Genomic DNA, 115,343 nt, shown 5'->3' with positions numbered 1-115,343 from the left:
TAATGTTTAGGTACTGCAGGGGGCGGCATGGATGCAGTCAGAACCTTCGTCAAAAGTCGGCCGCCTTGCCAATCGCGCCGCGTCGACGGATCAGCCCGACATCATGTACGCGATGATTTTTCCGTCGATGACGATCGTCAGGGTGCTGTTCGTACAGATCGCCATAGCGATTGCAGCCGGCTAATCGTGTCCGTGCCGCGGGCGAATGAACTTGGGACTACGGATCCCGAAGGAGTCCATCATGAAAGTGGCGATATTCAGTTCGACGCGCTACGAACGTCGGTATCTCGACGGGGCCAACAAAAGCGGCGAGCACCAGTTGCATTACTTCGACGTGGCGCTGGAGATGGACACAGTCGGTCTCGCCGCTGGCTTCGGCGCCGTCTGCATCTTCGTCAACGACACGGCGGACGCGCAAGTACTGGACGCGCTGCACAAGGGTGGCACACGTCTGCTCGCGTTGCGCTGCACGGGCTTCAATAACGTCGATCTGGAGGCTGCGGCAAGGGTCGGCATAAAGGTGACGCGCGTCGTGACGTATTCGCCGAACTCCGTGGCGGAGCACGCGGTAGCACTTCTGCTCGCGATCAACCGCAAGGTGCATCGTGCCTACAATCGCACCCGCGATTCGAACTTTTCGCTTGACGGTCTTACCGGCTTCGACCTTTGCGGCAAGACGGTTGCGGTGGTCGGAACGGGCAAGATTGGCCGCGTGTTCGCGAAGATCATGCTCGGCTTCGGCTGCAGGGTTATCGGTTTCGATCCCCAACCCTCGGCGGAATTTGAGGCGCTCGGTCTGAGCTATGCGAAGCAGGGCGAGATTGGGGAGAAAGCCGACATTATTTCGCTGCATTGTCCGCTCACCCCTACGACACACCACATCATCAATTCGGAAACGCTCAAGCGCGCGAAGCCGGGCGCGATACTGATCAACACGAGCCGGGGCGGGCTGCTTCACACGGAGGCCGCGATCGACGCGTTGAAGACCGGGCAGCTCGGCGGGCTTGGAATCGACGTGTACGAACAGGAGGGCAGTCTCTTTTTTCGCGATCTTTCCAGCGAGATCATCACCGATGACGTCTTTCAACGCCTCGTGTCGTTTCCGAACGTTATCGTGACTGGACATCAGGCCTATCTGACGCACGAGGCATTGACAACCATCTGCGAGACCACACTCGAAAGCGTCGCGGCGTTCGAAAAGAATCAGCCGTTGCAGAACGAGGTGACGGTCGGATAGAGCGTGTGCCAACGTACGCCGAGCCCTGGCGTGCGAAGGCGCGTGGCGCACTCGATATGCAGCGCGAGAACCCGGAGTAATTCGGGTTTGCACGTGATGTCGCCGTTGCCGTAGTCGTCGCAGCGATGGTGGAGTAGCATTCGTTTCGTCCTACGACGCGGCAGCCGAAGTTTCCTACAGCTACGTCGACTCTGGAGAGGCTCATGACAGATATCGCACTTGCACGCAAAGATGCCTGCCTCGCAGTGGTTCAGGCGGTATTGACGGACTTGATTGACGACAGCAATCTAGTCGACGCGGCTCTACGTGTTGCGGATTACCTGGCAGATGATCTTGAAGGGAAGATCACCGAGACCGACGCCATACTACTTGCTGTTGAGGCACTAACCAAAGTCAATCGAGCGATTCGTGAGTGGTCCGACGTGGACGGCAACTCAATGGACGCGATGAGAGTCGCAGACTTTGTCATCGATGAACAAAGGCAGGGGTACGACCGCGCAACCAATCCACGTGAATCGACTTCGTCCGCGGCAAGAATCAAGGCGCGATCGGCCGCAGTGATTCGGCCAATGGGATCCCCGGTGCGGCCCGTTCACCACTGAGGCGTGAGCCTTGCCAATGCGCGCAGGAGTTCCCGCGGCGGAAAACCGAGAGCGGATGCGTCCACTTCCTGGCGGTCGACGGCGCGGTTCGTCTTCGATCGTCAAGATCTGCGGCATTTCCCACATTTTATTTCCTTCTTCGCGTCCCATTTGGTGCCTCCGTCGGGGCGGCCGTGCGCCTGCAGCCTTGTGGGAAATTTAGTTCCCCGCGCTTTAGCCTGACGAGAGGTCGAACGGCAAAGACATCTCGAGCGTGTCTGCCGAATCACGCAGTAAGCCACCCTCGTGGCCGGTTGCGCCGAGGCTCTTTTATGAAGAAGCCTTTGGAAGCTGGCTAGGCACGGTAGCGGCGCGCTATAAGATCAGCGTTCGGACGCTATGGGAGATCAGCGTTGTGGAGGAGATGTCTCTTTGGCCGCCCGGAGGGCAGTGGTCATGAGGCGTCGTTCGGCACCTTCCTTGGCGAGACCTTCGGGCGTCCGGTTCACCCACAAAACAGCAGTTCCATTGACGAGGATGGTGCGCCATCTGCCGCTGCCATCGTGTGCTGTTGGGCCCAGCGCAGGAGGTCATTTATGAGGCGTCGTCATCCGGTGTCGTTGTTAGCGAGACTGATTGCCGCCATTTTTACGGCAGCGATAGTGGTGTCCTGCAACGCGTGCGCTGACGAACAGCCGCTCAGTTTCACCGATCCCGAAGATGGGCGACTGGACATGAGCGACTTCCTTCTCAAACACAAAGGCGCGCTGCCAGTACCCATTGTGATCACCGAACCGGCCGTCGGGTATGGCTTGGGGCTCGGATTGCTGTTCTTTTCCGGCCCACTGACCGGCACGGACTCTGAACCTACGGACGATCGCGGACACCGAGTGCCCCCGAACGTCACTGCACTGGGCGGCCTCTATACCGCGAACGGTACGTGGGCGACAGCCGTCGGCCACTTTCACACTTGGGACAAAGACCGGTATCGTTACCTCGGTGCGCTGGCGAAGGTCGATGCTCATCTGGACTACTTTGGTCCGTCCGGTCAGCCAAGGGCCTATACCCTGCAGGGTGCCGCGTTGCTCCAGCAGTTCCTCGTGCGCATCGGGGACAGCCGCTGGTATGGCGGTGTGCGTTATGTCTTTTTCGACTCTTCATCCACCTTCACGGGCGGCAGCGTTCCAGTTGAACTGGGAAACTTCCAGAAGAACCAGCGGATCGCCGCTGGGAGCCTCATCCTGGACTATGATTCACGCGACAACATTTTCTATCCCGCCGCAGGCAGTTTTGCGGAGTTCGAGACGCAGTTCGCGCGCCCAGGATTCGGCGGCACCCAAAATTACAACGTATACGCTGCACGTGGCTTCACCTGGATACCCCTGTCGCATACGCTGATCCTTGGCCTGCGTGTGGACACAAAATTTTCGACAGGCGACATTCCGTTTTATGCGCAGCCATACGTTGATCTGCGGGGCGTGCAGAAGGGACGGTACCAGGACCGTAATGCGATCACGACCGAGGCGGAGTTGCGCTGGGACGTGACGCCCAGGTGGTCACTGCTCGGCTTTACTGGTGTGGGTAAGGCTTACGGACGGTCGCAGAGCTTTTCTGCGACACAAAACATACAAAGCGTGGGGGCGGGGTTCCGTTATCTGATCGCTCGCAAGCTGGGCGTGTCCATCGGCATTGACGTCGCTCACAGCAAAGACCAGAACGCGTTCTATATTCAGGTCGGCAGCGCATGGCGCTGAGTCGAACTGCGCATCAATCTCTGGTCATGGTCTCCTCCGCTGCTTCTTTCAATCTTAAAAGGCGCGCATTGCCGCGTCGATATTCAATCCACCTGGCGGCAGGTCCGAGCGGTTAAAGCGTACTAGCGCGAATGCGCGCGTCTCAGGTGTGGGGCCGGGAATGCGCGCAAAGTGAAATTCAATTTCGCGCCCGCCTTGCGCATTGCTCTCCTGGACCACATTCATCATGTCGATGCGGATTTTCCGGTTCTTGATGTAGGCGTACTCGGACGGCTTGCTAAATACCTCGCATATGCCTTTGAGCCCGAGTTCGATGATGTCCGTCGGAACTCTGAGCGCGGCGAGACTTTGTGAGTTTTCCGCCATCTGCGCCTGCACGCGCGTGAGTTCTTCCGATTGGGCGGTTGCGCCGCCGCCCACGACGGATCGAATCCCCGTGCCTTGGCGATGCAGCAAATCGACACGCTCCTGCATCAACTCGCGCCCTCGCGCAAGAAGTTTCGCACGATCGGTCGCCAGCCGGGAGAGCCCTTCGAGCGCGAATTGATCGATCAACCGGCGCACGATCTCCTGCCGCAGACCCAACTCCGTGCGCCCGCATATCCTCACCCGATGATCACTGAAGCACAAGGTAGTCTGCGCGACGTCATGACGGACCGTGTCGCCATCCAGCACAACGCCGAGCACATGTCGCTCGGTCAATGCCATTCCGAGCGTGCCGTAGACATTCACCGCGTCGGGATTCCGTTCGAAAAAGGCGCGCACCTCGTCGGAGTGGCCGAATGCCCGCGCGATATCGTCCGGCGTCGCAAAGAATGCACGCAGGCAAGGATTGCTGGACCACGCATCGGAATTCGCTTCGAGCGTTGCGGGTAGCGAGGCGATTAACTGGTCCGCATAGTGAAGCGTTGCCGCGACGGGCCGTTTCAGACGATGCCGGTAACGGATCGCCATTTTCAGCCGCGGATGAATGGCGAGTATGCGCTCGACCGCTTCATCGATGCGCGCGGCATCCATCGGCGAAACGTGGACTCGCTCGCGATGGAACAGCCAGTTCAACAGGCCCATTATCGAACTCTCCCATGACCAACCACCCGTCAAACATAGTCCACCGCGGACGGGGAATGCAGTACGGGTGCCAACTGCGTCGTACATTCCAGTTGTACATCGAAAATGCGGCCCTCTGTTGTTATAGATCAGGGACCTGCTTGAACGCGTCGAATCGCGTGAAAGGCGGCGCAAATTCTTCGACGGCCATCCTGCCGACGAGCACCGCGGGCAAGCCTTCAGCCTTCCAGAACACCTTTCGCTCTCCTGTTCCGGCGCGCCTTGAAGCACCGTCTCGACGGAACCGTCCATTCGCGGTGGGGACAATGGCTCGACATGGTCCATGTGCCGGCCTCTGCGTGTCGGCGACCGGCGACACATGGTCCGTTGAGATTTCAAGGACCTGGGTGAACTGGCGTTCCCAAATCGCGGATCTGGCCAGATAGGCTTGGCACGATTCATGCCACAGTCGTCCCTGATAGTCGAGACCGCTAGTTCTGCAATCGTTGACTGCGCCAACTTTTCGACCAGCTCATAAAGCCAAAGTCCTATTGTGGTAACGCGTCAGTACAACTATTTTTAATTTGCACCGTGCCGTCTCGCGCGTGTCTGCCGAATCTGGTGGTCGCAGCCGTAGCCGCTTTCTGCGCATGAAGGACCGGCATGTCCGTGGGCAAGAGTCCGAGATGCATCCCGGTGCGACTCTTACGCTCCGCGGGGCACGCTATTCGACACGACAAGCTTGAGTGCGGGAGCGGTATTCACGTACCCAAAGAAAACTGCCGTGCGCTATCTAGAACGGAGGGCTGCTTGCCGCGGCCGAAACCTGCAAGGGTTTTCTCACCCTCGCAATTCCGGAGACGCAAAATGGGCACGGAGGCATTTAACCTTGGGGTTCACACCGAGACTTTCTCTCCCTCTGATTATGGAGCACCAGGATGAGCATGGAAAACGGCGAGATTCGGCGCTAATTCTGAGCAGGCAACCGCACGGATACAGGGATGGGACGATTGCCGAGTCCTTCTCATGCACCCACGCCATGCCGGTATAGCGGCATTTCAATACCCGGCTGCCGCGCACCACGCTGACCGCTCTTCCGATAGAGATCAATTCGCCGCCTCACAAATCGAACAGGGAAGTTGCCATGACGATATGGATTGCACGACTGTTGAGTGCCAGCCTCGTCGTCAGTTTGTTGATAGGCTGTCAAAAGCAACAGGATCAGCAGACTCCGGCAGCCTCGGCGGCAGCCCAACTGTCTGCCCCAGCCGCGGCTGCGATACCCGCAGCGCCACTTCCGGCCTCGGCAGCACCGGCCTCGGCAGTTCCGGCTTCTGAAGCGCAGCCCCAGGCGCGGCAATACCCTCCCGAGGAACTCGAGGCGCTGGTTGCGCCGATCGCACTCTATCCCGATTCACTGCTGTCTCAGGTCCTCATGGCGTCGACGTATCCGCTCGAAGTCGTGCATGCCGCACGCTGGATCAAGGAGCATGCGAACCTCAAGGGCGACGCTGCAGTGAAAGCGGCGCAAGATCAGCAGTGGGATGTCAGCGTGAAGTCCCTGGTCGCGTTTCCTCAAGTGCTGCTGCCGATGAACGACAAGCTCGACTGGACCCAGAGACTCGGGGATGCATTCCTCGCCCAGGAAAAGGATGTGCTTGCCGCCGTGCAGCGATTGAGGGTTCGCGCTCAACAAGCTGGAAACCTGACAACGAACCCACAGCAGAAGGTGATAGTCGAAGCGCCGCCAGCCGGGCGCCCAGGTGGACAACCTGTTCAAGGTGGACAAGCGGCCCCAACGCCCCAGACCATCGTGCGCATCGAACCGGCCGACCCGCAGGTCATCTACGTGCCCTCCTACAATCCAACGACCGTCTATGGCGGATGGAGCGCCCCGGCCTACCCGCCGACGTACTGGCCACCACCTCCGGCGTACTACCCGGGTGCTGCCCTCGCGAGCGGATTCGCGTGGGGTTTGGGTATCGCCGCTGCCGGCGCGATCTTCAGCGATTGCAACTGGAACAACGGCGACGTCAACGTCAACGTCAACAGGGCCACGAACATCGACCGCAACTTCGACCGCACCAAGGTGGAGGGCGGCAAGTGGCAGCATGACGCGCAGCACCGTCAAGGCGTCGCCTATCGTGACAATGCAACACGCGACAAGTACTCGCGGAGCGCACAGGGAGCCGACTCGCGACGTGACTATCGCGGACGCACCGACGCCACTGCTGGGCGCACCCGCCCGGCCGACAGGAGCGCGACTGGCAACCCGGGAGCCGGCAACCGCACGGGACGCGCGAATAACGCGAATGTTGCGAACCGTGGCGGTGGTGCGAATACTGCAGGTTTGGGCAATCGGGCCAACACGTCCGAGCGTGGCGGTGCAGCCGGCAATCGCGCACAAACTGGCAACCGCAACTCCGCTGCCGGCAACCGTGCACAAACGGCAAACCGCAACGCCACTGCCGGCAATCGCGCGCAAGCGTCCAACCCCGGTGTCGCGGCGGGTAATCGCGCCCAGACATCAAATCGAAGCGCGGCAACGAACAATCGCACCCAGGCGCCCGCTCGCGTCGGTGCAACGAGCGCCCAGGCCGGATCCAGGGGCGGCGGCTACTCAGGCGGTGGGCGCGACACGGCATTCCAGGGCGTCGGTGGAGGCGCTGCTGCCCAACGTGACTACAATCGCGGGCGGGCGAGCGTGCAGTCCTCGGGCATTAACCGTGCCGCTAGTGGAGGCGCGCGCGGGGGTGGCGGGGCCCGCGGCGGCGGTGGGCGGCGTTGAGGAGAACGACCATGAAGGGACTACCACGTATCAGGATCGCCCTCGCCAGGTCCGGAAGCTGGGTGACTGTTCTACTGGCCTTCGGCCTTGCGTCGATGCCGGCTATGAGCGCGCAGAAGTTCTTCCAGACACCCGAAGCAGCCATGAACGCCTTCGGAACGGCCGTGGCCAACAACGACCAGCAAGAGCTGAGGGCTTTGCTCGGTGCCGATTTCCGCCAGGTGATTCCTCCTGTGGGCGCGGAGATCCGGGACAAGTTCCTGAGCGAGTGGCAGACGTCCCATTCGATTCAGCCGATCGACAACGACGACGCCCGGATCGCAGTGGGCACTGAAGGCTGGACGCTTCCCATACCGCTTTTAAAGACGTCACAAGGCTGGCGATTCGACATGCGCGCAGGCGCCGATGAAATGCGTGTTCGCCGTATCGGACGAAACGAGCTCGCAGTGATCCAGACGATGCTTGCAATCTGCGATGCTCAACGGGAATACGTGTCGACATATCACGACGGCAGGAACCTCTACCTCTATGCGGACAAATTCGAAAGTAGCCCGGGAAAGCACGACGGACTCTACTGGCCCACCACCGCCCCCGACGAGGCACCGAGCCCCCTTGGGCCAGCCTTCATGAGTGCAGGCGCACGCAATGCGGCGCAGTCCGGCTACTATGGCTATCACTATAAGCTGCTCCGCGCCCAAGGTCCCAATGCGCCAGGCGGCGCGTACGATTACATGGTGAATGGTCGGCTATACGGTGGCTTTGCCGTCATTGCGTGGCCAGCCCGTTACGGCGCTACAGGCATCAAGAGCTTCACGGTGAGCCATGACGGGCAGGTATATGAACGCGACCTCGGTCGGGACAGCGCGAAGAAGGCTGAGGCGATGACGTCGTTCAATCCAGGGCCGGGATGGGATAAGGTGTCTCCTTGAATTCGCGCGTTGCCGCCGGAACAGGGAATCCAAGAAGGTTTGCCAGAGGAAGCGCGAGGCAAGGAATAAGCGTTGAATCGTCATGACACTGGGCCCATTGAATTGTTGCTCAGTGATTGCGAGTCGTCGTTGGCGAACGTCACTCAGATGCGCTGTAGATGCGAGCTGCCAATAGCTGCGTGTTCAAAAGAAGTGCGCGGCTTGGAGCAGTCTTTTTTTGCAACCGGCGAGAACCGCCGCGATGTCTGTAGTCCCTCCAGCGGAGGTCACACCATGTCTAAATGGGACCGTCTATCCACCGGCCTTGTAATCGCAATGATTCTAACGGCTTCGACCGGAATGTCATGGGCGACGGAGCAAGCGCAACAACGCCGCGCCGGGCGTGATGTTCGTCAAGATACTCGTCAGGGCGCGCGACACAACAAGCAGGATTGCCGCGCCGCCAATCAGCAAAGCAACTCGCAATGCCGGCAGGATAAGCGTCACACCAAGCAGGGAGGGCGACAGGCGGCCCGAGACATCAAGTATTGATGTCGGGGCGGATGCGTCATGTTCGAACCGCGCGTCGTGTCGACACTGCGGATGATTCATAAAATCAGGCATTTCGCCGGTCTCATCGTTGTGACTTTCGTGTCAATAGGGTCGCTGGCTTCGGATGCCGCCATCTCACCTGTCGGCGATGCTGGAGAGTGAGCGTTCGAATGAGACGCGGGATATGCGCTGGTACGGTGGTGATGGTGCGTGAAACCCGGAGCTTGCGCCAGCGCGTCAGACTGGACGGATCAATCGGCGGCAGCGTCTGCAGGTCCGTCTCGCCGGTGAATATGCGCCATGAAACGACAAAGCCCCTGCCATTTTGGTCAGGGGCTTTGTCAAAGCTACGGTTTTTACTTGCCGGGACTACCGACCGAACCGCCAGAAGCATCACCCGGTTCAGCATAGCTGCTAATAGTGTCACCGACCGCTGCCGATTGGTAGATCGGATTGGCCGTCCCCGAAGTCGGAACCCACACGGCTGAATGACCGTCCGTGGCCTTGGTGCCCGTGCCCGGGAATACCGAACCCGCGTGGTTGGCCGCCTTAATCAACGTCGGATCCGAGCCCGGAACTGAAGGAATGGTGACCGTACTACCGTCGCCCTGGGCTACGCTCAGAGCAGGGCCATAGTTCAGAGCCGCTGCAACTTTGCCCGAGGCATCGTAAACGATTACGGCGTCACCACCTCCAAGACCGATCAGGTTTGCCGGATCATTGTTCATGTTCTCCATTGCCAGAACCTGGACGTCCGGAGCGACATTCCACGACTTGTAGAAAGCCTTGTCGTTCACGCCCGGAATACCCGGCATGGTGATGATGCGTTCGCCCGGTTGGATAACCGTACCTGCGGGGAATGGAGCCGTGTTGTTCAGATCCGTTGCCGATGCATGATTGTCACCCCAGACCCAACCAGTCAGGTCAACAGGATTCGAGCCATAGTTATACAGTTCGAAAAAGTCCTGCTTGCTAGGCTTGGTCGGATTGTCCGTGGGGAGAGGGCCAAGTGCATTCGAGTTCACTTCCGTGATCATGATCGACGGCATTTGATTGCCACCCGCTCCGGTCGTGAACGTCTGTGTGACTTGCGGGGCAGGATTGCCATACAGGTCAGTAACAACGCCCTTGCTCAAAGTCACCGTGTACTTGGTGTTGAGCTGAAGATTCGACTTCAGCGTCACAAGCATCTTCGTACCGTTGAACCGAACCTGCGATGCGTCGTTCACGTCGATCTGACGGGAATCCGAACCACCCGAAATTTCGATATTGCCGGTGCCAGCGATAACCGACTCATTGAACACCATCGTGTCCATATTGCCGCTGATGCCGACCGCACCGTTAGCGGGGGACATGCTGTCCAGGCTTGGAGCCGTAGTATCCGAGACGCCGATTGTGGCGAAGGAGAGCGCCGTCTGATCTTTAACAGCGGCCATCCCCTTGAACGTGTTGGCCGGGTACGTAATGCTGTACGTCGTCTTGGCCTGGAGGTAGTACTTGGGATGGATCTTGACCGTGTTGCCTTCAAACGTGATTTGCGTCGGATCGGATACGTCGATCTCGCGGGTATCGGAACCGTTCGAAAGGGTGATCTTGCCCGAGCCTGCGGCCGCCGCCTTGTCGAAAGTCAGGAACAGGTTCGAACCCACGCCCACATTCGAGGCGTTGGTCGTCGGCGTGAAGATCGTGATCCCGGGTTTCGACGGGCCTGCCGCCTGTTCACCCGCCAGATAGATGGTGCCGTCATTGCCCATGGTCACACCCTCATTCTGGCCTTTGGGGTCCATATTGAGGAAGCTCTTGATATGGCCTTGGCGATCCAGTTTTTCGACTTTGCCGTCCGGGGCGCTCGTGATCAGGAAATCGCCATAGTCAGGTGCGGAGGCCTGAAGCACATTCGACAGCGCATACACGTCGTTGAAGTCTGACAGACCGGTAACTTTATCTTCGTTCGGGAACAGAGGTGTCGGATTGTCCGTGTTAGCGGTCATGGGCTGGCCCGCCGAGTCAGTCGCGGTAGTAAAGCCCGGATCAGTCTTGAACAGGAATATGCTTTCCGGCTGGGTCTGGCGGGCACCGAAGAAGCCACCCGTCATCGCATCATACGATACGCCTTCGATGCCGATGTTGCCCACGGTCGTGCCGGTCTTGATCGACCGGACCTGACCACGGCTTAGCGTACCGCCCGGAACATAGGTGAAGAGGTCGATCTGTCGAAGGCGTTCTTCGACCAAAACCATTTTGCCGCCGCCGATATAGGTAATGCCTTCAGTATCTTCGAAGTCGCCCGGATTCAGGGCCATCGAATCCAGGACCTTGCCATTAAGGTCCGTGTGCACGACAGCGGTCGCACCATCACCGATGACATACAGATCCTTCTTCGTGTCGGTGTCGAAAGCGATACCCGAAGCTTCGTCACCCAGCAGATTTTGGGGATTATTCTGATCCTGCTGAGGAAGCGGGATCATCGTCTTCTGCGTGTAATTGTTCAGGTCGTAAGTGGCCGAGGGATCCACAAAGCTGAGGATAGGATGACCCTGAGCGCCGCCTTGATAGAGAGCGGGGCTAATCGATCCGCCACACGCAGCGAGAATGGCGGCGGGGATCAAACTGGCTATGACAGTCTTCTTCATTTGAGTTATAGGTCAATAAAGATTTGGACAAATTCGTTACAGGCTGAAAATCGTAGGCTCATGACATGCGCTGTTTGGAGCGGCCCCACGTATCTGAGGACACAAAGACTCTCTTAAAATAAGGGATAGTCTTGTGCCTATCAATAAGCCTAGGGTTTTCATGATTCTTGTAAGAATTTGGAAGGGGGATGAAAACCCGGCGATTCTGTCGGCCGTGTGTTTAGTTTTTGTGACACGAAAGCATTTCCGATCGTCTTTTCTTAAAATCAATATATATACACGACCTGATATGAGGTTGATCGGGTCATTAAATCGCTCCGTTCTTCCGATAATGCGCTGCCAGTGTCCGTTAAAAATGCTCCGGGCGTGATTGGGAAGATATGCAAAAAAATTTTGACGTCTTTGCATGGCCTGTATTCGTTCTTAGATGAATCGCGTCGGCCATTTCATGCGCGCAATCGTTTGCGTTATCGGCCCCGGCAGTCAGAAATAATAGATAGCCGGTTCTGAACAATTCGTTTTGCTCTGCTGCGGGATCATCGCGCCAATAGCGTGGCGATCGCGGGACTGAGCAGCATGTTGAGAACGACGGCGTAAAAATCCTCAGCTTTCTGAGGATCATCCGCAGATTGTGGCCGGCACCGCACAGCACCGCAGGGATCGCATCATCCAGCGCACCCTTGAGCCAGTTGCGATCGAATTTGCCGACAGGGTCTGAATGTGCCTGCGGCGATCAGCGCGATCGCCTGGTACAACAAGGCGGTGATATACGGTCTGCTGTTCGACGTTGCCGCCGAAACCCTCCGTACCATCGCTGCCGATCCAAAACATCTGGGCGCGCAGATTGGCGCGACCCTCGTGCTGCGCACATGGGGCTCGGCACTCACACACCATCCTCACGTGCACGGCATCGTTCCCGGGGGAGGCCTGTTGCCCGATGGTGAACGGTGGGTTGCATGCCGGCCCGGCTTCTTTCTGCCAGTGCGCGTGCTCTAGCGGCTGTTCCGGCGGCGCTTGCTGCCACAAAGCGGCTATTGGCATGGGGGTATGTTTTCGAGCGGCGGCTAAGGGCACAGAAAGCTGAACGCGGACAATCGGCCATGAACGGTCCTTTGCAGTCGCATGGCGAACGTCTGCTGATGAGCGACGAGTCGCCATTTGGTGAAGCGACGGCCACCGACGACTCGTCGAGCGCGAGCCAGCTTCAAATTCAAGCGCTGACGGCGGTGGCTCAGATTTCGATGTCAATAGCTGTCAGCGCCAGCGGAGCGGTTTGGCTAAAAGAATTTTTAGCGAATCCGGCGCGGAGTTCGTGCCGCGCCTCCGACCATCCACGTGAGCCGCGTCCGCTTCGCTAAGACTCCTCTGTCATAGGGTCGGTGTCCATGTCCGATGACTGTTCCACGCACGTACCGTCACGCCCCCGTCCCCGGCGCGCCGGGGTTCTCCACGGCTCGCCGAGACTCCAGCCACAGATTGCCGCGTCCGACCCACGCCTCACGGCGGTCACTACGCGCGCCTTCACCGCGCCCTACGCGCATTCGCTAAAGCGGAATAAACGGATAAACCGTGAGACGCACAATGTTACGAACAACTTACTAATCATTTGCTGTTTCAGGCGCATTGATCCTTTGTATTCGTAGTTTTATTTGCAAATGTGGCAGGTACGCGACAGGAGACGGTGCAATGCAGCGCCGTATCTTCTGCGTCTCGTTGTGCCCACGTGCGTCCGGCGTCGTTTCTCAATCGATTGCTAAATATTCATGACACTTTGTTTAGGTTTCTGAAACCGTGTCTTCCCGCCTTGACGCGCCGACGAAAACTTATACTGCGCACGCTTATGCGTTGGCGATCATGAATCGCCTGTTAGGAACGACTTACGTTATCGGGGAATCTGAAATGAAGTTGAAGAATCTGGCCATTGCGTCGGCCATGCTTTTGGCAGGGGCAGCACATGCGCAAAGCAGCGTGACGCTTTACGGCATCATCGACACGAGCGTGGTCTATGCGAACAACGCGAAAACTAGCACTGGCCAAGGTGCCAGCCAATTTCTGCTGACCTCTGGTAGCCTGAGTACCTCGCGCTGGGGCTTGCGCGGCAATGAGGATCTCGGCGGCGGTCTGCACGCCGTGTTCGACTTGGAGAACGGCTTTACAGTGAACAATGGCGCGCTCAAAAATTCAACAGCGGCGCAAACGGACCTGTTCGGCCGCCAGGCGTGGGTTGGTCTCAGTTCCAATGAGTACGGAACGCTTACGCTGGGCCGTCAATACGATTTCATTGTCGACTACGTCGCACCGAATAGCGGGACGGGAGGGGGTTTCGGCGGCAATCTTGCCTCCCACCCGTACGACAATGACAACCTGGACAACGACTTGCGTCTGAACAATTCGGTCAAGTTCAGCAGCATCTCGTACGGCGGCTTCAAGGCCGGCGCGATGTATGCGTTCTCCAACATGGCGGGCGCAGGCGGGAACAACAACGCATACAGCCTGGGCGCCAGCTATTCCAACGGTCCGATCAATATTGGGGCCGCGTATCTTCAACTCAACCGTAACGCAGCATCGCCGAACGCGGCAGGCGCATCGAGCATAAACGACGGCGACCAGCTGGCGGGGGGCGGCGACCAACAAATCTGGGGCGCCAGTGCTCAGTACAAGTTCGGCGACAAGTCTTCCGTCGGCCTCGTATACACCCATTCCGTTACCTACAACATCAACTCGCTTTTCGGCGCCACCAACCCCATCTCGGGCCAGTCGATGAAATTCGACAACTTCGAGATCAACGGTCGCTATTTCGTGCGGCCCGATTTTAGCCTCGGAGCGTCCTACACGTACACCATGGGTGCGTTTTCGGGCGGATCAACCGGACCGGCGGCCGACCCGCATTGGAACAATTTTGTGGTTCAGGCCGACTACCAATTGTCCGCTCGCACCGACGTGTACGCGCAAGCGGTCTATCAGCTCGTCGGCGGCGGCAATGGCAACTCTATATTTAACGCCGGCGTCTACGGCATGACGCAGTCTTCGACTAACAAGCAGCTTGTCACGGCGATCGGCTTGCGTCACCGGTTCTAAATGCTGATTTCGAGCTGTACCTCGTAGCACTCCACACGACTTGAAGGACGCCGCCAGGCGTCTTTCAAATTCCGGTGATAAGCGCGAGTGCGCTTACTGTCCCGTATAGCGGATTGGTGCGGTGACGTCGACCCTGAACGCGGTGCTCGATGTCACCCTGTGGATCGGCGCCTCCGTCAACCGCGCCTCGGCAGGTGCCCGCAGCTGGTAGACCTTCGGCGGGCGCTGTGTGCGCGGCACCCACAACCCGGCCTCGGTCATCAGCCGCCTGACCGTCTCCTGGGCCAGCCGGATGCCGTGACATTCATCGAGCTTCTCGCGCGCCAGCGTCGGTCCGAAATCAGCGTAGCGCTCGCGGATGATCGTCAGCGCCCGCACCGCTAGCCCCGCATCGAGCTTGCGGTTACCCGGTCGGCCACGTCTGCCTGAGGCCACGCCAGACGGCCCACGCTCACGATACCGAGTCACCAGCCGTTCGACCTGGCGCACGCTCAGGCCTAACCGTTCGGCGGCACGGCCGGGCTTCAGACCGATCTCAACGATGGCCTGGATATGGGTCGCCACGTCTGGAGATCGAGCCCAGCCGTATCTTTCCGCCGGTACCATTCTGACGAGGAACAAGCCCCAGAAACGCTGCGAACTCGCGCCCCGACCTGAATGTCTTCACATCTCCAATTGTTGCTACCAAGGCCGTTGCAGTCAGGCGGCCGATGCCCGGCACTTCGGAGATCGCACGACATGCCGCTTCGTGTTTCTGCTAGGCGCCAATCCGCTTCTCGATTTGATTGATGTCTTCCTCAAACACGTTGATGCGACGCAACTGTTCGAGAAGGTTAAGAAGTATCGATCGTGGCAGTGTGTCTTCGAGTTCTGCCATGCGCTCTCTGATCTCGTCGAGTCCTGCTACGCGTCCTGCGCGAAACGTAACGCCGAATTCATACAGCAATCCGCGCAGCTGATTTATCTGCATCGTTCGAAACTTGACGAGCAACGAGCGCATACGATGAAGGCTTAGCATCACTTGCTGATCCTCTGTCTTGGCGGCAACGGTGCGCATGCCGGGTTGCCGCACTGCAGTCCAGATTGCCCGGGCGTCCGCCGCGTCGGTCTTGTTCGTCTGCACGAAAGGTCGAATGAATTGGGCGTGTAATAGCACCACCTCGTGTCCGAGCGCGTGAATCTTACGCGCCCACCAGTGAGCACTTCCGCAAGCTTCGAGAGCGACGCGACCGGCGGGGCGCTGCGCCAGAAACGCAATTAAATCGTCACGTCCGAACTTCCGATTCGCGATCTCGCCAGTTTGGGCGTCGACCCAGTACATCTGGAACACCCGTTTTGCAATGTCGAGTCCGTATGTCGTAGCATTCATCTGGGGTCTCCGTTCCATAAGTGGTTGTGTCGCAACTCCACTAATGGAATGGTCCACCCCGCCCCGCCGGACAGGGTAGGCTGGCAGTGTTCATACCGGACTGGAGACCATCATGGACGACGTAACGCTCGTTGGTATCGATCTGGGCAAACACACCTTTCACCTGCACGGGCAGGACGCAAAGGGGAAAGCTGTGTTCCGCAAAAAAATGAGCCGCAAACAACTGATCGAATTTTTCGCGACGTTCCATGCCTGTACCGTCGTCATGGAAGCCTGCGCCGGTTCGCATCATATGGCCCGCAAGCTGGCCGCAATCGGGCACACGGTCAAGCTGATCTCGCCGCGGTTCGTCAGGCCATTCGTCAAGTCAAACAAGAATGATTTCGTCGATGCCGAGGCAATCTGCGAAGCAGCGTCACGCCCGGCGATGAGATTCGTGACCCCGAAGACGGAATCGCAGCAGACGCTTTCGGTGCTGCATCGTGTGCGTGAATCGATGGTGCGTGAGCGCACCAGAACCGTCAACCAGATGCATGGCTTTCTCCTCGAGTTTGGCATCAGTCTGCCGGTGGGCAAGACCGCCGTCACACGTCTGCCAGCCGTGCTTGCCATGCAGGAACTGCCGCCGCGGCTCGTTGTGATTCTCGAACGCCTTCATGAGCACTTCAAGTACCTCGACGAACAGATTGGTGGAATTGACCAGGAGCTGGCCCGCCAGCTCGCTGACGACGAGGTCGGACAGCGCCTGATGAGCATCCCGGGAATCGGCCCGGTCACCGCAAGCGCGTTAGCCGCGAAAATGGGCGACGCAAAGCAGTATGGATGCAGTCGCGATTTTGCGGCATCGGTTGGGCTCGTTCCCCAGCAATACAGTACGGGGGGAAAGGCCAACCTCCTCGGGATTAGCCGGCGCGGCGACAAAAATGTCAGGCGCCTGCTCGTCCTGTGCGCCCGAGCCTACATGCGTGGCCTGGAGAAACGAACCGGCCGTCTGGCAGAGTGGGTTCGCGCAATGCTGGCGCAGCGGCATTCAAACGTGGTGGCGTGCGCGCTGGCCAACAAGCTGGCCCGAACCGCCTGGGCCATCGTTGCGCGCCAAACCACATTCGACGCCGGCTTCGCAACCCGCCCGGCCTGAACGAACACAGCTTCATCTTTATTGACCACAATCACCCAACTGGTTTTGCGACGACTGAAAATTGATGACGTGAACGGCGCACCCGGCCTGACGAAGAACCTGAGTGCCAAACAGGCTTCTCGAAGCCGACCCACTTTTAAGGATCGTCAGGCGCGAATCTCATCGTGGCGCGGGGAGCAATCCCCACAATGACGCCGAATAGATTTAGGCAAGCCAACTCGCCATCGAAGATCAGGGTTGCAAAAACGGGGTGGACCATAGATGCTGGCAGGATGTAGCGCAGAGTAACCTCCATGCACGAACGAGCTACGCAGGTCGCAAAGTTTACGCAATCTTTGATTCAGTAGTTTCCGCGTACGTGCATCCAGCTCCGGAACCGCCCCTAGCCGTCGCACCATTCCGGACACGCTCTCTCCAACCCGTGTTGACAACAGCGCTTCGAGTCCATGGAATATCCAGACTACAGAGTCTATCCGAGTATCATCCTTGGCCATGTGCAACAAGACATACAGTGCCTTTTCGATGCCCGTGCCGGCTCGCTGCTTATAGCCAAGGTCTAAGGCCTTGAACCACTCGAATACATCTCCTCTCGGCAAAGCCCCCACCTTTGGCCACTCACCGCTCAATGAATTAGCCCACCCAGCTTCGAATGCGTATTGTGAAAGTCTCGCCTCAGTTGGTAACTGATCTTCATTCCCCGTGATCGATAGAGTGTAGAAATTCGCCGAACCAGGCACTGCGAGGTTCGCGACGAGAAATACCTCATGGACAAATGCTTCGACGAAGAAAGTCGGATACCACTGATACGACGAGGTGTCGTTTGTACCCGAAATCGTGACTTTCGCCGGCACCTTTAACGGACGTGAAACACTCTGAACCGTGTTTTTCCTTGGCGGCGGCCCCCCTGCCGTGACGGGCCCCCAAACCTCGTTGACGCGGCGAATCCAGTTTGCCAAGCGTTACCAACTAATATCAACACTGATAATGCATTCGTTATGTTCATACTCGCGATGGCACAGAACCTCAGGTGCTGCCGGATTTTTTGAAGCTGGTCGGTTATCGTCCCGGTGATCGGCGCAGACTGGCACTCCCTTCACTTGAAAGGAGATTGTCATGGACGCAACTACCGTTCTCAGTGCGGCGCATGTGCCCTGGAATAATGGCAAGTTGACGGGGCAGAAGCCACCGCTGAAACTGAAAGAGATCTGGGCGATCCGGATCCGTCTGCAACTGGCGGCAAGAACCCGCGATCTTGCGATGTTTAATCTGGCCATCGACAGCAAGTTGAGAGCATGCGATCTGACCAAACTGCGAGTACGTGATATCTGCCTTGGTCAGCGCGTTGCTTCACGGGCAATGGTCATGCAGCAGAAGACGCAATGGCCGGTTCAGTTCGAAATCACCGAGCTAACCCGAGATAGCACGGAAGCCTGGATCAAGTTAGCGAGACTGTCGCCTTCCGATTTTCTGTTCCCGAGTCGCATTCACGGATCGCCGCACCTTTCGACGCGTCAATACGCCCGCCTGGTGCATCGCTGGATAGGTTCGATCGGGCTTGACGATACGGCATACGGGACGCACGCCATGCGGCGAACCAAAGCGTCGCTAATGTACCGCCGCACGAAAAACTTGCGGGCGGTACAGCTGCTACTCGGCCACGCGAAATTGGAAAGTACAGTGCGATATCTCGGCATCGAGGTCGACGATGCGCTCGAGATGGCAGAACAGACGGAGGCTTAAGCCACGATCGGCCGGACAGTAAGGGGACACTGGCCGGCCAAAGTGAGCCATGTAGGATGCGCCTGCGAACGACCGTTCCAGCTACGATGAAGGACGGTCACCACCAGCGCTCCAGACCCGTAACCCGTCAGATCGTGAAGCGTTGGTGGGAGCGCCGATCCAACCATTGTTGAAAGATGTCTGTGACAATCGTCATCCAAGTCGGGCCGCCAGACTATGACCCATATCGGAAGACTAGCGGGTCGAGAACACCGAGATGCCGCCGTTGGGGAATCCTGCCGCGCCGGGCTGGAACGGCACATACACTTGCCCAAGTGTGCTGTCGATGGCGACAGAATGCGCCCCTGTACCCACCGGAATCTTAAAGAGCAGCTGCCGTGACGCGCCATCGATTACGCCCATCTGCGGGCTAAATCCTGAAGCTGCAGCGGTACCGCTCGTGACGTAATGCCGGGCCGGCAGGAAATAGCGGTTGGAAGCCGGATCGTAATTGACCTGGTCCACCCCGCCAAATGGCAGGCTGGCTTGAATTGCGCCACTCGCACGATCGAGGATCAGCGTGATGAGCGGGTCGCCGGCCGGCGGATCGCATCCAACGAGCACGTCGTTATTCGGGCCAAGCACGATGCCCGTCGGTCCGCATTTCCCTAGTGGAAACGATTTGCTGACAGAAGGACTGCCCGCCACTATAGAACTGGCGGTGATAACGTCGAGCTCGCCATCCGGATTGCCAGAGGTCCCGTCATTGTTGATCAAAAAGCTCTTCGAGGCAGGATCATATGTGCACGCTTCGAGCCCAGACGAACCGTTGAAAGGAAGCTTTACCACCGCCTTTTGTGTCAGCGTGGAAATGAACGTGACGAAAGGCGGCGAGTCTCCGGGACTAGCATACATCACGAGATGATCGTCAGGATCGTAGCAGCCCTCATCGACGCGCGATCCGGAATTGCTGATGGCGATTGTGTTGACCGTCTTTTGCGCAGCCGTATCGATCACCTTAACTGAGTCGACGTCGCCGACAAAGATCGTGTTCGTGCCGGTAATGCCTACAATTCCGTCGGGACCGGACTCATTTGTTGTGGAGCCAGCACCGACGAATGGCCCCGGGATCTGTGCGATCAACGTGTTCGATTTGGTGTCCACGACATCGACTGCTTTGTTATTACGATCGGTAAGGAAGTACTTGCCGGCCTCGACGTAGCCGATGTCGAAACTGAATGGTGGGCTCGAAGCATTGGGCACGGCGATGTTCGTCAGTAGCTTTGGCGGTGTCGGTGCACTGACGTTATCTCCACCTCCGCAGCCGGCCAATGCGGCCGCAGTGAGCAACATCAAGGTCATCAGGCGCTTTTCCATCGATCTGTCTCCTTTCCGTTTATTGGCCCGACAGTCGGTCCAGGGATCGGCCGAGTGCTGAAGTTTCTCCCCGCTCCTGAACGATGACGATCAACGAACGATTTCTTAAGGAATCTTAAGAAATGGTCATCTCAAGAGATAGCCACGTTTTCCATGGATACGGCTGCGCAGCGCATGAATTGTGTCTATAGACGGGCTGTCTGGCTCACACAATGGCGGCGCGACGGAAAATCGGAAAGTAAAACTTATTTATGGTCTGCATTACGCGAACGCTATACCCGTAATGAATCTGAAACTTCCATGGACGTGGTGGTGACATGCCCACCGCAATTTCGCGCCGCAGATTTTGCCGGCTCTGTGCGAAGCGGCGGAGTGCAGTGAGCCACACATGTTAGGTCACAGGCGATCGGCTGCTGCCTGTCGATGTGCGGACCTTCGTAAGCGGCGGTCGAAGGGCCGAAGTGGGTCGACCACGGAAGTTGGCCGAGGCCGGCCGCAGCAGTTTGCAGCGGTGCCCCGTACTTCCTGGTTGGGCCAGATTCGGGCCTTCGACGGCACGTTCAAGTGGCCGCTCGAACGTCTCGTCCGTGTTTGCGGAGAAGACATTCCACCGCCGCCGACGCTGATGGTTCAAACTTCCATTACCCAGCCTCCGCGCCCTCCGATCGAGGCGAGCCATTAACCGAGTCCTGTAGAGGGCTCTGTCAACTTATCGAGACTGAGGCGGAAAGACGGCAGGAAAAAGCGTCCCTCAGAACGCGTAGGACGGATTTTGGGTGACTTTGGTGAGTTCGCACCAGGCAACGAATCGCGCCGCGAGCTGTTTGCGATAGAGTGAAGCGCGCAGCAGATGCCGCTTGAGCGCGAAGTGTTGCCTGATCGGCCCGAAGCACGAGAGAAATTTCTGTGTGCGTTTCGGGTCGCGAAAGCCGTGCATGCGACGCTCGCGTTCGCGCGTTGGTTGGTGGCTGTTCTCTGCGCGGTTGTTCAGTCGGGCGGCCGCTTTGACGAACACGTGCTTCACGTTCGCAAGTTCCGGGATCACCGCTTTTGCCGCCGGAATTGGTAAGGAGCTCCCGTCCCTGTGGCGCCTGCGCCTCCTGGTGCCATCATGATAGCCGTTGCTCATCTGTGGAAGGGGAAAGTCATGAACGCGATTACCCGTGTTGGTGTTGATCTTGCCAAAAATGTCATGCAGATCCACGCGGTCGATGCTGGTGAACATGTTGTGGTACGGAAGGCCATTGCGCGTGAGAATTTCATGAGCTGGTTTGCCAACCTTGCCCCCTGTCTGGTGGCGATGGAGGCGTGCAGCGCTGCGCACTATTGGGCGCGCAAGCTCCGCGGTGTCGGGCACGACGCGCGGCTGATTCCCCCGCAATTTGCGGTGCCTTACCGCAAAGGTGGCGCTGGCGTCAAAAATGACGCCCTCGATGCTGAAGCGATCTGCGAGGCAGCCAGCCGCCCACACATGCGTTTCGTGCCGGTCAAGTCAGCCGCGCAGCAAAGCGTGCTGGTCCTTCACCGCATGCGCACCGGTTTCGTGGAGGAACGCACGGCGCTCGTGAATCGCTTGCGAGGCCTGCTAGCCGAGTTCGGCGTCTTCCTGCCGCAAGGCATCGGTCGGTTCCGAAGCCATTTCGTTGACCGTGTTGAGGATGGCAATAACGAACTCGCCGGTCCGGCCCGTCAGGCGCTGATGCATGGCTGGGCCTAATGGCAGGCGCTGGATGAGCAAATCGGTTGGCTAGACCGGCAGATCACCGAACACGCCAGTCACGATCCACAGACGCAGCGCTGTATGGCCATATGTGGCGTGGGCCGAATCACCGCATCTGCCGTCGTAGCGACCGTGGTCAACGCCCGTCAGTTCAGAAACGGCCGGCAGATGGCCGCCTGGATCGGCCTCGTTCCCAAACAGAACAGCAGCGGCGGCAAACAGCGGCTCGGCCGGATCACCAAACAGGGCAGCGACTATCTGCGCACGCTCCTGTTCCAGGGCGCCCGATCGGCCATTCTCACAGCGCACCGACGCGATGACCGGCTCTCGCGCTGGATCGTCCAGCTGCATGCGCGTATTGGCTACTATAAGACGCTGGTCGCGGTTGCCAACAAGCACGCTCGCATCCTCTGGGCCGTATTGGCCAGGGACGAACGCTTCGATCCATCCCATGCGCCCGCCCGCAATGCAATGGCGGCGCACGCATGAACTACAGAACAGAAAGTGCAATGCCACCATGAATTGACTTCCAGGCGCAGCACGAATCACGCAGGGATAGCGACAGGTCAGACCGACAGCGGGCGAACTCGAGCAGCTATCAGGCGCTACAGTTCTTGTATTCGCCGTCGCCGGAATGGAGTCCCGCTGTGCGGTTACTATCCGGGCCCGGGCGCAGCAATCACAGCGCCCAAACAGGCCGTTTATAGGTTTGCAGTCTGCCTCGTCTGCCCTCATGCTTCCGTGCACGCGCTGACAACACAGGATTCGACGCATGCCGTATTAAACCCAGCTTGCAAGAAACGGAAGCTCCTTATAGATAGCTGCGCAACTGATCGGTGACGATCTTACGCGGTACCGGGTTCGAGCGCAGCACACGCTCGAAGAAACGTTTGGCCGGGGCTTTGTCGCGCCGCTTTTGTAGCAAGATGTCGAGTTCGGCGCCATGCTCGTCGACCGCACGCCACAGCAGGTGCGGTTCGCCACGCAGCGTGACGAACATCTCGTCGAGGTGCCATGTGCTACCCGGCTTGCATCGCGCAGCTTTGAGCTGGTCAGCGAAGCCCTTGCCAAACTTATCGCACCAGCATCGGATTGTCTCGTATGTCACGGTCACCCCGCGCTCGAAGAGCAGTTCCTCGATGTCGCGCAAGCTCAACTGAAAGCGGAAGTCATATTAATACCAGCGCACAGCGCAACTGATGACCTCGGCTGGGAAACGGTGACCGTGATAGAGCAATTTCGATTTCTTCATCACGCCATCTTACGTGACCGGGCCAGCAACCTGACAACGCCACTGACAGGCCTCTTTGTTCGCCATTTCCTTGAACATCGAATTTCTCAGACCGAGCTGCGCCCAGCGATGGGCGCCGCTCGGTTCTCAAGTTACTCGGCAAAGTCCGTTGCTTCGGATGAGCCTCTCCACGCGTCAAGGTCGCGTTGGACCGCCGCGGCTTTTTGCGCTGCCAGTTCGTTGGCGATCTTGCCGGCGAACAGGTGCAACGGTGGTTCGGCAACATCCACGGCCTGCATGATCAACATGGCCAGCTTTTCCGGATCGCCGGCCTGACGACCATGCAGCGTACCCAGGTGCAGATCGAGCGACGTCTTGGCTTCGGTGTATTCATCAATCTGGCGTTTGGCCACCGCCAGCGCGCCGCTCGACAAGAACTCCGTGCGCACCGGCCCGGGGTATACCACCGTCGCCTTGATGCCGAACTCGGCCACCTCGGCCGCGAGCGATTCGGTCAGGCCGGCGAGCGCGAACTTGCTCGCCACATAGCTGCCCCAGCCGGCGTAGCCGCCCTGGTAACCGACGATCGAAGCGATGTTGATGACATGTCCACCGCGCTGCTTGCGCAGATGAGGGAGTGCGTGTCGCAGTACGGTCAGCGGCGCGAACAGGTTGACGTCGAAGTTTTGCCGAAGCTCCTCGTCCGAGAGGGCTTCGACGGTTCCCTGTTGGGCGTATCCGGCGTTATTGACGATCACATCGATCTTGCCGAAAGTCTTGATGGTTTGCGCGATGGCCAAGCGCACGCTCTGGTCATTGGTCAGATCCACTTGCAGCGGAAGAAACTGCCCGGAGGCCGGGCCGATTGCCTCGGTTAGCGACGCCACGGTTCGCGAGGTCGCGGCGACGCGATCACCACGCGCGATGAGATGCCGCACGAGCCGTTGGCCGACGCCTTTCGATGCGCCGGTGACAAACCAGATTTTCGCAGAATTGTTCACGATAGTTTCGTTGATAAATTAGTATTGCAAAGTTAAATGGGAGGAATGATTCACAAGAATGCAGCCAAGGTGCTTACTTGAGCGCCACGCTCATGCCGCCATCCGCCATCACAACCGCGCCGACAATGTAGCTAGCTTTCTCGGATGCCAGAAAGACGATCACTTCAGCAATCTCCCGCGGGTCGGCCGCCCGTTTGATGGGCGCATTCTTGCCGTGTTCGGCAAGGAAGGCTGGGCCATCCTCGTGGAGGTGGTTCGTGATGTTCGTCACAGCATCGCCGGACCCCACCGCATTGACACGAATGCCGTGATCGATAGCTTCGAGCGACATAGCCCGCGTCAACTGGGCGAGTGCACCTTTAGATGCCGCATAGGCGGCGATAAGCGGAAACGCCTGATAGCACGCATATGAGCCCACGTTCACGATTGCACCAGTCTTCGCCGGCATCATTGCGCGCATTGCCTCGCGCGAGAACAGGAACGCACCGGTTGAATTGACCGCCTGAATGCCGTTCCAGTCGTCGAGCGTCATGTCGACGACCGGCTTGTTAATGATGATCGCGGCGTTGTTGACCAGAATGTCCAGCTTGCCGAAGCGTTCCATCGCGGTGGATACGGCGCGCACCGCACTTTCCTCATGCGCGACGTCCGCAATGAGCGGGACGATCCCCGGACGGGCGAGCGCTTCGACGTTGGCGCCGCGCCCGACAGCAATCACGCTGGCGCCTTGCGCCTGGAGTAGCTCCGTGGTGGCAAGGCCGATGCCGCTTGCTGCACCGGTGACGATGGCGACCTTGCCGGCGAACGGCTGGTCAGGGGATGCATGTGAAGTCATGGTGAATTTTCCTTGGAGGTGGGAATCGTTAGAAAGGGCTCGCCGTCGGACGTACGACGATTTCGCTGACATCGACATCTGCCGGCTGCTCGATTGCATAGGCGATCGAGCGCGCAATGGCGTCCGACGTCAGGGCGATGCGGCGGAAGTCGCGCATGGCTGCCCGCGCGGTGTCGTCGGAGATCGAGTCGGCCAGCTCCGACTCCACGACGCCTGGGCAGATCACGGTCACGCGCACCTTGTCGGTTTCCTGCCGCAGGCCGTCCGAGATGGCCCGTACGGCGAACTTGGTCGCGCAGTACACGGCGGCTGTCGGTGTGACGGACAGACCGCCGATCGAGGAAATATTGATGATCTGGCCGAACCCCTGGCGCTCCATGGTCGGCAGGACCGCCGCAATGCCGTGCAGCACGCCACGGATGTTCACATCGATCATGCGATCCCATTCGTTCACTTTGATCGCGCTTAAGGGCGACAACGGCATTACGCCGGCGTTGTTGACGATCACGTCGATACGGCCGAAGGTGTCCAGTGCGAACTGGGCGAAAGCGCCAACGCTGGTGCTTGATGTGACGTCGAGTGCCTGATAGCGAACCGAGCCGCCGCTGGCCTGGATTTCTTCGGCCAGCGTCGCGAGCCGTTCCGTGCGCCGCGCGCCGATCACCAGATGGTGCCCCTGGGCGGCAAGCAGTCGGACCACCGCTTCACCGATACCGCTGCTTGCCCCGGTGATGAGGATGACTTTGGGTTGGTTGGATTGCGTCGTCATGTTGCGTTCTCCGTTTCGATAATCTGTACAGGGTTGTTCGAGGGAGACGCTACGAAGTCTGCGCACGAAGCGGCAGGGCAATCGCGGCGGGGTCTCCCGGGCGCTCCGGCTGCACCGTCCAGCCGATGACCCATCTTATGAGCCGAGAACCTGCGCGCGAATACACGCGACAATCGCGGGTTTGCCTATTCCTATTGAAGTGGATGCTGCGAGGCGGTCGTATCCAGTAGAATTCCTTCACCAGACCCAGTGAAAGAGGAGTCCTCGTGACGGCTGCCCGCAACGCTGTTTCTGCAAGAATGGTGAACCTGCTTCAGCGTCTGGCGCCGAATGAGGGGTACACGCAGTCCGCGCTGGAGGGTGTGCGGTTCATGCGCTCCAACCGGCCGCTGGGACTTACCCCCGTTTTGTACGAGCCGAGCATCGTGATCGTGTGTCAGGGGCGCAAGTTAGGTTTTCTGGGCGAAGAGGTGTACGTGTATGACGCCCAGCACTATCTGATCCTGTCCGTGCCGCTGCCGTTCTCGACTGAAACTGAAGCGAGCGAGGCCGAGCCGATGCTGGCCGTGAGTTTGCGCCTTGATCTGATCGAACTGACGGACCTGATTCTGGTGATCGATCGTTCCGGACGCCATCAGCAAGGCATTCCGCTAGGGATCGTATCGACGCCGCTCGAGGGAAACCTGGCCGAAGCGACCTTGCGCTTGCTCCAGGCCTTGAGTTCGCCCCTGGACGCCGAAGTGCTGGGGCCTTCAATCGTGAGGGAAATCTGCTACCGGGTGTTGATCGGGGAACGAGGTGGAGCAATGAGAGCTGCGCTCGCGCATCAGGGCCGTTTCGGCAGGGTCGCGAAAGCACTGCGGCGAATCCACTCCGACTTTGCGCAGTCCTTAGATGTGAGTAGTCTCGCGGAAGAGGCAGGGATGAGCGTTCCCGCGTTTCATGTCAACTTCAGAACCGTCACACTGACCTCTCCGATTCAATACATCAAATCGACGCGTCTGCATCAGGCGCGCTTGCTGATGATTCGCGACGGCTTGACTGCCGCGTCCGCGTCGGCGCGCGTCGGTTACGAAAGTCCCTCGCAGTTCAGTCGTGAGTTCAAGCGGTTTTTCGGGCGCTCTCCGGCCGATGAGGCTCGAGATATGCGGGCATCGTTCGCGCTATCTCCAGCTGCAAAGATCGACGAATTCGCCGCGCCTCATTGACGTATGACTTCGCGCCGCATGCCTACCTAACCCCCTTTCCCTACTTTGCTAGCAGCTTGATCGGAGATCAGGAGCCCATCATGATGGTGCATCAGTCCAGAGTGGCCCGAGCGAGGAAAGGGGCGAGAAGTTCACGAGCGATCTCCGGCGTGACGACATCGGTGGGTGCAAGCTTTTCGTAGGTGTAACTCTCGGGGTCGTCGTAGATACGCTCCGCGATGAGTTTTGGTTTTGGTTCGTTTGTATACGTGAAGATCTGGAAGAGGTGGTGCGTCATCAGGTAATGCGCCGCGGGGTCGGCGTTGATGCCATGGTCCTGCAGGCACACCCCAGGCACGACGTGCGTCCACACGGCTTCGGTGGTGATGCCGTAGTCGTCGACACCCATGTTCATGGTCCTAGCGCCCATCACGTTCTGGCGCGTTTCGGCGGCTTCGCGATAGAAACCTTCCACGGCTGCCTTGCCCGTCAGAACATGCATCTGACGCCGATCACCGACGCGGTACATGGGTTCGTCGACCGTGAGTTCGGGGACGATGATTTGATCCCAGTAACCCGCTACTTCCAGCAGCAAATGGCGGAAGTAGTTCTTTAGCATGGCTCGGTGATGAGCGTTAGTGGTCTTGTGGAGAAACGCTTCGACTTCCCGGGGCCATTTGGTTACATCGAACTTTGCCGGTACGTGCATCAATGTCAGCGCGTCCGCCGTGGACATTTCTCGGCCGGGCGCTGCCAGGGTGGCGTAATTCATGACTAGCTCCTATCGATTGTGAAGATGGGATTCAAAAGAACTTGCCGACCTGCCGTCGTGCTTCAGACATGTGGCTCGCGAAAGCATGTGAATTTCTGCCTCTGCGGGCATATTCAACGCACCTTCACGCTCAACTCACCCAGCCCCGTGATGCCTCCCGTCATGGTGTCCCCGCGGTGGACGGGCCCCACGCCTTCGGGCGTGCCGGTGAAGATGAGATCACCAGGCTGCAGTTCGAAATACGTTGACAGGTTGGCGATGATTTCCGGTACCGACCAGATGAGTCTGGCGAGGTCCGTACGCTGGCGATCCTCACCGTTGACCTGTACCCAGAGAGCGCCACGGTCAATGTGGCCGACGTCGCTGACCCTGCGCAGCGGTGCGATGGGTGCCGACTGGTCGAATGCCTTGCCTAGTTCCCACGGCCGCCCCTTGTCACGCAGCGCAAGCTGCAGGTCGCGCCGGGTCATGTCGAGACCGACCGCGTATCCGAAGACATAGTCCAACGCATCTTCTACCGCAATGTCACTGCCGGCGCGTCCGATCGCTGCGACCAGTTCGACTTCGTGGTGGTACTCGCTAGTCTGCTGCGGGTAGGGAACTTCGACGGTCGTATCAGCCGGCACGTTGACGATGGCATCTGCCGGCTTGCAGAAGAAAAAGGGCGGCTCGCGGTGCGGGTCGAAGCCCATCTCGCGAACATGCGCAGCATAGTTGCGGCCCACGCAGTAGATGCGCCGAACCGGGAAAACGGAATCATTGCCCTGTATCAACACGGTCGGCGTGGGTAAAGTGAACTCGGTGCGCATAAAGGCAACTCCTGTTTTTTCGAAAGCCGCTGGTCGATGAGCCCCGCCAGCATGTTTGTGAGTGCAGGCGCAGGTTTATTTGGGTGCCGCGACTCTGATCGCCCCGATGACAAGCTCCAGCACTTTGCGGCCGACGCGATCGCAAAGCGTGGTGCAGAGCGGGCTCTCTGCCGTGCCACCGAATCTGGTGGGTCGGGCTCACGAGCGCAATGACAACCTCAGCTTGTCAGAGACCAGTGTCGTAACTGTGCCTCGTGGCAAGTGATACGAAGTATGGTTATGCGGTGCGTCCGCGTCCAACGATGAATACTGACAGCGTGATCACGAATTCTAATCACCACGCCTCTCTTAGGAGGGGCTGCCAGCCCGTTGCAGCGCGGCGTTCACACATTCAATTTTGCATCGATGCCTGCGCAATAGTGCGATCGCAGGGCATCTATCAGTTGCTGCAGCGGCGCATTGTGCGCGTTCGGCATGTATGCGATCGCCACTTCGATCCGCAAGTCTGTCTGCTCACGGAGCTCACGATAGATCACACCGTCACGCGTAATGGATTTCAGCGACGCCGGAATCAGTGCAACGCCTTGACCCTCGGCAATCAGGCTAAGGAGCACATGGTGATCAGTCGGCTCCACAACGCGCCGCGGATTGAAGCCATGTCTGCGGAAGAATCCCTCAAAATGATCGTAATAACTCGGATTGATTCGTCGTTGCGGCCAGAACAGCGGGTCGCCGGCCAGTTCCAGAAGGGAAATGCGTTTGCGTTTTCGTAACGCATGTCCTTGCGGCAATGCGGCTACGAGGGGTTCGTCAAACAGCTGTTCGACGCGAAGGCCGTCAGTTGCAGATGGCAAACCGATCAGTGCGGCGTCGAGTAAGCCGCAACGGAGGTCGTGCACCGAATCCTGTGAGTACTGCCGCTTCTGAATCACCCGTATTGCCGGTTCACGTTTCTTGAGCGCCGGTTCGAGCCACGCAAATAAGGCGGGATCAATCACCGTGGTGATACCAAGCCTAAGTTCGGTCCTGCTCCGCGCGGCGCGCTGTGCGATTCGCTCGAACGTAGCGTCGGCTACCGAGAGAAGATCGCGAGCTTCGGCCAGTAAGTACGTGCCTTCGGAGGTCAGCGTTACGCCGCCGCGATCGCGCTCGAACAGTCTTGTGCCGATGATTTCTTCGAGCGCCTGAATCTGTCTCGTCAAGGGTGGTTGTGTAATGAACAGACGCTCTGCCGCGCGCCGAAAGCTCAGTTCTTCGGCCGCGGCAACGAAGTATCGCAGTTGCCAGAGTTCGATGATTGTCTGCATGTGGGAAGTCTCGCATTGCCTCGTGATACCCAAAAGGTATCACGTCAAAGGAATTGGCGCATCACCGCTGACGTCGTTATTGTTCACTCAACTAGCCGCAACCACGTGACATAACTTCGCGAGGAACTGATGCAGGACGCTCAATCGACTTTGACGCTTGGCCGCCAATACTTGATGGCCATCGAACAGACGGAACACCCCTCGATCAGCGAGGCCCTGAAAGACATTGCGCCAGACCTGGCGCAGATGGCGATCAGCTTCGCGTATGGGGAAATCTATTCGCGACCTGCACTCGATCTCCGGCAGCGCCAATTCGTGACTGTTGCCGCACTTGCGGCGATGGGGGGCGCCGAGCCGCAACTGCGCTTCCATATTGCGGGGGCGCTGAACGTTGGCTGTTCGCCGCGCGAAATCGTGGAACTGATGATTCACCTTGTCGTCTATGCAGGTTTTCCGGCGGCAGTCAACGGCGTGTGGGCAGCAAGCGACGTGTTTCGCGAGAAGGGCGTCGATGCTGCGCCCGTGTCGGTGCCACCGAGCGCAACGCGTTACAACGATGGCGTGGCGGGACTCAGGGCTATTGATGGTGCGGTTGGTGAGCGAGTGATCGAATCGTTGAACGAGATCGCACCCGATCTCGGCCGCTTCGTTATCGAATTCGCATTCGGCGACGTGTACTCGCGGACCGGTATCGATCTCGTCCTGCGAGAATTGATTACGGTGGCGGCGTTGGCAGCGATGGGTTCCGCTACGCCGCAACTCAAGGTTCACATGCATGGCTTTCTCAACGTTGGCGGGACGCGGGAGGAGCTTGTCGAGGTGATTACGCAGATTGCCGCTTATGCCGGATTTCCGAGGGCGATCAATGCGGCGATTGCGGCACAAGAAGTTCTGCGGGACCGCGATTGTGGAACGCATTGAATTTGGCTGGCGGCAAGCTGTGGATCACCCCACCGGCGCATCGTTGACGGGCGGGTGCCAGATGCGCCTGGCGGGTAGGTGATTGCCTGACTGAAGGTTTGGCGCTTGACATCTAGCCAGGAAGACTATATTTCTCGACAGAATCGATTCGGGAAATAGATATATGCTCGACGGCGTGTCCATGGATCAACTGCGCACCTTTATTGCTGCCGCGGACGAAGGAAGCTTCTCCGCGGCCGGACGCAGGCTTCGCAGAGCACAGTCCGTCGTGAGCAAGACGCTCGCCAACCTTGAAGCGCAGATCAATGTGCCATTGTTCGACCGGAGCGGTCGCTATCCGCGATTGACGGAGCAAGGTGCTGCGTTGCTTTCGCAGGCCCGTCTAGTCGTCGGCGGCATGGATGGCTTCAAGTCGACGGCGCGAGCAATGGCCGAAGGACTGGAAGCAGAGCTTTCTGTCGTGGTGGACGTCATGTATCCGATGGAGTCACTCACAGTGGCGGTTGGAGAATTTCGTGACGCGTTTCCTCACACTCCATTGCGTTTATATGTCGAGGCCCTGGGTGGGGTCGTGCAAGGAGTGCTGGAGCGGGTGTGTAGGCTCGGCATTAGCGGTTCTATGCCGGCCGTGCCCGAAACGATCGATGCCGAGAAACTGCTTGATGTGCCAATGGTCACCGTCACCGCTCCAAAGCATCCCTTGGCATCGCTTGACAGAGTGATCCGCTCTCGCGAGCTGGAAGAACATGTGCAGCTTGTATTGACTGATCGCACGCCGCTGACTGATGGCAAGTCCTTCGGTGTGTTCTCGCCGCAGATCTGGCGATTAGCGGATCTGGGCGCGAAGCACGCGTTTTTGCGAGCTGGCTTTGGATGGGGGCATATGCCAGCGGCGATGGTACGCGCCGATCTTATTTCAGGAGATCTTGTACCGCTGCGAATCGAAAGCTTTCAGCCTCAAACGCCGCCGATCGCCATGTTCGCAATCTGTCGTAAAGATACACCGCCGGGTCCTGCGGGTCGTTGGTTCCTCAGTCGACTCAAGCAAACCTCAAACGAAGAATAACGATCGCGGTCGACCTGACCAAGCGGAAGGGCGTTTCAGTTGCTCGAGCCTGGCGGTCACGTCAGGCTTATCAATCCACACGCTGACTGAATATCACTGGCGCAAACCAGTCGATGAAGCTTGACGAGAGATCCCCATCGCAGTCGAGCGGGTCGAAGTGCCGACCGAATGAGCGGTTTTCCTCGTCTGCGCAGTCGACAAACATGGAATCGAAAATTACCAGACCTGCTGCGCGGCCCTATCTGTCCCAGAGATCTATCGCTTTATGGCATGGATTTCATGCAAATATATAGGCTTCCGCTGGGGTTCGCCAACCTCTAACCTTCAGCCATGTCATCTCCACAAGGAAATCGTCATGGCGCCCGCCACTGATCTACTCGAAGCAGACCCTCCCGTTGTCCAGCCAGCCAGTCTTTCGCGTACCGTCGTGGCGCGCACGCAAGGGCGCCGCCATGGGCCGGTCACGCGCATCGTTAGTCCCGCCGAACTAGGCGAACTGATCAAGCCGTTCGTGTTCCTTGACTACTTCGATTTCACGCCGTCGAGCGACGCACTGTTTCCGATGCACCCGCATTCGGGCATCGCGACAATCACGGTCCTGCTCTCGGGTAACCTGCGTTACGAAGACACAACGGGCGCTTCGGGCGTGTTGTCCGCAGGCAGCATCGAATGGATGAACTCGGGCAGCGGCATCTGGCACGACGCCAGTCCCGCGGATCTCAAACGCTTTCACGGTTACCAGATGTGGGTGGCATTGCCGCGCGAAATCGAGAATGGGGAACCGCAAACCCAATATCTTCCCGCGCAGGCAATCCCGCATGTGGGTCCTGCGCGCGTCATTCTCGGCAGCTACAGGGACGCTCACAGCCCGGTATTGGCTCCTGACGGGATCAACTATCTGCATGTACGGCTCGCAGTGGGTGAACGTTGGCGCTATACGCCTCCCGTGGGGCATACCGTGGCCTGGACGCACGTGCATCGTGGCGCGCTTCGTGTCGCAGGCGAAAGTCTGCGCAGCGAACTCGCGGTCTTCAGCGAGTCGGAAGACGTTCTCGACTTCGTCGCAGACGCAGACGCCGAATTCATTTTCGCGTCCGCAGTAAAGCACCCGCATGACCTGGTGCTCGGCTACTACTCGGTTCACACGTCGGAGGCCGCGCTACAAGCGGGAGAAGCCCGGATCGCGCGAATTGGCGAGCAACTTCGCTTTCGCGGCCGCATCCGATAGTCACACAAGCAGTCCACTTAATCTTTGCCTCATTTTCTAAAACTCAAGGAACTCGTCATGAACTCAACCTCTGCAAATTCTTATCAGACCCTTCCGCTGATTGGCCGCATTCTCATCGCTGCCATTTTTCTCGTGAGCGGCTTTAGCAAACTCACGGCGCCGGGAGCGACCATCGGCTACATCGGGTCGCTAGGATTACCCGTGCCGCTGCTTGGCTATCTCGGCTCGATGGGTCTTGAGCTGGTTGGCAGCGTTCTGCTGATAGTCGGCTACCGTACGCGACTCGTTGCCGTGCTACTGGCAGTGTATTCGATCATTACCGCGCTGATCTTCCACCATGCGCTTGGCGACCAGAACCAGATGTTCCACTTTCTCAAGAATGTCGCGATGGCGGGTGGTCTGATCCAGGTCGTGGCCTATGGCGCAGGCGCATTCAGCTTCGATAGCCGTCGCGATGTGCCAGTCGCAGGTACCGCGCAATAACGACGTTCGGGACGGCCGTGGACGGCCCTGAGTCGTGCTGGAAACCTGTTGTGCTCCTGCGGCGCCTTGACGGCCTGCTTCATTACCCAAAGGAGACTGTGATGGGTAGCGTTCTTGATCTCTGTATCTAAAACACTCATCTGAAACACTCGCATTTTTCAACCGTTCTGGAGCATGACATGACCCGTAACAATGCAAGCGAAGAAGCAAAGGCTGTGGTTCGTCGCAATACCGAAGAGGTTCAAGGCGGCGGCAACTTCGACGTATTCGAAGAATTATTCGCGGACGATTTTATCGACCATACGCCGCAGCCAAACTGTACCCCGGACAAGGATGGTGCACGCGGCCTCTACCACGCACTGCGTGCCGCGTTCCCTGATTTTCACGCAGATATTCATTGGCAGGTTGCCGACGGAGATCTGGTGACGACCTACAAGACGTACCACGGCACACATGAAGGCACCTTCCTCGGTGTGCCGCCCACCGGCCGAAAGATCCATTTTGAAACCGTCGATGCGATGCGTGTGCGCAACGGGAAGATTGCCGAACATTGGGGTGTCGCCAATCTCTTCTCGCTGATGCAGCAACTCGGTGCTTTTCCTGCCGGCGCGAAAGAGGCATGAAAAGCCGGCTGCGCTCACGCGCTAGCGCCTTGACGTCCGCCGCGCACCACTAGACTGTCGGTCCAGTACATGCGTTTAAGTTGATTGATTTATAAGGATACCAAAATGAGCGATATTCTTGAGGACAAGGTCGTTCTGGTCACTGGCGCGGCCAGCGGCATCGGCCGGGCCATTGCGATTAGCGCGGCGCGGCACGGAGCAAAGGCAGTGATCGTCTCCGACGTCACCGAAACCCCGCACGAGGGCGGTACGCAGACGACTGCCGAGATCGAAGCGCTAGGTGTGCTCACGCGTTTTCAACGCACCGACGTGACGCGGCACGCGGAAGTCGACGCGCTGGTCGATGCGGCGGCGGAGTTTGGCGGCGTCGACGTAATGGTTTGCAACGCCGGCATCACGTTGCGTGAGGACGGTCCCGGCGTCGCCGAAAGCGACTACCGGCGACTGATGGCGGTCAATCTCGACGGCGTGCTTTTCGGTGCGCAAGCCGCGGCACGCCAGATGAAGGCGCGTGGCAAGCCTGGCAGCATCGTGCTGATGGCGAGCATGGGTGGCATCGCGGGCGCCGGAATGACCGTCGCTTACTCGACCAGCAAAGGTGGTGTTGTACTGATGGCCAAGGCGCTCGCAGACGCGCTCGGCCCCGACGGCATCCGCGTCAACGCGGTCTGCCCCGGCACGATCGATACGCATTTGCTGCGCACGAATCCCGGCATCGCCGCAGCCTCGGAAGGCTTTCGGCAACGCACGCCATTGCGCCGCCTCGGGAAGCCGTCCGAAATAGGCGACGCTGTTGCGTGGCTCGGTTCGGACATGTCGAGCTATGTCACCGGCATCGCCTTGCTTGTTGATGGCGGTCTGCTTTCGGTGATCTGACAAATCAAATCGGCTTCATATGTACAGTCGTTTAATCAGGAGTTACCCGTGAAAGCTATACGTGCCTACGCCTACGGCGGCCCCGAAGTGCTGACGCTGGAAGATATCGCTGACCCGGTACCGGGAGAGGGTGAAGTATTGATCGACGTTGCCGGGAGCGGCGTTAACCCGGTCGACTGGAAAATTCTGGAAGGCAGGATGAAAGCATTCCTGCCGCTGTCACTGCCTTACACGCCTGGCGTTGACGTTTCGGGAAAAGTTTCGGCACTGGGCGCCGGGGTCAGGGGCTTCGCCGTGGGTGACCACGTCTTCGGTTACATCGGGATCGTCGGTGGGTACGCCACGAAGGTGATCGCGTCAACGGAACGTCTGGCTTTAGTTCCGAATAAACTCTCCCCGCTTGAAGCGGCAGGTGTGCCTGCGGCAGCATTGACCGCGTGGCAGGCGTTGCATGAGCACGCTGGCGTCAAACCGGGTCAGCGCGTGCTGATCCACGGTGCAGCGGGTGGTGTTGGCAGTATGGCAGTGCAGTTCGCGAGAATCGCTGGCGCCAGCGTAATCGGAACGGCGTCATCCGGCAATCTTGACTACGTTAGACAGCTTGGCGCGACGCAGGTCATCGACTATCAGACCGAGTCCTTCGAACAGATCGTGTCGTCTGTGGACATCGTCCTGGATCTGGTTGGCGGTGAAACACAGGATCGTTCATGGTCGCTGTTAAAGGCGGGCGGTACCTTGGTGTCACCGGTCAGTCCACCGGACGCCGAACGCGCGAGGCTAGCAGGTGTGGTGGCGAGGCATTTCGCAACCCGATCCGATGGCAAACAGTTGACTGCAATCGCTGCGTACTTCGATTCCGGCGAGCTTAGCGTTGAAGTCGAGACCATCTTTCCACTGTCGCACGCCGCCGATGCTCTGAAAAAGAGCTTGACCCGTCATGCACACGGCAAAGTCGTGCTCGACGCAACCCAATGATGCATCCTGGCCGCTCTACGGAAACGCAGCGGTCGTAGATTGCTTGGTGGATCTCTGCCGATTAGCTGTGGTTCAGCTCGTGAAGAAAGCGCGCGATAGTGCAGAACTTCGACGAGACTTTCGCAACCTTATGTGGCTCTCTCATCATGGACCTGCGTAGACTTCGGTACTTCACGGCAGTCGCTGAGGAACTCCATTTCGGCCGGGCTGCACAGCGTATGCACGTGGTGCAGTCAGCGGTGAGCCATCAGTTGAAGTTGCTCGAAGAAGAGCTCGGATTTTCGCTGCTGGAGCGCTCGCGCCACAACGTTCGACTCACTGTTTCCGGCGAGATATTTTTGCCTGAGGCGCGTGACCTTCTTCGTCGGGCAGATGAGGCCATGCGCCGCGCCCGAGCGTCGGCGGATGGTACGGTCGGGCGGCTTGCGGTTGGTTTCGTCGACAACGTACTGTGGTCCATGCTGCCGCCGATACTGCGCGACTTCCGCCAGAGGTGGCCGCAGGTCGAGTTGACGCTGCATCCGCTCGATCGAAGCGCACAAATTGAGGCGCTTCGAACTTCAGTCATCGATATTGGAATCATGCCTTCGCCGTCCCCTGGTCACGCGCTTAAGTCTGTCGCGCTCGCGGAGGCTCCTTTAGTGGCGGCTATCCCGGAGGGGCATCCGCTTGCCGTACGGCCGACGCTGTCCATCGTCGAACTCGCCGACGAGTCGTTTGTTCTGTTCCCCCGGAGAATGAACAGCCGGCTTCTTGAAATCATCGTCACATGTTGCGCATCCGCTGGGTTTGCACCTCGAATCGTTCAAGAGGCCGAACAGCTTCATACTCTCCTTGCGCTTGTTAGCGCGGGCCTTGGCGTTACGTTGGTACCTCAGTGGGTAGCGCGAGTTCATCAACTCGGCGTCGTCTACATACCGATCGACGACCTGCTGACGCCTTATGAGTTGATCGCGGCATGGAATTCCAGTTCGGACAACCCGGCAGTCGCGAACTTTCGTGAGACCGCAGCACGGATCGCCGGCCAGATGCGCTTCCTGTCACCAAGCCAATAGTCCACACCGGCCATTTCCCCCGGAACCGGAATGTGGGTGATTAGTTATCGAGATCTCGTGGTTATTTTTAATCGTTAGACAGCGATCACGGCTGCCCCGATAGTTTGCAGTATTGCAAAACGCAAGTCTGAAGACGGCGATCGGAAACCTTCCCATGTTTGACGTACTGGTTCTTGCTTGAACCTTTAGCGCTCTCAATTCCAAAGTCCTGACGTACCGGCATCGAACAATGCCCGGGAGGATTCTTGTGCGCCAAAAATAGAATAGCGATGTACGTCTGGATTGCAGGTCGGCGTTCTTATCCTGATCCAGAACACAGGACTATCACCGAATGTGCGGCACGGAAAGTCGATCATAAAAATAGGACTGCTACTAATAAAAATATAAGAACGATCGCTTTTCGACCGATGAGCAACAGGAATCGCGTTTCGCTGATTTCCTTCGATTGAGAAGCAGGGTTGCCTGCAACGTTCAGGCGACGAAAGGAGTGCCCGCCAAAAAAACACGAATGAGCGCGGACACGACAGGTTTCGAGTTGGCAATTTTAGATGGAGGAGACGTTTGATGAAGAGGCAGATGTTTGCTGGCCTGGTAGCCGGGTCGTTTGCGGTTTGTGGGCATGCTGAACCTAGTGTAACGCTCTACGGCATTCTCGACACCGCAATCGAATTCACCAATCATTGGCCGACCAGCACCAACCAGCCTGCGGCGACGGGAGACCGCTGGGCAATGGCGGACGGCGCTCGCTCCGGCGGCTCGCGCTGGGGCCTCACGGGCAGGGAGGATCTCGGAGGCGGGCTAAAGGCGGAGTTCCAGTTGGAGGATGGCTTTTTGATTCCCAACGGCCACCTGATGCAGGAGTTTTTCGGTCGTAGCGCGTGGGTCGGTCTGACATCCCCGAACGCTGGCACGCTCCGTTTTGGTCGACAGTACACGTCCCTCGTGGATGCACTCTACCCGTCGTCGCCGACGGATCTCTCGGGTACATACGAACCTGTCGTTGCGGAGGTCGGTTCTAATCTTTGGGAGAGCAACGTCGTCAAATACAAGAATGCTTTCGGGCCGGTGACGCTGATTGGACACTATTCCTTTAGCAATCTTGCAGGGCAGTTCTCGAATGGTTCGGGTTACGGCGGTGCTGCCTCATACGATAACGGCACGGTCTCCGTCAGTCTGGGCTATGACAACCTCCATCGTGCGGAGGGTGTTGGCAGCAGCTATGCGCGGTTCGAAAAAGCGGCTATCGGCGTAACCTATTCGACCGCCGCGCTCAAACTCATGGGAGGGTATCGCTACGGAAAGAACGATCCGCTCGCCGGGTATGCCGCTCGCGACGATTACTTCTGGGTGGCTGCACGCTACCTGTTCGCGGTCGACAAGATACTGACCATTGCGTACTACTACGATCGCGTTCGCACAGCAACCGGAATCGATGGCGAGGTGACGATGCCGGCCAGCCCGCAGCAGGTTATGGCCATCGGCGACTATCTGTTATCAAAACGGACAGATCTGTATCTGGTAGTGGGCTACTCGCGCCACTCGGCACTTAACTTCGACTCGTACAACGGTACGTCTGCTGCATATAAGACGTCGTCCACCGATAGCAGTCAGACCGGTGTGCAGATTGGCGTGCGGCATTCGTTCTAAGGCTGAAGGACGCCAAAACGGCCGCTCGACGACTGGCGATCTGTATCGGGGGAGGCGCTGCAGTGACGGTGCCTTCCTCACGGGATATGCCAGCCCTGACTCGCAAGCTGCCGGGTCAATTCAAATCGGTCTCTAACATGTCAAACATAGAGAGAAACAAAATGAGAGTAGGGGTACAGATTGGATTGTTGGTCGCATTGGCAACCACCATCGCACCATTTTCAGCGTCCGCGCAGGACGGCAATAGCAGTGCAGTGGTAGCGTCGGCGGATGCGGGCAGCGCACCGAGCGCAAAGGCCGCCAAGGCGGCTAACCGCAAGCTCGCCAGGAATGTGCGTACCGCCATGGCGAGGGCAAAGGGGATCGACATGACACAGCTGTTCGTCTACGCAAAAAGCGGCATTGTTACGTTGTCTGGTTCCGTGCCGAAGAGTGATCAGGTGGATCGCGCTGGCGAGATCGCTAAGAGCGTGCCTGGCGTCTCGTCAGTCGACAATGGGCTCAGTGTGTATGCGATAGAGCGGTAATCGCGAACAGGCCGTTGCGTGGCGTGCAACGGCCTTGGCTTTGATTGCTCGAAGCGCGCCAGTCGCGTGTCCGCCGAATCTCCGGAGCGGCCCGACTGCGACGACCCACTCGTCGCCGGTTCGGTTTCTCTGCAAATTCTAAACCAGATAGGATAATTTGGATTCTCTGTATCAAATAGATTATCTAGGAATAGTTTGATATGCGAATGTATGCATTAAGAATGCACGTTGAAGGAGGGGGTTGGTGATTATTTGTCGAGATCATGTAGTCGATTTTTATCGTTGGACAGTGATTACGTTGGCTACGATAGTTGATCACATTGAAAATGTGAACAGGAGGCAAAGATGATCGAAAAACCTCTGATGTCGGGTGCATTCGTTCATGCCTATTGCACCGACGCGTCCAACTTCGCGAACCGCTTTGCGACACTTTTATGTGGGTTTTTCCGTCTCTCTGAGTTCATCACGTGGTTGTCGACTTACGTCGATCGGGCAGCCAGCGATCCTGTCAATGCCTGGATACCTAAACGGGTCGATGCAGTTGTAGCTGACGGCTTGCGCCGTGCACAGCTCGACGGAGTGCGGCATCTCAAGGCTTCGATCTAATGAATGCGCCGACCATACTCCATGGCTATTTCCGGTCATCTGCGTCGTTTCGCGTTCGGATAGCGCTCAATCTCAAGAGGATCGCGTACGAGGATGCGTTTCATCACCTGCGGCGCGGCGAGCAGAGGGAACCGCACTATTTGGAACTGAATCATCAGGGGCTCGTACCGACGCTGGAAATCGACGGACAGATACTGGTCCAGTCGTTATCCATTCTTGATTACCTTGACGAGACGCGGCCAGATCCGCCGTTGCTACCTGCCGCTCCGGCCGCGCGCGCACGCGTTCGTGGACTGGCACAGATTGTCGCTTGTGATATTCATCCCATCGACAATCTGCGCGTTCTCAACTATCTGCGCAAGACGCTCCTTCAGCCAGAAGACGCTGTCAGGAATTGGTACAACCTATGGATAGCGGATGGCTTTGGCGCCATCGAGGCAATGCTTGCGCGTAGCCCCGAAACGGGGCGGTTTTGCCATGGCGACAACGTCACCATGGCGGACATTTGCCTCGTTCCTCAGGTTATCAACGCCCGTAATTTCGATCTGGACATGACTCCCTTTCCAACCCTGCAGCGAATTTCGAATGCAGCGCTGGCACTGCCTGCGTTCGATCGAGCGATTCCGTCCAACCAAAAGGACTTCGAATGAACGTCAACCCTCCGCTGGCGCCCTCAACGGCTGCCTCATCGCACGTCGAGCCGTCAAAGAGCTACGAATGGAAGGCCGTCACACTGATGGCCCTTGGTATGGGGCTGGTCGGCATAGATCGCTTCCTGATCGTGCCGTTGATGCCGGTACTGATGCGCGACCTGAAGCTCGATTATCAGGATCTCGGGCATATCACCGGAGCGTTGGCGCTCGCATGGGGCTTGTCGGCGCTCTTGACGGGCAACCTCTCAGACAGGATTGGCTTCAAGAGAGTCATCGTGCCGGCAATGATCGGATTTTCGTTGCTGGCGGGGCTCGGTGGACTCGCGACTGGAGTCGGCAGCCTGATCGCCATCCGTGCCTTCATGGGGGTAGCAGAGGGCGCTTTCACGCCTGCGAGCATCATCGCTACCATGGATGCGTCGCCGCCGAGCCGGCACGGACGCAATGTCGGCATTCAGCAAATGATGCCGGCGCTGCTCGGGCTTGGTCTCACTCCGATCGTAGTGACACAACTTCTCAAGGTAATGAACTGGCCGTGGATTTTCCTGCTGGTGGCATTCCCAGGTCTCGTCGTGGCGTTTCTCGCGCAACGCATATTGCGCCGGCCGTCGCCGACTGAAATCGCGAAACACACTACTACGCACGATACAGCCCAACATCGCTGGTATGAGGTATTTCGTTATCGCAATGTACCGCTTGGAATCATATGCATGCTGTGCTGGCTAGCATGTCAGATTGTCATTGCGGCGCTGTTTCCGAACTATCTCGTCGACTATTTGCATCTCGACATGCAGCAGATGGGCTTCATTCTTTCGTCACTCGGCTTTGGCGGTGCGATTGGTGCGCTCGTGCTGCCGGCGCTTTCAGACCGCGTTGGTCGCAAGCCCGTTATGCTGCTTTCAGCGACGGGCGTATTTCTGTCACTGTGGATTTTCCTGCGAACGGGTGCAGCACCCGTTCCTTTGTTCGTTTGCCTGATGGTTGCGATGGGCTGTCTTTATAGCCTGATCACGCTGACTGTCGGACCGGTCGCCGCGGAGGCCGTACCGGTGCAACTGATGTCTACTGCATCCGGCATGATTATCGGTATTGGTGAAGTCTTCGGCGGTGGCGTGGCGCCTGCTTATGCGGGTTATCTGGCCAAGCATTTCGGCATTGAGCATGCGGTAACCATGCCACTCTGGACAATCTGCGCCGGAGCGATCGCGGTCATAGCGTTGGAGGAAACGGCTCCAGCTCGGATATTTGGCAAACGCGGGAATGAGCCCGTAGAGAATGGAGAACATGATGTCCGATAGCACTAGCAGAGTGGGCGTGATGGAGACTCCCGAACGTGAGGCCTTTTACGAACGGATCGGTCGGAAGAATCTCGCGCCGCTTTGGATCTCGCTCAATGACCTGATCACTCCTGAGCCGCGCAGTAAATGCGTGCCGGCACAGTGGCACTTCTCAGATGTGCGCGCGGCCATGATGGAGGCGGGCGGCATGATTACGGCCAAGGAAGCCGAGCGGCGCGTGCTCGTCCTGGAGAATCCCGGCTTGCGCGGTGAATCGAAGATCACAACTGATCTGTATGCGGGCGTGCAACTGGTCCTTCCCGGCGAGGTTGCACCCGCGCACCGTCACGCGCAAACAGCTCTGCGTTTCGTGATGGAAGGTGGGGGCGCCCACACATCGGTGAATGGCGAGCGTACCACGATGAATGAAGGAGACTTCATTATCACGCCACCGATGGCGTGGCACGATCATGGCAACGAAAGCGACAAGCCTATCTTCTGGCTGGACGGTCTGGACATACCCATGGTGCAGTTCATGGACGCCTCATTCGCCGAGCATCTTGGCGAGGACGAGCAACCGATTACGCGCCCCATAGGCGACAGTGACGTTCGCTACGGAGCCAACCTGCTTCCGGTAGATTATCACCCGGGCGGTGGTACTTCGCCGATTTTCAACTATCCGTATGCAAGGACACGTGAAGCGCTGGAACAAATGCGCCGCGCGAACGCCTGGGACCCGTGTCATGGGCTGAAAATGAGGTACATCAACCCAAACAATGGGAAGTATGCGATGGCGACAATGGCTACGTTCATGCAATTGCTGCCTACGGGATTTTCGACGGCGCCGTACCGTTCCACCGACGCTACAGTCTTTGTGCCTATCGAAGGGCGTGGCCGCAGCGTGATTGGAAACGACTTTGTCGTGGAGTGGAGCAAGCGAGACATTTTCGTGGTCCCGTCGTGGCATCGCGTGCAGCACGAGGCAGACGAGGACAGCGTGCTGTTTTCGTTTTCTGATCGGGCCGCTCAGGAGGCGCTTTATCTGTTCAGGGAGGAAAGGGGCGCAGCCTGAATCGCTTCAGGCTGGACTGCGTCGCATTGTGGTAAGGGACTGTCTTGGCAATCTAGTGCGTTTCGGCAGATTGATTCGACATGATTGCTGCAGTACAGGAAGGTTGTCCGCTGCTATCCGTTTCCGCACGTCGGCTTCGAACTCTACTGCACGGCGGTGCAGTTAAGGCTTGCGCGGCCGCCGCCTGGAGCGAAGAGGGGCGACAGGCGCGGATCAGGTAAGGACGGTGCAGACGAGGATCGCCAAAGGCATTTGCGACTGATCGCGGCGTCGCTGCATATCGGAGCGACTGAGGTAGGCACCCAAGAACGGGTCGTCCGATCAGATCTGGCCGCGTTATTGATTCCTCCACGCATGCGCGACAGTAGGGCCGGCTGTGAAGGTTGCCGTGATACGCGGATTGAACGAAACCGCTGACGCGATAGCAGGTGGTCGTGCCCTGGCGAACCGGGCGGGGGTGAGGCGCAGCCCTGTGCGTAGCCCCGGTTCACCCGCTTGTGGCCCCCGGGCTGTCGCCCGACAGCGTCCTTTGGGAGAGATGGTCTGCATTTCGGCCAAAGCCGACGTTCGTGCGTTGAAGCTGATATGCCCGCTAATTGGCGCTCAAAGGTCGTTCGCGAACGGCGGGAGTCGAACGACCGCTACCGACTTCAACGTACTGTCGACCCGTTCCTGCCTCTGAGGTCCTTTCGGCGAGTGTCACTACCACGCTCTAAAGCGGCCTTCCGCCCCACGCCGCCGGCGTCTGACGCAACCGGAGTTCCCCGCTTCCTGGTCGCCTCGGAGTCTACTGCCGACGACTATTCAGGGCTTTCTCGCAAACGCAAGTACACACGGCATCGGGACTTGCACCTCACCGTTCTCCGTATACGATGCCGCATCGTCGGAGACAGCTTTCTGGATCGAAGCCAGCGCCTCCGGTGATTGCGCCTTCAAAATCGCCGCGACGCGGACACCGCCACGCATCAGGACGTCGAAAGGCGTTTCGGGCGCGCGGATACGCAGCGTTTGACCGACTTCCGTAGTGCGAGGCTCAACGAAGCCCGCATCAAGCAGCGCACGCTCCGATTCGTGCGAGTCGCTGAAGCGGAAGAACGGAGGCCCAGGAGGCACTTGGACATCCATGCGACCGTGCTTCTCAATGGCCTTGAGCACCATCCCGAATCCAACGGTCTGGTCCGGCGCCGCCCAAACTGTAAACGCGACTCTGCCGCCCGGGCGCAGCACCCGAAACGCTTCGGCGAGCGCGGCCTCGGGACGAGCGAAATGCAGCATTCCGAAGCTGATACCAACCGCGTCAAAACTCATATCCGGAAAAGGCAGATCTTCGGCGCTCCCGGGACGGAATGCGAGGTCGGGAAAAATGCGTCTTGCTTGCTGGACCATCGCGTCGGCGAAATCGACGCCAACTGCATCGGCGCCACGACGCGCCGCTGCTGCCGCGAGATAGCCGGGTCCTGACGCGACATCAAGGAACTGCACGCCGGCACGTACCTCAAGCGCATCGAGCAACGCATCATTGGACTGCGTCGTCAGTTCGCCAAAATAGGAGTGGTACGGCTGTGCGACTGTTTCCCAGCCCTGACGCTCAAAGGCGCTGAATTCGTCTTGTTCCATGTCACACCTATATCCGGGTTCACGCTATCGCACCCCGACATCGGACCGACGCGATCCGAGCCGACGCATGCTGGTCAGGTTAGTGCCGCTCGGCCACCTGTACAAGGCTACATGGGAGTTCCAGAATTCATCCTGCCACGCCACCACCATCGACCAATACCGTGAACCCTGACGTATATGACATTGTGGCGAGACAGGCAATTGCGTCCGCGATGTGCGCCCCTTGTCCTCCTATGAACGGACGGTCGCGAGCATTGGTCGAGTGGCTCCTCCTGGCCGAGAGCACCAGTTCCGTGGACGCTCCACGGAGCTGCCGTTGGAGTCTTCAATGGCAGCTTTCCGGCGAGCGGGTGAACGCGTACTCCCGGCCAATAGTTGCCGTTCGCGCGCCTTAGAAGGCCGTCATTCCAAATTGTCGGTTCACCGTCGCCACCGGTCAGATGCGCATGACGTCAATTCGCGGTTCTAGAACTGTCCAAGTGGCTCACGAGTATTCCAAAGCCCCAGATAGGCGTGAGCGGGCGAGATCGACGAGATTGTGCATCAACTGCGGAAAGCGCGCCTCAGTTACCATGCCGTTGCACTGCCGCTGACCGTGCCTTTTGGTCGCCAAGGGCGATTTTATGAACGTTCGCTGCATACACCCATTCGCGGGCTTGGCACTCAATGAGATCCATGAAAGCAGGGGGGCCGCTGCAGTAAATCTGTGTGTTGGCATGAGTTGGACTCATTGCGTGAGAACTCTTCTGCGCGAATAGATCATCGGACAGGCCGAAATGGTGATAGACCTCACCGTGACTTCGAAGCGCGTCAAATTCTTCTCGAAGAACTGCGCGGTCGGCCGATCGGGCGAAGTTGTGCACCTCGAACCTTTGACCCGCCGTTGCAAGCCGCTTCGCGATTCCCACGATCGATGCTGCGCCTATTCCGCCAGCAAAAAGGATAGATCGCGCACGATCGTCCAAAATTGTCGGCGGGCTTTTGGGGGCGCCGACAAACACTTCGTCCCGTTCATTCAACGGAAACTTGGTTAGCTGACTATCCGTTCTGCCATCACCTTCTTGTCTCACGCCTACCACGTAACCATCGGACAGGGACGAAACACCGAGCAAAGGATAAATTCTTTGCCTGTCGCCAGCGCTATTCAGACAGAGAGTGACGCACGACCCATTGTTATACGTCGGAAGCGCCGATTTGGACGTTGTTCGAAGTTCAACGGCATGGTACCCCGTAGCAATTTGCCATTTCCGGCCCACGATGACGGGAATCAGGTTGTCTCGCATGTCTTCTCCAATAGGACCTGCATTACAGGTGGAACTCTAGCCGATACCGCGTAAGGGATGTAGAGGGGAGCCGGGTTGTAGCGAATCCGCAGTGATGATCGGGTGTCGAAACCCGCGTGGTTAAAGGCGTTGAGCGATTAGTGCAAGGATGGTATTTCCAGAACGTACTTTCTGGTTATCGATTACATCAAGTTGACGATACTTGGCATAGCATAGTAATGAACTTGGGAACGGTATGTCCATCAAGGGTGACAAGGCACGGCTGCTGCGTTAACACCGATCCATGCACGATCCGTAATGCACACGATAAGAAACTTCAACTTTATCTTGTGAGCGGGAGAAGGCACTATAGCTTCCCGTCCGCTATACAAGGCCTGTCGACCCGCAACGAGGCGTCACGTTCGACCACTGCAGGCGGGCGAGCGAGGAATCGTTTTCGCCGTCGTCGTCAATAGATGAAGACAGCTGTATCCTTGGCAAGGCTGCCCGCGCATCGCGCACGTCAGAGCGGATTTCATGCACAAGCTCATGACTCGGCTCTGCCGCGAGAACCAGGCGGTGGTTATCGAGGACCTGAACGTCGAAGGGTGCCGGCGAACAAACGACTTACCCCGGCGATCTCGGATGTAGGTTTTGGGATCTTTCGCTCCTTGATGCGCCGCTACGTCGCGCTGAGGTATTTCAGCGTCGGAGCCGCATCGAATTACGTCGTCAAGTTCCTGACCGAGCAGCTGCTGGGAGGCAAGCCCAGATGAACATTGCGCGTCCTCGCGGTTCGTATTGCCTGAAGGCAGCCGCCCGCTGCGCGCCACTGGCGATTGCCGCCGGTTTCGCCGTGGCAACCCCGTTGCCAACGCCGCCGTGCGGGACACCGCCGGTACCGGCCTACGCGTCGCTGGGCGCGCAACCCGCGATGGCGATCCTGCGCGCTGAGGAGCTCGATGCGGGCGGGTGGCGGCCGTCCTCGTGCACCGGATGGCCTGCCGCGTCCCGCTCCCGGGTTGTCGTCGCGCTCGCAGGGCTGGCCCGCGTCGCCGGCGGTCCCGAGACGCTGTTGGCACGTGCAGCGGCGGTTTCCACCCTGAGCACCGTGCGCTACTGGTCCACGACCGACAAGAAATGGCGTCCCTTGTTCCTGGATGCCGCAGCGCTGGCCGGACCCGCCGAGGGCGGCGAACGGCGGGGTGATTTCCGCCCGTCGGAACTACAAGCCGGTCGAACCTTGTACTTCTGGGTGCGCGACAGCCGCTCCGGCCCCCTGGTGTACCGGATGCGGGTGCTGGAGCGCAGTCCGCAGCGGATGGCGCTGGCCGAGGAAAATGTGTCGCCGGTCCGTGCCTTCGGACTGACACTGTTTCAGCCTGCCGCGCTGCAGACGGTGGTGTTCGCACAGCGCCAGACCAACGACGTATGGGGCCTGTATATTCTTGCGCGCATCGACCGGCAAGCCAGCAGTTCCATTGCGAGCGGGCACGATGCCTCTACGGCGAACCGGGCGCTGGCACTATTCCGGTACATGGCCGGCGTCCCGACCGACGCGGAACCACCGGCCGTGCGATGACTTGGGCCGCGACGCAACAGGCGCCTCTCGTCGATGCATCAAACGCCTGCGGCGACGCTCTCGCGCGCTTTCCTGCAGTACGCGGCCGCGGGCGCGGTGTACGGTCTCACATTTCCCGGTGTTGTTCCACGCCCCGTTAGCGCGAACTGCTCGTAGTCGGACGTGGGAATTCAATAGCCCTCGGCCGCTGTTTTCTACGTAGGGCAGCACCCGGCCCAGACCGTGTCAAAACGCGCGTCGCTTCGCCTCAGCACAAAAACCGGCTTGTCAGAACGCTCTGTATCGGGTTTGCAGCACTTCGGGAAGGGTAAAGCGCCCCCCCAAAAACCTGGTGACTTTGAGTTTTGACACGCCCTCGGCCATCAGCAGACGTTCACCAACGTCTGTTGATGGCCGTTGCGGTTTCGGAGCAAGGGACTCGTCACGCCATCTTGACCACCTTCGAGACTGCAGGGCCAGCGCGTCAAGGCGTCGACTTCAAGTAGTGCGCGATGATCGGAGCCCATAGTTCGGCCAGCGCGGGGTTCGCTCCGATGCCGATGCTGATCGTGGTGCTGCTGGTAGGTCGGTGGTACCAGCGCACTGCTCCGTAAATCTCTGGGACATCGGGTTTCCAACCAGCGGCGATCCCTCGAACGATCCTGCCAGTCTCGTCGGTGGTGTCGTTGCCATAGGCGGCATAGTAGGGCCCAAGATAGGAGCCATATGTTCGCGCCCGGCCTGAAACGTAAGTTGCAACCGCAGCCTTGCTTGCCGCGGTGGGATACCGTAACTCGGACATCACGAGGTGCACGATATGGTTGAGGTCGGTGTCCACGTAGTCCTTGTTGCCGCGTGATTTTCCGTTGAGGATTTCCGAGTCTGCGTACAGTTCCGCTTCCCCGCCAGCACCGGAATAAATAACATTCGTGTCCAGCATGTCGCTCGAAGAAGGCAACATTGGGTCGAGTCCGAGAGCGCGCCGCAAGAGATTCGTGGTCGACGGACCGATCAGGTCACCGCTGAAAACATTCGTGGCCTGACAAAGCTCTGAGGCTACCTTTTTATCCACCTCGCATAGATATTTGTTGCCCGTCTTTCCCGCTTCGCAACCTGCCTTCTGGAGGGCAAAGATCGCATTCTGACCAGCTTTCCCTGCCTCGCAATTGTCCTTTGCCGCGTCGAAGATCGCCTGTTGCGAAGTCTTTCCCGACTCGCATGCCAGCTTTGCGGCTGCGTTGGCTGCATTGTTGGTCACTTTCGTCGCTTCGCAGATTACCTTCTTGGAGTCGTTGATCTTGTTGTTGAGCGCCTTTTGTGCCTCACAAGTTACGTCGTGCCCGTACAGAGTACATCCCCCCGTGAAGTAGTTCTTCAAGGTGGCCGATATCGCGACGCCCGGCATTCCGCCCGGGCAGCATCACCGATTTGAACGCTGCCGTGCAACACGCTCAAGAACGTGCAGAAACGTCCTTCGGTCATCGCCTCCTGCTTGAAGCAGGCTACGCTTTGGCAATGTCATGACTTACGGAACGGTAAATAGCTCCGAGCCGCCTTGGACTGAGGGCGCGGCAGGAGATAGAAGGCGGCAACATGCGCAATCATCAGCACAGGCACGTAGATGATCGGAATCGCGTACGTAGTGCCGAACTCTCCCGCACGCGCAGGAAGATCGGACTGGATCGCGTGGTAGTAGTCGAGGATGAGGTCGGTCGCTCCCACAAGATTAAAGGCTACGACGAACGACCAGAAGAGTGGGCGTAACCGTGCTGTGAGTAGCGCCAGCATCGCCAGAACTCCCGTTGCGAAGTCACCGTATGCGGCGAACACGGCGAAGCTGGCAGGCAGATCGGGACTGACGATGCCCGGCAGAATGAAGACCAGCCCGAAAAAACGGAAGCTGTGCAAGGTGGCGATGGCGCGTTGCGCTTCGAATGGGTCCATCGACTTGAGCCTGGGCCAGACGTATACGCGGAAGCAAAGCAGCCAGGCGACATAGCCTAGAACGAGATGCGATTGGAAGATAAGCTCCGGTGACATGTCGCCTCCTGTCAGGTGTTGTCTGGCGCATTGAAGAATAGGAAGGAGATCAGCCGGGGTGTCGTCGGATCAACTGGCGCAGCGACAGCGCATGCAGCAGGATCGAGCCTGGCACCACGAAAGCAGGGGTCAGCACATCCGGATAAGCGCCGGCGCCGGCGCTCGGCACGCTCGGAACGATCAACTGGAACCGGCCGGGCGAGGTAATCATCCCCAAGGTAATCGCGACGACGAAGTCGGCGAGGCCAAAGATGTTCCAGGCGATCGCCGCCTTCCGCCCTTGAGCTGTACCGCTCGCCACGGCGATTGTCGCCGGCACGGCAAACAGGCCGGTCAACAGATCGCCAATTCCCGCCGGCAACGCGAACACGCCTGGCAGCACCCCATGCAGCCAGGCGGCGAGAGCCCAACTGCCGAATACGCGGTAAAGCTGCAGAGTGACAAGCCAGGTCGCCGGCATCGCATCGAGCACTTGCTCCACCCGTTTCGACAACAGCAACAGCGGCGCGCCGATCATCACCGGCAGGAAGATCGCCAGCGGCAACAACGGCAAGGGTGAGGCGCCCATGCGGAAGACGCCATTGATCGCTGCGCTCCAGGCGACAGCGAACCAAAGCGTGTCTGGGATCATGACCGCCAGCCAGGTCGTGCGGCGTTGGCCCGGCGTCAGGTCGGTGCTTTCGAGGCCGAGCCACAAACCGACCGCGATAAGGCCATGGGCCATCAGCTGATGGGCTGTGGTCGGAACGCCGCTGGTCGGGATAATCGGCTTCCAGTAGATCAACACAATCCACAGCACCGCCAACGGGGTGAGCCAAAACAGGCTGCGCCAAGCGGGACGCGGCGGGACGATACCAATGGGAACAGGGGTGGCGGCCATCAGCGGTTCTCCAGGTGAATTCGGGGCTTCGTCGATGCGGCCTCGAACACCGCGGTGAGAATGCCGAGTCGGCCTTCCAGGAAATTTCGCGCCAGGTTTGCGGCGAGCTGTGCGAAGTCAGGCCCCATCACCACGCCGAGATTTGGCGACGGCAGCGGGTCTGACGCACGCAGTTGGGTGCTCCAGGCCTTAGCGGCTTCGGTGTCGTTTTGCCATACCAGCGTGCGGAAACCTGCTTGTTCGATCGCCTCGCGCGTTGCATCGGCCGTCAGGAGAAAGCTTGTTGTCGGCGTTCGCGCCCAGGGAACGGGGTAGTACGGTTCGCTGCCGTTTGCGACGACGTCGAACGTCGCAAACCTGCCGCATGGCTTCAGCACGCGTTCGATCTCGCGGTAGAGACGTGCGCGGTCGGAGATATTCATCGCCACGTGCTGCAGCAATACGGCGTCGAAACGGCTGCCGTCGAAGGGAAGTTCCAGCGCGCTGGCGGTATGGAACGAAACCTGTTCGCTCTGCCCTGTGCGCTGGGTGAGATAGCGTGCGGCATCCACGAATGGTTCGCTGAGGTCGATACCCGTCACCCGGCAACCATAGGTTGCAGACAGAAAACGGGCCGGCCCGCCGACGCCCGAACCGACGTCCAGCACCGACATATCGGCGGTGATCCCGGCCAATTTGGAAAGCTCCGTGGTGGCAGCAAGCCCACGGGTGTGAAACTGGTCGAGGGCGCCCAGTTGTTGCGGTGTGAGCCGCTGATCCTCCGGCCCAAAGACAGTGAGCGCGATCTTCAGCCGCGCGGTCAGGCCGGTCGCGCGATAGTGATCTCGCACGTCATCAAGTGCATCAGTCATTGCGGAGTTCCTCCATGGTCTTAGCGGATTGTTCAGGGCTTGCGAGTCGACATCGGCGTGACCCCTCATCTGCAAGCGTAGGTGTACCATGGCCTCTCGCGAGCGACTATTCATCACAATGTTGACGGGCTATGAAGCAGAACTTCACAGTCAGACAAGGCGCGCTCGATGGCGTGGAGGTGTTCCTGAGCGTCGCCCAGCATCGTAGTTTTCGCCGGGCAGCCGCGGATCTCGGGGTGACACCTTCAGCCGTCAGCCAGACGGTGCGTTTACTTGAAGCGCGCATTGGCGCCGCGCTCTTCATACGCACCACGCGTAGTGTCGGCCTGACCGAAGCTGGCGAACGGTTTCTTTCGCACGCAAAGCCTGCCTTCGAGGAGCTTGTCGCTGCTAGTGAAGTTGCGCGTGGACTTGGCCAGCGGCCCGCCGGATTGTTGCGTCTTTCAGTGCCGCACGCGGTGGTGCCAATCCTCCTGGAACCACTGATTGCATCCTTCTGCCAGGCTTATCCTGAGGTCGAACTGGAGATCGCCGCAAGCAAGGAGCTGATCGATCTTGCAGCGGAAGGGTTCGACGCCGGCATCCGGCTGGGTCAGTTCGTCGACGCCGACATGGTCGCGATACCGTTGACGCCACCGTTTCGCCTCATCGTCGTCGGCAGCCCTGCCTACTTCGCAGAGCGCAGCCTGCCTGGGAAGACAGACGATCTGCGCCAACACGCATGCTTGCGATGGCGGCGATCCAGCGGCGCGCTCGCGCTGTGGTCATTCAACGACAATGGCCAGGTGATCGAGATCGCCGTATCCGGTCCCTTCATCGCGAGCGATTTTTCCACCATGCTTGGCGCGGCAATCGAAGGCATAGGCCTTGCCCAGCTACCTGAGCCGATGACCGTTGATGGGTTGAGAGCGGGAAAACTGGTGCACGTGCTAGAGCCGTTCGCACCGGTGATACCGGGCGTGTTTCTCTATTATCCAAGTCGCCGGCAGATCACGCCGAAACTGCGCGCCTTCATCGATCATGTGAAGAGCCGCCCGCCAGGCCATGACAAAGTCCCTGTTATAAGATGACTATTGGCATGCCGGGTTCCGGAAACTCGCCATCGCGATCAGTGCACAGCTCGGTACCACTGGATCCCGGTTCCATAGGCCTGAGTGAATTCCATGTATAGGACCGCGCTCGACTCTTCTTTTGCTGCGTCGTTTTTTATCGGGTAAAGGGCGGTTCCCGGAGACAGAAGGGACGTTTGAGCGTCCAGCAGTAGTAGCCCCTGAACGGCCGTAGATGGCCGAGGCCGTGTGAAAACGCATTGATCGCCTAAACTGAATCAACGCATTCAGGCCTGGTGACTCATGAAGCGATTCGTTGAAGGCAATGACCGCAAGCAGGTAGCACTACTTCCCGAATGCGTCGATGACTACATCGGACAGGACAATCCGGTCCGGATCATCGATGCTTTCGTCGACGAACTGGACCTTGCGGAACTTGGTTCCAACGGTACCACGCCCGCAGTCACGGGCCGGCCGTCCTACCACCCAGGCGTGATGCTCAAGATCTACGTTTATGGGCATCTGAACCGGGTGCCGTCTAGCAGGCGTCTCGAGCGTGAATGTCAACGCAATGTCGAGCTGATGTGGCTGACGGGACGTCTGGCGCCAGACTTCAAGACGATCGCCGACTTTCGCCGCGACAACGGCCCGGCCATTCGCAACGTATGCCGTCGTTTCGTCGAACTGTGCCGTGGGCTGAAGCTGCTATCCAGCGACATGGTGGCCATCGACGGCAGCAAGTTCAAGGCTGTGAACAGCCGTGACAGGAACTACACGGCAGGCAAGATCGACAAGCGTCAGCAGCAGATTGAAGAAAGCGTTCAGCGCTATCTCGACATGACTGAAACGGCAGATCGGACCAGTCCAACAGGTTTCGACGTGAAGACCGTGCGCCTGTACGAGAAGATCGCGCTGTTACGCCAGCGGATGCGTGAGCTCGAGCAGATCAGGCAGCGGCTGAAGGAAGAACCGGACGGACAGTTGTCGCTTACCGACCCGGATTCCCGTTCCATGACCAGTGGTGGCAAAAGAACCGGAACGGTCGGCTACAACGTTCAGGTCGCCGTGGATACGAAGCATCATCTGATCGTCGAACACGAGGTGACGAACGTCGGCGGCGATCACGGGCAACTCAGCAGGATGGCTCGGTCGGCGAAGAGCGCGATGGGCAAGCCAAAGCTGAAGGCGCTGGCTGACCGGGGCTGCTTCAGCGGTCCGGATATCCGCGCGTGCGATATGGCCGGCATCACGGCATATGTTCCGAAGCCACTCACCTCAGCGTCAAGGAAGAAGGGGCTTTTCACCAAGCGGGACTTCGTCTACGTTGCAAGGAACGACGAGTATCGATGCCCCGCCGGTGAGTGTGCCATTCGTCGATTCACGACCGTTGAAAACGGGATGACTCTGCAGGTCTACTGGCCCAGCGCCTGCCCGCGTTGCCCGCTCAAGGAACGATGTTCACCCAGCGACTACCGCCGCATCCGACGATGGGAGCACGAACAGATACTCGAGGCCATGCAGCGTCGGCTAGACCGCAAGCCTGACGCAATGACCATCCGCAGAAGCACCGTCGAACATGTCTTCGGCACGCTCAAGCACTGGATGGGTGCCACACACTTCCTGACCCGAACGCTCGGACGGGTGAGCACCGAAATGAGTCTTCAGGTGTTGGCCTACAACCTGAAGCGCGTCATGAAGATACTTGGGGTTGCGAGAACAACAAAGGCGACGAAGATGGCTGGAACCTAGGGCCTGGAGGGCCTTTTTTACGCTCAAAACGTTACGTTAGCGCGGGCCGGAACTATAAAGCTTGATTGGTCGGGCTGGCGAGCTGGCCTTTAGGGAAAACAAAACAGTTTCCACACGGCCTCGGCCACCTACGGTCATTTGTACGTGTGTCGATGAAGATCTTCGGGCGTCGCATATACTAAAATTTCGGTCATTGGAGTGTCGCTTGTGTGAGTTATATCGTAGGCCTGCCCCAATGAGGTGCGACACCGGAAGTCATTGGTTCTGTTTCAATGGGAGCAGGGGAAACCAAATGTCTCGGATTGAATTACCCGCAGTTTCCTCGCTTTCGGAAGATCAGAAGCGGCAATATGACCGTTTTCCCGCGAACCTGACGCTGGCATTGCTGCGCACGACTGGCTCTACGTCTGGTTACCTGTCGCTCGGCGGGTCGTTCCCGCGTGGCGCGATAGGCAACAAGGACCGCGAGATGATCATCCTGCGGGTGGGTGCGCTCAGCCGGAGCCCATACGAGCGGATGCAGCACCTGCCACTTGCACGTCAGGCCGGTTGGAGTGATGCTGAAATCGCGGCGATCGAAGCCGGAAACGGTTCAGACTCGCGGTCCCAGGCGATTCTACGATTTGTCGACGAGTGCATGCGCGACATCAAGGTTGGAACACAGACTTTTGCGGCTGTCCGAGCTTTTTTCTCTGAGACACAGATGGCAGAGCTAACGCTCCTGATCGGCCACTACATGATGACAGCCCGTTTCCTTGAAACCCTCGAGGTGCCGCTCGATGACGCGGCGACGTCGTGGGACAACATATAGGTTTCGTGTTCGCGTGGCTCCGGCGATGACCGTCTTACCCTAGCAAGCTGCCACTAAAGTAGTGAAAAATCCAGTGGCCGGGAAGGGTCGATATGACCCATTCACTTTCGCACCGTGCCGCCCTTCTTTCGTCTCGCCGGTGCGTGGCTGGCTGCGCGGCCAGTGGCGCGTTTGCTGTTGATGCAATTTGGGCTGGCGCTCACGGCAGTGCTGCTCATCGGTGTCTCGTAGTACAGCTTGCCGACGCGGCGCAATCAGGCAGTAACCGCTAGAATTTCCGGTTTTAGCCCGGAATACTCCAATGTCTTTTGCCTCGCTTGGCCTGATCGATCCCTTGCTGCGTAATGTGCGGGACCTCAATTACCAGACACCTACGCCGGTGCAGGCCAAAGCGATTCCTGCTGTGCTCAGTGGCAAGGACGTCATGGCTGCGGCACAAACCGGCACTGGCAAAACGGCGGGTTTTGCGCTGCCGCTGTTGCAACGGCTGGTGCAACACGGCCCGGCGGTGTCCAGCAACCGCGCGCGTGTTCTGGTGCTGGTGCCCACGCGTGAACTGGCTGAACAAGTGCTGCAAAGCTTTATCGATTACGGTAAAGGCCTCGATTTACGATTTCTGGCCGCCTACGGCGGTGTGAGTATCAACCCGCAGATGATGAAGTTGCGCAAAGGTGTGGATGTGCTCGTTGCCACGCCGGGCCGTTTGCTAGATCTCAATCGCCAGAACGCAGTGCGGTTTGATCAAGTACAAACGCTGGTGCTGGATGAAGCCGACCGCATGCTGGATCTGGGCTTTGCGCGCGAACTCAATGCCGTCTTTGCCTCCTTGCCCGCTCAGCGCCAGACGCTGCTGTTCTCTGCCACGTTTACCGATGATATCCGCGCCATGGCAGCGGGCATTCTGCGCAGCCCGGTCAATATCAGCGTCAGCCCGCCCAATGCCACGGCCAGCAAGATCAGGCAGTGGGTGGTGCCGGTGGATAAAAGGAACAAGCCTGACCTCTTTATGCACCTTGTGACTGAGAACAACTGGGAGCACGCGCTGGTCTTCGTCAAAACCCGCAATGGCGTGGATTACCTGGCGGCCATGCTGGATGAAGCGGGCTATGCGGTCGACACCATCCACGGCGACAAACCGCAACCCGCGCGCCTGCGTGCGCTGGAGCGCTTCAAGACGGGCGAAGTACATATGCTGGTAGCCACCGATGTGGCTGCGCGCGGGCTGGATATCGACGACCTGCCGCTGGTGATCAACGTTGATCTGCCGATCGTGGCGCAAGACTATGTGCACCGTATTGGCCGTACCGGCCGCGCGGGCGCCAGCGGCGTGGCGGTGTCCCTTGTGTGTGCCGATGAAGCGCCGCAACTGGCCGCGATTGAAGCGCTGATCCGGCAAACGCTGCCCCGTGAAGAAGAGCCGGGTTTTGAAGCCGAACACCGCGTGCCGCAAACCAGCGCGACGGGCCAGATCATCAAGAAACCCAAAAAGCCCAAGAAGCCCAACGTGCCGCAAGCTGCGCCGGGCGCCATGCAGGTGCTCAGCAAAAAACCGCGCCCGCAAAGTGGCGAAAACAAACGCAAGCCTGCGGCGCAGCGCGCAATGGCCACGGGTAAAGGCACAGGCTTGTCCAGGGGTAACCCATTCAGCGAGCAAAAGCCACGCAGCAAACCCGCCAGCAAGCCAGCTGCGGGCTCAGGTAAGCCGGCTGGCAAACCCGCTGGTGGCCGCGGCAGACGCCAACCCTGATCCGTGGGGATGAGTAACGCCAGCCCTGGAACAGGGCGGCGGCTTGCGGCCAGCCGGCAGGCAGCGGGAAAGTCCGGCTCTGGGTCGACTTACCTCTTTGCATGCCGTGCCGAGGCCATCGCCGTGGCTGGGGTGTGGGACCCTGTGCGGCCATCTCCGGTCATTGAATTTGTGGATAGCACGGTCAATCGAATGGCTTCTCTGCTTTCAACATCGGTCTGTCGCATTGGAGACACATGAGCTTGCACGACTCGGCCGATCGATGGTGAGGCGCACGAACACACTGTTCAGCGAGTCGATTGGTGAAGTACACCGGTATCACGCGAGAAAAGCGCCTTGTCGTGCTTGTCGGACAACAACGCGGTTCGATGCGACGCCGCGTCCCGGGCTCTGCATCGCGTGCCTGTTCAACCCGCTGCTGTACCCGGGCGGCCGCGACCAGGTTGCCAGCTAGGCGCTCAAGACGCTGCAGCGGGACGGCGGCGTGCTTCTCGAAAACGGCGGCGAGACCGTCGTCGACCTGGAGCGGCCGCGCAACTACGGCGCATGAAGGCACCGCTTCTCACGGTTTTCATCCCCGGGGAATTGAGGATTCTGCACATCGTCCATCCGTCAAGCGTAGGCCGCGCGTTCCGCAATGACGCACGCGCGTCCTGCGTGTCACAGTTGGGCCACCGCTCCCTCATGTGTGCCCAATGCCGGTCTTGCAAAACGATCTTCCCGCCACCTACACTGAGACGAGCAGACATAGGTCGAGGTCCAGTTCCACCGAGATCGCCCAGCCAGTACGACCAGCGTGCTCACTCCCCAAGATCCCCTCGACACCCCGGTCAGCCGGGACGATCCGCAGGAGAAGACAATGAAGAGAGCGTCCCCATACGTCAGCGACCGCCGCCGCACGATCTTGCGCGGCGTCGCTGCAGGGAGTCTCGCGAGCGCCCTTTCGGCGGCAGTCCGCGCCGCTCCCGCAGGTGGATTCGCTGACCTGCCCTTCGCCGGCGGACAACGCGAGCTGACAGACGCCTTTCCACAAAAGCACGGCTTGTTGTTGCAGCGCACCCGTCCACCGTTGCTCGAAACGCCGTTCGCCGTGTTCGACCATGGCCTCACCACGCCGAACGATCGCTTCTACGTGCGCTGGCATCTGGCCAACATCCCGAACCAGATCGACGGTGCGGCGTTCAGGATCAGCGTCCACGGACTCGTCGACCATGAGTTCGTGCTGTCGCTCGATGAGCTCGTGACGAAGTTCACGCCCGTGCATCTGACGGCGGTCAACCAGTGCTCGGGCAACTCGCGCGGCTTTTTCTCGCCGCGCGTTCCTGGGGGACAATGGGCGAACGGCGCCATGGGCAACGCGGTCTGGACCGGGGTGCGGCTACGCGACGTGCTCGATCGTGCCGGCGTCAAGGCGGGTGCTGTCGCCGTACGCTTTCACGGTCTCGATACGGGCGTGATCCCCGCTACGCCGATGTTCATGAAGTCGCTGCAGATCGACCACGCGCGCGACGGCGAAGTGATGATTGCCTATGCGATGAATGGCGAGCCGCTACCGCTTCTAAACGGCTTTCCCGTCCGCCTCATCGTGCCTGGCTGGTACTCGACCTATTGGGTCAAGATGCTGAGCGACATCGAAGTCCTCGGACAACCCGACGACAACTACTGGATGGCCAAGGCCTATCTGGTTCCCGACAATCCGGCGGGCAACATGGAGCCCGGCCAAACGGGCGTCCGCTTCGTGCCGATCAGCCACATGCTGCCCCGCTCGTTCATCACGAATCTGATCGACGGCCAGCACGTGCACGCTGCGGCACCGCTGACGGTCCGCGGCATCGCGTTTGGGGGCAACACAGGCGTGCGCGCGGTAGCGGTGACGCAGGACGGCGGCTCGACGTGGTCCGGCGCACGCCTCGGCCCGGACCATGGCAAATACAGCTTCCGGCAATGGGAGATGCGTCTTACGCCCAGGCCTGGTCCGATTACGCTGAAGGTCAGGGCCACCAACGCGGACGGCCTGGCCCAGCCCGCCGTCGCGAACTGGAATCCGGGCGGCTACATGCGCAACGTCATCGAATCGATGACTGTGCTCGCAACCTGAGGAGCAGGCCATGAAACGTGGAACCTGGGCCTTGTTGGCCCTTCTGGCGACAGCCGCCGTGGCCGGCGCGGACGCACAGTCCCCTCAGCCCGCCGCGCTCGCCGCCGCGTTAAACCGCACCGTCAGCGTCCAGTTTCCCGACAGCCACAACGTCCTCCCTCCCGGCGCGGGCGCGGACATTGCGAACACGCAGTGCATGATCTGCCATTCCGCGGGCATGATCACGCGCCAGCCGCCGCTGTCGATGGAACGATGGAAGGAAGAAGTCGAAAAAATGCGCACGGCCTATGGCGCCCCGCTGCCCGAGGATCAGGTGGAAACCGTCGCGAAGTATCTTGCCGGTATCAACCGGAAGCCCTGACCAGGGTCTCTCCGATGGCCGGCGCCGCGCGCGCCAACCGGCCTCTCAATTCAACGGAGTCACACGATGCATTGCTCACGCCGCCGTTTCATCATCGCCGCCGCCTCGCTCGCCTCGACCTCAATCTTCGTCGACGAGGCACAGGCCGACGCGCCCATGGTTTCCGAGAGCGATCCCACCGCGCAATCGCTTGGCTACAAGGCAGACGCCACTCAGGTGGACAAGGCCAAGTTCGCGAAGTACCAGGCCGGCCAAGACTGCGCGAACTGCCAGCTCTATCAGGGCAAGACCGGCGACACCTCGGGCCCGTGTCCGATCTTCGGTGGCAAGCGGGTCAGCGCCAAGGGCTGGTGCAGCGCCTACGTAAAGAAGGCCTGAGGGCACGCCCTCGCGCGCCAGCGCTGCGGGCCGTCCCGGCCGCCGCTCACACGTCGAGCAACAGCAAATCGCCCTTATAGAAGCCGAGGTTCGTTCGTCGAGCCAGGATAACGAATGGCTGCTTTACCCTTGGGAACGGCCATGGCAACTGCGCGGAACTGTACGGCAGCAAAGGTCCGGGAAGACTCACTCACATTTGTGAAAGCTGACATTCACCGGCGCCCGTTTGTGAATGTCGGCAAAGCGTTCTTCAGTTGCCGTGCAGCGCCAGATTGGCGACCGTCAACTTTGGCCGAGCTTCAGCCGTCTGGACTACCAGTCAATGCGGTGCTTTTCATCTGTTTCGCGATGACGACGATCGTCGTCCACGTGAAGATACTGGCTGGTGGTCGTGAGCGACGCATGCCCGAGGTTGTCACGCACAAGCCTCAAATCGACCTGCTGGTCCGCCATATGCGACCCTGCGCTGTGCCGCAGCCAGTGCGCTGACGCCTGCTGAAGTTGATCGGCTCGTGGCGCATGTGTTTCGCCACGAGCGCGTAGCGCGTCGGCAGCGCCACGGAAAACCTCCTTCACAATCCGATGCAGCGCAGCGCAGCGCGCGTCAACGGCTTGAGCGACCGCCCGATCGGCAGTACCAGCGGTGTGTCTTCGCCCTGGCACGGATATGCCGATAGTCCCCGTTCGCGACGGTAGGCTGAGAGCTCCGCCATTATTTCCGACGTGGCCGGCACCAGCCGTTCCTTGCCGCCTTTGCCCAGTACTTCCAGCCACCAGCGATCCTCGCCGTTTGCATCCCGGCGGCAGAAAAACCGGCCCATCGAGTTTTCGCCCACTTCTGTAATCCGCAGGCCGCCCAGATAGAGCAGGGTGAACAGCCAGCGCACGCGCGCGTAATGTTCGCGCTCACGGGCCGTCTCGGCGGGCATCTCCTGGATATACGTTTTGACTTCAAACCATAGCTCGGGCGACAGGTAGCGTGTGATGCGTGGCTTTGCATGCCGTGCGCGCTGACGCGCCAGCGATAAGGGATTGCCGGCCAGATAGCCCGCCTGCACCAGCCACGAGAACAGGACGTTGAGAATCACCATCGCCTGGCGTTGGCTGGTGGAAGAGAGTGGGCCGTAGAACGGGCGCCAACGCGGATCGCCCCGTGGATGCTTGCGCCCGCCACTGGCCGTCCATCGCGCACCGGGTTGCGGATCGGCGAGGAAGTGTTGATAGACCAGCAGGTCCTCGTGGGTCAGCGACGAAAGCGGTTTGCCCATCTGCAGGACGGACCACAGCAGCAGGCGTTCGGCTTCCTTGCGGTAGTTGTCGAAGGTCGTTTTCGTATCGACGAAGCGGGCGAGCCACGCACGGATCGCGGCAAGATCATTGCGGGCGGCAATCTGGGCGATGCCGCTCGTTGCGCGATTTTTGCCGTCGCTGCCGTCCAGTCCAGACGGGATGGTCAGGTTTTCGATGGGCTGCGGAGGCAGCAGCAGGGCGGTCATGGGATGTTTTGAGGTCGATCGGGGTGTCGTGCGTTTGCTGTAACAAGCGACGTATTAAATATCAACATTATAGCCATAATGTCAAAATTATCCAGCACATGAATTGGATATTTGACGGTGTACGTTATATTATTACTTGAATTTCACTAAAGCCGCCCCCATGTCCGACGTCCTGCCCGACGAAGCCCGCCTCGCCGCCGAAATCGACCGCCTGAAGGTCGCATTCCCGAAGACCCGCGAGCTGTACCGCGAAGTCTGCGCGCTGCTGTTCTTCCGCTTCGGCATTACGCCGACCGCGAACCGGCTGTACCAGCTGGTGAAGCGCGGCAGCATGAGTACGCCGACTCAGGTGCTCGGCGAGTTCTGGGTTGAATTGCGCGAGAAGAGCAGGGTGCGGATCGAGCATCCCGATCTGCCGGCGGAGTTGCAGGCGGCTGCCGGGGAACTGGTCGCGTCGCTGTGGGCGAAGTCCACCACATCAGCGCAGGCGGCGCTCGAGGTACTGCGGACGGATGCCGAGGCGGAGAAGGCCAGCGCGCGCAACGAGGTAGCGTCACTGCAGGCCGAGCTCGTGCGGACCGAAACGGCACTCGAGCAGCGCACCGGCGCGTTGCTGGCGGCGCAGGTGCACATTCAGGAGCTTGAGCAGGCGCAGGCCGCCGGAGAGGCGACGCGTCAGGCGCTCGAGACTGAAATCGCGCGACAGCAGGATGAGATCGGTGCGCGTGACCGGGCACTGGTGCAGGCGAGGGCGGATTTTTCGGTTGAACTCGACAAACTACGGAGCAGCGCAGAGCTCGCGGAAGACCGTTTACGGGCGGCCGAGAAGCGGGCGCTGCTCGAGATCGAGCGTGAGCGGACTGCCAGCGCGCGCCTCCAGAAGGAACTGGAGGCGGCCGCGCGCAAGGCGGAACAGAGTGACACGCGGCACCGGGCGGAAATCCAGGCACTGCAGACCCAGCTTGGGGACGCGCGTCATCGCACAGGCGTCGTGGACGGGAATCTGGAAGCGCTGCGCAGTTCGAATGCGGCATACGCCAAGGAACTCGACGCATTGAGATTGCAACTCGCGACCGTTGTCGCGAACCAGGCGGCGACGCGGAAGCGCCCGCTACCCTCCATCGAGACCCAAAAGCATCGCCGCGCTGTACCCAAAGTCGCGACGAGAAAGCGATCGCCGTCCTGATAGTGTCCGACCGTAACGTCGCTGGACCGATGCTATTGGGCGCGCTGCTGTGCCACCGGGTTTTCCGAGGAAGTCATACACGGCGGGCGATATACTGGAAAGGAGCGCCATGCGTTTTCTCTCTTGTAACAGGCTCGATTTTCGAGCGTATTCCGAGACAGGAAACATGGAACCCAAACGCGCTAAAGTCCTTACCCCCGCCAAATTTCGCCACCTGCTTCGAGTCACCGAAGCGACCAGCCGATTCCCCGAACGCGACACTCTAATACTTCTACTCGGTGTGACATGTGGTATGCGTGTCACAGAAATCGCGCGCATTGAAATCCGCGATGTGCTCGCCAGATCGGGGGCGAGGCGCGAAGAAGTTAGCTTGCGAGGCTCGATCACGAAGGGTTGCCGTCCTCGATGTATCTAGCTGTCGCACGAGCGCACCATTGATGCGTTCGACCGCTACATTGAATGGCGCTATCAACGCGGTGCGGGCGCTGCTTTGGACCGCAAGGAATATCGCGGCCTCATGCCCCAAACGCGGCTGATTCTCACGCAGAAAGGCGGCGCATTGGAATTGAGCGCTAAGCGGCGCGTAAACTTTGATGGCGAGACGGTCGAATACCTCGCGGCCGACAGCCTTCAAAGCTATGTCACCGGCTTATACCGTGTCGCTGGTCTTGGTGCGGGACACAGCAGCCACAGCGGGCGCTGGACGTTCGCGAGCCGCGTAGTAGCACAGGGTCATTCCCTTGACACGGTGCAGTTGCTGCTCAGTCATTCGCATCTCGACCATGTGGCGCCGTATCTTGAAGTGTCCGACAGCGACATGAAAGCGGCGCTCGCCGCAATCCACGATGGCCTGTAATCCAGTGGTGACATGTAGCGTCCAATGTAATAACATTGTGTTGACTTGCTTTTGAGCGACGGTATAACATTGTGCTTACGGTGGATTCATGAAAACGACGATTCGCAGGATGGGTAATTCGCAGGGCGTCCTGATTCCAAAGCCCGTCCTCGCGCAGTTGGGACTGGAGAACGAAGTGGAAATGGAAGTTGAAAACGACGCGCTTGTGCTGCGTCGGCCTCGGCACAAGGCTCGCGAAGGTTGGGCTGAGGCGAGCAAGGCGCTTGCTGAGAGTGGTGACGACGCGCTGGCGATGGGTGAGTTTGGCAACGCCGACGATGCGGAGCTTGCATGGTAGTGCGCGGCGAAGTCTGGCTCGTTGCGCTCGATCCGACGCCAGGTAGCGAGATCCAAAAGACGCGGCCCTGTGTAGTGGTATCGCCGCCTGAAATGCACGACCATCTGCGAACGGTCATCGTCGCGCCGATGACTTCCAAGGGTCGCCCTGCGCCGTTTCGCATACCCGTTACGTTCAAGCGGAAACAGGGGTTGATCCTGCTGGACCAGATTCGCGCGGTAGACAAGGTGCGACTGGTAAAGAAAGAAGGCGCGATTGCCGATAAAGCGATGTTGGACACCCTGCGTACCCTGCAGGAAGTATTCGCGGAATAGGAAAAGCGGCTCTTGTCGCGCGACAAGGAAAAAATTGCTGTGTGACGAGCCAAGCAAACCGGGCCTCGTTGAGTTGTATCAGCGAACCATGCTGCACCGAACAAATGAGGCAATGAACGGGCTTTCTCACCGTTTGGACGAAATCATCGTCCAGGCCGAAAAGAACGGAAGAGCTCAAGGCCGTCAGCAATGGGCGATGATCGCGTTGACTGCCGTACTTGCTCTTGCAACCATCGTCTATACCGTCACGACCGACTACGCGACGCGAGAGACGGTGAAGGCACAGCAGGCATCCACGGCATCTCAGGTGAGGGTTGAGTACGTTCGCGGCTCTGGCGCTGTGCCTGAGAGCGCAGCCGTGCATATGGGGTTGACGAAAAAGGGAATCCGGCAGTTTGTGTCAACGGGACTGCGTATGACATTCCTGCGGCTGGCGATGCGCGCCTCAAGTATCGTCCTCAACCACCACGGTCGGACGGGGCGCTTATGCCCGTCCTGCGTTGCCAGAATTGATCGGAAAACGCTAGAACGTATCTGAGAACGAGTCAACTATGACATTTGACCAGAAGCTTGCAATATGGGGGATCGTAGTTTCAGCGCTGTTCGGAATTGGTGGCGTTGTGGGAACGATCTACGCTGTACGGGATGCGCGCAAGGAACGTTCGAAGCGCGAGCGCGCAGTCATTGCCGCCCGTGCGCTTATCGAACGAAATTACGGTATGTGGATTGTCATGAAACCTGCGGCGGCTGGTGAATTTAAAGATGCCATCAACGATGGCTTGGCTGCAATCAATGCCGCTCGGTCGAGCCTGGAATCGCTGTAACAACCGACAACGGAAAAGCCCTCGCGTCGGTTGCAGGGGCAGCACAGGAAAACTCGGCGCGTCAGCGCCCCGAACGCAGGCTGGTAGCCTCACAAGAACCAGGAAAAATGGAACTGAGCAATATCGCGAACCAACACACGAACAGGATGGACGCGAACTGGAATTTCTGATTCGAAACGTTCATACGTTCCTCACTTTGAGTGCGAGGCGCGCCTGCCTTACCGGCATGTTGTCTCAATGAGCCGCGCGCACCCGGACTTCGATGTCTCCGCCATGAAATTGCCCGCTGCGCGAACGGAATGCGCTCTTGACGACGCTCTCGTTCGCGCAGCGTGTCGCGTGTGCCGATGTGTGCAGTCGATTCAGTCGAAGATGACCGGCGCGCCCGGCGGCGGGCTAAAGCCGAGGTCGCCGCGCGCGATCACGGCTTCGCGTCCGCCATTGGCCGCCAGCAGTTCCGATTGACGTTCGCGCACCATGCGATCCACGTCGTGCGGATCGCAAATCTTCAGCAGCCGCTCGTGGCATTCGCGTAGCACGGATGCATGGTGCGGGTCGGCGGCGCGGTCCTCCAGTTCTTCGGGGTCGCTGGCGAGATCGAACAGTTGCGGCGGGTAATCCACGTAGTACACGTATTTGTACTGCTCGTGCCGGATCATGAACGCACCGGTGGCCGAGCCCATACCGTGATATTCCGTCAGTACGTTGCGCTCGGGCTTCGCGCCGTCGGCGATGTCCTCCAGCGACACGCCAGGGAAACCCGCCGTCAGTGCGGGATCGGTTTCGCCCACCGAGCGCAGGATAAACGGATAGGCATCGACATGACTCACGGGCGTATCGATCACCTTGCCCGGTTCGATGCCGAGGCCTGCCAGAATCAGGGGCACGCCGGACGCCTCCTCGAACATCGTCGATTTGCCCCACATGCCGCGCGAGCCGAGGTTGTCGCCGTGATCGCTCGTGTACATCACGCGCGTGTTGCCAGCGAGGCCGGCGTCCTCCAGCGCCTTCAGCACGAGGCCGATGTTCTCGTCGAGGAACGAACACAACCCGTAATAGCCCGCCAAGGCCTTCTTGAGCTTGTGCTCGTCGAAGTAATCGTCGTAGTTGAAGCTGCCGCGATAGTCGACCAGATACGGATGCGTCGGCCGCTCTTCCTTGCGATAGAGCTTCGGCAACGGCAGATCGCGGTCGTAGTACTTGTAGAAATGCTGCGGCGGCGCGGTGAGTGGAAAGTGCGGCGCGACGAATGAGACGAATAGCACCCACGGTTTGTCCGCGTGCTTGCGCGCGGCTTCGCGCAGCCACACCTGGGCGCGCGCGGCGATTTCGCGGTCGTAGAACGTGTACTGGCTCTCGCCAGGACCGGCCATGTTCGCCATCTTGTACGCGCCCTTGCGCACCGGCAGATCGCTGCGCACGAGGCCCATCAGATCGCCCTTGCCCTCGATGATGTGCATCGGAATGATTTCTTCCGTAAAGCCGTGGTCCTCGCCCGTCAGCTTGAAGTGCAGTTTGCCGATCGACGTCACGTTATGGCCGCGATCGCGCAGCTTGTGATGCCAGCTCGGCACGTCGCCGTCGTAGGCGTCGGCGTTGTCCGCGTAGCCGATCTGATGGATGTACTTACCGACCGCGAACGATGCGCGCGCCGGAATGCAGACGGGGCTCGCGCAGTACGCGGAGCGAAAGCGCGTGCCGCGGGCGGCGAGGGCGTCGAGATTCGGCGTCTCGACGATCTCGTTGCCCGCGCAGCCGAGCATCTTGGGGTTGTGCTCGTCGGACATGATGATGAGCAGGTTCTGGGAATCTTTCATTGTTCCTCTAACTATGTAGGACTATAGTTCTCGCCAGGCAAAATTTTTTGGGGCAGTGTCGTGCCCCGGCAAAAAGCTAGCGCGATTGCTGACCCATTCTCGGCAACTGATCGGGGATACTGAGTACGCGATCGGTGGTCGGAATGGAAAACTCCTGGTAGTACACGCACGCGGTTTCGCCCATCAGCGCCGCGGCCTGCATGAAAAGACCGGCTTCGCCCTTGCGCGTGCCGATGACCTCGGCCGTGGCCGCGTCGAATTTGACGAGGCTCACGTCATGCGTGATGCGGGTGATCGGCACGTTCAATTCGCCGACAATGACCGTTTTGAAGTTCAGCCCATCGAGCGAGCGCAGCGATGCCTTGGACAGGCGAGGAAGAATGCGGCTATTCATGTAGAAGCGCACGAGCACGTCGAATTCTCCATTCACGTTGATGACGCGCGTGATCAGCGTGAGGTTGTCGCCCACGTCGGGAAAATAACGGCTCCACGCGCCGCGTGTCTTGACGCGCTCGCGGCTCAGCACCTTCGAATAAACCGGCAGGAAGCTCACACCGTCGGTGTCGAGGAAACGGCAGTGCCACGGGTCTTCCATGCGCAGATCGTTTTCGGCGACGAAGCTGCCGAGCCCGTGATGCCGCACCACCACGCCTTGATCCACCAGCGTGCGCAACGCGCGCTGCACGGTGCCGAGGCTGAAGGGCGTCATGACCGCGAGTTCTTCCTCGGCGGGGATCCTGTCGCCGGCTTTCCAGTGGCCGTCGGTGATGGCCTGCATCAGCACGCTGGACAGGCGCATGTACTTCGGCGCGCCGCTGCGGTCGGGACGCTTGAGCGTGGCAAATATGTCGGAGCTGGCGGCTGCGGACTGCATCGGAAGAGGAACCTTGATCGGAGAGAAACGATAGAACTATATAGTTCTATCGAACGGTACCCTTGCGAGGCGGTTTACGCAGCGGGCGGCTGATGAGGGTTAACCCAATCGCGTCGGCTCTTCATCCGAAACTCATCCGAATTTCACCTGGGTTCGCCCGCTGCTCACCGGATCAGAAGCGCCGCCAGAGGGAGAAATAACGTCAACGCGACGGTCCATTTCAACAGGTCCTTGAAGGTCTTGTCGTCGCCGTGCAGCTCCGCCAGCACGAGGCTGCCTCCAAGATGAAACGGGCTGGCCGTGATCACGACGATGCTGGTAGCCGACAGCGCCAGTTGTATCGACGCAAGCAACGCAGAGGGCTCATGGGCGAGCGAGCGTGTCACGACCGGAATCACGAGCCCGAGCACCACCACCGAGGACGCCTCGAAGTTCGCCATGAGCGTGCCGAGGTAAGTCATTCCCACGCGCACCAGCGACTGTTGCTCCATGCTTTGCAGGAGCTCGCCGATCGCCTGCAACACCCCGACCGTCTCGAGCATGCCGATATACATCAGGATCCCCGAGATCATGACGACCATGCTCCACGGCAGATCGGCGATGACTCTGCGGGCGTCGGCCCTCACAGCGATATTGAGCAGGATGCCCATCGAGAACGCACTCAAGCCGACGTCATGCCGGGTCAAGACGAGCGCGATAAAGCCGAGTAGCGCGGCAAGCGCGGTCCATTGCGGCCACGTGAGCGTCAATCGGGAGGCGGGCGCGGCGAGGACCGTTTGTTCTGCCGCGTCGCGTGGCTTTGCGCGGGTGATCAGTTCAGCGCCGCCGAATGCGAAGAAGGCCAGCAGTGCGAAAGCGAGATTGAGCGCGAACTGGCAGAAAAAGAATTCCGTGGGGAGCAGCGTCACGCCGCCTTTGGCCGCTTGCGCAATGACTACCTTGGCCCATGGATTGAACGGCGACAGTCCGCCGATGCAGCCTCCCTGTATGGTCACGATACCCATTAACGCGGGACGGATGTTTTCGCGACGCGCAATCTCCAACGCGACCGGCAACGTGATGACGAGTGCGGCGATCGGCAGCGCACCGAGTGCGCAGATCAATGCGGTGAGGGTGCAGGTCGTCCACGGCAGCAGCCAGGGGCGCCCGCGCGAGAGTGCGACGGCACGGTGCACGATCAGTTCGGCGAGGCCGCTATCGCGCACGAGGTTCCACAGGTACATCACGCCGAGAATCAGCAAAACCAGATCCGTCGGGAAGGCGGCAAATACCCGCTTTTGTGGGACCCCCGCGATTTCCATCAGCAGGAAACTCGCGGGAATGGCCACCAGTCCGAGGTTAATGCCGTGCCACAGGCTGATTGCGAAAGTGACGACCAGCAGGACAAGCGCAACGATATGGATGGTGGTCATACCGGTGTCTCCTCTTCTTTGTCTTTCGTCGTGAACGGCGAGCGCAGGCGCATTCGCGCCATCGGCAACGATGGGGAGCGGATGCGCGTGGCAACGGTCCCGCTAGAGCCTGTTTTCGAGCGGGATGCCATGAATGCTGGCCTCCCCACGAGACAAGTGGCTAGGATGTTGTATGATCATGTATCAATACATCAAGAGGCATGCTATCGCTGGGCTTCTGCGCGTGTCAACTAACGTAATCGCGAAGGTGGTGCTGGAAACCGCACGGCGATGGGGCTTATCCGGCTATACGCCGGCACAGAAAGCCGGCAGTCGAGAAGCCGTCCGGAAATCGCCGTCCGTCCATGTTGACATCGCCAAGGCAGGTCGCTAGTATTCGTTCTTGTTGTATTAATACAAGATAATACAACAACGCATAGGCATGAACCTGCACCGCAGCAGGTGTCGATGCCCACGCCTTGCCCTGGTGACGAAATCTGTACGGAGATTGCCCATGCTGCTGAACGATGAAGAGACAGCCATGCTCAACGGTGAGCAAGGCAAGGTCCTGCAAATGGCCATGCGCCATCAAGTGCAGGTCGGCGAATTTTTTGGTGCCCACGATCTGGTGCCGGTCACCCAGGCGCACATCATGGCCGACACCGAAAGCCTCGGTCAGGCGGGCGTCATGTGGCTCGAGCGGCTTTCCGAACTCAGTGACGGCCGCCACACCGTATGCATTCCCACCATCACCGATCCGCGCGGCACCGATTTCTCGAAAGCCAACGAACTCGGCCAGCGCGACTGGATGATCGAACTGGAGCGCCGCACGATTCACGCGTTCGAACGGCTCGGCGTCAGCATGACCGACACCTGCATCAACTATCAGACTGTGCTCGCGGCTACGCGCGGCGAACACGTCGCTTTCGGCGACACTGGCGTGGTGATCTACTCGAACTCGGTGAGCGGCGCTCGCACGAATTTCGAAGGCGGTCCGTCGGCGCTCTCCGCGGGTCTCACAGGGCGCACGCCGCGCTATGGCTATCACCTCGACGAAAAGCGCCGGGCCACGATGCGCTTTCGTGTCGATTTCACGCCGCGCTCGCTCAATGAATGGGGGGCGCTCGGCGGTGTGATCGGCCGTCTCGCCGGCAACTATTGGCAGGTGCCGGTCATCGAAGGCATCGAAGCCGCGCCCACTTCGGATGAGCTCAAGCATTTCGGCGCAGCGATGGCGAGCTTTGGTTCGATCGCGCTCTTTCACATGATCGGCGTCACGCCGGAAGCGATGCGTCTAGCAGACGTCGGCGGCGACAGCTTGCCGGTGCATCATCGCGTCGGCCGCGCGGAGATCGAAGCGCTCACCGCCAGCTATGCGGTCACGAAGAAGGTGGACGTGGTGGTGTTTTCCGCGCCGCAACTGAGCCTCTACGAACTGCGCGCGCTCGCCGAGATCTGCGACGGCCGTACCTTCAAGGTGCCGATGCTCGCCATTACCAGTCCACAGGTGGCGCCCGACGCCGAGCGGTTCGGCTACACACGCCGCATCGAAAGCGCGGGCGGCACGGTGCTCGCGGGCATGTGCTTCTACCAGTCGTACGCGCGCGAGATGTCCGAAGCCAAGAGCTGGAAAAATCTCGCCACCAACAGCGCGAAGCTGGTGAACATTCTCGGCGGCTACGGCTATACCCCGATGCTCGCCTCGATGCAGGCGTGCGTGAACGCAGCCGAGACAGGAGAACTCGCATGAACACAATCGTGTTGACCGCGCGCCACGCGCTCGGGAACAAAGTGTCGGCCGAGGCGCTGGTTGCCAAGGACGGCTTTTCGGCCCGTTACGATCTGAACCGTCTGGAAGGGGTGTTTTCGCGCCCGTCGCACAAGCTCGTGGGGCAGTCGTACATTGGCCGGATACTGGTGCTGGATACCGCGAAGGGCGGGGTGGCAAGCGCGTGGATGCTGCACGAGATGCAGTCGCGCAACATGGCGCCGGTGGCAATCGTGTTCAATACCGTGAACCCGATCCTGGCGCAAGGCGCGGCGCTCGGCAACATTTCGGTGCTGGCGGGTTTCGATTGCGACGTGACGGACGTCGTGCCGCAGGGCGCGTTCGTCGAGATCGATCCTCAAGCGAAGACCCTGACCGTGCTGCGCGCCGCTGCCGGTGAACCCGTGTCCGGCACATTCGCGCAAGGGCAGCCAGGCACGTCGACGGTACATGTGAAGCCTACGCATCGCTAGGCGTCTGGCGTCGTCTTGAAAGCGTTGCCGCGTGACTGTTGCATGCGGCCGTCCGCTGCGCGCGGTCACTTCGTGTGATCGTGCGCAGCAGTGCCGTTGACGTTCTTGATTGACGAGCCGACCGGCAACGGTCCTTGCACGCTCAGCGTGAACTCATAGTTTTCCGGGCGAATGTAAAACGACGTTCGCTCACACAGCATCCCGTTCTCACCGAACGATTCACGATCCATCACGAGCAACGCGGCACGCGGCGACAAGCCGAGCGCCTGGCCGACCGATGCGCCGGCCGAGCGCGCCCGGATATGAATCTCCGCTTTGGTGACCGGCATGGAAAGCAGACTTTCGAGCAGCACGTAGATCGGGTTGCGGTTGACCTGCTCCCAGGTGAGTCCGCGCGCCTGCGGCGGGAGATACGAGTCGACGAGGGCGATCGGCTCACCGTCGACGAGATACAGCCGTTTTAGCCGGAAGCATTCGCCTTCGCCTTCGTCTGTGCCGAAGGCTTGCCTGATCGCCTCCGGCGTCGCCACCGGACCGAACTCCAGCAACTTCGTTTTCGGTTCCACGCCTTGCGCGACGAGTGCGTCGTAGAAGCCGCGCATTGGTTTCAGGTCGTGCACGAACTTGTTGCGCGAGACGAACGTGCCTTTGCCCTGCTTGCTGACCACGTACCCTTCGGTAAGCAGCTGCGCGATGGCCTGCCGCACCGTGACGCGGCTCACGTCGAAATGTCGCGTCAGTTCGTTTTCGGCCGGCAGCTTGCTGTCAGTCGCGAAGGTGCCCTCGTCGATTTGCGTGCGCAGACGATCGGCGATCTGCATGTAAAGCGCGGTCGCACTGTCGCGATTGAGTAGCGGTGGGACAGCCGAGGCGGCGGCCTGCCCGGCGGTAGATTCCTGCCTGGTGGCGCCCGGCGTGGAGCGTTGCTGGGTGCTGCTGCGTTTTCTGGAATTGGCTGGCATTGGATGGTTTGCTGGAGGCGGCTGTCGAACTGCCTTTGAACCCGTGTCTTCGTTGTTTTTCACCATGCGTCCCGTGATGGAGAAACACGGTGTACTTGTATTGAAATAATAGGACATCTTCATACAAGTTGCAACTGGCTGGCGTTTACGCCACGGCCGCCTGACTGAGGCAATGGGGGCCGCCCCGACGCGGACGGTCGGGGGCGCGCCGTCTGGACCACCAGTGGCAGGCGTCGAGTGGGCTCTGTTACGTTAAATTGTTTGATGGCCCTATTTCTGGCTCCGGGGGAAATCGGAAGGGCCGGCGGGTTACCCTAGGGTTTTTGAGGAGCACGAGCCCGCAATGAGCACGCTGAGAGACATCGACTGGTGGTTCCATGGCCGTCACTTCGACCGCGAAGTCATTGTCCTGTGTGTACGTTGGTACCTGCGTTACAAACTCAGCCTTCGAGACCTGGTTGAAATGATGGCCGAGCATCGCTGGCGCATACGACAATCATGCGCTGCGTCAGACGCTTCACGCGGCGTTCGTTAAGCGGTGGGATCGGTTTGCGAGGTCCGCTGGTCGCTCCTGGTGAGTCAACGAGACGTATGTGAAGATCCGTGGCAAATGGGTCTGTCTCTGCCGTGCCGTTGATCGAGCGGGAAAGACGGTCGACTTCCGGCTCAGCGCCACGCGCGATGTTGCCGCGGCGAAGGCCCTCTTCCCGAAGGCGATGAAGCGTTAAGGGCTCCCTCCGAAAACCATCACACTGGACGGTTACGCGGCGTCTCATCGCGCAGTGCGCGAAATGAAGGCTGGCGAGGCGCTGCCGAAGGAGACGGCTTTGCGATCGTCGAAGTATTTGAACAACCTGATCCGGCAGGATCATCGCAACATCAAGTCCAGGATCAATGCAATGCTCGGCTTCAAACGCTTCGAAAATCCAGCCACTACGATCGCCGGCATCGAACTGATGCATCGCATTCGCAAAGGTCAGTTCGATTTCGCGAACATGCGCCTCAAAGGTACCACCGCGCCGGCTGTTTGGAACGCAGTCCTGTCCGCTCGATGAGGGAGCGGCGACTACGCCGCTTTTCGCTCGCCGCTGAAGTTGCACCCGAGCCGCGGAAAGATGGACAACCCCGTAACCAGCACAAAAGGAAGGCATATCCATCACTGATGGCCACCGGCAATCCCGCGAAATCATAGCGGCTAGAATGTCTGCCAGTCTGGCTCGGTGGCCGGGCTCGCGGCGCCAGTCGTGGAGGCGGTCGTGAAGAGTCGCGGTGCGGCGGAGGTGGAATCGGGCAGGGCTTTAAGGGATTTTGGCAAGGCTGCCCGCGTCGGTGTCGGGCGCGCTATCGCGCCCAATGACGGGTTTGTAGCTTGCCGGTCGTCGAGTTTGAATATCGCTACCGAGTCCCGTAGTGTCTGGGCCTGTTCAGCCATCGATTGCGCTGCGGCCGCGGCTTCTTCGACCAGCGCGGCGTTCTGCTGGGTGACCTGGTCCATCTGGCTGACAGCCTGGTTGACCTGTTCAATGCCGGTGCTTTGCTCATGGGATGCTGCGGAGATTTCACTCATGATGTCGGTCACGCGCTTGACCGACTGCACGATCTCCCGGATCGTGTCGCCAGCTCGCTCGACAAGTTGCGAACCGACATTCACGCGACCCACCGACTCGCCAATCAGCTCCTTGATTTCCCGGGCGGCGGTCGCACTGCGTTGCGCGAGCGTGCGGACTTCGCTCGCCACCACCGCGAAGCCGCGGCCCTGTTCACCGGCCCGGGCCGCTTCGACCGCCGCATTGAGCGCGAGAATGTTGGTCTGAAACGCGATGCTTTCGATCACGCCGATGATCTCGGCAACCTTGGCGGAACTATCAGAGATCTCCTGCATGGTTTCGACCACACGACCAACCTCGTCTCCGCCACGCTGCGCGACCTCCGATGCGTTGCTCGCCAGCGTGCTGGCCTGCTGGGCGTTGTCCGCGTTGTGACGGACCGTCGCGGTCAGCTCTTCCATGCTCGATGCAGTCTCCTCAAGCGACGCTGCCTGCTCCTCCGTGCGCTGCGACAGATCGGTATTTCCCGCCGCCACCTGTTCGGTGGCGGACGAGATCGCAAGGCTTGCCTGCTTGACGCCGCCGACGATGCCCGCCAGGTTGCCAATCGCCCGGTTCAGCGATTCGGCCAGGTTGCCGAGCTCGTCGTGGCGCTCGACCTGTACCTGGACACGTAGGTCGCCCTGCGCCAACGCATTGGCACCGTCGACCACACGCTGCAAAGGACGCACGATCGAACGCGTCACGACCACGCAAAGTATCAGCGTCACCAGCAGCGCCAGCACCGCCGTTCCCCACAGGACTGCGCGCGCCGTGTCATAGACGTCGTTGCTGGCCTTCACATCGGCGTCCATCATGCTCTGAACCAGACTCTTGAACTCGTCTTGCTGCTGGATAAGGGTGGTTCGCAGCAGCCCAGCCTTCAGGAGCGTTGCGCGTGCGGCATCGTTGTCATGCGCCTCCAATTGATCGTACGCGGGCTTCAGGGTCTCCTCGTAAGTCGCACGTGCTTGCAGCACCCGGTCGAAGAGAGCGCGGCCCCCCGCCGTGGTGATCAGACGAGGGATGGCCTGATAGTCCGACTCGTTATTCGTAAAGGCCCTGGCGTGTTCGACTCTGTCCCGTTGTGCTTCGGGCGTTGGTTCCTCGAGCGCCGCATAAGTCATGACTGCTTCCCGAAGCGTTGCCACCTCGATCCGGTTTACGAGCCTCAGTTCCGCGGCGCGAACACTAACTATAGTTTGCGTGGTCGCATTCATGCGCGCCATCTGCATATGGGCGGTCAAGCAGATTGCCAGCAGGAAAGCCAGGACAACACCAAATGTACCCAGTAGTCGTGCGCCAATTTTCAATTTCATTATTCAAACCTGTTTTGAACTTGCGAGAGAGTCGGCTTACCTGTGGCGAACCTCTGCCCGAGATTGGGCGCGCCCCGAGATGAGTGATGTCCGGGGGCGAGTCTTTGATGCAAGACGCGGCGCGCGCCACCGCTTTTATTGACGGTGTCAGGTAAAAGGCTCGGGTTGGTCACTACGTTGAAGTCTTTGGTGCCGCAACGAAAATCAGGAGCACGCCGATGACTGATATCACGGCCATTGCCACGAAGCCTCCAACGAATGTCCCGGTGACCGTCTTGGCATAACCGAGGATGATGGGGCTGAAGAACCCTCCGAACATACCGATGGTACTGGTGTAACCGATACCCGCAGCTCTCGCTGACGTCGACAGATACTGGGTGGGCATGGTCCAGAAAATCGCAAACGCCGTGAAAATACCAATGGAGGCGAGCGACAGAAGAAATAGTGTTCCGTAGATGTTGGCGTAGAACAGACCAATGAGCGCAAAGCCAATTGCAGTCAGACCGAAAGGAAGCGCGAAGTGCCAGCGCCGTTCGCGCATCTTGTCCGAGTGGCCCGCGATGGTCAGCATACCAATTGCCCCGACGACGTATGGGATGGCTGACAGTATGCCGACATTGAAGACGTCGCGAATTCCCGTATCCTTAATCAGGGTCGGCGCCCAGACAGCCAGCGTATTGTTGGCGGCGACAACCGCGAAGTAAGCCAGCCCGAACGCGTAAATGCGGGGAAGCTTGATGACGTCACGCAGTCCGACAGCATGGTGGTTTGCGCTCGCGTTGTCCTCCTTCAGGTCTTGCGCGAGGATGTCCTTTTCCTCCCAGCTGAGCCACTTTGCGTCCTTGGGATAATCCTGGAGGTAGAAATAGGCGAACACACCGAGAAGGACAGTGGGCACCCCTTCAACCACGAAGAGCCATTGCCAGCTACTCATCAGCCCCCATGCTTGCGAATACTTCAAAATCAGGCCGGAGATGGGGCCGCCGATGACACCGGAAGCGGTCGCGGCGAGATAGAACAGCGACGTGATTCGAGCACGGCGATTCACGGGGAACCAGTAGGTCAGATACAGAATGACCCCGGGCATGAATCCCGCCTCGGCCGCCCCAAGAAGAAAGCGGACCAGATAAAACTGGGTCGGCGTATGGACGAAAGCAGTCAATCCAGACAGTAAGCCCCAGAGAACCATGATTCGAATGAACGTCGCGCGCGCACCTACCTTTTGCAAATAGAGGCTGCTCGGGACCTCAAAGATGACGTATCCGATGAAGAACAGCCCCGCACCGAGTGCAAACGAGAAGTCGCTCAGCGCCAGGTCTTTCATGAACTGAAGTTTTGCAAAACTGATGTTGAACCGGTTGAGCTGGTTGATGGCGTACGCCACAAAAAGAAAGGGCGCAAGCCTCAGAATCAGTTTCCGGTACAGCTTGTTTCTTGTTATATCGACGGCTTCCGCGGCCGCACGTAAGTAAGCGCTAGTTCCCATCACTCCCTCGTTATTGGGTTGATTCAATCAGGTTCAGTTGTGCCGGCGCAAATGGCTTTCCGGGGGTGGGGCTATGCTGGCGCGTCAAAGTCCTATTGCGCCTCTGCGGAAAGCGTCTACGGACGCCGCCGCCTCGCGAATGCGCTCCCGCAATTCGGTCACGTTCGGTTCAATGCCGATTCCCGGAGCGTTTCCGAGACTTACCCGACCGTTGACAAGCGTGTCGAGCGGACCGTGCAGTAGGGTTCGAAGCGGATTCGGATTCGAATCAATTTCCAGCATCCCGTCCGCGCCAGTCGCCGCGAGCAGATGTGCGGAAGCAAGAAGACCGACGCCACCGCCCAGGTAGTGCGGGCAGTACGTAAGCCCGGCCGCCTGCGTTGCCCGGATGACCCTCAGACAGCCAGAAATGCCGCCCCACTTGGCGGCGTCCGGCTGAATGACCGCGAACGCACGCGACGCAATTGCAGCGTCGAAGTCATCATCGCCGGCGATGTTTTCACCTCCGGCGAGCGGCACGGGAGAGTTACCTGCCAGCGTTTGCCATTCGTTCAGCGGACGGTCGCAACGCAGAGGTTCTTCCAGCCAGCCAAGATTGAAGGGCGCCAGCAGAGGGACCATTGCGAGAGCTTCGGGCAGAGCCCACGCCTGATTCGCATCGACCATGAGCCGACGATTCGGGCCGATTATTTCCCGAAGCATTTTCAGATTGTTCACGTCCTGGTCAACGCCAAACCCGACTTTCAGTTTGAACGCCTCGTATCCTCGCTCGAGCTTCTCGGCAACAAGCTCCGCAGATCCGACCGGATTAAGGCCGCTGGCGTAAACAGGGATGTTGTCGGAGGAACCACCGAGCAGCTTCCAGAGCGGAAGGCCTGCCTTACGGGCGCGCAGGTCCCAGAGAGCGAGGTCAACCCCTGCGATTGCCTGCGCAAAAGGGCCTGGTTCGCCGGATTGCAACGCGAGCACCGCCGTGCCTTCGGTCAGGTTACGGAAAACGTCGGCGGGATGTGCGATGAGCCGGCCGGTGAGCATCGGCGCCAATATGGTCGACACGATGGCCGCGCGGTGCTCGGCGCCGCAGGCCGGAAAATTCGCCCAGATTTCACCCCATCCAGTGCAGCCATCCGAATCCGTCACTGAAACAAGGACGGCAGGACGGTCGTACATCGTGCCGAACGACGTGCGTACTGGAATTGAAATTGGACAGCGCAGAACGTGAACTTCGACACGTCTGACCATCAACGGCCCACCCTCAACTTCGATTTCATCAGTTCGCTTCATGTGGTGCAGGCCTCTGGATATGTCCAAGATTGATTTGTTACTAAAGTATCGTGTACCATACTATAAGACATTAAGCTTCTCAACCTTCTGTGACGTGGTCTCCGGGTTTACACCAGCGGGGATGGAGCGTTCCGGCGGTGAGCCTGCGTCTGCCGAAGCGCTTTTTATCTGACGCACTCGGCCTGAACGCGCGCGCTCCGCTAGAAAGCCTGTCTCTACGACGTATCGATGAATCAGGAAAGTCTGGAAATGAACGCATTGCGAAAAAAAGTGGTAGTCAGCGAGTTCATGGATTCACTCGCTGTTGATTCATTGCGAGAGCATTTCGATGTGCTGGACGACCGGACGCTCGTTGACGACCCCCAACGCCTTTTCGAGACCGTGCGGGACGCCGATGCAATCATCATCAGGAACCGGACGCAGATAAATCCGGCACTGCTCGAATGCGCGCAGCGTCTGTCTGTCGTGGGCCGTCTCGGTGTGGGGTTGGACAACATCGACCTGAAGGCCTGCGAGCAGCGGCAGGTCAGCGTCATTCCAGCGACCGGTGCCAACGCCCAGGCAGTCGCTGAATACGTGATTTCGACGGCCATGGTGCTTCTGCGCGGCGTCTACATGTCGTCCGCCGACGTAGCATCTGGGGTATGGCCGCGAGCGCAGTTGTCAAATGGCCGCGAGTTCGCCGGCAGCACGTTGGCAATAGTCGGTTTCGGTGGCATCGGTCAGCTCGTTGCGGGTCTGGCGACTGGGCTCGGTGTTCGGGTTCTCGCATTTGATCCGTGCTTGGCCGAGGACGCTCAGGCATGGCAACTGACGGGTGCGCGACGTGTCACCCTTGAGGAGGCCATCGCCGAGGCTGATGTATTGACGCTGCACGTTCCGCTTCTGGAAGAGACGCGCAACATGCTGGGCAAGGTTCAACTGGACAGCATGAAGCGCCACGCCGTTGTGATTAACGCGGCACGGGGAGGAATTCTGGACGAGTCAGCGCTCGCCCTCGCATTGCGTGAAGGGCGTTTGGGCGGAGCCGCACTGGATGTGTTCGAGGAAGAGCCTGTGCGCGACGGTTCCATCTTTGCAGGTTTGCCTAACGTGATACTGACGCCACACGTTGCAGGAGTGACGCTTCAGTCCAACGAGCGGGTCAGCACGCTGATTGCCGCCCAGGTGACAAAAGCTCTGCGCCAGAACAACGCCTGACACCTGCGTACGGAAGCGCGGTGGACCGCAATCAGACTGACATAAGTTTCGGGGGCGATTCGCGCTGCGGGACCCTGTTCCGGGAAAAGTTGACCTTGTTGGAACCGCACTCAGCGTTCGCGGTCTCCCGTTATCCGTTTGAGAGACCGTAATCTGACCTTCTGAAAGGTGATGCCTGCTGGCCGATAGCATAGGCCGAGCGACAATTCGTCTTGAGATGCGGGAGACGCTCTATAGTATAGGTTCTAAAGTCCATAAGTATCGATAATGTCGCGCGCCTCGTTGTCAAGTCCGGTTCCACTGTATCTGCAGATTGCTGACTCGCTTCGCGACCGGATTGGTCGCGGGGTCTGGCAGCAGGGCGAGGTCATTCCGACGCTTGAGCAGATTGCAGCCGAGTTCGATGTCGCGCGGGTGACAGCCCGCCAAGCCGTGCAATTACTGATGAGCGAGGGGACACTCATTCCTCAACGGGGAAGGGGAACCTTCGTCTGCGCGACACCGCCAATAATGAAGCCGGTGCAGGTCGTCACCACCCTGGAGGCGCTGGTCGAGATGTATCAGGCGACCAGTCAGCAGCCTCTCACGGTGGAGGAGAGCAGAAGGAAACCACCCGTCACCGCGACTGATGGAAAACTCGCGGAAGAGTACATGTACATGAAACGGGTGCATTCCTCAGATGGTCTGCCCTACTGCGTCATCTCGCTCTATCTGGAAGAGAACATTTTTTCGATGGCACCTGACAGGTTCCGCAACGAACTTGTCATCCCGGTTCTGGTGTCCCTCTCTCCGCGGCGCATTGCGAAGGCGAGGCAGACGCTGACTATCGGCAGCGCCGACGCAGCGACTGCACGTTTGCTGCGTGTACCGGCTGATGCGCCCGTAGCCCGGGTCCAGCGTGTTTTCAACGACGCCGATAACGTCGTTATCTACTACGCAGATGTCGTCTATAGGGGTGACGCAGTCAAGGTCGAAATGGATCTGGGAAGTCTGCCTTCCTAAGCTCGACGTATCGAAATGAGGGCGAAGGAAACCTCCGACTGCTACATAACAAAATGAACACGAACCCCTTCGCGTCTCTGACCTTCATCTGGAAAACACTGCGACAGCCGGACGGGCACGCGATGCTGCTCTGGGCGGTCGTTGCTGGCGTTGCGGGCGCGTCCGCCACTGCTGCTTTCCGGGAAGGTATCGACCTGCTACAGAAGTGCTTTGGCGGTGAGCCCGGCAATTTTGTCGAGATGGCCCGGCAGGTGCCCTGGCCCGCGCGGGTCGCGTTGCCAACGGTTGGCGGAATGATTGCTGGCGCCTGTCTCGTAATGGCGCGCCGCTGTTCTTCAAAGTCTGGTGCCGACTATATGGAGGCCGTCACGATGGGTGACGGTGTTGTGCCCGTCTCGCAAAGCATGTGGCGCAGCATCTCCTCACTTTTTACCATCGCGACTGGCGGCTCGATTGGCCGTGAAGGCTCGATGGTTCAACTGGCCGCGCTATGCTCGTCCATCATAGGACGCTGGGTGCGCTTCGACCCGGCACGTTTGCGCATGCTCGTCGCATGCGGTGCGGCTGCGGGCATCACCTCTGCATACAACGCACCTATCGCCGGCGCGTTTTTCGTGACGGAACTGGTGCTCGGTTGCATGGCGATGGAATGGTTTGGCCCGATTCTGGTCTCGTCGGTCGTAGCCAACATCACGATGCGCGAGTTCGCCGGCTACCGCCCGCCGTACCAGATGCCAGCGTTCCCAACCATCACCGGCATCGAAGTGCTGCCCTTCATCGTGCTGGGGCTTTTGTGCGGGGTACTCGCGCCGCGTTTTCTTCTGTTGCTTTCCGCGTCGAAGAAGGGCTTTGGCAAGCTACCGTTGCCTCTGCCGCTGAAGCTTGGACTCGGCGGCCTTATCGTCGGCGTCATCTCCATCTGGGCGCCAGAGGTCTGGGGTAATGGCTACGAGGTGGTGGACTCCCTGCTGCATCAGCCCTGGACGTGGACAGCGCTTCTTATCGTGCTCGTCCTCAAGGTGATTGCGACGCTGGCAACGGTCGGCACCGGAGCAGTGGGTGGCGTATTCACGCCGACCCTGTTCTTTGGAGCCGTGGTGGGATGCCTATTCGGGGTAGGCGTTCATGGAATCTGGCCGCACATGACCTCCGAGCCTTTCGCCTATGCAATCGTGGGGATGGGCGCATTTCTGGCGGCAGCCTCCAACGCTCCGTTGATGGCCATCCTCATGATTTTCGAGATGACGCTGTCCTACGAGGTCGTGCTGCCGCTCATGCTTTCCTGCGTCATCGCTTACTTCGTCGCGCGCAACGCGGAGCACGCTTCGATGTACGAAGTCACCATACGGCGCAACCGTGCGCAGAAGGACAGGCTGCGCCTCGCGGCTACACGGATGCGCGAACTCCTGAAGCCTGCCGAGACAGTCGTTACGCTCGAGGCGAGCGTTGAAGAGCTGACCCGCATGTTCCTCGACCATCCCGTGAAGTACGTGTATGTGGTGGACGAACAGCAGCGCTTTTGCGGCGCGGTGGCCCTTGAGGACCTCGCATCCGACCTCGCTTCGCCCCGGAGCACGGAGCGGATGACCGCAGCCGACTATCTCCATCCCGACTTTCATGTGCTTACTCCGGACATGACGCTAGGCCAGGCTCTGCAGCTTTTCCTCAATTTCCGTGGCGAACGCCTGCCCGTCATTGACCCGACATCCAAGTCCGCTCCAATTCTAGGAGTTGTTCACAAGACGTCGCTGCTTGACGCCTATGTGCGGATGAACCCCGCAATACACTGAACCTTGCCCACCGGCGGAAAGTCAGGTGGGCACGCTGTGCCTGGGATTGCGGTGTCGTTCACGGTTCGCTGGTCGGGACCGCTCTGGACGTTTCCCTATGGGGACCTGCACAGCCGCGTCTTTGAGCTGCAACTTTATCTCGTTGCCGCGATGGGCATTGCTTTACCTATCTGCGCCACGCAGGCACGCCGTAGCCGCCTCCTTGCAATGTTCCGTGACCTCGAGCAGCGATATCGGATACTGGCAGAGGCTCTGTCGCGCTAAGTGATTAGGGTAAACTGGGGCGACCTAAATTGAGACGACCACGATGGCTATGACGGGCAAGATGCCGCGTACGACGTTACCACCGGGAATCGCGAAGGTGATGAAGCGACTACATTACCCGCTGGACGTGATCCTACTATGTGTGCGGTGGTATGTGGCCTACTCGCTGAGCCTGCGTGATCTTGAGGAGAAGATGGCCGAACGGGGCGTGGAGGTCGACCATTCGAGCGTGCACCGCTGGGTCATCAAGCTCGTACCGTTGTTCGAGAAAGCCTTTCGCAAGCACAAGCGGCCAGTTGGCAAGAGCTGGAGAATGGATGAAACCTACATCAAGGTGCGCGGCCAGTGGAAGTACCTGTATCGCGCAGTGGACAAGGCTGGAAAGACCATCGATTTCCTGCTTCGGGCCCATCGTGACAAGGCTGCCGCCCGTCGTTATTTCGAGAAAGCCATGAATCAGAGCGACGCGCCTGAGACCGTTACCATGGACAAGAGCGGCGCCAATCTGGCCGCCATCCAGAACATCAACGCTGAATGGGAAGCGCCCATCGAGGTCCGTCAGGTCAAGTACCTGAACAACATTGTTGAACAGGACCATCGTGCCATCAAGCGCATCATCAACCCCATGATGGGCTTCAAGGATTTCCGGTGCGCCCGCATCATTCTGTCAGGCATCGAAGTGATGAACATGATCAGAAAAGGGCAAATGAAGGACCTCACCATCACGCAAACAGCGGCTGCTCAGTTCTATTCTCTGCTGGTGTAAGGAATCCTTACCACCAAAGAAATTTTCGCCTTTTCGGCCTTGTCGCGACACAACCAAAACGCGTAAGCACTCGACTGATGCGCATCTGACGCTCGGTGCGGATCTCGGGTAGCTCACCCGACCGGGCCTTGCCAGTGCCAGAACAACAGCCACCAGGCGCTATCAGCAATCGCGAGCGCAGCTGTAAAGCAGAGCAACGCGCTTGTCTGTATCAGCGGCTTCGTACTGTGACGGCGCACGACCCGAACCGCGAGCCACGCGCTCCAGAGATTGGCGAATATCAGCATCAGTAACCGCACGTGCCCGACCCATGGCACCTCGATATGCTCCGAGTACAGGATCGCCAGTGTCGCCACCGATGATCCGAGGAACATACCAATACCAGCAAGCGGAATCAGGGCCTGTGCCAAATGGTGAAGCCTGCTGGCTCGCCAAGGGCCGAGCATGCGCGCGCCGAGCGCGAGGACCGCCAGCAACGAGGTGCCGTAGACGAGCGCGGTGCCGATTATGTAAGCGATCCCCAGGCCGCCATGGAGCCAGGAAAACATCTTGTTACCGTCCGGGTAGTGCGCCAGTAGATACCACGGCGCATTGGTGCGCAATGGCCATAGAACATTGTGAGCGATCAGCCAACCGGTTAGCGTCTCCTGCAACTCAATGAACCACGGACTCACCGACCAGTGGAATGCGCCGATCGCGATGCCGAGCAGGCCGTACAGAATCAAACCGGTTTCCCACCCATTTGCCTGCTGTTCGCCAAGGACGACAACCTCGCTCGACGGCGAACGCCAACTCAACTTCATCGCATTGCGATGACCGCTGCATCGCGCGCACATATGGCATTCCGCATTGCCCTTCTTGTTGCGAAGCGGAACAAGCGGCGCACAGTTAACAGGGATCACCGACTGACCAGGCTTACCCGCCGAGTAGGACTCGCGCCACGCCGCTTCGTCTACCCGATAGTGAAGCGGTGCAAGGCGTGCAAGCAAGGAAAACACACCTTTGACGGGGCACAGGTATCTGCACCAGACGCGTTTCTCGCGACCGTACAGGTAACCGATCAGAACCGCCGAGCCGGTCGAGCCGCCGAGAACGAGCAATGCCGCTTTCGAAGAGTCGTGAACGCTGAGCATCTGACCGTAAATAGCCGTTGCAGCGAACGCGAAGAATGGCGAGCCTTCCCATCGCATCCAGCGAGGAATCGCCCAGCCTCGACCGTGTTTGCTGGCGAACTCCGACAACGTCCCCTCGGGACACAGCACGCCGCACCAGGTCCGACCGAGCAACACCATCGAGAGCAGTACGAACGGCCACCAGAGACCCCAGAACAGGAATTTCGCAAAGATAGTGAGGTTGTTCCACACATGCGCCGTCGCGGCTGGAAGCGGCATCATGGCGGGCGTGATAATCAGCGCGCCGTAAACCAGCACCACTATCCACTGGATAGTCCGGATCGCCTTTCCATTTCGCTGCATCAAGTGGCCAAACCGCGCTACGCGTGAGTCGCGAACAACTGTGTTTCCATCTGCTATGACAAGCGCGTCAGGAGTATCTTGACGTTGCTTCACCTGCGTCAGCCTTCGAAATCTACGTAAAAACGCGAGCATACCATCCTGGATTGGGGACGATACTGAGGGAGGTCGCATCGCGCCTCGTCGTCGTTGGCGTCCTGCTGACCAGCCGGATCCCGATCCGCCAGGAATCGACTTGATCCGCGGCCGTCAGCAAGCGGCCGAGCTCCGACCATTCGCGTTGCCACCCGAACTGTCACCTCCGGGCCGACTGCCGCCCGACACGGCGGACGCTCGCGGGACAACTTGGCGAGTGCGTAGTAACACGACACGGTCGCAAGTAGCTCGGTCTCACTCATGATCTGAGCAACGGCCAGAAAGCCAGGCACGCGCAAGGCGATGATCCGCGTAACGCCACAGACGTCGGTGCGTAACCAGGGGGCCTTGGGAATGCAAAGAGGTTCCGCATCATCTGTCCACGTATATGTTGTGAACAAACAGCGTCGATTCAGGCTTACGATCATGATCGATGTTGATCATGTCCACGCCGCCCGACAGGTTGTCCAGGAATTGCAGATTTGCGCGGGCGATGTCATCGTGCATCGCAGTCTGCAGGGCCTTGCGTGCGCCCTTGCCACTCACAGACGATCCAGTCGGCATTTGCAGAGGCGGTGCGTTCAGCGCCGGCGGGTTAGCAATCTGCGGTTGCGGGATCGACACGTTCTGGGCGTGACACGCGATAGGGATGCCGCACAACAATGTCAGCAGGGTTGGCAGTAAAACAGGCTTCACGATGGCCGTCCTTTCTCATTGGAACCATCCGATTATGGCTGCCGCGTCTGATTCGACAGTGACGCGTCCATTAAGAATTTGTTATCCGAAGGACAGACTCGTACTCGTGGCAGAGAAAAGCGACTTGGGTTTGACGAGAACGCAGTAGTTCGCGCTGTCCGGATTCGCAAGCGGAAGGACGTGCTCGTGGGAGGGAGCGTGAGACCACTTGTCGCACCGAAAGGTGGACAGTTAATTCGTCGTGAATCTATTTGCTAAGCAGTGCGTGGACGTCGAGCCGCTCGCGTGGCCGCATGAGACGCGGGCGCGTAGAACGAGGTTCTCGACCATTAGCACCGCAGGTAAGCCGCGTGCGGCACCGCGTGCGGCCACCGCCAGATTTCGTACGATTCGGACAATTACTCCAGCGCGCGTTCGCGCCAACGGATGAGCGCTTCGACGCGACAGGCGCTTGACGACCCTGACCCGCCCTTCGAAATGCGAGCATGCCATCGGGGAAATTTCCCGGTTCATGACCTGGGACTATGCCAAGGCGGACTGTGCGAGCGGGAATTACACGCCGTCCGTCTCCCGCTGACCCCTGACATCGGGCGAGCCAAACATGTTCACGCGGGCAACGCCTGCACGACCTATGACGGTTATGTGTCCGATATCGACGCGCTGGTGTCGACCAACCACCGCAGCGCGCAACTGGTCGCCTCGGCGGGTTTCGCGCCGCAGCCGTTACCAGTGGTCGGAGCAGGGTCGTAAGCAGCCAGCACACGACCGTAGCATCTGGCTGCAACTTCCAGTTCCCCGGTGCCCCCCGGGGATTTTCATTTGCAAAGGGGCTTTCCATGGGCCGTGCCCTCCTGGTACAAGCCTTCCAGGACGGTTTCGACGTGTTGATCAACCGGAAAGTCGTATGCGAGCATACGTGGCGATTACACCCCTAACTTTGGACAGGCAGACATGGATTTTCCGGAATGGTTAAAGGAGATTGCCCATTTCCCGGACGCGCAGCGTCGGATTTAGCTGGCGCCCCGACCCGTCAGAACCCGTTTCGCGACGATGCTGACGACCCCTTGGCGTCATTCGGGTCGCCGTGAAAGCAACGGCTGTTTCCAAGGTCCAACGGGCATTCGCTCGCATGGGTCGGCTGCCGCTTATCGGCCTTTGCCTACATCTGTCAGCACGGGCAATCGGGAAGAGGTCGTTTCCAATCCTTCATCGAAAATGTTCTCGCAATACCTGCCCGCGGGACTGAAACGTGCCAAGCTTGACTGAGTTGCACGCCGCACAACAAGTACAGGGATGGTCGCCTTCATTTGCAGCGTCAGACGACCTCGGTCAGAGGGACATGCACTTGGGAGCAAGGGACCGTATAGACCCCAGAGAGGGGCTAGGTCAAGCCCCTTGGGTTTCGCGAGCACCACGTCAAATCACCCGGCGTCGACACGGATGGCGCGCTCGATAATGCGCAGCGTTATCTCGAGATGTGAGTGATTCAGCCGCACCGCCGACGCCAGATTACGGGCGCGAAAGTGACTGAGGATCTGCTCATGCTCTTCGTTGCTTTGTTCAATGGCCTGGTTGCTGTATAGCAGCGAGAGGGCAATATACGGCATGGCGGCGGCACGCAATCCTTCAAGGATGTGGGCGAGCCGGCTGCTCGCCTGCGGCGCCCAGAACACTGAATGGAACTCCTGGTTCAGGCGTGTCCACTCGTCGACCTCCGTGGTCGCGCACATGCGCGCGTGCACGCTGGCCGCATGCTCGAGTCGAGCATCGTCCAGCAGCGCTAGCGTGCGCTCAATCAGCAGCGGCTCCAGCACCATGCGCAGGCGATAGATTTCCCGCGCATCGTCAAGGGTGAGGCCGCGCACCACGGCGCCACGGTGGGCGTCGAAAACAATCAGCCCTTCCGTGACGAGGTCGCGCAGTGCTTCACGCACCGGTGTCGTGCTGACGCCCAGCCAACTGGCAATTTCCTCCTGGCGCAGACGTTTGCCCTCGCTCATGCGTCCCATGAGAATTTCCGCGCGCAAGGCTTCGAGAACGTACTGATGGGCGGTACCTGGTCGTTTCTTTTCTTGCGGACTGGGCGTCATCACGTTTCTCGGCGGGCTAGAGGTTGCGCATTCTACCGAAACTGGCGAATGCCTTACGAATCTCCTCGGGGGCGCTTCCGGCCGCCAGCAGTGCCCACAACAATAGGCGAGCCTTGCGCGGGCCGAGCCAGCCGGCAAGGATCGCGCCGCGTCGGCGCAGGTCGATCTCGGACCCTTCGAAACCGTAGGTGCGCTCAGTGGTGCTGCCCGCGCCGGTGCGGCTGGCGATGACCACCGGATACGCGGGCGCCAGCATGCCGATGCGTTTTGCCATCGCAAACGAAACGTGGCCGACGCCGAACGCGGCGATGACACTGCCCTGATATCCCGCCTTCACGGCGAGATCCAGCAACTCGCCGTCGTCGCCGAGGCAGCTTTCCAGCAACGCGACGCGCATGCCCGCATCGCGCGGTTGGGCGAGTGTCGTGCGCTGGCCGGGCGCATGAAAATAATGCGGACTGCCCTCGACCATCGCCCCGGCCGGGCCGGCACCGGGCGAAGTAAAGGCATCGACCGCCAGCGCGTGGGTCTTTTGCACCCAACGGGCAGCATGGATCGTGTCGTTCATCACCACCAGCACACCGCGTGCGCGGCTTCCGGCGTCCGCTGCGACCGTCACCGCTGCGCGCAGATTAGCCGGGCCATCGGCACTGACAGCCTCCGCAGCGCGCATGGCGCCGGTCAGTACCAGCGGCTGCGGGTGAGGCCAGTACAAATCCAGTAGAAAGGCGCTTTCTTCGAGCGTGTCGGTGCCTTGGGTCACGACGACTCCTGCCGCGCCTTGAGCGACCTGCTCGTCAGCCCATCGCAAAACTTCGAGCAGATCGTCGAACGACAGTGACGGACTGGGCAATTGCCGCAACGTTTGAGCTTCGAGCTGGGCGACGGCGCCCAGGTTGGGAATGGCGTCGAGCAACTGCTGCGCGGAAAGCTTGGGCATGACGCCGTCCGACTGGGCGTCGGGCGCCATGCAAATGGTTCCGCCTAGCGCGGCAACGGCAACACGGGGAAGTGCCATGGATACTCCTTTGTCAAAGAATGCTTAATTGTTCATTGTGCATTTTATAAAATATATAATATTATCATTCCGCCCGGAAATACTGAATTTCCCCACGATCGTAGACGCGTGGCCGCCGACCCCAGCCCTGGTCGGATGCGTCCGACAACCCGAATGCTGACTGGAGACCTTACGCTTATGCCGCAATCCGTTGGACACACGCGCTTTCGCTACACGATCTTTGCGCTCATGGTGTTGATCACGATAATCAACTATATCGACCGTGGGGCGCTGTCTTATGCTGCCAGCCTGGTCACACATGAATATGGACTCGACAAGCAGTCGTGGGGCGCGGTGCTGGGGTACTTTGGCTACGGCTACATGTTTGGGGCATTGGTAGGCGGCGTGCTGGCCGATCGCCTGGGCCCGCGCCGCGTTTGGATCGTCGCCGGGGTCGCCTGGTCGATTTTCGAGATGGCCACCGCTTACGCCGGCGACCTCGGACTTGCGCTCATGGGCGGCTCGGCACTGGCCGGCTTCGCGTTCATGCGCGTGTTGTTCGGCTTTGCCGAAGGGCCGGTGTATTCCACGATCAACAAGACGATGTCCGCCTGGGCCACACGGAAAGAGCGGGGCTTTGCGATTTCCATCGGCTTGCTAAGTACGCCTCTGGGCGCGCTGCTGACTGCACCGGTTTCCGTGGGGTTGCTGATGCTCACAGGCAGCTGGCGCACGATGTTCATCGTCCTCGGTGTGGCTTGCCTGATTGCGCTTGTGGTGTTCATGCGGGTGTTTACCGATCGCCCGGACAACAATCCACGGGTTGGCGCCGCAGAACTTGCCGCCATTCACGAGGGCCGGCCGGTGGCAGCGACCGCAGCCGATACGAATGCCGCGTATCCGTGGTGGGCCTTCTTCACCAGCCGGACGCTGGTCCTGAATAGCGTGGGTTACTTCGCGTTTCAATATGTCAACTTCATGCTGTTGACGTGGACGCCGAAATATTTGCAGGACGAGTTCCATTTCAACCTCTCGTCGCTGTGGTACCTCGGCATGATTCCCTGGGTCGGCGCCTGCTTTACCGTGCTGATGGGCGGTCGCCTGTCCGACTGGCTGCTCAAGCGTACCGGCAAGCTGACGATTGCCCGGAGCCGTTTCGCCGCGACCTCGCTGCTGTTGACCACGCTTTGTTTCCTGCTGATTTCGCGGGCGAGCAACCCGGTGACCGTCATCGCCCTGATGGCGTTGGGCAACGCGCTGAATTCACTGCCCAACTCCGTGTTCTGGGCCGTGATCATCGATACCTCGCCGCAGCAGCGTACCGGCACGTATAGCGGTATTACAGCCTTTCTTGTCAACACCGGAGCGGTGCTGGCACCCACGTTGTCGGGCTATCTGTCGGCCCGCTACGGTTACGCTTCGATGTTCCTGGCCACGGGGGCAGTGACGGCCACCGGCATGCTCGCGATGCTGCTGGTGCGTCCTGGCGTCGGACCCAAGCCGCGCGTCACGGTTTCGATCCCGAGCCAAACGGCGGTCTGATCATGAAAGGCGGCATCGCCCGTGGCGATGCCACTGGGAAGGGCACCGGCATGTTGCCCACGTTCGCCATCCGTGGTGCCTATGCGGCAACGGGAGCAACGGGCACCACTGCAGAGCCAATCGTCGAAACCACGAGCGGCAAGGTGAGCGGTGCGCGCCAAGGAAAGGGTTGCAGCTTCAAAGGTATTCCGTACGCCGCATCGACGGGGGGCGCCAACCGATTCCTGCCGCCTCAAGCGGTGAAGCCTTGGGGCGGTATCCGCTCTGCGCTGGCGTACGGCAACTCAGCGCCGCAAAACGCGGAGGAGCCCACGCCATTGACCGGCTGGTACGTATCGCTCGAGCCAACGAGCGAAGACTGTCTGTCGCTCAACGTCTTCACGCCACAATTGAAGGACGGCACGCTGCGTCCGGTAATGGTATGGCTGCACGGTGGCGGTTGGGTCACTTGCGCGGGCAGTGCGCCCGGTTTCAACGGCAGCGAGCTGGCAAGCGCCGGTGATGTGGTGATCGTGACCGTGAACCACAGGCTCAATGTGTTCGGCTATCTCTCGCTAGCGGGTAGCGATGAGCGGTTTGCCGACGCGGGCAACGCGGGCGTGCTGGACATGGTCGCGGCATTGCGGTGGGTCCGCGACAACGTGGCAGCATTCGGTGGCGACCCGAACAACGTCACGATCTTCGGGCAGTCGGGCGGCGCGGCGAAAGTGGCGGCGCTCTTGCAAATGCCGGCCGCCAAAGGCCTCTTTCACAAGGCAATCGCGCAAAGCTGCTCGGGCGGACTACGCCTTACCGGCCCCGATGAAGCCGCCGGGCAAGCCGCTCAGCTCGCGAGCAAGCTCGGTCTCGCACGGGCCGAGGGGCAAGCTTTGCAGCGGGTGCCGGCCGCCCGGCTGCTCTCGGCAATGAAAGAAATCAGCGATCCTTTCCGGCCCATGCTCGACGGCCGCTCCTTTACGCGCAACCCCTACGATCCCGACGCGGGCGCGCTTGCGCATGGCATCCCGCTCCTGATCGGCAATGCGGCGACCGAGACGACCTTGATGCTCGCGCGCGACCCGAACAATTTTTTGCTGGGGATGCCCGAAGTTGAGCGGCGGGTCGCTCGCTATCTGCGCGTCGCGCCGGCCGCCGCGCGCACCGTGGTCGAGGCTTACCGTTCGACGTTGCCAGGCGCCTCGCCGACTGACGCGCTGGCGCAAATCACCACCGACTATATGTTCCGCCGCAACACTGTCGAAATCGCGGTACGCCAGGCGACCCGTGCGAGCGCGCCGGTCTATGCCTACGTGTTCGACTGGCGCACGCCGGTAATGGGGGGCGTGCTTCATTCGCCGCACACCGCCGAGGTGCCGTTCGTGTTCGGCACGGTCACGACGGCCGCGGGGCTCGTCGGCACCGGCGAGGACATTGCGCCGCTCACGCGCCAGATGATGGCGACCTGGGCGGCGTTCGCGCACACCGGAGATCCGAACAACGCGCTGCTGCCCCACTGGCCGCGCTTCGATCAGGAGCATCGCACGACGATGCTGCTCGATCGCGACAGTCGTGTCGCGAGCAACCCGGGCGGCGAGGCGCGGGCCGCACTGGCGGGCCTGCCGTACTATCAGTACAGCATGCCATTGAATTTCGCTCGCGCATAGGCGGGGGCATGCCGGACGGGCGTGCGAGTCAGCTTGTCCGGCGCAAGCAAACTGCGGCACGAGTCATCCGTAAACCGCGGGAAAAGTGACACCGAGTCGATCTCGATGCGAGAAGGCGAGGTCCTCGCCGATCTCCCTGGCCAGCTCGTCAAACAGGATCCCGTGCTCCTCGAGTTCGCCGACGATCGCCTGCTTTTTGTCGGCGTCGCTCCAGGCCTGCAGGAATGCGTCGAGCGAGACTAAACACTTGCCGATCGTGATGCGCGTGAAATCGCGCAGCGACCCGGTGATCAGCTTGCCGTCCGGCCCCGGTACTGCATGCGTTCGTTGGCCACGTACACGGCGGGGTCTCGGCGTCGACGTAATCGTCGAGATACTCAGGTAGCAACGCGAGTTGCTCTCGCACCACGCTTTCGATGAATCGTTTCATGGGCCACCATCGGAAAACGTGTTGACTAACTATGGCAATCAACAAGTTTTCACATAACCTCCATTTGGACTCTAAACATGAACGACTGCTTTCCGCCCATCATGTGCCCGGGATAACCAGACTTCGATGGATCTCTGATCACAGTAGGTGTGCGAAAGGCAGAACCCGACCCAGGGTGTGTGGAAACCCGATGGCACTACAATGCGACGCGTGACTGCTGACCCCAGCGGTGCGTTTGACCGCCTTTGCGACTATCACGGCGCCGACGAGAGGGTGTACCCCTCTGATACGTTCTGACGAGTTGAAGGGCTTGGGTTCAGGACTTACGGGGTGCTCATGCACCCACCAACCGCATCGCCTTCATCGTCTTCTTGAAGCCCAGGATTCTCAGCACTCGAGTGAAATTGTAGGCGAGTACGTTCAAACTGGCTCTGGTGCAAATAGGGATGACGAGATCGGTTAGAGTTGTCGAAACAAACGAACTGATGGCTGATGATGAGCAAGCTGAAGACTAGGGGTGGGTTGTTGGATGGGCGGCATTTTGATCGTGAGATCATCATTCTGTGTGTGCGTTGGTACCTTCGTTACAAGCTCAGTTTGCGTGATCTGGTCGAGATGATGGCCGAGCGGGGTTTGTCGCTGGCGCACACCACGATCCTCCGTTGGGTGAAGCGTTTCACGCCGGAGTTCGTCAAAAGCTGGAACCGTTTCGGCACGCCCGCAGGGCGGTCATGGCGTGTCGATGAAACCTACCTGAAGATTCGCGGCAAGTGGGTCTACCTCTATCGGGCAGTCGATCGGTCTGGCAGGACAGTGGACTTCATGCTTCGCGTCAAACGTGACGTAACAGCAGCAAAAGCGTTTATCAGGAAGGCCATTAAGCATCAGGGCCATCCGCCGCTCACGATCACGCTCGACGGCTATGCTGCTTCGCACCGGGCCGTGCGCGAGATGAAGGCTGAGGGCTTACTTCCTGCCGGCACCGAAGTTAGATCCTCGAAGTATCTGAATAACCTGATCGAGCAGGACCATCGGAACATCAAGTCGCGCACGAAGGTTATGCTTGGTTTCAAGCGATTCAGGAGCGCTGCGACCACGATTTCAGGAATCGAGTTGATGCATCGCATTCGCAAGGGGCAGTTCAATCTCGCGAAGCTCGGCCTCAAGGATGCCACTACGCCCGACGTCTGGAATGCCGTCCTGTTCAATCGATAAGGCATCCATACCACTTATAAACGTCTCGCCAAAACATCCTATTTGCACCAGAGCCGTTCCGTCCAAGGTAGAGGAGAGCGCCATGAACGAGATCACGCTGGTCGGCATTGATCTGGGCAAGCACGTCTTTCATTTGCACGCGCAGGATGCGAAGGGTAGCGAGGTGTTCCGCAAGAAGCTTTCGCGCTCGTACCTGCTTCCGTTCTTCAGCAATGTCAAGGCGGTCACGGTGGTCATGGAGGCTTGCGCTGGTTCGCACTGGCTGGCTCGCAAACTTAACGCGATGGGGCACGTTGCCAAACTGGTTTCGCCGCAGTATGTGCGGCCTTTCGTGAAGAGCAACAAGAACGATTTCGTCGACGCGGAAGCGATCTGCGAAGCCGCATCACGGCCCTCGATGCGCTTCGTCGAGCCTCGAACGGAAGCGCAGCAGCTTCTGGCGGCGTTGCACCGCGTGCGCGAAAGTCTGGTAATCGAACGCACGGCTACCATCAACCGCATTCACGGGATACTGCTTGAGTTTGGAATCGTGATTCCTTTGTCGAAAATTACGCTACGCCGGCTGCCTGACGCGCTAGCGGTACACGACCTGGCGCCGCGGCTGATCCAGATCATTCACCGGCTTCATGAGCACTATCGCTATCTCGATCAGCAGGTTGCCGATGTCGAGCGGGACCTGACCGCACAACTGCGCGAAGACGAGAACGCGGCCCGGCTGCTATCGATTCCCGGAATCGGGACCATTACGGCGAGCCTGCTGGCTTCAGAGGTGGGTAACGTGGCGCAGTTCGCGTGTGGTCGAAACTTCGCCGCGTCGATAGGTCTGGTGCCAAGGCAGCACAGCACCGGCGGCCGAAGTACCTTGTGTGGAATCAGCAAGCGCGGCGACAAGCATTTACGCCATCTCCTTGTCCAGGGTGCGCGAGCCCGTCATACAGCGTGCAGATCAGCGCACTGACAGGCTCGGCGCGTGGATCCGGTCGATGCTGACGCGACGTCACTCAAACGTTGTCGCCTGTGCCGTCGCCAACAAACTTGCACGGATCGCCTGGGCTGTGCTGACAAAGCACACCGCATACGATGCTTCGCGTTTTGAGTGCGAGGTCTGAATTTCGTTTCACCAACAAGGTTTTGCGACTGCTGGGAATTTGATGGTCCAACGGCACAGCGACCGGACGAAGAACCTGACAAGTTGTACAGCTCAAAGCAGCTGCCGACATTCTAAGGATCGACCGGTGCGGTTTTCATCGCGGAACATGGATTCCGGATAGATTTGCGCAAGCCACACGAACGTCAAAACCAGAGGTTGCAAAATTCGGGCTGGCCATAGATTACAACTTTGCTGTAACACAAATGTCGAGGCTGGTTTTAAATGTCCGGGTTTAAACTTTTTAGAAATGTCCGGTTTTGAGGTTCAGAAATCTCTATGTTAGAGGGCTTTTAACTACCGAGCCAACCCGCATTCCGGCAGTTCCCAGAATCGCTTCATTCAACTGCTCCCGGGTCAACTCGCGTTGCGTGCGGGTGCCCACCTTGCGCTCCTTCGGCCGCGGCGCTTCACCCTGGTTCGTTCTCGATGGCGAGCCTGACGCACGCCGGTCATCGCGCTGCGACTGGATCACCTGCGCCATCTGCAACGTGTGTCCCAGCCGCTTGTTGTCGACCACCGCGGCCTGGTCAATCTCCGAGAGCCGGTCGTAGCGGACACAGGGCAGGGCAGCGCCATTGACCCGGATCTCGATGCGTCCGTCCGGATACTCGAACACGTCCAGATAGTTGTGAATGAGGCTGCGGTTTGCCACCGTGTCTTCCAGCAGATAGATCACCCGGTCATACTGCACCGTCAGCACCTTCGACACGCGCCGCGGCACGCGACACGTCAGGATCAGGTCAAGATCGTCATCCGCCCGCAGCGGCCGGTGCGCATCGAACGTGCTCCTGGGCACCTTGCCGAACCGGCCGTTAAAGTCGGCAATGAAGTGGGGCGCGTAAGCGTTGGCCGCCTCCTTCGTGCTGATCCCACGCAGCCGCAACTCCTTCACGAGGCGATCCTGCAACGTCAGATTGGCGCGTTCCACGCGACCCTTGGCCTGGCTGCTATTGGCGCAGAACGTATCCACATTCAGCTCGTATAGCGCGCGGCCAAACTGCGTCACGCCCTTGCCAGGCGTCACGGAATGACTGTTGCAATGAAAGACGCTGGCCTTGTCGCTGTACAGCGCCACCGGCTTGCCATGCTGCTCAAGGTATGCGCGCATCGCCTCGAAGTAGCTGAAGGTCGATTCGGTCGCCGTAAAGTGCAGTGCCATCAGCCGGCCCGTTGCATCGTCGATGAACACCAGCAGCGTACAGGCCGGCGCGCGTTCCTCGAACCACCGGTGATCGCTGCCATCGATCTGCACCAGCTCACCCAGGCACGCACGGCGGTTTCTCGGCTGATGTAGCTTCGGTGGCCGCTGTCTGCGGGGAATCCACAGCCCGGCCTCACGCATCCAGCGCCGCACGGTTTCCTTTGCCAGCATCACGCCATGACACTCGGCGAGCTTCTCGCACGCCAGCGTTGGCCCAAAATCAGCATAGCGCTCGCGCACCAGCGCCATCGCGCGCGCCCGCAGATCCACCGGCAGTTCGCGGTTGCTGGGCTGCCCACGCCGCGCCGAGACGAGCCCGGCTGGTCCAGCGGCCTCGTAGCGCCGCACCAGCCGGCTGACCTGACGCTCACACAGTTGCAGCCGTTCAGCCGCCAGTACGATCGTCAGGCGATGCTGGACGACCGCCTCGATGATCTTCACGCGCTCGAGCTCGTGCATGCTGATCGTGATGAATCCACGTCCGTTCATGGTCGGGCTCCGGGCTGGCTGTGATGCCGCAGCATGCGCCACAGCAGCCAGCCCGGAGCAGGAAACCGGACATTTCTAATGAGCCAGAACCGGACATTTCTAAAAAGCCCTGACACAAAAAACGGTGATAATTAACATTATGTCAAATTAACGTTGCGGTTGAACCCGCACGCCGTTCTGCAGTGCTCGTACGTAAAGTTGTCATGTAAGGCTACGCAATCGCGTCCAGAAAATGACAAGCAAAGTTTTTCGTGTTGAGCGGACGCCTTTACGTCCTTTTTTTGCTCCACAAATTTTTCGCACCTTGTGCGGATGCTTTTGCGTAGTTGTGACAGGCGTTCCATCTTGCCACTCCTCAACGTTTTTTCCCGGATCCGGCTTTTCGCGCATCCATCCATGCCAACCATCCGCGGCGATATGCCCGGGCGTCAGCCAAAGCATGGTGAAGCCGCCGGTCGGTGTCATAGTGAGCGGCGACAGAGCGGTCGTATACGGTCGTATCAATGAGCGGCCGTAGATCAAAATAGGTTGACGCGAGATTAGCGGCCCGAGGCGAACCGAGCAAGTCGAGCAAAAAATTGAAGTCCGTTGCCGAATCGCACGCCGCTTGCACCTTGCGTGGAGACTCTGCAAGCCACGCACGTAGTTCAGCCCGGGCTGGTGCGGTTGCACGACGCGGGCCGTCGAGCAGCGGCAGAACCTCTCGTTTCACGAATTCGGTACAGTCCGCTACGCGCCATGTATCAGCAATTTCCACGTAAAACTCACGTTTTCCGTCTTCTGTCACAAGCGCAAGACTTATGAGTTGAGGAGCGGCTTGCTCATATCCTGTGTACTCGGTGTCTAAAAAAAGCAGCATATCTAGCGAGGTTTTGCGTTTCCACGGCCCGGCGAAAGAATACAACACGTCTTTTTGTCATCGGGATGCCCTTTTTCCATACCCTACTCTAGAAACGCCGCAGTCGAGATGGTTTTACACACCTGCTGTAGCCGGACTAGATGTGTCTCGGGGGCGGCGTCAAAAAAGTTAGATTCCCGGAGCCTACCGTTGATCCACCGCGACGTGCTCTCCTGCATTTTCCTTGCGTCTCATCTCCTAGCACTCGTGCGGCAGCTACCCTCGTCTTCCGGTTTGGCTTACGACGGTCGCACCAGCGCTTTTCCGATCTTTTACTGTCTGCCTGTTGGTTTCTCCGTCGAAGGGGCCGGAGTAACCCACTCAACAAGTGCCTTTCCCAGTTTCGTGCTGGCAACCGTCATCCCGGCTCCGAAGATCACCACACACGCCGCAGCCAAAGTTACGTACCACGTCACCGGGACGTGAGCCAGTAACCAACCAATCGTCACCTTTTCGGGAACCGCGAGCGGCAACGGTCTAGTGGAAACTTCTGCGGCTGGCCTCGCGTCCTTGTCCCGTGCGGCCGGCTTGACCTTGGGATCGCCATACTTATCGAAACGGCCGATCGCAAGCTCAAGTTCTGCGACAGTGTCGTTCATATCGTCGTCAAACTTTGCTTGTTGCTCACGCGCGGATATAGAGCCGTAAGCCATTACCTGAAAACTGCGGCCTTCGATACCGCAAGCAATGTCGTACCGGAGCCGATTGATGCGGTGGATAAGTTCTTCTGTTTCGTGCCGCCATCGTCGGAAGCTCTCGCTTTTCAGGCTGCGTTCGTCCGGACGAAACTCCCTAGCTCGCACCACCAATTCACGTAGTTCGTCAATGAATGCGGCGTAGTCGAACGCTGTAGACATGTGGCTTTTCCTAGGCTGGCATCGTGGGCGGCTCACCGTCGATTTCTAGCTTCGCTAACACCGCAAGGCGCCCAAGATACGCGGTCATGTTCTCGGCACTTTCTGTCGGCACGCAGCCGTCGTTGTACAGATAGATGGCTTCGACGTTGGGATCATTTTTGTATGAAATGCGCGCCGCGCGAGCGGCTGTAAGCCCTTTTATTTTCACCAGAACGGAATGATCGGCGTATGTCACGTGAGCGCCCGTCCAGAACCCAACGGGTTTGTACTCGCGATTCAAGACGGCATACCGTCAATCATCCTGACGTTTGACGCAGTACGGCAGGAACACCGAGCGGATATCTTTTAATGGCATGTTCACTGCCTCTTGATATTGATCGCTTACATGTTGTTGAGCCTCAACAAAGCGGTCGACAATCGTCTGGAGTTGGTCATCTTGCATACGAAATGTTTTCGAGGCGCACGACCAAGGGCGGGAGGGTCTGCGCAACGCTAGCAGGCAAGCCAGCGCGGACAACTTCAGTTTCGCTTGCAGCAACGATAAAGTCTTTGATAACGGCCCGATCTGGCATCGTACAAGCAAGCATGAACGCTGCATGACGTTCTTCCTCAGTCACGTCCGTGAATGTAAAATTTGCCGAGGGTGTGCGCCAGATATTCGCTCGCTTCGGCTTCGATTTGTTTCGTGTTCGTTCCGTGGTCTCAGGTGTTGCGAACTGCGATGGTCACCGGTTCAGCGCCTCGGTCGTCACGCTGGCATTCCCCGCGCCAGCCGTATCCGGCCTCGACGGCTTCATCTTCAAGGGCATTCATGTAACGCAGCCGTGCGCGACGAGGGGCTGGAAAACCGCTCTTCGCCTCGCCATGCTCTCCAGAACATGCTGGCCATGCCCTGACTGACCATCCCGTTGCCATCCCTTGTTTTCCGGTCGATTTGTTGCGGTTTTCTGCAACGACGTCACTTACTCAACGCAATCTAGGGCTCCAATTCATTACTTTTGCACTGCCTTCTCAGCGCCTCCGCTAAAGAGCCGCTCGGGATCGCAGGCTTTTGCCACGATGTCCCAGTTTTTTCTGTCGTCGCCGACCGGTAGTTCATCTTTCGTCGGATCCGGGCGCATCTCGCTGAGTAGCTTCTGGACGCAGTCCGTGTAAACAGTGATTCGACCGGTGGCTGTGACGGCCGATGTGCTCGAATCGCCGCAGGCAAGGGTATAGATGCGTGAACCTACTTTCATGGGAAGCGAGCGTAGGGTATTGTCGTTAATACACTGATTCAAATCACGCATGCCGATGTCGATGCCGGCGGAAACGGTCCTGAGTGCTCGTGTTGCGGCGTTGCTTGGATAGCGCTGTTGGATGTTGGGCATATTGACATCGTACCGTTCCTTCCAATGTTCGTACGCATCGCGGTACCGCCCTCGGGAAACAGCAAGCTCGGTTTTGGGCGCCCCACTCTCAACTTCGCGGATGAGTTCCACTGTGCGACTGAAATACTGAGAATATCCGGCCGCGAGGTCGTCCATGGACGTGCGGAGATTGTCCATGCTCCTGTTGCTCACATCGCGCACGCGTTGCCTCTCGGTGTGAAAATTCGTCAGCCAAGTACCAACGACGCCCGTCAGCAGGAAGCCAAGTATCAAGAGCACGGCTGGATGTTTCAGAAAGTCGGAGAGCGCGTGGCTTTTGTCGTTCGGAGTCGTTCGCCTCACAACAGTCACCGGGCGACCAGCGAGAGGTCGCCAGTTATTGCGCCGTGATTTGTCCATAGCCACTCCTGATATTCTTTGCGCATGTCGTTTTCCAAGGTGTCAGCTATGGTTCTTGCAGACCGGGCAATACCATTGACCGAAGTGCGCGTGTATTCCCGTCGCGGGCGGAAGCAGAACCTTTTTGCCAGCCCCCTCGAAGCAGGAGACGCAAAAAGGCCCTTCTTCGCCGAATCTGTAGCCACCGTTCATGGCAATAGGCCTTTCAGACGAACGCGCACTGAGTTGCGCAGACAGCTCGGCGTTCTTAGCGGACAACGCCACAACTTGCTCCTTGAGGCCTACAACTTCCAATTTCGCGTCAGCTATCTCGCCCTGAAGGTCGGCCAACAGCATTTTCATGTCAGCGTCCTTCACCTTTTCGTTTAGGTCACGAAGCTTCTTCGTGATATCCATCGCCATTTGAAGGCTGGAGATAATATCTGGCATGTTATTCCTTGTTTTCCTGTACGACCCGCACGACCGGCGCGAGCGCTTTTCCTATCAAATTCCTTTCCCGCTCATTCGGCCTTGGGCATTGGAGCAAACTCGTTCAAGAGCCGAATGACCTCTGCAGCGACCTTTTGCCGCCCCGATTCCATTTGGAACTGAATCTCGCGCGCCCGCCGTGCAACTTGGGCGTGGTCTTGGCGTATGGGCAAGGGATCCCGATGCAGCATCGCCAGATTAGCCTTCATCGCGTTGACTCCGTTCTTTATCAGTGTCACGCCCTCAACCGCGCCGACTGTTCCAAGATCGAGCATCGGGATTTGTTGGAGCATGCGAAATGCTTCGTCGAAAATCGCCGCATCGTGGTTCGCGACGTAATTCTCTGCAAGGCTGCGTTCGAGAAGCGCGATGGTTGCCCCTCCTACGACGTCGACGGCGTGCTCCGTCATTCCCCGAACTGCTGCGAGCCTGCTTGAACGGAGCATAATATCTCGCCTTTCCGCGTCGCGGCGTTGGTTCGACGCGATGCTTACCGCATATAAGATTGCTCCTATTGAGCCAAGCGCCTGCACCCATCCGGCATAGTCGGCACTGGTGATGGGCGGGTGCAAGACGAAAACCGTTATCAAAGCTCCAACGAGGCACGCGAATCCGTACCGCTGCAAAGCCATCACCGTGAGTTTCGCGGAACGCGGGTCAATCGAACGCCTCATTGTGTTCTCTCGCTTTTCCTAGTCGTCCACCAGACAAGCCCGATGAAACAATCGACCTAGCCCGTTGAGTTCGATGAACCAAAAATCAAAGCCGGCATACTGTGCGCCTTGAAAGTCTGCCTGCCACGGCTCATTGGTGTATGCGGCGATGCCCAAAGACACCAGATGCTCTATGTAGGTGTACACCAACTCGGGCTGTGCAAGCTCCTCTGGACGCACGACTGCTGCTGAGAGGCGACCTTTCAGGTCTTCAGACAGACCTGAATCTTTGATCAACGCTACCCGCTCTTCATTAAGGAGCGCAGCCGCGCCTTTCTTCGGCGGTCGCATGTAGGCCGCGGGACGAGCATCGGCGATTTGCTTGATCAGGACGGCTTCATCCGGGGCTAGCTGGCCAACGATTTGAACGAATGCAGGATGAGCCTCACCGACGCGTTCTCGATCCATCGCGCGAGACAACAATCGCTCGAACATCTGGCCGACGACGCTTTGCTCATCGTGGAATTTGAACTGATCCGCGATGGGTAACGCCAGCGACTCAACCGGCGCGACTCGGCGTTCTTCCGGCACCCGCGCGATAGATCTTTCAAGATGCTTGGCCAACCTATCCTGAAGAGCCGCAGCGTATTGCACAGGGAAAAATACCAAGCGCAAAGTCTTCAAGATGTCTTGGCCGAACTTTCCGGTTTCCTTCAACACTGGCGAGACTGCATCGTCATACGCAGATTTGACTACCTCTGACGGGATGGCTTTCAGCAGATCTAGATCATCCATCTTGTACCTGTCGCTATTACATAAGTTTGTTTGTTGCACCCGCGAGACCGGCGTGAGCGCTTTCCCTATGCGCCACTGGGCTTTTTTATTACCGCCCCCAACGAGCTTAGGCTTTTCTTCGCTTCGGCCAACTTTTTCTCCCGATTGCTCTTCTCCAACATCTCATCGAGGATCAACTCGATCGCGAGCTTAACTGCCGGGAATGCGTCGAGACATTCCTGCTCCGAAAGAGTGTGCACGCCAACGCTCAAGATTCCGTACAGGTTTCGGTTTTCTACCAAAAAGCGCGGAAGGATTTGCTTCAGCATTTGGATTTTTCCGTCCATCCTCGCAGCAGCGAATGCACTATCATCCCAGCCATGTTGCTGCGAAGCTTCAGGCTTCGCTTCTTCGATCAAGCTTTCGAACACCCGCCGCAAATAAACGAAAGCTCCGATGCCGACACCGTGAGAGGCTAAACCCACGCCCCGCGTCAGTTCGCGAAATCGCTCCTTCCCCAAAACGGTCCGGTACTTTTGCAGATCAGGCGTGTCAAGGTCGGCCATCGAGGGGTATTGCCCAATCTTCTGCAATACTCCCTGATGTGAGCGGAAGAAAAACATGCTCCGATGGGCGTTGTTCCGGGAGCAAACAAACCAGAGCGAAAAGATGTAATTCTGCGAATGATGATGCTCGCGATAGTCTGCCTTGCCGATCCTATTGAAGACCGTGTGTCGACCGCAACCTTCGCAAAAGCAGTCGAGTGTGCCACTGTAATGTTCAATAGCAAAAAAGGGGGTCGTTTGATCCTTGTCAAACGGAAACGTCTCGTAAATTGGAACTGAAAGGCAGAAGTCCTCAGCGCTCGGGAGATCGACGTTACCTTGAGCGATCGGGGAGTCTTCCTCATTCATAGCAGTTTTCCTGGTTGAGCGACGTGAGCGCTTTTCCGATGTCTTAGGGGCCGACCACGCAAATCGCGAACGGCAGTTACAACAAAAATCCGGCGCTAATTAGTGCGATACCGACCTTCGATAGCATTTGGTAACGTCGGATCTCGGGTGTGATCGCCAGTGCGGCATAAGCACCCGAGGTGAGAACGTCGATGTTGGGCAAACCGAAGCGATTGGTCACAATGCTTCCGAGTCAGTCTTCCAGGCGCCTGTCACCGATTTTCAAGTGCGGGTCCGTGACGCAGTGGTTCATCAGCCGCTTCGCGTGCAGAATTGCGAAGTCCTTCACTTGGTCTAACGTCAGTCGATCGACGTTGAAAGTAAGACTGACCGCGACGGAGCTAGTCGAGCCATCGCTGCCGGGTTGTCCCTCTACAAATTCAACTTCCACGCGAGCAAACGAACGCAAATCACCTCCAGTGCCGGGAGTTATCGTTAGCTTTCTCACGCTCGCCACGGAATCTGGCGGCATATCTCGATCATCGTCGGTCATGTGTCTATCCTGCCTGTTTTCCGTTGTGACCCGCACGAACGGCGCGAGCGCGTTTCCGGTCAGTCGTTCCAGTCCCGCGTCCTTTTCCATACGCCGTCTGCATATTCAAACTCAGCGTCTTCGCTCGACTTCGGGAAGACAAACGTGACAATCGCCGTTAAGCTTCCGGCAGCACCAAAATAGCTGACGTAGGGCGATGTGTCATTGGGCAGCGCCGCAAGCTCCTTCGGATATAGCCGCCTGATCGTGTTCCAAAGAGCTTCATCTTTGTCCACCGAAACATCAAATACCTGCACGCGTTTCATTCGAATCTCGACGATCGTTGGTTATGCGGTTTTCCTGCCCATGCAGGCCATTGCAATTCCTGCCGCTTGCACGGCAGGCGGTCGCCTTTAAGCGTTCTCGACGTCAACGCGCAGATTGTTGAACCAAGCAGCGAATTCGCCCGCCTCGGTGAACACCTTGGTCGGTGCATCCGCATCGCCAAGCCCCACTTGGTAACCAGCATCTAGCAGCGCAGTGATGCCTGCCTCAAAAATCGCCGGGTTCCCCTCTTTAGTAAGGGAGTCACTAAGCGTTTCTACTGAAATAATGACTGTGGGTTTCATAACTTGCATGGTTAGATTCGCGGCTACCGGCCAGCGTGCGGGGCGCTCGCACGCGGAATGCATTTCCGTGGTCGAAAACCTTGTGAAACAAAGCAAGCGGCGGCCCGCTGTATTCCGTTCTTCAGCCGTCGTTAGGTTTGCGGCATTCCGGTCGTCATCAAATCTGCCACGACATCTACATACTTGTAGGACGACAGTTTTCTATCGGACGCTTCGATGATGACAACTTCACCTTCTGCGTCTTCTGCGTCGAAACCAACCGCGGGCGTGACAAAGACGCCGTTGAATCCACCGAACAGCGTCACCGATGACATGATCGTGGGGCCCAACTTTACGCATGTAAGGGCGTGTTGGCTTTTGCGCTGTGGGCGAGGCGTGCCTGCAAAGAAGTCCTGAAACGTCGCCCCGCCAATGCCAACGCTCTTAAATTCCTCAATTGTCGAAGCCATCATTGCTGCCCTATACAAGCGCCCCGATTCCGACATAATCGCCTGATCTCCGAACGCGCGAACGGTCATGAGATATGCAATCTTGACCAACTCTCTGCGGACTACATGGTAGTCCATAGCTGTCTGCACATTTACATCGGAATGTCGGGGAATGGCTTCGTCCGCAACAACCATCTTGCCCTTCTTGGCATAGTCACGTTGAAATTGCTCTAACAGCTTCTGAGCGTCGTCGCCGAAACCCATCACTCCGCGAATCTCTCCGGTTACCGGGTCGCGATCTACGGGATTACGCAGTTTGAACGTGGCATGACCCTGCCCCAGTGTCACACGAACATTCGCGCCAGTTTCGACCGCTGTACCTGCTAAATCAACCTTCACTGCCCCAGAACGAGACTGCACACCTTGAGCGGCAGCAATGAGCCTCATGATCGGGTCATGAATTGCTGGCTCGTCGATGAGGTCATTCATTTCCGTATTTTTCGCTGCTTTTGCCGGCACGGTGAAGTTATCAGGCGCACCGAATGCAACGGGTAGAATGTGTTCAGCATTTTCAGGTTCCGAGCCGTCCAATACGTCCGTAGAGTACGGACAGCGTGTTTGCACTGCCATTGTTGCCACCGTTGCGTTGTGATCGAGAACAAAAGACATCAAATGGTGTCGTCGAAAATTGGTGCCGCTGTTTTCCTACCCGTCAAAACTTCCGGCTGATGAAGAACCCGCTAAACCCATTCGCCGCAGTAAGGATGTATGTCACATTGTTTGACTTGAATCCGTAGAGCGCGATCAGCGCCTGAAAAAAGCAGAACGCCGCTGCCACGACCCAATTGGACTTGAATGTGCGCTTGCGTTCTGACTCCGCGTCATCGAGTTCTTTCATCTTTTGCGCGTGCGCGTTTGCGTCGCGTACCGTCTTTTCCCGCTCTCGAATGTCCGTGCTATCTACAAATGCATGTCTGATGCTTTCGGCAGCACGAGCGAGACCGAACGGGTCATCGCCTTACTTCTTAGGATTTGCCAATGGGCTTCCAGACGGCGACGCGTCGCCGGTGATGATGCTCGAGGTTTTTTCCATGCGACCTGTCTCGTCTAATCGTCAATCTTTGTCGGTTACTGCTCAGCTTCGCTTTTCGGTTGTAAGTGGTCTTCAACCGCTTGGTAGCATCGAGGCTAACCGGGCTGCTCAATGTTCGCGATGATATTTTGAAGTTCGGCGATAAAAAGCGACGTGTCTCCAAAATAGTTCGGATAAGCAACTCTCAGCGCGTGCGCCGAGTCAGCGACCACCAGTACCGCGTCGACTCCGGGCTTTGCCGCTTCTTCCACGCGTTTGTACTCCGCAGTTGCCTTATCGAACTCGTCAGGTGCATACGACAGGACGTTGACCTCTTCGTTCGGCGCATCCAGTACCATCAAAAAATAGGCTGCCAGGCGTCGCTCAGGATCTGCGATCGCTGCTTTCATCACGCGCTGGAACGCACTCAGCCTGTCTATGACATGCAACTCGCGCTCCATCACGCGTAGGATCGCCTGAAGCTCCTGAAAGTCGCGAGGCCCGTCGACGCCCTCGCGTATGGCAAAGGCCGCAGAAACCAACGCAAAAAAGTCGAGCCAAACCCTCTCTCCCTGATCGGCTTTGAGGCCTTGACCAATCAGTGTCCCCACAGTCTCGACGGCGGTCGCCCAGGCATGCTGCAAGTTGGTCCGAATCTGGATTTCGACCGAATGATTGTTGTACGTCTCCTTTCGATCGCTCACGTAGCGATAGACGAGATGGATGCCCCTGTATCCATCTTCCTTTGGGGCCGCGATGTAGTCCTTCTCGTTGACCAACCGATGCTTGATCCTGCTGCTCTTTAGCGCGTCGCGCAGTAACGTCACATCGGCTAGCGTGGAAAGGACGGCCCGGCACCCTCCGATGTCCTGCATCTGGGTAAGACGCATATTGGGAAAGCGACTAAGCTTCGCAACGATCGACGGCGCGCGCTTGAGGCGCTGCGCCACAAAGGCATACTCATCAATGCTCCTTGCGCGATCACGCAAATTGATCTTGAACGTGTTCAGTGGAAACTGGTGGGAGGCGCGCCAGTTCGACATCACTGCGTACGCTTCGAGGTAGCGATCCATGCTATCTATCGTGTCGCCAAATCCCGTCACGAGAGTACGGCCGGCTGCATTCACTCTCTCGCGACTATTTTCTGGTATCGCCCACTGCATCGTCAGCCCCGTTATGTTTCGTCCAGCTTCTTCATGCCGCCCGGAGTTTGCCCGCGCCCCGCGCGCGCTTTTGCGAATAAACCGTTGCGATGAATCGCATGCGTTTTTCCTCTCCCGTCGACACGAACCGGTCCGTCGTGACGGTCAAATCACTCCACTTACCACCGACGCCAGCTTAACCGGATCGCCGTCTATCAGTCGTTTAACGGCAGATAGGCTGGAAACTCCAATCAATTGTTGTATGAGCTTCAGCGAGCGTCCGTCGCGGTGCAGCCTGACAGCGAAAGTCCGGCGCGCTGCGCTTGCGTTCCCATGCTCGATGCCGGCCTGATGATGAAGTCGACGCACGATTTCGGTCAATGACTCGCAAGAATAACTAACCGCGCCTGAAGTCTTCTTTCGAGGCGTAAAGCTGAAGGGCTCGCCGTCTGCCGTCAAGAACAGCGGGCTACTTGGGTCTAGGCCTCGGAAGGCCGCAGGCGAAGTGGTTACGCCCTGCCGGGTATGCAATCTGGATTGTAGATAGTCGTCAACGGCAGCACAGATTTTCTTACTGACCCACAGCAACGGCCGACGCTTCCCATTGAACGCTATTTCGGGTCGCAAAGTTGTCTCCGCGACGTGCCGACCATCTGCCACGAGATAGTCCGATACTTGCAGCTTTGCGACCTCGTTCGGTGTCAGACCAGTCCCGTAGAACACAAGAAGCAATGCTACGTCGCGTTTGCGGTTTTGCCCCGTGATAGAGGCCACCCTTACTGCATGCCGAAGCTGGTGTTGTTCAATGACAGGGGACTTAGCCATCTCGTAACGAGGGTCGAATTGGATTGCATTACGAGATAGTATGGGCGCCGAGAACCGAAGATGCAATTGGCGCGTAATAGATCGCGGACTTCCTCGGAAAACCCGGCGGCACTGCGGCGGGTGCCCGATCGCATTGGTCCGGCGACGTTACGGGCCGGCACCAGAATCAGGATTGCGATCGCTTCCTCGTCGCGACCTTGGGTGCAGCGCGGCGAGGCTTGGTGGTCTCGACGGAGGATGGCGGGCGCTTGGGCGTCACAGCCTGGTTCGCGACAGTGGTCGCGAGTTGCAATCTCAGCGCGTCAAGTTCCTTGATGTATGCCGCATTCGAACTGCGAAGCGCTTCCAGATTCCCCTCTACAACGCCGGCGCGATGACGCGCGTCGCCAAGCTGAACCTGCAGTGTCTGTGTTTCTTCCCGGTGCCGGATCTCGCTCTGCTCCGCCCTGCGCGCGGCCGCCTCAAGCTCTTTCTGGGACCGTGCGCTCACGCCCCGCTCCCGCTCGATCTCAAGGAGCGCTCGCGTCTCGGCCGCCCGCAAACGCTCTTCCGCGAGCTCAGCGCTGCTCCGCAGTTTGTCGAGTTCACCCGAAAAATCCGCCCTCGCCTGCGCCAGTGCCCGATCGCGCGCGCCAATCTCGTCCTGCTGTAGCGCGATTTGAGTCCCGAGCGCCTGGCGCGTCGCCTCCCCGGCAGTCTGCACCTGCTCAAGCTCCTGAATGCGCACCTGTGCCGCCAGCAACGCGCCAGTGCGCTGCTCGAGTGCCGTTTCGGTCCGCACGAGTTCGGCCTGCAGCGACGATACCTCGTTGCGCGCGCTGGCCTTCTCCGCCTCGGCATCAGTCCGCAGTGCCTCGAGCGCCGCCTGTGCTGACGTCGTGGACCTCGTCCACAGCGTCGCGACCAGTTCCCCGGCAGCCGCGCCGAGGTCCGCCGGCAGATCCGGATGCTCGATGCGCACCCGGCTCTTCTCGCGCAGCTCCTTCCAGAATTCGGCGAGCACGGCCGTGGGTGTGCCCATGCTGCCGCGGCGCACAAGCTGATACAGCCGGTTTGCGGTCGGGGTGACGCCGAAGCGGAAGAACAGCAGCGCGCAGACTTCGCGGTACAGCTCGCGGGTTCTGGGGAATTCGACCTTCAGCCGGTCGATCTCGGCGGCAATCCGGGTTTCGTCGGGAAGAACGTCGGTCATGGGATCGGTTTTGCGGGCTTTTGATGAATATTACTACATAAACCGATTTATATCCAACGTGGAGAAGCATCAATTTTGACATTACTTGTATAATGTCGAGATTCATCTCTACTGATGCGGCGTTTACCGCGCGGCACCGTGAACCCTGTCGCGCCCGCCCCCTCCGGCTGTGAAAACCACCCTCCTCGCCCCACGCCCTCTGGATGCGCTCGAACTGCCAGCCGGCCTCGACGGCCGCGACGGCACCAACCGCGCGCGAGGCCAGGCGCAGATCACTGCCCGCGACGACCTCGCCGCGGTGCGCGCATGGCTCGCGCGGGTCGCCGACAAGAAGACCACATTCGAGAATTACCGCAAGGAAGCCGAGCGTCTACTGCTGTGGGCGATCGTTCAACTGGGCAAACCGCTTTCATCGCTCACGCATGAAGATCTGCAACTGTTCCGGCAATTCCTGCAGGACCCGCAGCCGACTGCACGCTGGGTGGCCAACTGCGGGCGCAAATACCCGCGCCATGATCCGCGCTGGCGACCGTTCTACGGGAAGCTCCGCCCGAGCAGCCAGTATCAGGCGATGGTGATCATTAATGCGCTGTTTGCGTGGCTCGTCGAAGCCGGCTATCTGGCCGGCAACCCGCTGTCGCTGTCGCGCCAGCGGACCCATCGCGCAAAGCCCCGGATCACGCGCTATCTCGACCGCGAGTTGTGGCAGGAAGTGAAGGCCTATATCGACAGCCTGCCGAAGGACACGCCCCGCGAGCGGGAACGCTACCTGCGCGCGCGTTGGCTGTTCACGCTGTTCTATCTCGGCGGCCTGCGGATCTCGGAGGTCAGCGGGAACACGATGGGCTGCTTCTTCTGCCGTCGTGATGCCGACGGTCAGGATCGCTGGTGGCTCGAAGTCCTCGGCAAGGGCGACAAGGAAGGGCTGGTGCCGGCCTCGGCAGAAATGATGATGGAACTGGGGCATTATCGGCGCGAACGCGGCCTGCCCACCCTTCCCTCGCGGCATGAAGACACACCACTCGTGCTACCGCTAGGCAAATCCGTGAAGCCGCTGACGCGCGCCGCGCTCCACACCATCGTCAAGGAAATCTTTGCAGGTGCAGCCGGGCGACTCCGCCTGCGGGGCGATCTTTTCACGACACAGGCGGACGTGCTTGAACAGGCCTCCGCCCACTGGCTGCGTCACACTGCGGGATCGCACATGGCCGACGGTGGCGCTGATTTGCGCACCGTGCGAGACAACCTGCGACACGCGTCGTTGACGAGTACGAATCCCTATCTACACACACCGGACGACGAGCGCCATCGCGAAACCGAAGAAAAGCACCGGATCGACTGGTAAGCGCTCGCGGACAGCGTATGGAAAGTCCGAGCGAACCGCAGGCCATACAAACCCACACCGCGCGACCCACTCGGAAGTCGTTGCGATCGTTTGCGGTTTGGACAGAACGCATGAGTGACGCAAGCCGACCCTTCTCTGCCGCTCGGCGTTTGCCCGCCCCGATGTCTCTTAACCACGCGAAGCTGCCGCTGGAATGACCGTGCGCCGCCGACGACGAACGGCTGGGTTTGGCCGGACTGAGACCTTGCTGCTGCGGCCCTGCAACCTACAGGACCTGACCTGCTTTCGCCGGCGACATCAATTTCGCGTCTGGAAACCCTTTCCCGCTGAACCGCCACCGGCACGGACGAATCGAAGGTGCCCATCCGGGACTCGCCCGGCAAACTGCAACGCTGCGCTTGCACAGCGCAGAATTCAATAGTTCGCGATAATTTGCAACGCGCTTCGATGTAGACAACGTCAATCCGTACAACGATGAGGTCAAGCGGAGCGTTTGCGGCACGTTTGTCGGTGCGCTTGATGCCTGCCCCGCCCATGGCGGCCATGTGCTATTGCGCTTGCCGCGATCATTACAGCCACCATTACTTTTACTTCACTGATGATTCAACAGATGGATGATTACTTCACCTTCGATGCCGGCAACGTGGTGTTGCAGTCCGGCATGACTTTCCGTGGAGCGCAGCTTGCCTACCAAACTTATGGCACGCTCAACAACGACAAATCGAACGTCATCCTCTATTTGACTTCGTTTGCCGCGCATCACTACGACATCGACTGGATGGTCGGTCCTGGCAAGGCGCTCGACACCGACAAGTATTTTGTCGTCATCCCAAGTTTGTTTGGCAATGGGCTTTCGTCTTCGCCGAGCAATGCCAGCGTGCCATACAACAGCAACCGCTGGCCGAACTTCACAATGATGGACAACGTGCGCATCCAGCATCGGCTCTTGACGGAGCAGTTGGGCATCCGCTCGGTGCGCCTGGCGCTCGGCTGGTCGATGGGCGGCATGCAGGCCTATCATTGGGCGGCCCTGTTTCCGAACATGGTTGAGCGCCTGGTCGTGCTGTGCGGCGCGGCGAAGTGCTCGCCGCATAACCAGGTTTTTCTGGAGGGCATTCGCGCCACCCTGACGGCCGATCCCGCGTTTGAAAACGGCTATTTCGTGCGGCATCCCGAACGGGGCTTGCGCGCGATGGCGCGCAGCTACGCGGCGATGGCCATGTCCCAGACGTTCTATCGGTCCGAGATGTGGCGAAAGTCCGGGCACTCGTCGCTCGAGGACTATCTGGTCTTCTCGTGGGAAGGCAACTTCCTCAAGCGCGACGCCAACAATCTGCTGTCGCACCTCTGGACCTGGCAGCACGCCAATATCGCGGACAACGAGCTCTATCGCGGCGACTTCGATGCGGCGCTGCGTTCGATCACCGCCAAGGCCCTGATCATGCCCGGTGATACCGATCTTTACTTCCAGGTCGAGGATAACCGGCTCGAAGTGGAGCAGATGTCCGATGCACGGCTGCTGCCGATCCGCTCCGACTGGGGACATCGCGCTGGCTTGCCGTCAGTATGCAAGGAAGACGCGGACCTCATCACCACTTCGATCAGGAGCTTGCTGGACGATTAAAAATAATCCACTCGGGTGGGGCACGCATGTGCCCCACCCGAGCAAACATGGCGGAAGTCAGGAAGGGGGGCAAAAGTAGCGGATTTGCCACGGTTGCGGCACGAAGAAGACGACGCCGGCGAGACCAACGTCACTTCGTGGCGGACTCGAGGGCGCTAATCGACCCACTATTGCCGTTCGCCCGGTGCCGCTTCGACGGCAGATTCCAAGGTACAAGGGCCATTCGCTCCGCGACATATGAAGGCAGGTGCTCGACCAATGCCGTCATTCAAGTAACGGCTCTGGACGGGCCACTCTACACTTCGCTTTTCCGCAGATCGGATAATTTTCGTACGCGCTGGGCCACCGACGGGATCATCCTGTCGTCGGTGGCGACCAGGTACCAGTTCGGTGGTCTCCACGCCAGGTTGGTGAGCGTGCCGTTGCAAGCCTCCAATCCTCAAGGAACGCAGGGAACGTGCGAGTTGGCCTTGAAGTCGGCTTTGTCTTTCGCGGCTAAACCCGCCGTTCATACAAGTCGATCAGCCCCGCCGTTGTGAGTGCGCCTTCGTCCACCAGCAACCAGGTCGACGCGACAGTTGGTGATGGACACAATATTGCGGCGCGTGACATAAAGCGCGCTGCGGTTTACTGAACTGGCCGACAAGCTCGATTGTCCGGTTTGCTTACTGGTTGATCTGTATCAACTGCTCGTCTATCGTACATTGCAGGTCCGTAATCCCGCATTCAGAACGATTGCGACACCTCCGCTTATCAAGCCGGAGCCGCCCCATCCAATGCAGGCTTCTGCAGATTGCGTCGAGTGCTGAATCGTGAGACCGCCACGCATCGAGTGAGCACGCCAGCGAACCGACCTGACACGGTCGGGATTGACTTTGTCAACCGGCTTTCTTCGAGAAATTTCCAGAAGGAGTTAACGTGAAATATTTATCGAGTATAGGCATGGCTGCAACCCTTTGCGCGTGCGCCGCGCAACCCCCGGCCGGCGTGCAGTCTGTGGGAACCAGCCAGCAGTCGCCGAATGCCGTCGGCCATTGCATTGCCCAAAAATGGGCTGACAGGTCGCAGCAGCAGGTCGTGTCGCAAACCACGTTGGCTAACAACATGGCGATGGACGTGTACGTCCCCGGCCAGCAGCCGCCCAATGGAGCGGCCGCCGTCGTACGTCCAAACTATCAGGGTCCGGGCACGTGGGTGGGATTCCGTGCCTCGGGCGGTGCCAGCGGCAATGCGACAGGCGACGTCAGCGGCTGCCTCTGACACGTCGGGTTCTCGCGGTCCATGAGCAGCATGCGAGACGAGCGATCGACGTACCAATGATGCCGTTGGTGTCACAACAGTAGCCGTCGCATTTCCCCAGGACGCCTTTATGTTCACGACTGCGGATGCACTCGCCACGTTTCTCAGTTCGAGCGGGCGGGACAGCGGGTATCGACAATCAATCCACGGAGAACAATCATGCTCAAACGTCTGATGTTAGCGCTCACAGTCCTGCTACTGTTGCCTATTTCTGCTGTTCGGGCCGATGAGTATACCGACACACTCAACCTTTTCAAGAACGCGGGAGAAAGCGGGAGTCTTCTGCATAGTGCCTATGCGTACGCTGTGTTTCCGAAGATTGGCAAGGGAGGGGTCGGTATAGGCGGTGCCCATGGCAAGGGCCGCGTCTATGAGAAAGGGAAACACATCGGCGATACGTCGATGACTCAGGTCACTGTGGGCTTGCAGCTCGGCGGCCAGGTGTACAGTGAACTCATCCTGTTCGAGAATGAACAAGCCCTCAAAGAATTCACCAATGGCAACTTTGAATTCGGCGCAGATGCCAATGCAATCGCGATCACTGCGGCGGCTGGCGCACAGGCAGGCACGACGGGCACGTCTACTAACGTGAGTGGCGGCAAGAAAGACGCCAAAACTACGGGTGCCTATCGAAAAGGCATGGCCGTATTTACAGTGGCCAAGGGTGGGCTGATGTACGAGGCAAGCGTTGGCGGCCAGAAGTTCTCTTACAAGCCTCGTTGATTTTCGCCGAGTGCTGACGTAAGCCCTTGAAAGTCCGAAACTTGCGCGAAAGAGACGCATGAGTGTCCGGCGAAGCGAAAGCATGAAAGACTGCAACTGGTCGCCGAACGAAACCGCTCGCGCGGTAGAGGGCTTCGGCCAACGTGGCAGGTTCCGGAGAGGTCCGCTGCGCAGTTCCGTATGTTGAGGGTCGAGGCAATCCGCCTCGTTCTTCAAACGGAGCTGCATCATGACCTCCACCCAACCGGGCGTCAGCCCGTTGCGCCAGCGCATGACTGATGACATGCGCATGCGCCAGCTTTCTCCCAAGACCCAGACGGCCTATTTGCGCAGCGTTCGCGCGTTTGCCCGATACCTCGGACGCTCGCCCGATACCGCGACTGTCGAAGACCTACGAAGCTACCAGTTGCATCTGGTCGACCATGGAACCTCGCCCATCTCGCTCAATGGCGCCATCATCGGACTGAAGTTCTTCTTCGAGATCACGCTTCAGAAGCCGGAACTGATGGCCCGGATGCAGCCGGTGCGCGTGCCGCGCATCCTGCCGGTCATCCTTAGCCCCGACGAGATCCGTCGCCTGATCGCGGCAACAGGTAATTTAAAGCATCAGACGGCGTTGTCGCTGGCTTACGGCACGGGGTTGCGTGCCAGCGAAGTGGTCGCACTCAAGGTGGGCGACATCGATAGCCAGCGCATGACACTGCGCGTCGAACAGGGCAAGGGCCGCAAGGACCGCTATGCGATGCTCTCGCCAGTACTGCTCGAACGCCTGCGGGTCTGGTGGCGTGTGGCTCGCGCCCAGGGCAAGATGCCCGATGGCGGCTGGCTGTTCCAGGGACTTGATCCTGTTGACCCGCTGACGCCACGGCAACTCAATCGCGCCATTCGCGCCGCAGCCGAAGCTGCACAGATCGACAAGCGCGTATCGATGCATACGCTGCGCCACAGTTTCGCCACGCACCTGCTCGAGCAGAAGGTGGATATCCGTGTGATTCAGGTCCTGCTTGGCCATAAGAAGCTTGAAACGACAGCGCTTTACGCCCAGGTCGCCACCGACTTGCTGCACGAAGTCGTCAGTCCGCTGGAGCGCCTGCATAGCGAATAGCTGACGCGCGGTCGGAGCCGATGCTGGAGGTCGCGGACATCTTCCGCGCCTGCGGGGCCACGTGGCGACGCACGGTAGCACTGAGCCTCGGGCAGCTGAAGGTGATGTCGGCCATCGAACAGTGCCGCAGCGCGGCGCTGGGCGGCCATGTGCTGCGCTGTTCCGGCTGCACACGAACCGAGATTGCCTATAACTCATGCCGGAATCGCCATTGCCCGAAGTGTCAGGCAGGTGCTGCACGCCGTTGGCTCGAAGCGCGCGAGGCTGACCTGCTGCCCGTCGAGTACTACCACGTCGTCTTCACGCTTCCCGCACCGATCAGTGCGATCGCTTGGTATAACAAGCGCGTCATCTACGGATTGCTGTTCGACATCGCCGCCGAGACGCTGCGCACCATCGCGGCCGATCCCCGGCACCTGGGTGCCGACATTGGCGCCACGCTCGTGCTGCACACCTGGGGCTCGGCGCTCACGCATCACCCGCATGTGCACGGCATTGTTCCTGGCGGTGGCCTGTCAGCCAATGGCGAGCGCTGGATCGCCTGTCGTCCTGGCTTCTTCCTGCCCGTGCGCGTGCTCGCGCGCCTGTTTCGCAGACGCTTCCTTGAAGCGCTCACTGATGCCCATCAGTGCGGCAGGCTTCAGTTCTTTGGTGAGTACGCGCAGCTCGCTGACCGGGCGGCCTTCGCCCGGTGGCTCGCGCCGCTGCGCGCCTCCGAATGGTTCGTCTACGCGAAGCGTCCGTTCGCAGGACCTGAAGCAGTGCTCGCTTACCTCTCACGCTATACACATCGCGTCGCAATCTCCAACCAGCGGCTGCTCGCCTTCGATGGGCGCAGCGTGAGCTTCCGCTGGAAAGACTACCGGGCAAAGGGCCGCACCCGCTACAAGGTCATGACGCTCGATGCCAGCGAATTCATGCGCCGCTTCCTGCTCCACGTGTTGCCTGCCGGCTTCCACCGCATCCGCCACTACGGGCTGCTTGCCAACCCGGTGCGCCGCGTGAACCTGGCGAAGGCCCGCACGCTGCTCGGTGTCCCGCACGAACCCGGCTCATCGCAGGACGACGCGGTCATGGCCAATCAACCGGTCTTCATCTGTCGGCACTGCGGTGCGCCCATGATCGCGCATCGACATTCTGACGCGCACCGTACCGATTCGTGCACCACCCGAAGCGAGCCAGCGATGAGCGCCTTGCTTCGATCTCCATCCCAACTGTCGGCTTCGCGCGAGCACGGCCGACAAGCGGACGGTCGCGCCGCTGGCATCATGCACCGTTCCACAGCCGTGCTCCAAACTCAGAACCGCACGCGCGATCGTCCAGATTGCTACATCCGTACTCGTCTTCGCGCCTGTATCATCCGCCGCCGCCCCAGAACATATACCAGGCACATTCATCAATCGCCATAGCGAAAACGTCGGTCGTATTGGGCCACTCCGCGGTTTCCTCCCTCGAGGTTTATCCAACGCCTGCCCGCGCGTGCCGTCGTTCGCTCACGAACCTGTGCTTGAGGGCAGGCGTCGAATAAATCTAAACGACTGCTGTCGTTTTCACACAAGCTGGACCCAACTCAGCCACAAGAGGCAGGGCCATCTCAACGACTGCTTCCAAAGGTCAAACGGTCCTTTCGTTGGGGAAGCAAGGGTTCACCAGATGGGCGCACCAGTTCCTCTTCCACGAAGCGCAAGATGGTCTCTACGAGGGCTTCACGGGGATACGCATTCTGCGTTACGAACATCGCGCCAATTGTCGGATGCGTCCGGGCAACAGGTACCGCCAATGCCCAGTGATCCGCATTCACGTAGGCGAGAAGCGTACTTCCGGGCACAACCTGA

The 115,343-nt window shown here is 59.2% G+C and carries 99 protein-coding genes and 12 pseudogenes (1 of these 111 only partly in view); 59 read left to right on the top strand and 52 right to left on the bottom strand.

All coding sequences use genetic code 11. The features are described 5' to 3' along the window. The first annotated feature begins 31 nt into the window (after positions 1 to 31). From RI103_RS35465 to RI103_RS35450, 4 genes are all read left to right on the top strand, one after another. Entirely contained in the window at positions 32 to 184 is a 153-nt protein-coding gene (locus tag RI103_RS35465) for a hypothetical protein (protein ID WP_310819399.1), read from the top strand. A gap of 57 nt (positions 185 to 241) precedes the next feature. Then, positions 242 to 1,237 carry a 2-hydroxyacid dehydrogenase gene (locus RI103_RS35460; RefSeq protein ID WP_310818730.1) on the top strand — a complete coding sequence of 332 codons (996 nt, stop codon included), beginning with the start codon at positions 242 to 244 and terminating at the stop codon, positions 1,235 to 1,237. Positions 1,238 to 1,440: 203 nt separating this feature from the next. Continuing rightward, entirely contained in the window at positions 1,441 to 1,839 is a 399-nt protein-coding gene (locus tag RI103_RS35455) for a hypothetical protein (RefSeq protein ID WP_310818729.1), read from the top strand. Between the two features lie 575 nt (positions 1,840 to 2,414). Continuing rightward, positions 2,415 to 3,572 (top strand): BamA/TamA family outer membrane protein, encoded by a 1,158-nt coding sequence (locus RI103_RS35450; RefSeq protein WP_310818728.1) that lies wholly within the window; start codon positions 2,415 to 2,417, stop codon positions 3,570 to 3,572. 54 nt (positions 3,573 to 3,626) lie between these two features. Here the strand turns inward: RI103_RS35450 and RI103_RS35445 are convergent, their stop codons facing one another. Beyond that, entirely contained in the window at positions 3,627 to 4,640 is a 1,014-nt protein-coding gene (locus RI103_RS35445; RefSeq protein WP_310818727.1) for a hypothetical protein, read from the bottom strand. A gap of 1,258 nt (positions 4,641 to 5,898) precedes the next feature. Between RI103_RS35445 and RI103_RS35440 the strand changes: the two genes are divergently transcribed. From RI103_RS35440 to RI103_RS35430, 3 genes are all read left to right on the top strand, one after another. Further along, positions 5,899 to 7,407 (top strand): DUF3300 domain-containing protein, encoded by a 1,509-nt coding sequence (locus RI103_RS35440; protein ID WP_409077069.1) that lies wholly within the window; start codon positions 5,899 to 5,901, stop codon positions 7,405 to 7,407. Positions 7,408 to 7,418: 11 nt separating this feature from the next. Beyond that, positions 7,419 to 8,336 (top strand): DUF2950 domain-containing protein, encoded by a 918-nt coding sequence (locus RI103_RS35435; protein WP_310818725.1) that lies wholly within the window; start codon positions 7,419 to 7,421, stop codon positions 8,334 to 8,336. A gap of 273 nt (positions 8,337 to 8,609) precedes the next feature. Further along, positions 8,610 to 8,867 (top strand): hypothetical protein, encoded by a 258-nt coding sequence (locus RI103_RS35430; protein WP_310819383.1) that lies wholly within the window; start codon positions 8,610 to 8,612, stop codon positions 8,865 to 8,867. A 356-nt stretch (positions 8,868 to 9,223) separates the two neighbouring features. On the opposite strand, the gene RI103_RS35425 is transcribed toward RI103_RS35430, so the two are convergent. Both RI103_RS35425 and RI103_RS39810 read right to left on the bottom strand, forming a co-directional pair. Then, complete coding sequence (locus RI103_RS35425; RefSeq protein ID WP_310818724.1) at positions 9,224 to 11,500, bottom strand: SdiA-regulated domain-containing protein; 2,277 nt, start codon at positions 11,498 to 11,500, stop codon at positions 9,224 to 9,226. Between the two features lie 536 nt (positions 11,501 to 12,036). Then, positions 12,037 to 12,206: pseudogene (locus RI103_RS39810) on the bottom strand (IS5/IS1182 family transposase); the annotation flags it as partial. Between the two features lie 14 nt (positions 12,207 to 12,220). Between RI103_RS39810 and RI103_RS35420 the strand changes: the two are divergent. From RI103_RS35420 to RI103_RS35410, 3 genes and pseudogenes are all read left to right on the top strand, one after another. Further along, positions 12,221 to 12,493: pseudogene (locus RI103_RS35420) on the top strand (transposase); the annotation flags it as partial. Between the two features lie 107 nt (positions 12,494 to 12,600). Beyond that, positions 12,601 to 12,858: a hypothetical protein gene (locus tag RI103_RS35415; RefSeq protein WP_310818723.1), complete on the top strand. Its 258-nt coding sequence runs from the start codon at positions 12,601 to 12,603 to the stop codon at positions 12,856 to 12,858. A 496-nt stretch (positions 12,859 to 13,354) separates the two neighbouring features. Beyond that, a complete protein-coding gene (locus RI103_RS35410; protein WP_310818722.1) occupies positions 13,355 to 14,578 on the top strand; it encodes a porin in 1,224 nt (407 codons plus the stop codon). A gap of 195 nt (positions 14,579 to 14,773) precedes the next feature. Here RI103_RS35410 and RI103_RS35405 read toward each other — a convergent pair. Together RI103_RS35405 and RI103_RS35400 are read right to left on the bottom strand one after the other, a co-directional pair. Beyond that, positions 14,774 to 15,184 (bottom strand): annotated as a pseudogene (locus RI103_RS35405) (helix-turn-helix domain-containing protein); the annotation flags it as partial. Then, positions 15,129 to 15,947: pseudogene (locus RI103_RS35400) on the bottom strand (IS110 family transposase); the annotation flags it as partial. The pseudogenes RI103_RS35400 and RI103_RS35405, both read right to left, overlap by 56 nt. A 112-nt stretch (positions 15,948 to 16,059) precedes the next feature. Between RI103_RS35400 and RI103_RS35395 the strand changes: the two are divergent. Both RI103_RS35395 and RI103_RS35390 read left to right on the top strand, forming a co-directional pair. Further along, a complete protein-coding gene (locus RI103_RS35395) occupies positions 16,060 to 17,085 on the top strand; it encodes an IS110 family transposase (protein ID WP_310818721.1) in 1,026 nt (341 codons plus the stop codon). Between the two features lie 1,113 nt (positions 17,086 to 18,198). Continuing rightward, entirely contained in the window at positions 18,199 to 18,825 is a 627-nt protein-coding gene (locus tag RI103_RS35390; RefSeq protein WP_310818720.1) for a tyrosine-type recombinase/integrase, read from the top strand. A gap of 234 nt (positions 18,826 to 19,059) precedes the next feature. Here the strand turns inward: RI103_RS35390 and RI103_RS35385 are convergent, their stop codons facing one another. Further along, positions 19,060 to 20,181, bottom strand: a complete 1,122-nt coding sequence (locus tag RI103_RS35385; protein WP_310818719.1) for a hypothetical protein — start codon at positions 20,179 to 20,181, stop codon at positions 19,060 to 19,062. A 751-nt stretch (positions 20,182 to 20,932) separates the two neighbouring features. After that, a pseudogene (locus RI103_RS35380) lies at positions 20,933 to 21,241 on the bottom strand (DDE-type integrase/transposase/recombinase); the annotation flags it as partial. A gap of 87 nt (positions 21,242 to 21,328) precedes the next feature. Here RI103_RS35380 and RI103_RS35375 point away from each other — a divergent pair. Further along, a pseudogene (locus RI103_RS35375) lies at positions 21,329 to 22,390 on the top strand (IS110 family transposase). Between the two features lie 328 nt (positions 22,391 to 22,718). Here the strand turns inward: RI103_RS35375 and RI103_RS35370 are convergent. The 4 genes and pseudogenes from RI103_RS35370 to RI103_RS35355 all read right to left on the bottom strand — a co-directional run. Next, positions 22,719 to 23,153, bottom strand: a pseudogene (locus tag RI103_RS35370) (IS6 family transposase); the annotation flags it as partial. Between the two features lie 131 nt (positions 23,154 to 23,284). Next, complete coding sequence (locus RI103_RS35365; protein ID WP_310818718.1) at positions 23,285 to 24,133, bottom strand: SDR family oxidoreductase; 849 nt, start codon at positions 24,131 to 24,133, stop codon at positions 23,285 to 23,287. Between the two features lie 73 nt (positions 24,134 to 24,206). Next, positions 24,207 to 24,968, bottom strand: coding sequence for an SDR family oxidoreductase (locus RI103_RS35360; RefSeq protein ID WP_310818717.1), 762 nt, complete (start codon positions 24,966 to 24,968; stop codon positions 24,207 to 24,209). Between the two features lie 28 nt (positions 24,969 to 24,996). Further along, complete coding sequence (locus RI103_RS35355; protein ID WP_310819382.1) at positions 24,997 to 25,737, bottom strand: SDR family oxidoreductase; 741 nt, start codon at positions 25,735 to 25,737, stop codon at positions 24,997 to 24,999. 299 nt (positions 25,738 to 26,036) lie between these two features. On the opposite strand from RI103_RS35355, the gene RI103_RS35350 reads away from it, so the two are divergent. Then, positions 26,037 to 26,945 (top strand): AraC family transcriptional regulator N-terminal domain-containing protein, encoded by a 909-nt coding sequence (locus RI103_RS35350; RefSeq protein ID WP_409077068.1) that lies wholly within the window; start codon positions 26,037 to 26,039, stop codon positions 26,943 to 26,945. 91 nt (positions 26,946 to 27,036) lie between these two features. Here RI103_RS35350 and RI103_RS35345 read toward each other — a convergent pair whose 3' ends face one another. The 3 genes from RI103_RS35345 to RI103_RS35335 form a co-directional block, all read right to left on the bottom strand. Then, the gene (locus tag RI103_RS35345) at positions 27,037 to 27,696 is read right to left on the bottom strand and encodes a hypothetical protein (RefSeq protein WP_310818715.1); all 660 of its coding nucleotides are present in this window, start codon (positions 27,694 to 27,696) and stop codon (positions 27,037 to 27,039) included. A gap of 113 nt (positions 27,697 to 27,809) precedes the next feature. After that, on the bottom strand, positions 27,810 to 28,505 hold the full coding sequence (locus RI103_RS35340) for a fumarylacetoacetate hydrolase family protein (protein WP_310818714.1): 696 nt from the start codon (positions 28,503 to 28,505) through the stop codon (positions 27,810 to 27,812). Positions 28,506 to 28,888: 383 nt separating this feature from the next. Next, complete coding sequence (locus RI103_RS35335) at positions 28,889 to 29,812, bottom strand: LysR family transcriptional regulator (RefSeq protein ID WP_310818713.1); 924 nt, start codon at positions 29,810 to 29,812, stop codon at positions 28,889 to 28,891. A gap of 129 nt (positions 29,813 to 29,941) precedes the next feature. Here RI103_RS35335 and RI103_RS35330 point away from each other — a divergent pair, with 129 nt between their 5' ends. The 14 genes from RI103_RS35330 (at position 29,942) to gtdA (ending at position 42,821) form a co-directional block, all read left to right on the top strand. Next, entirely contained in the window at positions 29,942 to 30,733 is a 792-nt protein-coding gene (locus RI103_RS35330) for a carboxymuconolactone decarboxylase family protein (protein ID WP_310818712.1), read from the top strand. Positions 30,734 to 30,896: 163 nt separating this feature from the next. Further along, positions 30,897 to 31,799 (top strand): LysR family transcriptional regulator, encoded by a 903-nt coding sequence (locus RI103_RS35325; protein WP_310818711.1) that lies wholly within the window; start codon positions 30,897 to 30,899, stop codon positions 31,797 to 31,799. Positions 31,800 to 32,154: 355 nt separating this feature from the next. Beyond that, positions 32,155 to 33,027 (top strand): pirin family protein, encoded by an 873-nt coding sequence (locus RI103_RS35320; protein WP_310818710.1) that lies wholly within the window; start codon positions 32,155 to 32,157, stop codon positions 33,025 to 33,027. 57 nt (positions 33,028 to 33,084) lie between these two features. Then, positions 33,085 to 33,510: a DoxX family protein gene (locus tag RI103_RS35315; RefSeq protein WP_310818709.1), complete on the top strand. Its 426-nt coding sequence runs from the start codon at positions 33,085 to 33,087 to the stop codon at positions 33,508 to 33,510. 179 nt (positions 33,511 to 33,689) lie between these two features. After that, entirely contained in the window at positions 33,690 to 34,133 is a 444-nt protein-coding gene (locus RI103_RS35310; RefSeq protein WP_310818708.1) for an ester cyclase, read from the top strand. Positions 34,134 to 34,238: 105 nt separating this feature from the next. Beyond that, a complete protein-coding gene (locus RI103_RS35305; protein WP_310818707.1) occupies positions 34,239 to 35,009 on the top strand; it encodes an SDR family oxidoreductase in 771 nt (256 codons plus the stop codon). Between the two features lie 48 nt (positions 35,010 to 35,057). Continuing rightward, positions 35,058 to 35,984 carry an NADP-dependent oxidoreductase gene (locus RI103_RS35300; protein WP_310818706.1) on the top strand — a complete coding sequence of 309 codons (927 nt, stop codon included), beginning with the start codon at positions 35,058 to 35,060 and terminating at the stop codon, positions 35,982 to 35,984. Between the two features lie 98 nt (positions 35,985 to 36,082). Next, a complete protein-coding gene (locus RI103_RS35295; protein ID WP_310818705.1) occupies positions 36,083 to 37,039 on the top strand; it encodes a LysR family transcriptional regulator in 957 nt (318 codons plus the stop codon). A 564-nt stretch (positions 37,040 to 37,603) separates the two neighbouring features. Further along, on the top strand, positions 37,604 to 38,686 hold the full coding sequence (locus tag RI103_RS35290; protein ID WP_310818704.1) for a porin: 1,083 nt from the start codon (positions 37,604 to 37,606) through the stop codon (positions 38,684 to 38,686). A 197-nt stretch (positions 38,687 to 38,883) separates the two neighbouring features. After that, positions 38,884 to 39,213 (top strand): BON domain-containing protein, encoded by a 330-nt coding sequence (locus RI103_RS35285; RefSeq protein ID WP_310818703.1) that lies wholly within the window; start codon positions 38,884 to 38,886, stop codon positions 39,211 to 39,213. 345 nt (positions 39,214 to 39,558) lie between these two features. Further along, positions 39,559 to 39,819 (top strand): hypothetical protein, encoded by a 261-nt coding sequence (locus tag RI103_RS35280; protein ID WP_310818702.1) that lies wholly within the window; start codon positions 39,559 to 39,561, stop codon positions 39,817 to 39,819. Then, complete coding sequence (gene maiA, locus RI103_RS35275; protein WP_310818701.1) at positions 39,819 to 40,469, top strand: maleylacetoacetate isomerase; 651 nt, start codon at positions 39,819 to 39,821, stop codon at positions 40,467 to 40,469. The genes RI103_RS35280 and maiA overlap by 1 nt, the downstream gene beginning before the upstream one ends. Next, positions 40,466 to 41,770 (top strand): MFS transporter, encoded by a 1,305-nt coding sequence (locus tag RI103_RS35270; RefSeq protein ID WP_310818700.1) that lies wholly within the window; start codon positions 40,466 to 40,468, stop codon positions 41,768 to 41,770. The genes maiA and RI103_RS35270 overlap by 4 nt, the downstream gene beginning before the upstream one ends. Beyond that, positions 41,748 to 42,821 carry a gentisate 1,2-dioxygenase gene (gene gtdA / locus RI103_RS35265; protein ID WP_310818699.1) on the top strand — a complete coding sequence of 358 codons (1,074 nt, stop codon included), beginning with the start codon at positions 41,748 to 41,750 and terminating at the stop codon, positions 42,819 to 42,821. Before RI103_RS35270 ends, gtdA begins: the two co-directional genes overlap by 23 nt. An 804-nt stretch (positions 42,822 to 43,625) precedes the next feature. Here gtdA and RI103_RS35260 read toward each other — a convergent pair. Both RI103_RS35260 and RI103_RS35255 read right to left on the bottom strand, forming a co-directional pair. Next, positions 43,626 to 44,438 carry a class I SAM-dependent methyltransferase gene (locus RI103_RS35260; protein WP_310818698.1) on the bottom strand — a complete coding sequence of 271 codons (813 nt, stop codon included), beginning with the start codon at positions 44,436 to 44,438 and terminating at the stop codon, positions 43,626 to 43,628. Positions 44,439 to 45,001: 563 nt separating this feature from the next. Then, entirely contained in the window at positions 45,002 to 45,721 is a 720-nt protein-coding gene (locus RI103_RS35255) for an oxidoreductase (protein WP_310818697.1), read from the bottom strand. A gap of 751 nt (positions 45,722 to 46,472) precedes the next feature. Here RI103_RS35255 and RI103_RS35250 point away from each other — a divergent pair. Continuing rightward, positions 46,473 to 47,282, top strand: coding sequence for a DUF6675 family protein (locus tag RI103_RS35250; protein WP_310818696.1), 810 nt, complete (start codon positions 46,473 to 46,475; stop codon positions 47,280 to 47,282). 463 nt (positions 47,283 to 47,745) lie between these two features. Here the strand turns inward: RI103_RS35250 and RI103_RS35245 are convergent, their stop codons facing one another. From RI103_RS35245 to RI103_RS35230, 4 genes are all read right to left on the bottom strand, one after another. Next, positions 47,746 to 48,639, bottom strand: coding sequence for a hypothetical protein (locus RI103_RS35245; RefSeq protein ID WP_310818695.1), 894 nt, complete (start codon positions 48,637 to 48,639; stop codon positions 47,746 to 47,748). A gap of 140 nt (positions 48,640 to 48,779) precedes the next feature. After that, positions 48,780 to 49,301 (bottom strand): hypothetical protein, encoded by a 522-nt coding sequence (locus RI103_RS35240; protein ID WP_310818694.1) that lies wholly within the window; start codon positions 49,299 to 49,301, stop codon positions 48,780 to 48,782. Between the two features lie 49 nt (positions 49,302 to 49,350). Further along, positions 49,351 to 50,181, bottom strand: a complete 831-nt coding sequence (locus RI103_RS35235) for an MFS transporter (RefSeq protein WP_310818693.1) — start codon at positions 50,179 to 50,181, stop codon at positions 49,351 to 49,353. Next, positions 50,181 to 51,032, bottom strand: coding sequence for a methyltransferase domain-containing protein (locus RI103_RS35230; RefSeq protein WP_310818692.1), 852 nt, complete (start codon positions 51,030 to 51,032; stop codon positions 50,181 to 50,183). The genes RI103_RS35235 and RI103_RS35230 overlap by 1 nt, the downstream gene beginning before the upstream one ends. Before the next feature lie 131 nt (positions 51,033 to 51,163). Between RI103_RS35230 and RI103_RS35225 the strand changes: the two genes are divergently transcribed. The 7 genes from RI103_RS35225 (at position 51,164) to RI103_RS35195 (ending at position 59,225) form a co-directional block, all read left to right on the top strand. Then, on the top strand, positions 51,164 to 52,102 hold the full coding sequence (locus tag RI103_RS35225) for a LysR family transcriptional regulator (RefSeq protein ID WP_310818691.1): 939 nt from the start codon (positions 51,164 to 51,166) through the stop codon (positions 52,100 to 52,102). 282 nt (positions 52,103 to 52,384) lie between these two features. Next, positions 52,385 to 53,830, top strand: coding sequence for an IS1182 family transposase (locus RI103_RS35220; protein WP_310818690.1), 1,446 nt, complete (start codon positions 52,385 to 52,387; stop codon positions 53,828 to 53,830). A 292-nt stretch (positions 53,831 to 54,122) separates the two neighbouring features. Continuing rightward, a complete protein-coding gene (locus RI103_RS35215; RefSeq protein ID WP_310818689.1) occupies positions 54,123 to 54,641 on the top strand; it encodes a carboxymuconolactone decarboxylase family protein in 519 nt (172 codons plus the stop codon). A 301-nt stretch (positions 54,642 to 54,942) separates the two neighbouring features. Continuing rightward, complete coding sequence (locus RI103_RS35210) at positions 54,943 to 56,388, top strand: DEAD/DEAH box helicase (RefSeq protein ID WP_310818688.1); 1,446 nt, start codon at positions 54,943 to 54,945, stop codon at positions 56,386 to 56,388. A gap of 859 nt (positions 56,389 to 57,247) precedes the next feature. Next, positions 57,248 to 58,486, top strand: coding sequence for a molybdopterin-dependent oxidoreductase (locus RI103_RS35205; RefSeq protein WP_310818687.1), 1,239 nt, complete (start codon positions 57,248 to 57,250; stop codon positions 58,484 to 58,486). Between the two features lie 10 nt (positions 58,487 to 58,496). Next, positions 58,497 to 58,847, top strand: coding sequence for a cytochrome c (locus RI103_RS35200; RefSeq protein ID WP_310818686.1), 351 nt, complete (start codon positions 58,497 to 58,499; stop codon positions 58,845 to 58,847). Between the two features lie 66 nt (positions 58,848 to 58,913). Further along, positions 58,914 to 59,225, top strand: a complete 312-nt coding sequence (locus RI103_RS35195) for a high-potential iron-sulfur protein (RefSeq protein WP_310818685.1) — start codon at positions 58,914 to 58,916, stop codon at positions 59,223 to 59,225. 312 nt (positions 59,226 to 59,537) lie between these two features. On the opposite strand, the pseudogene RI103_RS35190 reads toward RI103_RS35195, so the two are convergent. Further along, positions 59,538 to 60,721 (bottom strand): annotated as a pseudogene (locus tag RI103_RS35190) (tyrosine-type recombinase/integrase). Between the two features lie 160 nt (positions 60,722 to 60,881). Between RI103_RS35190 and RI103_RS35185 the strand changes: the two are divergent. The 6 genes from RI103_RS35185 to RI103_RS35160 all read left to right on the top strand — a co-directional run bounded on the left by RI103_RS35185 (position 60,882) and on the right by RI103_RS35160 (position 64,238). Continuing rightward, positions 60,882 to 61,907, top strand: coding sequence for a DNA-binding protein (locus RI103_RS35185; RefSeq protein ID WP_310818684.1), 1,026 nt, complete (start codon positions 60,882 to 60,884; stop codon positions 61,905 to 61,907). A gap of 490 nt (positions 61,908 to 62,397) precedes the next feature. After that, the gene (locus RI103_RS35180) at positions 62,398 to 62,763 is read left to right on the top strand and encodes a hypothetical protein (protein ID WP_310818683.1); all 366 of its coding nucleotides are present in this window, start codon (positions 62,398 to 62,400) and stop codon (positions 62,761 to 62,763) included. 88 nt (positions 62,764 to 62,851) lie between these two features. After that, a complete protein-coding gene (locus RI103_RS35175) occupies positions 62,852 to 63,100 on the top strand; it encodes an AbrB/MazE/SpoVT family DNA-binding domain-containing protein (protein WP_310818682.1) in 249 nt (82 codons plus the stop codon). Beyond that, a complete protein-coding gene (locus RI103_RS35170) occupies positions 63,094 to 63,414 on the top strand; it encodes a type II toxin-antitoxin system PemK/MazF family toxin (RefSeq protein WP_310818681.1) in 321 nt (106 codons plus the stop codon). The genes RI103_RS35175 and RI103_RS35170 overlap by 7 nt, the downstream gene beginning before the upstream one ends. A gap of 88 nt (positions 63,415 to 63,502) precedes the next feature. Continuing rightward, positions 63,503 to 63,952 carry a hypothetical protein gene (locus RI103_RS35165; RefSeq protein ID WP_310818680.1) on the top strand — a complete coding sequence of 150 codons (450 nt, stop codon included), beginning with the start codon at positions 63,503 to 63,505 and terminating at the stop codon, positions 63,950 to 63,952. A 13-nt stretch (positions 63,953 to 63,965) separates the two neighbouring features. Beyond that, positions 63,966 to 64,238, top strand: a complete 273-nt coding sequence (locus RI103_RS35160; protein WP_310818679.1) for a hypothetical protein — start codon at positions 63,966 to 63,968, stop codon at positions 64,236 to 64,238. 362 nt (positions 64,239 to 64,600) lie between these two features. Here RI103_RS35160 and RI103_RS35155 read toward each other — a convergent pair whose 3' ends face one another. The 3 genes from RI103_RS35155 to RI103_RS35145 form a co-directional block, all read right to left on the bottom strand. Further along, entirely contained in the window at positions 64,601 to 66,055 is a 1,455-nt protein-coding gene (locus RI103_RS35155; protein WP_310818678.1) for a sulfatase-like hydrolase/transferase, read from the bottom strand. A 76-nt stretch (positions 66,056 to 66,131) separates the two neighbouring features. Continuing rightward, positions 66,132 to 66,929, bottom strand: a complete 798-nt coding sequence (locus RI103_RS35150) for a GntR family transcriptional regulator (protein ID WP_310818677.1) — start codon at positions 66,927 to 66,929, stop codon at positions 66,132 to 66,134. A gap of 164 nt (positions 66,930 to 67,093) precedes the next feature. After that, a complete protein-coding gene (locus RI103_RS35145) occupies positions 67,094 to 68,341 on the bottom strand; it encodes an SLC13 family permease (RefSeq protein WP_310818676.1) in 1,248 nt (415 codons plus the stop codon). 493 nt (positions 68,342 to 68,834) lie between these two features. Between RI103_RS35145 and RI103_RS35140 the strand changes: the two genes are divergently transcribed. Next, positions 68,835 to 70,070: an aconitase X catalytic domain-containing protein gene (locus tag RI103_RS35140; RefSeq protein WP_310818675.1), complete on the top strand. Its 1,236-nt coding sequence runs from the start codon at positions 68,835 to 68,837 to the stop codon at positions 70,068 to 70,070. Further along, positions 70,067 to 70,561 carry an aconitase X swivel domain-containing protein gene (locus tag RI103_RS35135; protein WP_310818674.1) on the top strand — a complete coding sequence of 165 codons (495 nt, stop codon included), beginning with the start codon at positions 70,067 to 70,069 and terminating at the stop codon, positions 70,559 to 70,561. The genes RI103_RS35140 and RI103_RS35135 overlap by 4 nt, the downstream gene beginning before the upstream one ends. Before the next feature lie 65 nt (positions 70,562 to 70,626). Here RI103_RS35135 and RI103_RS35130 read toward each other — a convergent pair whose 3' ends face one another. Further along, a complete protein-coding gene (locus RI103_RS35130) occupies positions 70,627 to 71,523 on the bottom strand; it encodes a GntR family transcriptional regulator (RefSeq protein ID WP_310818673.1) in 897 nt (298 codons plus the stop codon). Positions 71,524 to 71,866: 343 nt separating this feature from the next. Here RI103_RS35130 and RI103_RS35125 point away from each other — a divergent pair. Then, positions 71,867 to 72,578: pseudogene (locus RI103_RS35125) on the top strand (IS6 family transposase). Between the two features lie 140 nt (positions 72,579 to 72,718). On the opposite strand, the gene RI103_RS35120 reads toward RI103_RS35125, so the two are convergent. From RI103_RS35120 to RI103_RS35110, 3 genes are all read right to left on the bottom strand, one after another. Further along, complete coding sequence (locus RI103_RS35120; protein ID WP_310818672.1) at positions 72,719 to 74,428, bottom strand: methyl-accepting chemotaxis protein; 1,710 nt, start codon at positions 74,426 to 74,428, stop codon at positions 72,719 to 72,721. Between the two features lie 172 nt (positions 74,429 to 74,600). Further along, a complete protein-coding gene (locus RI103_RS35115; protein ID WP_310818671.1) occupies positions 74,601 to 75,941 on the bottom strand; it encodes an MFS transporter in 1,341 nt (446 codons plus the stop codon). 57 nt (positions 75,942 to 75,998) lie between these two features. Further along, a complete protein-coding gene (locus RI103_RS35110; RefSeq protein WP_310818670.1) occupies positions 75,999 to 77,198 on the bottom strand; it encodes a mandelate racemase/muconate lactonizing enzyme family protein in 1,200 nt (399 codons plus the stop codon). Between the two features lie 228 nt (positions 77,199 to 77,426). Between RI103_RS35110 and RI103_RS35105 the strand changes: the two genes are divergently transcribed. From RI103_RS35105 to RI103_RS35090, 4 genes are all read left to right on the top strand, one after another. Next, positions 77,427 to 78,398 carry a hydroxyacid dehydrogenase gene (locus tag RI103_RS35105; RefSeq protein ID WP_310818669.1) on the top strand — a complete coding sequence of 324 codons (972 nt, stop codon included), beginning with the start codon at positions 77,427 to 77,429 and terminating at the stop codon, positions 78,396 to 78,398. 267 nt (positions 78,399 to 78,665) lie between these two features. Continuing rightward, positions 78,666 to 79,400 (top strand): GntR family transcriptional regulator, encoded by a 735-nt coding sequence (locus tag RI103_RS35100; RefSeq protein WP_310818668.1) that lies wholly within the window; start codon positions 78,666 to 78,668, stop codon positions 79,398 to 79,400. A gap of 53 nt (positions 79,401 to 79,453) precedes the next feature. Further along, positions 79,454 to 81,190 carry a ClcB-like voltage-gated chloride channel protein gene (locus RI103_RS35095; protein WP_310818667.1) on the top strand — a complete coding sequence of 579 codons (1,737 nt, stop codon included), beginning with the start codon at positions 79,454 to 79,456 and terminating at the stop codon, positions 81,188 to 81,190. A 307-nt stretch (positions 81,191 to 81,497) separates the two neighbouring features. After that, complete coding sequence (locus tag RI103_RS35090) at positions 81,498 to 82,220, top strand: IS6 family transposase (protein WP_409077041.1); 723 nt, start codon at positions 81,498 to 81,500, stop codon at positions 82,218 to 82,220. Between the two features lie 113 nt (positions 82,221 to 82,333). On the opposite strand, the gene RI103_RS35085 is transcribed toward RI103_RS35090, so the two are convergent. The 4 genes from RI103_RS35085 to RI103_RS35070 form a co-directional block, all read right to left on the bottom strand. Then, positions 82,334 to 83,695, bottom strand: a complete 1,362-nt coding sequence (locus RI103_RS35085; protein WP_310819380.1) for a 4Fe-4S binding protein — start codon at positions 83,693 to 83,695, stop codon at positions 82,334 to 82,336. A gap of 504 nt (positions 83,696 to 84,199) precedes the next feature. After that, positions 84,200 to 84,523 carry a hypothetical protein gene (locus RI103_RS35080; RefSeq protein ID WP_310818666.1) on the bottom strand — a complete coding sequence of 108 codons (324 nt, stop codon included), beginning with the start codon at positions 84,521 to 84,523 and terminating at the stop codon, positions 84,200 to 84,202. Between the two features lie 1,421 nt (positions 84,524 to 85,944). Next, positions 85,945 to 86,613, bottom strand: a complete 669-nt coding sequence (locus RI103_RS35075) for a GntR family transcriptional regulator (RefSeq protein WP_310818665.1) — start codon at positions 86,611 to 86,613, stop codon at positions 85,945 to 85,947. Between the two features lie 16 nt (positions 86,614 to 86,629). After that, the gene (locus tag RI103_RS35070) at positions 86,630 to 87,631 is read right to left on the bottom strand and encodes an asparaginase (protein WP_310818664.1); all 1,002 of its coding nucleotides are present in this window, start codon (positions 87,629 to 87,631) and stop codon (positions 86,630 to 86,632) included. Positions 87,632 to 87,766: 135 nt separating this feature from the next. Here RI103_RS35070 and RI103_RS35065 point away from each other — a divergent pair, with 135 nt between their 5' ends. Then, positions 87,767 to 89,152: an MFS transporter gene (locus RI103_RS35065; protein ID WP_310819379.1), complete on the top strand. Its 1,386-nt coding sequence runs from the start codon at positions 87,767 to 87,769 to the stop codon at positions 89,150 to 89,152. 2 nt (positions 89,153 to 89,154) lie between these two features. Continuing rightward, positions 89,155 to 90,795 (top strand): carboxylesterase/lipase family protein, encoded by a 1,641-nt coding sequence (locus RI103_RS35060; RefSeq protein WP_310818663.1) that lies wholly within the window; start codon positions 89,155 to 89,157, stop codon positions 90,793 to 90,795. A 117-nt stretch (positions 90,796 to 90,912) separates the two neighbouring features. Here RI103_RS35060 and RI103_RS39805 read toward each other — a convergent pair. Beyond that, positions 90,913 to 91,136: pseudogene (locus RI103_RS39805) on the bottom strand (hypothetical protein); the annotation flags it as partial. Between the two features lie 584 nt (positions 91,137 to 91,720). Between RI103_RS39805 and RI103_RS35050 the strand changes: the two are divergent. Further along, positions 91,721 to 92,440 (top strand): IS6 family transposase, encoded by a 720-nt coding sequence (locus tag RI103_RS35050; RefSeq protein WP_310819378.1) that lies wholly within the window; start codon positions 91,721 to 91,723, stop codon positions 92,438 to 92,440. An 82-nt stretch (positions 92,441 to 92,522) separates the two neighbouring features. Beyond that, positions 92,523 to 93,549, top strand: a pseudogene (locus tag RI103_RS35045) (IS110 family transposase). 315 nt (positions 93,550 to 93,864) lie between these two features. On the opposite strand, the gene RI103_RS35040 reads toward RI103_RS35045, so the two are convergent. The 18 genes from RI103_RS35040 to RI103_RS34955 form a co-directional block, all read right to left on the bottom strand. Next, positions 93,865 to 95,280: an ISNCY family transposase gene (locus RI103_RS35040; protein ID WP_310818585.1), complete on the bottom strand. Its 1,416-nt coding sequence runs from the start codon at positions 95,278 to 95,280 to the stop codon at positions 93,865 to 93,867. Between the two features lie 355 nt (positions 95,281 to 95,635). Continuing rightward, on the bottom strand, positions 95,636 to 96,187 hold the full coding sequence (locus tag RI103_RS35035; RefSeq protein ID WP_310818661.1) for a 3'-5' exoribonuclease: 552 nt from the start codon (positions 96,185 to 96,187) through the stop codon (positions 95,636 to 95,638). Between the two features lie 263 nt (positions 96,188 to 96,450). Then, the gene (locus RI103_RS35030) at positions 96,451 to 97,035 is read right to left on the bottom strand and encodes a hypothetical protein (RefSeq protein WP_310818660.1); all 585 of its coding nucleotides are present in this window, start codon (positions 97,033 to 97,035) and stop codon (positions 96,451 to 96,453) included. A 10-nt stretch (positions 97,036 to 97,045) separates the two neighbouring features. Beyond that, positions 97,046 to 97,315 carry a hypothetical protein gene (locus RI103_RS35025; RefSeq protein WP_310818659.1) on the bottom strand — a complete coding sequence of 90 codons (270 nt, stop codon included), beginning with the start codon at positions 97,313 to 97,315 and terminating at the stop codon, positions 97,046 to 97,048. Between the two features lie 12 nt (positions 97,316 to 97,327). Continuing rightward, positions 97,328 to 97,477: a hypothetical protein gene (locus tag RI103_RS35020; RefSeq protein WP_310818658.1), complete on the bottom strand. Its 150-nt coding sequence runs from the start codon at positions 97,475 to 97,477 to the stop codon at positions 97,328 to 97,330. Between the two features lie 550 nt (positions 97,478 to 98,027). Further along, complete coding sequence (locus RI103_RS35015; RefSeq protein ID WP_310818657.1) at positions 98,028 to 98,804, bottom strand: hypothetical protein; 777 nt, start codon at positions 98,802 to 98,804, stop codon at positions 98,028 to 98,030. Between the two features lie 42 nt (positions 98,805 to 98,846). Next, on the bottom strand, positions 98,847 to 99,233 hold the full coding sequence (locus tag RI103_RS35010) for a hypothetical protein (protein ID WP_310818656.1): 387 nt from the start codon (positions 99,231 to 99,233) through the stop codon (positions 98,847 to 98,849). Positions 99,234 to 99,304: 71 nt separating this feature from the next. Further along, the gene (locus RI103_RS35005; RefSeq protein ID WP_310818655.1) at positions 99,305 to 99,946 is read right to left on the bottom strand and encodes a hypothetical protein; all 642 of its coding nucleotides are present in this window, start codon (positions 99,944 to 99,946) and stop codon (positions 99,305 to 99,307) included. 18 nt (positions 99,947 to 99,964) lie between these two features. Continuing rightward, entirely contained in the window at positions 99,965 to 100,720 is a 756-nt protein-coding gene (locus tag RI103_RS35000) for an Abi-alpha family protein (protein WP_310818654.1), read from the bottom strand. Between the two features lie 65 nt (positions 100,721 to 100,785). Then, complete coding sequence (locus RI103_RS34995; RefSeq protein WP_310818653.1) at positions 100,786 to 101,613, bottom strand: hypothetical protein; 828 nt, start codon at positions 101,611 to 101,613, stop codon at positions 100,786 to 100,788. A 232-nt stretch (positions 101,614 to 101,845) separates the two neighbouring features. Beyond that, entirely contained in the window at positions 101,846 to 102,145 is a 300-nt protein-coding gene (locus RI103_RS34990; RefSeq protein WP_310818652.1) for a hypothetical protein, read from the bottom strand. A gap of 59 nt (positions 102,146 to 102,204) precedes the next feature. After that, entirely contained in the window at positions 102,205 to 102,450 is a 246-nt protein-coding gene (locus RI103_RS34985; protein WP_310818651.1) for a hypothetical protein, read from the bottom strand. An 87-nt stretch (positions 102,451 to 102,537) separates the two neighbouring features. Continuing rightward, complete coding sequence (locus RI103_RS34980) at positions 102,538 to 102,762, bottom strand: hypothetical protein (protein WP_310818650.1); 225 nt, start codon at positions 102,760 to 102,762, stop codon at positions 102,538 to 102,540. A gap of 122 nt (positions 102,763 to 102,884) precedes the next feature. Then, positions 102,885 to 103,850, bottom strand: coding sequence for a hypothetical protein (locus RI103_RS34975; protein ID WP_310818649.1), 966 nt, complete (start codon positions 103,848 to 103,850; stop codon positions 102,885 to 102,887). Between the two features lie 43 nt (positions 103,851 to 103,893). Beyond that, complete coding sequence (locus tag RI103_RS34970; RefSeq protein ID WP_310818648.1) at positions 103,894 to 104,079, bottom strand: hypothetical protein; 186 nt, start codon at positions 104,077 to 104,079, stop codon at positions 103,894 to 103,896. A 290-nt stretch (positions 104,080 to 104,369) separates the two neighbouring features. After that, complete coding sequence (locus RI103_RS34965; RefSeq protein WP_310818647.1) at positions 104,370 to 105,326, bottom strand: RelA/SpoT domain-containing protein; 957 nt, start codon at positions 105,324 to 105,326, stop codon at positions 104,370 to 104,372. Positions 105,327 to 105,560: 234 nt separating this feature from the next. Continuing rightward, entirely contained in the window at positions 105,561 to 106,220 is a 660-nt protein-coding gene (locus tag RI103_RS34960) for a site-specific integrase (RefSeq protein WP_310818646.1), read from the bottom strand. A 166-nt stretch (positions 106,221 to 106,386) separates the two neighbouring features. Next, complete coding sequence (locus RI103_RS34955; RefSeq protein WP_310818645.1) at positions 106,387 to 107,412, bottom strand: DNA-binding protein; 1,026 nt, start codon at positions 107,410 to 107,412, stop codon at positions 106,387 to 106,389. Positions 107,413 to 107,581: 169 nt separating this feature from the next. Here RI103_RS34955 and RI103_RS34950 point away from each other — a divergent pair, with 169 nt between their 5' ends. The 6 genes and pseudogenes from RI103_RS34950 to RI103_RS34925 form a co-directional block, all read left to right on the top strand. Then, complete coding sequence (locus RI103_RS34950) at positions 107,582 to 108,757, top strand: tyrosine-type recombinase/integrase (protein ID WP_310819333.1); 1,176 nt, start codon at positions 107,582 to 107,584, stop codon at positions 108,755 to 108,757. 610 nt (positions 108,758 to 109,367) lie between these two features. Then, positions 109,368 to 110,381: an alpha/beta fold hydrolase gene (locus tag RI103_RS34945; RefSeq protein ID WP_310819332.1), complete on the top strand. Its 1,014-nt coding sequence runs from the start codon at positions 109,368 to 109,370 to the stop codon at positions 110,379 to 110,381. Positions 110,382 to 111,299: 918 nt separating this feature from the next. Then, on the top strand, positions 111,300 to 111,641 hold the full coding sequence (locus RI103_RS34940) for a hypothetical protein (protein WP_310819331.1): 342 nt from the start codon (positions 111,300 to 111,302) through the stop codon (positions 111,639 to 111,641). A gap of 198 nt (positions 111,642 to 111,839) precedes the next feature. Then, entirely contained in the window at positions 111,840 to 112,403 is a 564-nt protein-coding gene (locus RI103_RS34935) for a YSC84-related protein (RefSeq protein ID WP_310819330.1), read from the top strand. 229 nt (positions 112,404 to 112,632) lie between these two features. Next, positions 112,633 to 113,508 (top strand): site-specific integrase, encoded by an 876-nt coding sequence (locus RI103_RS34930; RefSeq protein ID WP_310819329.1) that lies wholly within the window; start codon positions 112,633 to 112,635, stop codon positions 113,506 to 113,508. Between the two features lie 20 nt (positions 113,509 to 113,528). Beyond that, positions 113,529 to 114,632, top strand: a pseudogene (locus tag RI103_RS34925) (IS91 family transposase); the annotation flags it as partial. Between the two features lie 470 nt (positions 114,633 to 115,102). Here RI103_RS34925 and RI103_RS34920 read toward each other — a convergent pair. Continuing rightward, positions 115,103 to 115,343, bottom strand: partial view of a hypothetical protein gene (locus RI103_RS34920; RefSeq protein ID WP_310819328.1) — the end only. It continues 968 nt past the right edge of the window; the window shows 241 of its 1,209 coding nt (coding positions 969–1,209); its start codon lies off the right edge, out of view; it ends in the stop codon at positions 115,103 to 115,105.

The sequence above is a fragment of the Paraburkholderia sp. FT54 genome (assembly GCF_031585635.1).
Classification (GTDB): Bacteria; Pseudomonadota; Gammaproteobacteria; order Burkholderiales; family Burkholderiaceae; genus Paraburkholderia.
Note: the sequence above shows the minus strand (reverse complement) of the source record. Positions and strands in the feature narration are given on the sequence as shown.

Excerpts from the sequence above, each read along its gene's own strand:
- RI103_RS35050 (WP_310819378.1), top strand. The coding sequence starts at position 91,721 with ATGAGCAAGCTGAAGACTAGGGGTGGGTTGTTGGATGGGCGGCATTTT.
- RI103_RS35460 (WP_310818730.1), top strand. The coding sequence starts at position 242 with ATGAAAGTGGCGATATTCAGTTCGACGCGCTACGAACGTCGGTATCTC.
- RI103_RS34965 (WP_310818647.1), bottom strand. The coding sequence starts at position 105,326 with ATGGATCGCTACCTCGAAGCGTACGCAGTGATGTCGAACTGGCGCGCC.
- RI103_RS35430 (WP_310819383.1), top strand. The coding sequence starts at position 8,610 with ATGTCTAAATGGGACCGTCTATCCACCGGCCTTGTAATCGCAATGATT.
- RI103_RS34980 (WP_310818650.1), bottom strand. The coding sequence starts at position 102,762 with ATGCAAGTTATGAAACCCACAGTCATTATTTCAGTAGAAACGCTTAGT.
- RI103_RS35040 (WP_310818585.1), bottom strand. The coding sequence starts at position 95,280 with ATGAACGGACGTGGATTCATCACGATCAGCATGCACGAGCTCGAGCGC.
- RI103_RS34995 (WP_310818653.1), bottom strand. The coding sequence starts at position 101,613 with ATGAATGAGGAAGACTCCCCGATCGCTCAAGGTAACGTCGATCTCCCG.
- RI103_RS35385 (WP_310818719.1), bottom strand. The coding sequence starts at position 20,181 with ATGGAAAAGCGCCTGATGACCTTGATGTTGCTCACTGCGGCCGCATTG.
- RI103_RS35105 (WP_310818669.1), top strand. The coding sequence starts at position 77,427 with ATGAATCAGGAAAGTCTGGAAATGAACGCATTGCGAAAAAAAGTGGTA.
- RI103_RS35085 (WP_310819380.1), bottom strand. The coding sequence starts at position 83,695 with ATGCAGCGAAATGGAAAGGCGATCCGGACTATCCAGTGGATAGTGGTG.
- RI103_RS35170 (WP_310818681.1), top strand. The coding sequence starts at position 63,094 with ATGGTAGTGCGCGGCGAAGTCTGGCTCGTTGCGCTCGATCCGACGCCA.
- RI103_RS35395 (WP_310818721.1), top strand. The coding sequence starts at position 16,060 with ATGGACGACGTAACGCTCGTTGGTATCGATCTGGGCAAACACACCTTT.
- RI103_RS35200 (WP_310818686.1), top strand. The coding sequence starts at position 58,497 with ATGAAACGTGGAACCTGGGCCTTGTTGGCCCTTCTGGCGACAGCCGCC.
- RI103_RS35015 (WP_310818657.1), bottom strand. The coding sequence starts at position 98,804 with ATGGACAAATCACGGCGCAATAACTGGCGACCTCTCGCTGGTCGCCCG.
- RI103_RS35210 (WP_310818688.1), top strand. The coding sequence starts at position 54,943 with ATGTCTTTTGCCTCGCTTGGCCTGATCGATCCCTTGCTGCGTAATGTG.
- RI103_RS35290 (WP_310818704.1), top strand. The coding sequence starts at position 37,604 with ATGAAGAGGCAGATGTTTGCTGGCCTGGTAGCCGGGTCGTTTGCGGTT.
- RI103_RS35320 (WP_310818710.1), top strand. The coding sequence starts at position 32,155 with ATGGCGCCCGCCACTGATCTACTCGAAGCAGACCCTCCCGTTGTCCAG.
- RI103_RS34930 (WP_310819329.1), top strand. The coding sequence starts at position 112,633 with ATGACCTCCACCCAACCGGGCGTCAGCCCGTTGCGCCAGCGCATGACT.
- RI103_RS35360 (WP_310818717.1), bottom strand. The coding sequence starts at position 24,968 with ATGACTTCACATGCATCCCCTGACCAGCCGTTCGCCGGCAAGGTCGCC.
- RI103_RS35335 (WP_310818713.1), bottom strand. The coding sequence starts at position 29,812 with ATGCAGACAATCATCGAACTCTGGCAACTGCGATACTTCGTTGCCGCG.
- RI103_RS35465 (WP_310819399.1), top strand. The coding sequence starts at position 32 with ATGCAGTCAGAACCTTCGTCAAAAGTCGGCCGCCTTGCCAATCGCGCC.
- RI103_RS35120 (WP_310818672.1), bottom strand. The coding sequence starts at position 74,428 with ATGAAATTGAAAATTGGCGCACGACTACTGGGTACATTTGGTGTTGTC.
- RI103_RS35390 (WP_310818720.1), top strand. The coding sequence starts at position 18,199 with ATGGACGCAACTACCGTTCTCAGTGCGGCGCATGTGCCCTGGAATAAT.
- RI103_RS35235 (WP_310818693.1), bottom strand. The coding sequence starts at position 50,181 with ATGGCCGCCACCCCTGTTCCCATTGGTATCGTCCCGCCGCGTCCCGCT.
- RI103_RS35095 (WP_310818667.1), top strand. The coding sequence starts at position 79,454 with ATGAACACGAACCCCTTCGCGTCTCTGACCTTCATCTGGAAAACACTG.
- RI103_RS35030 (WP_310818660.1), bottom strand. The coding sequence starts at position 97,035 with ATGTCTACAGCGTTCGACTACGCCGCATTCATTGACGAACTACGTGAA.
- RI103_RS35160 (WP_310818679.1), top strand. The coding sequence starts at position 63,966 with ATGACATTTGACCAGAAGCTTGCAATATGGGGGATCGTAGTTTCAGCG.
- RI103_RS34970 (WP_310818648.1), bottom strand. The coding sequence starts at position 104,079 with ATGAAAGAACTCGATGACGCGGAGTCAGAACGCAAGCGCACATTCAAG.
- RI103_RS35135 (WP_310818674.1), top strand. The coding sequence starts at position 70,067 with ATGAACACAATCGTGTTGACCGCGCGCCACGCGCTCGGGAACAAAGTG.
- RI103_RS35185 (WP_310818684.1), top strand. The coding sequence starts at position 60,882 with ATGTCCGACGTCCTGCCCGACGAAGCCCGCCTCGCCGCCGAAATCGAC.
- RI103_RS35005 (WP_310818655.1), bottom strand. The coding sequence starts at position 99,946 with ATGAGGCGTTCGATTGACCCGCGTTCCGCGAAACTCACGGTGATGGCT.
- RI103_RS35010 (WP_310818656.1), bottom strand. The coding sequence starts at position 99,233 with ATGCCAGATATTATCTCCAGCCTTCAAATGGCGATGGATATCACGAAG.
- RI103_RS34945 (WP_310819332.1), top strand. The coding sequence starts at position 109,368 with ATGGATGATTACTTCACCTTCGATGCCGGCAACGTGGTGTTGCAGTCC.
- RI103_RS35225 (WP_310818691.1), top strand. The coding sequence starts at position 51,164 with ATGAAGCAGAACTTCACAGTCAGACAAGGCGCGCTCGATGGCGTGGAG.
- RI103_RS35435 (WP_310818725.1), top strand. The coding sequence starts at position 7,419 with ATGAAGGGACTACCACGTATCAGGATCGCCCTCGCCAGGTCCGGAAGC.
- RI103_RS35410 (WP_310818722.1), top strand. The coding sequence starts at position 13,355 with ATGAATCGCCTGTTAGGAACGACTTACGTTATCGGGGAATCTGAAATG.
- RI103_RS35255 (WP_310818697.1), bottom strand. The coding sequence starts at position 45,721 with ATGCGAGACAACCTGATTCCCGTCATCGTGGGCCGGAAATGGCAAATT.
- RI103_RS35070 (WP_310818664.1), bottom strand. The coding sequence starts at position 87,631 with ATGGCACTTCCCCGTGTTGCCGTTGCCGCGCTAGGCGGAACCATTTGC.
- RI103_RS35205 (WP_310818687.1), top strand. The coding sequence starts at position 57,248 with ATGAAGAGAGCGTCCCCATACGTCAGCGACCGCCGCCGCACGATCTTG.
- RI103_RS35315 (WP_310818709.1), top strand. The coding sequence starts at position 33,085 with ATGAACTCAACCTCTGCAAATTCTTATCAGACCCTTCCGCTGATTGGC.
- RI103_RS35090 (WP_409077041.1), top strand. The coding sequence starts at position 81,498 with ATGGCTATGACGGGCAAGATGCCGCGTACGACGTTACCACCGGGAATC.
- RI103_RS35020 (WP_310818658.1), bottom strand. The coding sequence starts at position 97,477 with ATGCAAGATGACCAACTCCAGACGATTGTCGACCGCTTTGTTGAGGCT.
- RI103_RS35075 (WP_310818665.1), bottom strand. The coding sequence starts at position 86,613 with ATGACGCCCAGTCCGCAAGAAAAGAAACGACCAGGTACCGCCCATCAG.
- RI103_RS35310 (WP_310818708.1), top strand. The coding sequence starts at position 33,690 with ATGACCCGTAACAATGCAAGCGAAGAAGCAAAGGCTGTGGTTCGTCGC.
- RI103_RS35230 (WP_310818692.1), bottom strand. The coding sequence starts at position 51,032 with ATGACTGATGCACTTGATGACGTGCGAGATCACTATCGCGCGACCGGC.
- RI103_RS35280 (WP_310818702.1), top strand. The coding sequence starts at position 39,559 with ATGATCGAAAAACCTCTGATGTCGGGTGCATTCGTTCATGCCTATTGC.
- RI103_RS35195 (WP_310818685.1), top strand. The coding sequence starts at position 58,914 with ATGCATTGCTCACGCCGCCGTTTCATCATCGCCGCCGCCTCGCTCGCC.
- RI103_RS34990 (WP_310818652.1), bottom strand. The coding sequence starts at position 102,145 with ATGACCGACGATGATCGAGATATGCCGCCAGATTCCGTGGCGAGCGTG.
- RI103_RS35260 (WP_310818698.1), bottom strand. The coding sequence starts at position 44,438 with ATGGAACAAGACGAATTCAGCGCCTTTGAGCGTCAGGGCTGGGAAACA.
- RI103_RS35155 (WP_310818678.1), bottom strand. The coding sequence starts at position 66,055 with ATGAAAGATTCCCAGAACCTGCTCATCATCATGTCCGACGAGCACAAC.
- RI103_RS35305 (WP_310818707.1), top strand. The coding sequence starts at position 34,239 with ATGAGCGATATTCTTGAGGACAAGGTCGTTCTGGTCACTGGCGCGGCC.
- RI103_RS35220 (WP_310818690.1), top strand. The coding sequence starts at position 52,385 with ATGAAGCGATTCGTTGAAGGCAATGACCGCAAGCAGGTAGCACTACTT.
- RI103_RS35215 (WP_310818689.1), top strand. The coding sequence starts at position 54,123 with ATGTCTCGGATTGAATTACCCGCAGTTTCCTCGCTTTCGGAAGATCAG.
- RI103_RS34960 (WP_310818646.1), bottom strand. The coding sequence starts at position 106,220 with ATGGCTAAGTCCCCTGTCATTGAACAACACCAGCTTCGGCATGCAGTA.
- RI103_RS35250 (WP_310818696.1), top strand. The coding sequence starts at position 46,473 with ATGAACATTGCGCGTCCTCGCGGTTCGTATTGCCTGAAGGCAGCCGCC.
- RI103_RS35270 (WP_310818700.1), top strand. The coding sequence starts at position 40,466 with ATGAACGTCAACCCTCCGCTGGCGCCCTCAACGGCTGCCTCATCGCAC.
- maiA (WP_310818701.1), top strand. The coding sequence starts at position 39,819 with ATGAATGCGCCGACCATACTCCATGGCTATTTCCGGTCATCTGCGTCG.
- RI103_RS35110 (WP_310818670.1), bottom strand. The coding sequence starts at position 77,198 with ATGAAGCGAACTGATGAAATCGAAGTTGAGGGTGGGCCGTTGATGGTC.
- RI103_RS35350 (WP_409077068.1), top strand. The coding sequence starts at position 26,037 with ATGGTGAACCTGCTTCAGCGTCTGGCGCCGAATGAGGGGTACACGCAG.
- RI103_RS35425 (WP_310818724.1), bottom strand. The coding sequence starts at position 11,500 with ATGAAGAAGACTGTCATAGCCAGTTTGATCCCCGCCGCCATTCTCGCT.
- RI103_RS35450 (WP_310818728.1), top strand. The coding sequence starts at position 2,415 with ATGAGGCGTCGTCATCCGGTGTCGTTGTTAGCGAGACTGATTGCCGCC.
- RI103_RS35130 (WP_310818673.1), bottom strand. The coding sequence starts at position 71,523 with ATGCCAGCCAATTCCAGAAAACGCAGCAGCACCCAGCAACGCTCCACG.
- RI103_RS35140 (WP_310818675.1), top strand. The coding sequence starts at position 68,835 with ATGCTGCTGAACGATGAAGAGACAGCCATGCTCAACGGTGAGCAAGGC.
- RI103_RS35100 (WP_310818668.1), top strand. The coding sequence starts at position 78,666 with ATGTCGCGCGCCTCGTTGTCAAGTCCGGTTCCACTGTATCTGCAGATT.
- RI103_RS34975 (WP_310818649.1), bottom strand. The coding sequence starts at position 103,850 with ATGTCTTTTGTTCTCGATCACAACGCAACGGTGGCAACAATGGCAGTG.
- RI103_RS35065 (WP_310819379.1), top strand. The coding sequence starts at position 87,767 with ATGCGTCCGACAACCCGAATGCTGACTGGAGACCTTACGCTTATGCCG.
- RI103_RS35175 (WP_310818682.1), top strand. The coding sequence starts at position 62,852 with ATGAAAACGACGATTCGCAGGATGGGTAATTCGCAGGGCGTCCTGATT.
- RI103_RS35325 (WP_310818711.1), top strand. The coding sequence starts at position 30,897 with ATGCTCGACGGCGTGTCCATGGATCAACTGCGCACCTTTATTGCTGCC.
- RI103_RS35330 (WP_310818712.1), top strand. The coding sequence starts at position 29,942 with ATGCAGGACGCTCAATCGACTTTGACGCTTGGCCGCCAATACTTGATG.
- RI103_RS34985 (WP_310818651.1), bottom strand. The coding sequence starts at position 102,450 with ATGAAACGCGTGCAGGTATTTGATGTTTCGGTGGACAAAGATGAAGCT.
- RI103_RS35445 (WP_310818727.1), bottom strand. The coding sequence starts at position 4,640 with ATGGGCCTGTTGAACTGGCTGTTCCATCGCGAGCGAGTCCACGTTTCG.
- RI103_RS35340 (WP_310818714.1), bottom strand. The coding sequence starts at position 28,505 with ATGCGCACCGAGTTCACTTTACCCACGCCGACCGTGTTGATACAGGGC.
- RI103_RS35355 (WP_310819382.1), bottom strand. The coding sequence starts at position 25,737 with ATGACGACGCAATCCAACCAACCCAAAGTCATCCTCATCACCGGGGCA.
- RI103_RS35000 (WP_310818654.1), bottom strand. The coding sequence starts at position 100,720 with ATGGATGATCTAGATCTGCTGAAAGCCATCCCGTCAGAGGTAGTCAAA.
- RI103_RS35455 (WP_310818729.1), top strand. The coding sequence starts at position 1,441 with ATGACAGATATCGCACTTGCACGCAAAGATGCCTGCCTCGCAGTGGTT.
- RI103_RS35345 (WP_310818715.1), bottom strand. The coding sequence starts at position 27,696 with ATGAATTACGCCACCCTGGCAGCGCCCGGCCGAGAAATGTCCACGGCG.
- RI103_RS34935 (WP_310819330.1), top strand. The coding sequence starts at position 111,840 with ATGCTCAAACGTCTGATGTTAGCGCTCACAGTCCTGCTACTGTTGCCT.
- RI103_RS35240 (WP_310818694.1), bottom strand. The coding sequence starts at position 49,301 with ATGTCACCGGAGCTTATCTTCCAATCGCATCTCGTTCTAGGCTATGTC.
- RI103_RS34955 (WP_310818645.1), bottom strand. The coding sequence starts at position 107,412 with ATGACCGACGTTCTTCCCGACGAAACCCGGATTGCCGCCGAGATCGAC.
- gtdA (WP_310818699.1), top strand. The coding sequence starts at position 41,748 with ATGGAGAACATGATGTCCGATAGCACTAGCAGAGTGGGCGTGATGGAG.
- RI103_RS35415 (WP_310818723.1), top strand. The coding sequence starts at position 12,601 with ATGAACGGTCCTTTGCAGTCGCATGGCGAACGTCTGCTGATGAGCGAC.
- RI103_RS35150 (WP_310818677.1), bottom strand. The coding sequence starts at position 66,929 with ATGCAGTCCGCAGCCGCCAGCTCCGACATATTTGCCACGCTCAAGCGT.
- RI103_RS35145 (WP_310818676.1), bottom strand. The coding sequence starts at position 68,341 with ATGACCACCATCCATATCGTTGCGCTTGTCCTGCTGGTCGTCACTTTC.
- RI103_RS35060 (WP_310818663.1), top strand. The coding sequence starts at position 89,155 with ATGAAAGGCGGCATCGCCCGTGGCGATGCCACTGGGAAGGGCACCGGC.
- RI103_RS35165 (WP_310818680.1), top strand. The coding sequence starts at position 63,503 with ATGCTGCACCGAACAAATGAGGCAATGAACGGGCTTTCTCACCGTTTG.